Below are 115,343 nucleotides of genomic sequence, written 5' to 3' on the forward strand. Positions count from 1 at the left end.
CTCTTTGAACTCAGCCTGTGAAAACGCTTCATTAGGCTAGGCTTTTTTGAGTGCACCTTCTTTCAGTTCTTTAGGGTAGAAAACGTGTTACTTTACTCTTGACTTATTACCACTAGACTTAAATAAAAAAGACACTCCAAACAATCATTCATTGTCTGGAGCGTCATTGCTCTGCATCATTACCACCTTGTAAAGACTGGTTATTTAATTGTAAAATTTCAACAAAAGGGAGTCAGCAGTACATCCTTGTACCTGTAATCTCTTTCCGCTTTGAAAGACCAGCCCATCCCCCATTACTGTACAGCAATGTACAATAAAATGGCAAACATAGTTATCTTATTTTGGTTGGGCTGGATCTTTTATCTTAACAAGGGTTTGTAAAGAAAACATCCTGCTTTGCAACGAAACAGCATGCCCGTTAATGAAAAAGTAAAAAGATCTGACTTCAAAGCAAGCTTTGCTTCTCACAGTGGCGGCACCGTACCAGAATTTCACTGGTTTCCATTTATCTTTTTCATAAAATAACTATTATCGACCTACAGATAAAATAGCATAGTTCGTAAGCGAATACAATCTATAAGTCCGTACTTTTAATCTTATGGAAAACTTTTTCACCTCGCTCGTAAAAGATATCTTCTTGCTTCTCCCGCGCATTGATGACTCTAGCCAATGCATAAAAATAATCAGACAAACGGTTAATAAAAATGACGATTTCATTATTTAAAGTAGCTGTCCAGCTTAAAGTAACTATGGATCGTTCTGCTCTTCGGGTGATCGTTCTGGCGACATGCAGCATACTTGCAATTGTTGTTCCACCAGGTAGAATGAAACGTTCAATTTCCGGAGCTTCATCGGTATAGCGATCAATTCGTTCCTCCAGCCAGACAGAACTTCCAGAATACAGACGACCTTCCGTGCTGGCGCTTTCTGGCGTTGCTAAATCTGTTCCAAGATCAAAAAGCATTTGCTGAATTTCTTGCAGCTCCTCTGTGATTTGTTTGTCTTGCGTTTCTGAAATAATGTAACCGATCCATGAATTTAATTCATCGATTGTTCCATAGCTTTCCACCCGATCAGAATCCTTTGCGACCTGAGCGCCCCCAACTAACCTTGTCATACCCTTATCGCCTGTCTTTGTATAGATTCGCATATTCATCTCTCCTTTTGTAAGCTGTTAAACAGTCATCGTTCGTTCCAACGGTAGATATTTTTCGATATTTATTTCTTTGCGAAAGCTAGAGGGAGATTTTGAAGTGATGTCCCTAAAACTCTTGCAGAAATAGCTTGTTTGTGAAAAGCCGACACGTCGGGCAATGTCATCGATGCTCAAGTTTGAATGACGGAGAAACTCTTTGGCTTTGATTACTCGCTGGTATTTTAAATAGGTTACAAAATTCATCCCTAGTTCCTTTTTAAAAAGCTTGCTGAAATAGTACTGACTTAGATACACCTTGTTTGCGACCTCTTCTAGACAAATTTTTCGATGAAGATTTTTTTCGATATACTTTACTGCATTGATAATTTCTGCTTTTTTAGGAAACGTCTCGATCATTTCATTGGCGTCTCTTAACTGTCCAACATCGATTTTTCGTTTAGGGTTCGATGTGGTTAAGGTACTTTGAGCAAGGTTTACAAACAAGTCAACAACTTTTTCCAATCTTTCTGCTGAAAAATAAGTTTCCGTGTTCAATTGATCAGAAAGCATACTAGTCTGATTTTCTTCAAGCAAAGAACGGTTCTGTATCTCTGCCAATCGTCCAATAATGATATATCCGACTAAAATATTGTTGATATAAACTGGCAGTGGAACATGGGTAAAACCTGCATGACACAGGTATTTATTGATGACTCCTCTTTTTATGGGATGAATCATCTGATGCATTTGGCAACTTTCACAGGCTACTTTTTCTTTAGCGGTTGATTTAATCTTTTCACACGGGCAATGACTTTCAGGAATCGCTGATTGTCGATCCCCGTTGATATCAGCAATAAAAAAACAAATACCGACTGCTAGAGAATAATCCCTCATCAAATGGAACAGCTGTGGCTCCTTTTCCTCACTTAGTATGAAATAGCTCTTACTCATGCTCCCATCCCTTTCTAAAAAAAGACAAAAAGAGACTTAGTATCAACAAGTTTGTTGATTGCTAAGCCTCTTTGCTTACTTAACTAAATCGTCCATGATTTAATTTATTTGATTTTCTAATCGAATTGTATTTCAAGTGAACACTTTACCACGTTGTAAAGTGCTTTCAAGAACTTACCGACATTATATACTAAATAAAAATAATCGGCTATAAAAAAATTATTAAATAACGAATTTTGTATTTGATTAGCTCAACCAGTTCTCAGGATCTTTCCGCCATTTTTTTAACAGCTCAAGCTGCTCCTGATTGATGTAATTTTCTTGTAAGGCACTTTCAATCAAGGTTGAATAGTTGGTTAAGGTAACTAATGGTGTGTTAGCTTCTTCAAAATTCTTCTTGCCCTTAGCTAGCTCATAAGTGAAGATTGCTGCAACTCCTAAGACATCTGCGCCTTCGCGTTTTGCCGCGGCTGCTGCTTCTAAAACACTGCCTCCAGTAGAGATCAAGTCTTCAATCACGACCATTTTCTGGCCTTCCGTAATCCGTCCTTCGATTTGGTTGCCGCGGCCGTGATCTTTGGCTTTACTGCGGATGTAAACCATTGGTAAATCTAGGATTTCCGCTACCCAAGCAGCATGCGGGATACCTGCCGTTGCTGTTCCTGCGATGACTTCTACATTGGGGAATTCTTCCTTTATTTTTGCTGCTAAGCCTTGCGCGATGGCACGGCGTACTTCTGGATAGCTCATGGTTACACGGTTATCACAGTAAATAGGTGATTTGAGTCCGCTTGCCCAAGTAAAAGGCTCGTCGGGACTTAAAGAGACTGCTTCGATTGATAATAAGTCTTTGGCGATTTGTTCTGCGATCATTTATGCTTCACCGTTCCATTCTTTTTTGATTTGTAAGTAACTTTCATAAGGATTTTCAGCTTGCGTGATGGGTCTTCCAACTACGATATAATTTGAGCCGATTTCACGGGCTTTCGCAGGTGTCATTACCCGTTTTTGGTCGCCGACGCTGGCCCCTTGCGGACGGATTCCCGGCGTTAAGCAGATAAAATTAGCATTTGTTGCTTGATGGATTTTTTCTACTTCATGGGCCGAACAAACAACGCCTTCTAATCCAGCTTTTTCTGCACATTTTGCGTAATGCAGCACACTTTCTTGCAGACTGACCTCAATTAGCTGATCCTCATGCATTTGTTCTTCGCTGGTAGAGGTTAATTGGGTAACAGCGATTAATTCAGGAATCGTTTGACCCTCTTTTGTTCCTTCAGTCAGACCTTGCTTAGCTGCTTGCATCATTTCCACACCGCCGGCTGCATGGACATTCGTGATTTTCACGCCCATCTTCGCGATTCCCCGCATTGCTTTTTGTACGGTATTAGGAATGTCGTGGAGCTTCAAATCAAGGAAAATGTCATGTCCTTGACTACGTAGAAAATTAACGATTGCTGGTCCTTCTTGATAAAAAAGTTCCATCCCGATTTTCACGAATAGTTTTTCGCTGATGGGAAAATGGGTTAAAAAGGTGTCGATTTCCTTCTTTGAAGCAAAGTCAAAAGCAATAATCGGTCGATTTTCCATTAGAACCCTCCCTTTCTCATTTTAGTGTATTTATTTTTCTTTGCAGAAAAATAAGTCTGATTTTCGAGCCGCATACCATTCAACTAGATTTCTGTCGCTGATATTGGATAAACGAATCGCTGTATTTCGCTCTATGTTAACTGCGAAAAGTTGAACTGGCAACTTCTTGTCGTAGCTGTTCCAATGAATCAATGCCAAGTTCTGCCATGCGAATCGGCAGTTCTTCGATCAGTTTCGGACAAATGTATGGATCAGTGAAATTGGCCGTTCCAACTGCTACGGCACTGGCACCGGCCATAAACATTTCTAAGACATCATCGACGGTTTGCACACCGCCCATGCCGATTATCGGCAGTTCGCTAACGGCAGCCACCTGATTGATCAGCCGGATCGCGACTGGTTTGATGGCTGGACCGGATAAGCCGCCGGTTCTATTTGCTAAGATTGGTTGGCGCGTTTTTAAGTCGATACGCATCCCTAGCAATGTATTGATCATAGTGAAGCCATCCGCTCCGCCTTTTTCAATGGCTTTAGCGATCGGTACGATATCGGTCACGTTGGGACTTAATTTGACGTAGACCGGAACAGTGGCGACTTCCTTGACCGCTTTCGTTAGACGATAGGCTACTTCAGGGTCGGTCCCAAAAGCGATTCCGCCGTGTTTTACATTTGGGCATGAAATATTTAATTCAATGGCTTTGACGTTTGGTGCGTCACCGATTTTAGCGCAGACTTCGACGTAGTCTTCTTCGCAAGCACCTGCTACATTCGCGATGATTGGCAGTTCTTGATACTTTTCTAAACTTGGTAGGATCTCCTCTAGCACGACATCCATGCCGGGATTTTGCAGACCAATCGCGTTTAACATCCCGCTTGGTGTTTCCGCTACGCGCGGAGTTGCATTACCAAAGCGTTCTTTTGGTGTAGTCGCCTTGATCATGATGGCGCCTAATTGATTCAAATCATAGTAATCCGCATACTCCTTGCCAAATCCGAAGCATCCGCTTGCCGGCATAATCGGATTCTTCAGGTCTAACCCGGGTAGTTTCACTGCAATACTCATTAAAAGATGACCTCCCCTGCTTGGAAAACGGGCCCGTCTTCACATACTTTGACACTCTTGTTTTCATCCTCAGGTACATGACAGACGCATGCATAGCAGGCGCCCATCCCGCAAGCCATGCGGGATTCTAATGAAAGCTGCACATTGTCAACTTCACTGTACAATTGTTCGACTGTTTTTAAAAGACCGTTATTGCCGCAAGCAAAGACCGCGTCTGGTTGGCGTTCTTCTGCCAGTAATAAATTACCGACATTGCCTTGGATACCAAACGTTCCATCATCAGTTGAAAATTGCGTCTCACCTAATGCTTGGAATTCATCCGCATAATAAACCACTTCCTGTGTCCCAAAGCCTAAGAAATGGATGACCTTTACCCCTTTTGCCTTAAGCTCTTTTGAAAGCTGGTATAAAGGGGGAACTCCAATCCCGCCACCCACGATAAAGGCAGTGTCTCCGGCATTCAAGCTGTCGATTTCAAAGCCATGACCTAATGGTCCCATCACATCCAGTTGATCGCCAGCGGACATTTCAGAAAAATAGCTGGTCCCATCACCTTCCACACGATAAATGATCGTGCAGGTGCCTGCAGATTGGTCGTATTGATTAATACTAATGGGACGGCGTAATAATAAATCACTTCTTGGTACGCGAATATGCAAGAACTGCCCCGGCATCGTCATTTCTTTGACTAATTCTCCGGTTAAAACCAATTCATAGATTCTCGGTGCTAACTCTTGTTGACGAACAATCGTCATCATTTCCTGCTTCATAACGGCCTCCCTATAAATCGCCAGAGTGAAGCATGCTCCACTCTGGATGAATTAAATTTCTTGGATTGAAAATGCGCGTGATTCCATGACTCTTAAGATGGCATCCGCTGTGTCTAAGGATGTGAACAATGGTACACCGTGCTCAACTGCTTCGCGGCGAATGATAAAGCCGTCTTCGGATGAATTTTGGCGATTTTTATCGGTCGTATTGATGACCACTTGCGCTTTGCCCGTGCGAATCAAATCAATCACATTGTGATCGTCTGATTCAGAGATTTTCGCGATTCGTTCCGCACTTAAGCCGTTTTCTTCTAAGAAATTGGCTGTCCCTTCTGTCGCAACTAAACTGTAGCCGACAGCCTTGAAGCGTTTTGCCAAATCTAGCGCTTCATCCTTGTTTTCATCAGCTACCGTGAATAGGACTGCGCCGAAATCTGGTAAATGTAAGCCGGATGCTGCGAAGGCTTTATACAGGGCTTTTGCCAAATTGCGATCGGTTCCCATGACTTCACCCGTTGATTTCATTTCAGGTCCTAAGTAAGTATCAACCTTTTGCAGCTTCGTGAAGCTGAAGACTGGTGCTTTGACGTGAACCATGTCGCTTTCAGGATAAAGGCCATCTTCATAGCCGAGATCCTTCAGGCTTTGGCCTAAGATTGCTTTTGTTGCGATCTGCGCCATCGGAATATTCGTGATTTTACTCAAGAATGGCACCGTTCGACTCGCACGCGGATTGACTTCGATGACAAAGACTTCATCGTTATGGATGACAAACTGAATGTTCATCATGCCGATGCAGTTCATGCCTAATGCTAACCGGCGGGTGTAATCTTCAATTGTTGCCTTCAACTCATCGGAGAAGGTTTGTGGTGGATAGACCGCCATCGAATCGCCTGAGTGAACCCCTGCGCGTTCGATATGTTCCATAATTCCTGGGATCAAGACGGTTTCACCGTCACAGATGGCGTCTACTTCACATTCCTTACCGACTAAGTAGCTGTCGACTAAAACAGGATGTTCTGGAGAGGCTTTAACCGCGTGGGCCATATAGTCTTCCAAATCGGATTGGTTTTCAACGATTTCCATCGCCCGTCCGCCTAAGACATAGCTTGGACGAACCAAGACTGGATAACCGATTCTTTCAGCGATCTTAACTGCTTCTTCCGCGCTCGTTGCTGTATCACCTGGCGGTTGCGGAATGGATAGACTTTTCAGCACCTGTTCGAACTGATCACGGTCTTCCGCGCGGTCTAAGTCTTCGATGGTTGTTCCTAAAATTTTAACCCCATTGTTAACTAAAGGTTCAGCAAGATTAATCGCGGTTTGTCCACCGAATTGGACGATGACCCCGATCGGTTGTTCTAACTCAATCACGTTCATCACATCTTCAAGGGTTAACGGCTCGAAGTAGAGCTTGTCTGATATGGAGAAATCAGTCGAAACTGTTTCTGGATTGCTGTTCATAATGATCGCTTCATAACCAGCTGCTTGAATCGCTTTTACCGAGTGGACGGTCGCATAGTCAAACTCCACTCCTTGCCCGATTCGGATCGGACCTGAACCAAGAACCAGGACAGATTCTTTGTCAGAACGAACACTTTCATTTTCAAATTCGTAGGTACTGTAAAAATATGGCGTTTGAGATTCAAATTCTGCCGCACAAGTATCTACCATCTTGTAGACTGGAACGATTTTTTCGGCGGTTCGGAATTCCCGCACTTCATTTGCTGTCATATCCCAAAGCTGAGCGATCTTCACATCCGCAAAACCATTCTGTTTGGCTTTCTTCAATAGCTCAACATCTTTTTTGTTTTGGGCTAAAGCTGTTTCTAATTCAACGATATGAAGCAGCTTATCTAGGAAGAAAAGATCGACTTTGGTTAGCTCATTGATTTCTTCGATTGAATAGCCGCGACGAATCGCTTCAGTTAGATAGAACAAGCGATCATCTTGTGCCTTGACCATTTTTTCAGTAAGGGCTTCATCAGTCACTTCACTTAATTCTGGCAGCTCCGCATGGTAAGTTCCAATTTCTAGTGAGCGAACAGCCTTCAGTAATGATTCTTCGATGTTCCGGCCGATCGCCATGACTTCACCGGTGGCCTTCATTTGTGTGCCTAAGACACGTTCGCCGCTTTCAAATTTATCAAAGGGCCAACGCGGGATTTTCGCAACGACGTAATCTAATGCTGGTTCGAACTCGGCATAAGTGGTTTCCGTGACTGGATTTTTCATTTCATCCAGCGTCAAGCCTACCGCGATTTTCGCCGCTAGCTTCGCAATTGGATAACCTGTCGCTTTACTTGCTAGAGCGGATGAGCGAGAAACCCGCGGATTTACTTCGATTACATAGTAGTTGAAGCTGTATGGGTCAAGGGCCAGCTGTACATTACAGCCGCCTTCGATTTTCAATGCGCGGATGATCGATAAGGAAGCGTCCCGCAGCATTTGATATTCATAGTCAGATAATGTTTGGCTTGGTGCGAAGACGATTGAATCACCGGTATGAATGCCGACTGGATCGAAGTTTTCCATGTTACAAACCACGATGGCATTATCGGCAGAATCCCGCATCACTTCATATTCGATTTCCTTGAAGCCGGCGATTGATTTTTCAATCAAACATTGCGTCGCAGGTGAAAGCTTCAAGCCGTTTTCAGCGACAGTCCGAAGCTCTTCTTCGTTGTCACACATCCCGCCGCCAGTGCCGCCTAGTGTAAAGGCTGGACGAACGATGATCGGGTAACCGATGGTATTGGCGAAGGCAACCGCCTCTTCAACGGTATTCACGATCTCAGATTCAGGAATTGGTTGGTTCAACTCTTCCATCAATTGCTTGAACAAGTCGCGGTCCTCTGCTTGATCGATCGCCGATAATTTTGTTCCCAGCAATTCGATTTTTAACTCATCTAAAATGCCTGAATCTGCTAATTCCATTGCCATGTTCAGGCCAGTTTGCCCGCCTAATGTTGGCAGGATCGCATCTGGCAATTCTTTGCGTAGGATGCGAGAAACAAATTCGAGCGTGATTGGTTCGATATAAACACTGTCCGCGATTTCTTTGTCGGTCATGATTGTTGCTGGGTTTGAATTCACCAGAACAACTTCATAGCCTTCTTCTTTTAACGCTAAGCAAGCTTGTGTGCCGGCGTAATCAAATTCCGCGGCTTGTCCGATCACGATAGGTCCAGAACCGATCACCATGATCTTTTTAATATCTGTACGTTTTGGCATTTATGCTTGCTCCTTCCATGCATCCATCATTTCCATAAACTCATCAAATAAATGAACCCCGTCATGTGGTCCCGGTGCAGCGTCTGGGTGATACTGAACGCTGAAGGCTGGGTAATTCCGATGACGAACCCCTTCAACCGTGCCGTCATTGACCTCTACGTGGGTCACCATTAATTTCTCTGGATCAATTGTTTTTTCATCCACTGCAAATCCATGATTCTGTGAAGTAAAATCGATACGACCGGTAGCGATTTCCCGTACCGGATGATTCAGTCCGCGGTGTCCAAATTTCATCTTGTAAGTATCTGCACCGTTGGCTAATGAGAACAGCTGGTGTCCAAGACAAATCCCGAAAATCGGGACTTTTCCTTGAATCTGCTGAATCATTTCGATTGCTTCTGGCACATCTTTCGGATCTCCAGGACCATTGGTCAGCATCACGCCATCTGGACAAAGGTCTAAAATCGTTTGAGCATCAGTGTTATAAGGCATCACAGTCAAATTACATTCGCGACGTGATAATTCTCGCAGAATACTGTGTTTTAGACCGAAGTCGATCACGACCACATTGCGGCCTACGCCTGGGCTTGGGTAAGGAGTTACTGTAGAAACTTGTGCAACTTGGTTCGTTGGTAAGACCGTTGCTTTTAGTTGATCAAACGAATGTTCAAACTGATCGGCTGGATCAACAATGCTGCCTTTCATGGTTCCAACGCTGCGTAATTTTTTCGTTAATGCGCGGGTGTCAATTCCGGAGATTCCGGGAATCCCTTTGCGCTTCAAAAATTCGTCTAACGTCATTTGGTTGCGCCAGTTGCTGGCTAAGCGGGCGTGTTCTTTTACGATCACGCCTTTACAGGTGGGTGCGATGGATTCATAATCATCGCGGTTCACGCCATAATTTCCGACCATTGGATAGGTGAAGGTAATGATTTGTCCATTGAAGCTTTGGTCCGTAATCGTTTCTTGATAACCGGTCATACTTGTGGTGAAAACCACTTCGCCGACCACATTTGCTTCAGCGCCGAAGCCTTCCCCTTCAAATACTGTGCCATCTTCTAATATTAAAAGTCTTTTCAACGTCTTAGTCCTCCTTGTTGTATACCAACTGACCATCCACGAAGGTCATCAGTGTCGCACCCTTGACTGGCCAGCCAGTGAAAGGCGTGTTCACTCCTAATGAAGCAAATTTTTTGTCATCGATTTTTTCTTCGTGACTAAGGTCAAATACCGCGATGTCCGCTGGCTGACCAATGTTTAAGGTTCCCACCGTCATTCCGAAAATCTCTGCTGGCTTGACTGCCATCCAATCAATCACTTGTTCTAAAGTAAAGCGTCCTGTTTCAACAAAGTGTGTATAGATTAATTGGAAGGCCGTTTCGCTGCCGACGATTCCGAATGGTGATTTCAAGAAGCTTTGATTTTTCTCTTCGAAGCCGTGAGGCGCATGGTCGGTTGCGATACAGTCGATCGTACCGTCAAGCAACCCTTCGATCAAGGCTTCGCGGTCTTCCACTCCGCGTAACGGTGGATTCATTTTCCAGTAGCCGTGATCCTCTGGAATATTTTCATCGACTAAGATCAAGTGATGCGGAGAAACTTCTGCGGTTACGTGCACACCGGCTTTCTTCGCGTCGCGGATGACACGCACACTTTCTTTAGTGGAAACGTGGCAAACATGGTAGTGTACGCCGGTTTCCTCTGCTAAGATCAGGTCTCTAGCGATTTGTGAAGATTCAGTCGCACTTAAAATGCCTGGTAAATCTAACTTTTCGCTGATTTTCCCGTGATGCATTACGCCGCCGAATAATAAGGATTCATCTTCGGTGTGAGCGACGAGCGCCATATTATTTTCCGCGGCTTCCTTCATGGCTAGATACATGGTTCCAGCTGTTTGTACCCCTACGCCATCATTCGTGAAGGCGAAGGCGCCGGCTGCTTTCAAGCCTTTTTGATCGGTTAAGGTTTCGCTGCGAAGCTCTTCCGTGATTGGTGCGTATTGATGGACTTTTACGACTGCATCCTTATCAATGATCGCTTTTACGTCGTTGAATTTTTCGACGGTGTCAGGAACAGGATCAAGATTCGGCATCGCGCAGACTGTTGTGTAGCCGCCGCGAGCTGCCGCCTTTGAGCCATCCTTGATGGTTTCTTTATAAGTAAAGCCTGGTTCTCGTAAATGAACATGAACATCAACTAAACCTGGTGTAATTAATTGATTGTTTGCGTCGTACTCTTGATCAAACGAAATGCCCGAAAAGTCTTTGCCGATACCGGCGATAATCCCGTCCTCTAGCCAAAGGTCACATGCCATTGTTTGATTGTCTTTTGTTACGATCTTTCCATTTTTAATTAATGTTTTCATATTATCTGCCCCTTTACGCTTTTCCATTAAGTACTGCTTCTAAAATAGCCATCCGAATATAGACACCATTGGTCATTTGCGGAACGATTCGTGACTGTAAACTTTCAACTAAACTGTCCGCAATTTCGACATCACGATTCACAGGTGCTGGATGCATGATGATCGCTTTTTCTTTCAATTGTTTCCCGCGTTCAATCGTTAACCCGTATTTTTGATGGTACTCTTCTTTCGAAAAGCTTTCCTGTCCATCATGCCGTTCGTGTTGTACTCTTAAGAGCATCATGACATCCACCTCTGGTACAAGCTCATCCAAAGGACGGTAAGTGCCGTAGACATCAAAGCTTTCGTCATACCATTCTTCCGGTCCGGAAAAGAACACTTCTGCACCCAGGCGTTTCAGCATTTGCATATTAGATTTTGCGACGCGCGAATGGGTAATATCCCCTGCAATCACGACTTTTAATCCAGCAAAGCGGCCAAACTCTTGATAAATCGTCATTAGGTCAAGCAAACATTGCGTTGGATGCTGCCCACTGCCGTCCCCGCCGTTGACGATCGAACATTGAATCGTTTTGCTTTGGATTAATTCATCGTAGTAATTTTCATCCCCGTGACGAATCACCGCGACATCAACACCTAGTGCCGACATTGTTAACACAGTATCGTACAATGTCTCGCCCTTTTGAACCGAGCTGGTTTTGGCGTCAAAATCAATCACATCAAGTCCGAGTTTTTTCTCAGCGACTTCAAAACTTTTATGGGTCCGGGTGCTGTTTTCAAAGAAAAGATTAGAGACAAAATATTGGTCCTTGTGGGGTGTCCAGCGCGCACCTTGTTTGAACTGCTGCGCTCGGCGAATCAGTCCCATTACCTCTTGATCGGTTAGAGCTTCGACGGTCAATAAATGTTTCAGACTGATCTCTTCAGACTGGATGATCATGAAATTTCCTCCTTTAATTCCTAGATAAAGTGATTATTTCTCGCTACGTGCCTGTTCCGGCAAGATTAAGTTCAAGATAATTCCTAAAACTGTGGCTAATGCCATGGCAGATAAGGTGAAGGTTCCTGCTTCAAAGACCAAACCGCCAATACCGATGACAAGGATGGTTGAAGCGATCAATAGATTCTTTTTCTTATCAAAGTCAATTTTGTTTTCAATTAAGATTTTCAATCCGCTAGCTGCGATGACTCCGAACAAGATGAAGCTGATACCTGAGATCACCGGCCCTGGGATACTTAAGATCAAGGCACTGAGTTTGCCGACAAATCCTAGTAAGACTGCGAAGACTGCTGCACCGCCGATAACGAACACACTGTGAACACGAGTGATCGCAAGGACACCGATGTTTTCTCCGTAACTGGTTACTGGCGGTCCGCCTACTAGGCCTGCGACGATTTGTGCTAATCCATCGCCCATCAATGTGCGATCCAAACCAGGATCTTCGAAAAAGTTGCGTTTTGTCAGCTTGTTCAAGACCATCAAGTGACCGATATGCTCAGTCATGGTTACGAAGGCGATAGGCGCCATCGTGGTAATCGCATTGACGTACAACTTTGGCTGATAAGTGGCAAATGGTACGCTGAAAGCGGGCATTGCCAACCATTTTGCGTCGATGATCGGTTGATAGTCGATGATGCCGAAGATCATTGCCGTTACATAGCCGCCAACAATTCCTAACAGGATTGGGATCAAGCCTAAAAATCCGGTGAAGAACATGTTGAAGAAAATCGTTAAGGCTAGAGTAATCAAAGCAACTAACACATATTTGAAGCTGTATTCGCCATTGTTATACATGGCATTCTGTGCGGCGTTGCTGGCTAAGCCTAAGCCGATAACCATGACAACTGGTCCAACAACGATTGGCGGTAAAATTTTATCCAACCAGCCCGAGCCAATTTTTTTAATAATGAAGGAAACGATCAAGTAAACCAAGCCGCAGGTCAAAGCACCTTGAGCGACTGCTGGATAACCATCACTCTTCATTAATAATTTCATCGCCGCAATAAAGGCGAAGCTGCTGCCTAAGTAAGCAGGTATTTTGCCTTTGGTTACAGTCAGGTAAACCAATGTTCCTAGCCCTGAACTTACCAGTGCGATACTCGGATTGATTCCGACTAAGATCGGTACCAAAACCGTTGCACCAAACATGGTGAATAAGTGTTGAATACTTAAGCCGACCCAGTGTCCTGCACTTGGGCGATCGTGAATATCTAAAACAACGTCATCATTATGAAACTCTTGCATGAAACTTCCTCTTTCTAGTGTCTAAACATTTGTCTGATTAGTCTTCTTTTTGAATTAAGATGCGATCTTGTCCGTCGTTTTCTTCCATTTCAACGACGATTTCTTCCGTTAAAGCCGTCGGAATATTTTTTCCGACATAATCGGCACGAATCGGTAATTCGCGATGTCCGCGGTCGACTAAGACGGCTAATGAGATGCGGTTTGGACGACCTAAATCGATGACTGCGTCTAGCGCTGCGCGAATCGTTCTGCCGGTGAACAAGACATCGTCGACCAAGATTACTTCTTTGCCCTCAATTGAAAAAGGAATATCTGATGAATGTAATTCCGGTTCAGCTTCCGCTACATTCACATCGTCCCGATACAATGTAATATCCAACTCCCCAACCGGGACATCGATGTGCTCCAATTGCTTAAGGCGTTCTGCGATTCTTTGTGCGATAAAAATCCCGCGGGTTTTGATCCCGATCAAGACGATATCCTGAACCCCCTTATTTCGTTCGATGATCTCGTAAGTAATCCGAGTCAACGCTCGTTTCATTGTTACCTCATCTACTACCTCTTTTTTATACATCCTGTCTCCTCCTTATTTGTTTTAATGAATTAATTTTTCAGGGAAAAATTAGTTCGATTCAAATGCCGTATATCATTCAACTAGAGTGTTCACGCGGATGATCGGCTCAGCTTTTGGAACTAGTTTCTCTTCCTAAAGTAAACTGCGAAAAGTTGAACTGACATCCTTATTCGTTTAAATGCCTTTATTTTTCGCAAAAAAACTCCTACCCGTAGTTAGGTAGGAGGAATGTTATCGACTTCGTCAAAATGATAGTGTTCACCTAGGCGCACCTAGTCTAAATCACTATCTACTTCCTTCTTAGCCTCACGGGACTACTCTTAAAGGATTACTATTTAGTTATTTATTTCTTACTACAGACACTATACTATTCCTGATTTAAGAAATCAATCTTTTTCTTTTAACTGTTTCAAAGTTTTTTTGAAAATTTCTGGCAGCGGTGCTTCAAAGACCATCATCTCGCCTGTCGTAGGGTGTTCAAAGCCCAATAATTTCGCATGCAAAAATTGTCCATTGCCCTTCAAGGTTTTCTTTGGCCCATACAAAGGATCGCCAGCGACTGGATAACCGATGTATTGCATGTGTACTCTAATTTGATGAGTACGCCCCGTTTCTAGCTGTAATTCAATTAACGTGAAGCCTTCAAAACGTTTCAAGACTTCAAAATGTGTCACAGCCGGTTTACCGTCTTCGATCACGGCCTGCATTTTTCGATTAACTTTTGAACGACCAATTGGTGCTTCGATTCGTCCCTTTTCGTGAGGAATCTCTCCGTGAACTAGCGCCACATATTTTCTTAAAGAGGTTTTATCTTTCAGCTGTTTCGCTAATGCTTCATGGGAGCGGTCATTTTTCGCCACCATCAATAAACCTGAAGTATCCTTATCGATACGGTGGACGATCCCTGGGCGAATCACATCATTGATCGTTGATAGGCTTTTGATTTGATACAATAATCCATTCACTAGCGTACCTTTGGGATGGCCTGCAGATGGATGGACCACCATGCCTTGAGGTTTATTTACCACCACGACATCGTCATCCTCATAGACAATATCCAAATCTAGATTTTCGGGAATAAGATCCAACTCTTCGGGTTCAGGAATCTCGATCAGGATTTTATCTCCAGCATTTACTTTGTAATTTGCCTTGATGACTTTGCCTTCAATGGAAACATGTTGTTCCTTGATCCATTGTTGAATCTGTGAACGAGAATAATCAGCCAGGCGGTCATTCAAGACCTTATCGATCCTCCCGGTTTCTTCTTTTATCATTACTTCAATTTGATTAGTCATTTTTCTTGTCTCTCTCATCTAATAGAATATAAATAAAAATCATAATGACACCTATCACTAAAGCCATGTCAGCGATATTAAAAATTGGAAAATTAATGAAATCCAAACGGAACATATCCACGACATAACCTAAACGGAAACGATCGATGAAATTACCGATGGCCCCAGCTAAAAAGAAGCTCAAGCCTAAGGTCAGCCATTTACTTTCTTGTAAATGTTTGACTAAATAATAAATCACCGCAACTACTGCAACAATCGTGATAACAATAAAAAAGATTTGCTGTCCTTCAAAGAGACTAAACGCGCCTCCGGTATTGCGAATATGGGTTAGTGACAAAATATTTGGAAGGATCGTTTGACTTTCACCAAAATTATACTGATTGACGATCCACCATTTGAACCATTGGTCGAGCGCGATGATTCCTGCACTTAATAATAAATAAATGACTAACAAGCTTATTGCTCCCCTTCTTGACTATAAATATCTCGCGGTCGAATAATGCCCAACAGATTGCCATCCGAATGTCCATCTTTAGTAATCAAGATCGCTTCTAAAATGGCTTCTGTCTGAAACATTTTTTCTACCTCAGAAACTTTTGTATCAGCTGAAACAAATTTGAAATTCGTGCGCTTGCCGTTTCCTAACAATAAATCTTCAGCTATACGACCCTTAAGACTAACTGAACCAGATAGACTAGCTTGAGCAAAATAAAACCCAATGGTTCTCAAAGTAATCAAGCCCATAAACTTTCCAGAGTCATAAACCGGAAACTGGGAAAAACGTTTTTCCGTGATGATTTTCATGATTTCTACCAATGGCAGATTTCGTTCAAATCCAGTGACTTTTTTACCAAACCTTGGCAACACCTTTTCTGGACGCAATAAGCTTTCCTCGATTTGTTTAATGCGTGTAACTGCCCAATCATTCGGCTCAGCAATAACAAAATCATCCGCCACTTGATCATGCACAATCGCATTGCGCAATTGTGCCAGCTGCAGCAAATCATTCTCGCTGTCGCCAATTAAGTTATCTCGCCGTTTTGATAAGCGTCTCACCGCTTCACTAAAGCTCATATTCACCGGATTGCCTAATTGCCGCTTTAGTTCCTTTTCAATCCGATTAAAGGTACTCAAAAAAATATCCGCCCGTTCTCCCATTCGACTGCTCCTTATTTCTTACTAATGAAATTTTTTCTTTTAAATCACCTAACTAGATTTTTCAAACGATTTCTGAAAAATTTTTTTTGATTCTAATTCAGGTAAAATTCGATAGCTCCAGTATAAGTGAAAAAAAGCGTGATGGAAAGTCTCAGGTGTGAGGAAAATTAGAAGTGAACATTTAGAGAAGTGTTTGAGGAATAAAGGTAAGTGAAATTTACTTGGTTCGCTGAACATTATGCAGCTGACTCTCAGCGAAGTTAATAAAACTATGAAAATCGGACTCGTCAAATAACCCGCTATTTCAGCAGGTTTAAAAATTCTGATTTTTTTCTTACACCAACTAAGCCTATTATTGTTGAATGTCCGCTTTATACCAACGTTGGATTTCTGATAAAGCAAACAAAGTTTTTATAAATGCTGTTTTTGTATTTTCTTTAAAATGATTGGTTAGCTTTTCAGTCTCTCAATCAATGTAAATTGATTGTCTTCAAGCCAAACATCCTCCAGCTCAGCATTGACGTGCATGCAAGCAATTAGGATCGAAGTCGTCTGTTGATCATTCAATTCTTGAAGATCAATTCCCTTAGGCAGTCCAATTTTTTGAATCAAAATATCTGGTTCTGGTCTTTCTTCTGTAATGATCAGATCCTCTGGAATTCGAATCAATTGTTTTTCAGACGCCGCACTTTTTTCTTGAAGCGTGTCTTCATCGTTTCGGTTATCAAAGATTTTTGACTCAGTGGTTTCGACAAATTTTGCTTCAACCGCTTTTTTGAAGAGTCCCACACCGTCTTGGTCAAATAGATCAACGATTGCTAGTTTTCCCAAAGAGGACTTGATTTTTTCTGTTGGCAAGTCACGATTGACGTCTTTGATACTAAAACGATGATAGTTTCCGTTGCTTTTTTCATATTTAACTTGTAATCTTATTCTCGTTTTGCCTATACTCTCCACCCCTTTTCTATTTATCCTGAAAAAATCAGCTTCATGAACCAACCAAGCTTTCCAAAGGCATTTTGGCAAAATGGGTATATAGTTTTTCTAGCTTATCGGCAATGAAATGTTTGACCGTAAATAATCTTCGTGATAACACTTTCCATTCTTTTTTATCAAAGTAATCTTCGAAAAAAATAGACAAACGACGCAATAAACGCGTATTTTTAGTTTTCATGAAGATATGTTTGACGATATCCACCATCATAAAAGAAAAATCGTCATTGGTTAATTCTTCTCGTACTTGCAGTACAAGTAAAAATTCCAAGGTATCTTTTGCATCGCCAGTTTCAAAATAGTATTTTCTGATTCGCTTTTCTAACGTCTTTCGCTTCAGTGAAAAAAGCTGATTTTTGTTTAATAGATGCTTCTTCATAAACATCCTCCTCTCTTTAGATTATCTATAGTCAAGTATTGGCTGCTCTTCCTCAATAGCTGTGCACCGCCGTTGCTAAAAGAGAAGCGCGTACAATTATTTTCTTAGTTAAGAATCGTTCGTGCTTATCTCACGCTTAAAAGATAGCTCTTTTTTTAACCGTTTACATTCCTAAATGTTTATTATTTTTTAAACATAATGATCATCACAAAACAATTCGTTGGTAGAACAAAGTTTATTTGATATTAAAATAACGATGATAAATTCTATCTTTGTTGAAAATGTTAGGTTATTCTATCAAATCACGCAAAAAATCCTCAGCATCGAATAAAATGCTAAGGGTTTTTTATGGATATTGAGTTAATATCGACCTATTTTAGTAATACAGAGTTAATAATTTCCAAGCCTTTTGTCAATTCTTCTTGGCTGATGGTCAAAGGGGGCAGTAGTCTAAGCACGTTTTTACCAGCTTTGATTGCTAAAAGATTTTGTACCTTCAACTCTTGAATTGTCTGTTGCAGCGTTTCTGGCGAATTTAATTCGATCCCCACCATCAAGCCTTTTCCTCGAACATCAAGAACTTTTTCAGATTTTCCACTCAATTTGATCAGTTCATCCATTAAATACCGACCTTTAACTGCAACTTCTGCTAAAAATTCCGGCTGATTGATTTCGCCTACTACAGTATTCGCCACACTCATCGCCAAATTGTTTCCGCCAAAGGTTGTCCCATGAGAACCTGGGCCAAAAGCTTCGGCTAGTTCGATTTTTCCTAACATGGCACCCACTGGAATGCCGTTAGCCAAAGCTTTGGCGATCGTAATGATATCTGGTTCGATCTGATAAGCTTCAAACGCGTAGAAGGTTCCTGTTCTTCCCATACCGGTTTGAATTTCATCAATGATCAATAAACTGCCGTTTTCTTTACATAGTTTTGCGACTGACTGAAGCCATTCTTTCTCCGCTGGTATGATTCCGCCTTCGCCTTGGATAACCTCCAACATGACTGCGGCCACGTTTTCATCTAACTGTTCCTTCAATGGAGCTAGTTCGTTGTATGGAAGATAATCAAATCCTTCGACGATCGGATAAAAGCCCTCTTGCAAAGCTGGCTGTCCTGTCGCACTCAAAGCCCCGTAAGTCCGTCCGTGGAATGATTGCTCAAAGCTAAGAATTTTCGAACGCCCAGTGGCCTTTCTAGCTAATTTAATCGCCGCTTCATTGGCCTCGGTTCCGCTATTGCAAAAGAAAGCCAAATAATCCTTTCCCTTGGTCAATTTTTCAGCTACCTGCTCTTGCAGATGATTGGAATACAAGTTCGAGCTGTGCCAAATTTTATCTGCTTGCTCAGCCAATGCCTGCATCACTTTTGGATTGTTATGACCTAAATTTGTGACAGCGATTCCGCTCATAAAATCCAGATAGCTGTTTCCCTCTTGATCATACACATAGCTTCCTGAACCCTTAATCAGATCAATCGTGTCTCTTGCATAATTTGGAAACAAATGACTCATGCAAAGACCCCCTCCTTTACGATTACAGTACCTGCACATTCGATACAATTGGTAATATGAACTTCTGAAACACCATTTTCTAACGCATCGACAGCACTATTTAGTTTAGGGATCATGCCCCCAGTAATCACTTTCGCCGCTTTCAATTGCTCAACTTCATGGATTGATAGTTTTTCAAGCCATTGTTCGTCTTGCTTCACTCCTGGTACATCTGTCAACAAATACAATACATCTGCTTCAAGGGCTTCAGCGATTTTACACGCAGTATCGTCCGCATTGATATTAAGCCATTGGCCGTTTGCTGTCATTCCTAAAGGAGCGATAATCGGAATGTAGTTCTTATGCAAAACCCCTTCAATAGCTGCCGGATTGATCTCGGTGATTTCACCAACATAACCCAATTTTTCTTGATCAATAAAGGTCCCTTGAATCATACTGTCGCTAGAAGCGTTCAGACCAATCGTGCCGAAGCCTTGTTGTTGGAATAACGTTGTAATCGTTGGTTGTACTTGGCCAATCAGAACCATTTGAGTAACCTTTAAGGCTTGTTCCGTTGTAACACGTAAGCCCTCTTTGATCATTACAGGGATATTCAAACGTTCCATCATTTCCGTGATGTAGTATCCCCCGCCGTGAACGATAATGATCTCATGCCCATGAGCTTGCCATGATTCAATTTGTTCAAAAAAATTATCTGTTAAATTATCACTGGCTACACCACCGATTTTTACGACTATCTTGCCCATTTTTTTCGCTCCTTAAATGAATTTATTCTATACCGGATATTTTTATGTGTGATACAACGCATTCACTTCGACATATTTATAGGTTAAATCACAGCCCCATGCTTGTCCGCTTTGCTCACCGATATTCAGATCAACGGTAATATTGATTTTTTCCTTCTCCAAAGTCTGTTTCATCAAAGCTTCGTCAAATTCCTGCGGCTGGCTGTTTTTCAATAATTGCTGATCGCCAATCCACATGTCTATTTTTTCAGGATCAGTGTGGGAGCCGGCATAACCGACTGCGCAAATGATTCGTCCCCAATTGGGATCTTCGCCGAACATCGCCGTTTTTACTAAACTAGAACCGACCACCTTCTTCGCGACTAAACGTGCCTCGCTGCCGTTCAGAGCACCAACTACTTGTGCTTCGATCAATTTAGTCGCGCCTTCGCCATCTTTGGCTATCTTCTTCGCTAACGTCTCACTGACTAGTTGAAACATCGCGACGAATTTTTCAAACGCTTCGGAATTTTTTTCGATCACAGGGTTTTCTGCCAAGCCATTGGCTAAGACCAGCACCATATCGTTGGTGGATGTATCCCCATCAACAGTGATTTGATTGAAGGTCGTTTCAGTTTTATCTGCCAAGACTTCCTGCAGCAGTTCCTCAGAGATTTGAGCATCGGTTGTAATGAATGCCAGCATCGTTGCCATATTCGGATGGATCATTCCTGAGCCTTTAGCTACACCAGCCATTGTTACCTGCTGACCATTGATTTCTTCCGTAATGACGATTTCCTTTGTCGCTGTGTCGGTTGTCAATATGGCTTCATGAAAAGCGTAGGGTTCTTGCTTCTGCAAATCAATGTTGCTAATTCCTGCTTCGATGATTTCCATTGGTAACTGTTTGCCAATCACACCAGTTGAAGCAACAGCCACACTCTCTTGGGCGATCTTCAAATGAGCTCCTGTTAATTCCTGCATCTCTTTGGCATTTTCCATTCCCAGCTTTCCAGTACAAGCATTAGCAATACCTGAATTGACTACCACTGCTTGAATGGTGGCATCCTTCATTGCTTCTTTTGTAACGAAAATTGGTGCTGCCTTCACTTGGTTTGTCGTATAAACTGCCGCAGCATTGGCAGGAACCTCTGAATAAATGACGCCTAAATCTTTCTTCTCTTTTTTTAATCCTGCATGTAAGCCAGTGGCATAGAAGCCTTTAGGACTGGCGATTGTTCCATCTATGATTTGCATACTCTTCACACTCCGACATTTTTTATGGATAAATTGGTACTAGGTTTAGACCAGTGGTTTCAGGCCAACCGGCTAGATGATTTAGATTATGAACGGCTTGTCCAGCGGCGCCCTTTACTAAATTATCCAATACTGTAACAACAGTAATGATATTGGTCACTTCATTGTAAGCTACTCCAATATCACAGAAATTCGAGCCAACGATCTGCCGCAAGTTCGGGTAAACATCTTGTGCTTGAACTCGGACAAAAGGCTTTTCTTGATAAAAGGTTTGAAAGATTTCTAAAACCTTTTCTTGAGTCAGCTTTTCCTTACTGCGAGCATAGGTTGTAATAAAAATGCCGCGAGTCACTGGAATTAAGGAAGTCGAAAATTGGATCGCTGGAATATTTTCATTCCATTGCTTTAATTGCTGCATGATTTCTGGAATATGCTGGTGACTGTTCATTTTGTACAGTGTCATATTTTCATTGCTGTTAACAAAATGACTAGACTCCGATAAATTCTTGCCTGCCCCGGATAAACCAGATTTTGCATCCACGATGATCGAATCGCTTTCGATGATGTCTTGCTGAACCAGCGGTGCCAAAGATAAAAGTGTTCCCGTAGCATAGCATCCAGGGTTAGCGATTAATTTTGACGAAGGTTCTGCATAAAAATCAGCTAGTCCGTAATGAGCATTTTGTAAAATTTCAAAGGGCGCACTTGAATTTTTATACCATTTTTCATATTGTCCATCTGTTTTTAATCGAAAATCACCTGAAAGGTCAATAACTGGAAAATCAGCCTTCACAAAAGTTGTGGCGATCTCTTTAGAAATCCCTGATGGTGTAGCAAAAAAGACTAAGTCTGACTGCTCCATGATTTTCGTAGAATCAATTGGTTCCAAAGGGAGGTCCAACAAGCGATTTAAATGGGGCAGATACTCATCGATATCTTTGCCGTTTTGCGAATGACTGTGAATAGAGCTGATCTCTACCTTAGGATGCTGCAACAGTATTCGGACCAACTCGATCCCACTGTAGCCCGTCACTCCGATAATCGAAACTTTCATATAAACCCCTCCTTTTCCTATTAATGATAGAAAGTTTCAAAAGACAAAACTTTCCTCTAATGTTCAAGCCGTATAGCATTCTTGGAATTGAATAATAATACGATTAGAAAGCTGCTATTTCTGACGATTATACGTGTAGTGTTTATACAAGTCAATGGTTTTTTATAAATTATTTTGCATATTTTATCGAAAATATGCAAAATCAGCTTTTGAATATACAAAAAAGGAGCAAACGCCCGCTTTCACGAGTGTTTGCTCCTTTCATTATTTTAAAACAAGCCGATAGCATTTCCTTTTTCATCAACATCCATATTTAAAGCAGCAGGTTTCTTAGGCAATCCCGGCATCGTCATGACGTCGCCGGTCAGCGCAACGACAAAGCCTGCACCGATCTTCGGTACAAATTCGCGGATTGTCACATCAAAATCAATTGGAGCCCCTAATTTACTTGGGTCGTCTGATAATGAATATTGCGTCTTCGCCATACAAACAGGCAAACGATCCCAGCCGTATTTCTTGAAGCTGGCCAATTGTTGCTGTGCTTTCTTACTATAGATAACTTCATTTCCACCGTAAATCTCGCGGACAATCGTTTCAACCTTTTCAGTTAAATCATCGTGCTCGCGACTAAAGATTGAATGGAAATTGTTTTCTTCAGTTGCAATTGTTTCAACAATCGTTTGCGCCAAATCAATTCCGCCATCAGGTCCTTTTTCCCAAACGCTAGCTAACTCAACTTTCACATTTTCTTGTTCGCAAAGCTCTTTTAATAGCGAAATTTCCTTATCCGTATCACTGATAAATTCGTTGATAGCAACAACCACAGGTAAACCATACTTGCGCATATTGCGAATATGCTTGGCTAAGTTACTGAAACCTTCTTTCAAGGCATCAAGATTTTCCATACTTAAATCAGCTTTAGCCATTCCTCCGTGCATCTTCAGTGCTCTGATCGTCGCTACGATTACCACAGCATCAGGCGCCTTGCCTAAACTTGGTACCTTAATATCCAAGAATTTTTCTCCGCCAAGATCTGCTCCAAAGCCCGCTTCTGTGACCACATAATCTCCACAATGCAGCGCAGCGCGCGTTGCTAGAATACTATTACAGCCATGAGCAATATTCGCAAATGGTCCGCCATGGACAAATGCCGGTGTTTGGTAAATCGTTTGAACTAAATTAGGCTTGATTGCGTCTTTCAGAACCAGGGCTAGTGCTCCTTCCACCTTCAAATCACCAACTGTTACAGGCTCACGATCAAAGGTATAGGCTACAACGATATTTGATAAACGGTGCTTCAGATCTTCAATATCTGTTGACAGGCATAGGATTGCCATGATTTCGCTGGCAACAGTAATGTCAAAGCCATCTTCGCGAGGAACCCCATTGATCGGACCGCCCAAGCCAACAGTAATATGGCGCAGCTCACGATCATTCAGATCAACAACCCGTTTCCAAATCACGCGTCGGGCATCGATGTTTAATTGATTTCCTTGATGGATGTGGTTATCCAGTAAGGCTGATAAGGCATTATTCGCTGTTGTGATCGCGTGCATATCTCCAGTGAAGTGCAGATTAATATCCTCCATCGGCAATACCTGTGCGTAGCCACCGCCAGTTGCGCCACCTTTGATCCCCATGACTGGTCCTAAAGAAGGCTCGCGTAAAGCAATCACGGTTTTCTTTCCAATTTTATTTAAAGCATCGCCTAATCCGATCGTAACAGTTGATTTTCCTTCCCCTGCCGGCGTTGGATTGATCGAAGTGACAAGGATCAATTTTCCTTCTGGATTTTCTTTCATCCGTTCTAACGCATCAAACTCGATTTTTGCTTTGTATTTGCCATGCAATTCCAAATCATCAAAAGATAAGTTGATTTTTTCTGCGACCTCCGTAATTGGTGCTAAAGTCGTCGCTTGAGATATTTCGATATCAGTTTTCATAAAAACTCCCTTTCCCGAACGTTACTCAGAAAAATACACTTTTTTATTCGTTCCTTTTTATTATAACGAATTTTTTAGAGAAAAACACCACTTAGAATCACCAAACTTATTGATTCGCATTTTTTGTTTCCATCACGTATAATAAAACCAGCAATTGCAAAGGGGTGTTGCGTAATGAATAGTGGCATTGTTAAATGGTTTGATGAAAAAAAAGGGTATGGTTTTATTGCCTATGATGAAAATCAAGAAGTTTTTGTTCATTTCACCGCGATTGAGGAAGAAGGATTCAAAAGCTTGGATCCTGGTGACGAAGTTGAATTTGTAATTGTGGAAGGTGCTCGCGGCATGCAAGCAGCTCATGTAAAAAAGAAATAAACGAAAAGATCAGTCATGACTGATCTTTTCGTTTTCTTCTCTGATCTCAATTTCTGGATAGAACGTCATAAAGTCTTTGATAAAGGCTTCTTTTCTTTTTTTACGCATGGCAAAATGAAAAGAAGCTCCGCTAAGTCCTTTTCGCTGGATGATTACCCCGTCTTTACACGGCGTTAAATAATCGATATGCTCTCGTAAAAGTGTCTCCAGGCGCCAAAACCTGGCATAACGGACTCTTATCCCGGTTTCGTCAATGTTTAAATAGCGATGAAGGCCAACAACAGCAAATAAAATGGCAATACCGATTACAATATTTCCCTGTAAATAAGGCCGCGTTTTTTCCAAGGTCAGAATCAATCCATAAAAAAGAACAATAAAGGTCAACGACCAATAAATGATGCTGATTGACAGCTCCGGTTGCCAAAAATAGCGTTTTTTCTTCATTCATATACTCCTACTCTAAAAAGGATGGTCATTATGTTAAAAGTTTATACTGATGCTGCTACGAATACGCAAAAGAGCGGCGGCGGCATTCTAATTATTTCTGAAAAACAAAAACAGCTTGCGATCTCACTGCCTGAAACCAACAATCATCAAGCGGAATTAGCAGTGATTCTCCATGCTCTAAACTATTTGATCGAACAAAAACTGAATGATCAAACGGTTTTACTCTATTCCGATAGTAAAACTGCAATAAAAATTTTAGACCAAGGACAGACAAAAAACAAGCTCTTTCAGCCATATTTATCAGAGTTTAATGAATTAGCACCGCAATTTCCCTTGCTGGTTCTTCAATGGATTCCAGAAGCAAAAAATAAAGGGGCGGACAATCTTGCCCGCCAAGGTTTGCGAAAAAAATTATAAAACAGGTGATAATAAGCGTGAAAAACGTTGCTTGAAATTCAACCAGTGAGATTGGTTTGCGATTATTTCATCTGTTAATAAAATACATTCCTTCATGTCCTCTTCAAAAATTGTCCGGAATAGCTGTGCGATCTCTGGATCATAAATAAAGCTGCTGACCTCAAAGTTCAATTCATAACTGCGGATATCCTGATTGGTTGAGCCAAAGCTAGCCAGCTCATCATCAACGACAATTGTTTTGGAATGTAAGAAGCCATCGGCATAGTGATAAATCTTCACGCCTCGCTGATGTAAATAATTCGCATAGTATTGAGTCGCTCGGTAAATGAATGGATGATCCGGCATGTTTGGAACCATGATCCGTACATCAATCCCTGATCGTACTGCAATCAAAATAGCGGAAATCATCGTCTCATCTGGTACAAGATAAGGACTTTGGATCCACACGCTTTTCTCAGCCGCCAAGATCATCCGAACAAAGCCGTCTTTAATAATCTGTTCGCTGGAGTCAGGACCATCCGCAACAATCTGCATAGGGACACCTTTTTCGATCTGCTTTTGCGGCAGAACAAAATACTCTGGCAAATAGCTCATCCGGTCGGCTTTATTTTTTACAGAAGCATTCCAATCGCGAATAAAAATTTCCTGCAAGGTGAAACTAGCCGTTCCTTCTATTCGACCGTGCGTATCGCGCCATCTTCCAAAACGTTTAGATTCTCCAAGATACTGATCGCCGACATTAAAACCACCCGTCCAGCTGATCTGTCCATCTATGACAACGATCTTTCGATGTAAGTGGTAATTCAAACGTGTTTTAGCCAAAATATTTCTTGAAGTAATAAACGGCGCAACTTTTCCGCCATTTTTAATCAAGGTCTCAAAAAACTTTTTGTTCGTCTTCGGTGACCCCCATGGATCATAGATCATCCGAACTTCCACACCTTCAGCGGCCTTATCCTCTAAAATACGCATAAAGCGATTACCGATGCGGTCATTGAAGAACGCATAGTATTCCACGTGAATGGTACTTTGAGCTTCCCGCAGGTCTTTAAATAGACGTTCGAATTTCTCTGTGCCGTCTAAGAAAAATTCCAGGTTATTCCGAATTGCTAACGGCGATTCATCCAAATTTTTAAAATATTTTACTAGCGCTGTTGCTGCTGGATACAATTGATCCGGCTCATTGTAATCCACATGCCGATTGTCTTGTTGAATAATTTCGTTGATTTCCTTAACACGGTCCTCATCTTCTTGTTCAAACAGATACATCGTTTCCCCATCGATACCGCGACCGCAAAAGGCATAAATTAAAAATCCAATGACTGGCAAAAAAATCAATGTTAACAGCCAAGCCCAAATCGTTGTAATATTCCGCGGTTTACGAAAAACAGTAATGATTGCCCCCACTAAGTTGACAATAAAAATAAATAAAATAATTTGCTCAATAATTCCCAAATGGTCCCCTCTTTTCAGAAAAATAATTCTCTCATTTGAATTATACCTAAACCGCCTTATTAATAAAAGAAAGTCGCTATGGAATACTCATATTCTCATAAAAAAAGGACAGTGTCACGAAGATACTGTCCTTTAATAAGAAAATTAAGCTAACCAGTTGGCTACTTCAGCTAATGCATCCGCTAGACCGGCTGGATTTTTCCCGCCAGCTTGTGCCATATCTGGACGGCCGCCTCCGCCTCCGCCGACTTTCGGCGCGATTGCTTTAATCAGATCGCCAGCCTTTAAACCTTTTTCATTTGCTGCTGGGCTCATCGCCGCAAGCAGATTTACTTTTTCACCTTGCACAGTTCCTAAAACTAAAACATCTGACAAGGCTTTTTGTTTCCATTGATCCGCCAATTGACGCAATTGATTCATATCTTTCACGTTGACTTGGGCAGTAATCACTGTCGTACCGTTGATTTCTTTGACATCTTTGAAAACATCACCCGCTTGTTGATTCGCTAATTTTGTGGCTAGTTGTTCATTTTCTTTTTGCAGCTCACGTAATTGCTGTTGCAATTGCTCGGTTTTGCTAACAACTTCTTTGATTTGCGGTGATTTCACGATTTGTGCTACTTGTAGCAGCTGTTCTTCTTCTTCACGGAAGGCTTCATAGGCTTCTTTGCCTGTCAATGCCTCGATCCGACGAACACCAGCTCCAATTCCTGATTCAGAAACAATCTTGAACAAGCCAATATCTTCTGTATTAACGACATGTGTTCCACCGCATAGCTCGATCGACCAGTCGCCGATGTTGACTACACGTACATCATGTCCGTATTTTTCACCAAATAAGGCCATCGCGCCCATATTTTTCGCCGTATCGATATCGGTTTCGATCGTTACTACTGGAATAGCTTCCCAAATTTTTTGGTTGACGATTTTTTCCATTTCTTTTAGTTCAACTGCTGTCACCTGACCGAAATGTGTAAAGTCAAAACGTAAATGCTTGTCCGTCACTAATGAACCGGCTTGGTTCGCGTGATCGCCTAACACTTCCTTCAAGGCTTTATGCAAAACGTGCGTTGCCGTATGATTTTTGATGATCTTATTGCGGTACGCCGCATTGACCTGCAAGAAGTATTTTTCGCCTTCTTTTAATGACGCAAGCACTTCAACGGTATGCAGTGCTTGACCATTTGGTGCCTTTTGGACATCGGTCACGTTAGCGATGATTTGTCCCTCGCTATCCACGATCATCCCAATATCTGCGATTTGTCCACCCATCTCAGCGTAAAATGGTGTTTCTGCGAAAATCAAGCGTGCTTCGCCTTCACCGACCATATCAACGATTGCATCGTCCTTTAGGATCACCAGCAATTCACTTTCGCTTTCCAAATGATCATAGCCGACAAACTTGCTTGCTACTTTGATATCGCCTAATAAAGCGGTTTGAACGCCCATTGATTTTTCTGTTGTACGAGCAGCCCGGGCACGTTCTTTTTGTGCCTGCATTTCCACATCGAAGCCTTCGTGATCGACTTTTAAGCCTTCATCTTCCGCGACTTCTTCCGTCAATTCTACAGGGAAACCAAACGTATCGTACAATTTAAAAATAACTTTTCCGTCTAACGTTGTTTCATTTTTCGCTTTTAAATCAGCTAACACATCATTTAACATCGTAAGCCCATCATTGATGGTTTCATGGAAGCGTTCTTCTTCTGTCCGAACCACTTTTTGGATAAAGGCCTCTTGCTGTTTTACCTCTGGGTAGTAGCTGACCATGATTTCTCCTACGACTGGGACCAATTTGAATAAGAAGGCCTGATCAATTCCTAGTTTCTTCCCATGCATAACTGCACGACGCAACAAGCGGCGTAAAACGTAACCACGCCCTTCATTTGATGGCAGAGCCCCATCACCGATCGCAAACGCCAATGAACGAATGTGGTCCGCAATCACCTTGAAGGAAACATCCATTTGTTTATCCACGCCATATTTCTTGCCGCTCAATTCTTCAACCTTGCCAATAATTGGTAAAAATAAATCTGTTTCAAAGTTAGTTGGTGCATCCTGAATGATCGAAACCATCCGTTCAAGCCCCATCCCCGTATCAATATTTTGATGTGGCAATGGTTCATAGGTGCCCTGTGGAGTGTGGTTAAATTCTGAAAAGACCAGATTCCAGATTTCTAGATAGCGTTCGTTTTCGCCGCCAGGATAATTTTCTGGATCGTCTTCAGCTAAATCGTTAAAGGCTTCGCCGCGGTCATAGAAAATTTCTGAGTCGGGACCGCTTGGGCCAGCACCAAGATCCCAGAAGTTGTCTTCAATTTCAACCACATGGTCTGCTGGAATCCCGACTTCTTCTAACCAGATGCGTTTTGCTTCTTTATCTTCAGGATAAACCGTTACATACAATTTATCTGGATCAAAGCCTATCCAATCTGGTGAAGTTAAGAATTCCCAAGCCCACTCAATGGCTTCCACCTTGAAATAATCACCAATCGAGAAATTTCCTAGCATTTCAAACATCGTATGGTGACGTGCAGTTTTACCAACATTTTCAATATCGTTTGTCCGGATAGATTTTTGTGCATTAGCAATCCGTGGGTTTTCTGGTACGACACTACCATCAAAGTATTTCTTCATGGTCGCCACACCTGAGTTGATCCATAACAACGTTGGATCATTTACTGGAACTAAAGATGCACTGGGTTCGATCATGTGCTCTTTGCTCTTAAAGAAATCTAAAAACATTTGGCGCACTTGTGCGCTTGATAATTTTTTCATCTGTTCTCCTCTTTTCTCAAAAAAATAAAAACTACCACTGCAGTCAAGGACGAAAACTCGCGGTACCACCTTGATTGCAATGATAGTTTGATCATTACCTCTTCAGCTCGTTAACGCTGAGTAGCGTTGATTTTTCAATCAAAAATTTTGGGAGCAATTTATCATACGCCACGTGCAGCTTTCAGCAATCGTGCACTTTCTGTGGAGGCGAAACGAATAAACCATATCCTTTTAAGAGTATAGAAAAAAGTTTGTCAAAAGTCAAACTAGATCTTGATTAAAATCGCCTTACGATACAAATAATTACTTGGTGAGAGAATCTCCTCGTGCATCATCGTCGTTGTATTGCTGTAATAACTAGATAGCGGCAGAAAATCAACAATCGGAATGCCAACCTGATTCTTCTTGTTGGTCAGTTTTAACACACTAGGATCTTCGGTTATCTCAAAACGCTCCATTGAGGTATCAAAGAATAAGCCAAACATATTCTCCTGCTCCATCATTTTCCGAACATTCTTACCGCGATATGGATCGGCGACATTTAAATCATTGCCCCAACGGAATAAACGGCGGCTGCCGGCACCATTGACGTATTCCCACTGATCTTCTGTCAATAAGTCAAAATTCTTTTTGCGGATTTTTTTTCGCAGACTGGTATAGGTGTGCTCTTCATGACTAAACACATAGTAGCTGTCTGAGTGAGGAATCATTTCAATATACCAACGCCCCTCTTTTAACACGTTTTTAGGGAAGGTCCAAGTCATACTTTCTTCTGGCGTCAAGTTTGGTGATAATACGCTTTTGATTTCCTCTTCATAGGTTGAAAATTGATCCGCTTCCCCTGAAAAACTTCCAGTTACCGAATCATAGATTCCCAAATAGTTGGTTCCCGCGGGTAAAGCATGACGCTGAACAAACATTGGCGGGATTTGGACTTTACGCAAGCTTGACGTTTTATCATTTATTAGTTCCCCTAAAGAATCGACATCGAAAAAGTTATATTGTCCGCGTAATTCCTCTGGGATAATAATTTCTTGAGAGTTTGGTGCGGTTTCTAACAACGATAGACCTTTTGTGCCTAGGTTCCAGCCTAAAATTGCGTCTTTATTGCCTGGGATAAAGACAAACTCCTCTTCATCAATCAGCAACTGAAACGTTTGGCATTTAATACCGTACAAATCAAAATCCTTTAATTCAATATCTGAAATCTTCATCAATGGATTGACAAAATGAAGTAAAAGCTGGCTTAACAAGGTACGTTTTTCCTTTGGATTCAATCTCTTCCAATAGGACCAGTCTAATTGATCTAACAAGTTCATAAATCTTTCTGCCTCCTCCAACACTCATATGCTAGAATTATACCATTATCATAAAGAAATGAGGAAAAAGATGAAGGAAATTTTTGGCGCTTCGCCAGAGTTGCAGGCTGCCGCCTTTTATTTACGCTATCAGGTTTTTGTTTTAGAACAAAATATCTTGGCCGAGTTGGAATTTGATCAATTGGATACAGTTGATCGTCAATATCTCGTTTTCTTTGATGAGCAACTCCCAATCGCCACTGTCCGCTATCAAAAAATAGATGAATCGACGTTGAATCCTGACCGTCTATGCGTCCATCCTGATTATCGCAATCAAGGATTAGGTCGCAAACTTCTAGATCGGATCGAATTGCAAGCGCGCCAAGAAGGCTGTCAGTATTCTGTACTTTCTGCCGAACTTAGCGCGCAGTCTTTCTACGAGAAAATCGGCTATCGCGTCGTATCAGATATATTTGAAGAAGACGGCATTCCTTGTGTTAAAATGCAAAAAGAACTTGTATCGGATTGACAGATACAAGTTCTAAATTTTTTATGAGTTTGAACGCTTTTTATTCTTCCGAGCGCCACGTTCTTCTTGTCGACGTGCTACACGGCATTTTTGTTTATTCGATTCAGAAATGGCGCGATCAATTTTTTTCTTGTAGCCAGGCTTGATTTTTTTCTTTGATTTTTTAACTAAGCCAATCAAGGTTGGGTCTAGCTCATCTTTTGATTTTTCGCGTTTCTTTCGACGATTCCGATCGTAAGTATCGACGATTTCACCATTCTTGATCTCTTTTGGTTGGAACGTCACACCAAGATTTTCAATCAAGCTGATATCATTTTCATCACTTGGACCATATAAAGTGATCGCTGTTCCAGACAATCCATTCCGGCCGGTTCTGCCCACCCGATGAATAAAGAAATCCAAATCCTGCGGCACCTCTGCATTAATCACATGAGAAACCCCTTCAATATCGATCCCTCGTGCAGCCAAATCTGTCGCTACGACATATTGATAGTCTAAGTTTTGAACTTGCCGCATCACACGCTTCCGTTCTCGCGGTGAAATATCTCCGTGAATCTTCGCGACTTTTAACCCTTGTGATTTTAAATAATCACTGATCTCATCGACGTGCTGTTTCGTATTGGCAAAAACAATGGCTAAATATGGATGACCAATCGTCAATAATTGATAGATCAAACGATTTTTATCTTGCCCTTTCGTCGAGATCAACCAATTTTCGATCGTATCCGAAATTACTGCTTTTGACTTAATTTCTTCAATCACAGGATTTTCCATATATTTTAATAGGAAGGGACGCAGTTTTTCTGGGATCGTTGCTGAGAAGACCAACATTTGTAAATGCTTCGGTAAACGGCCAGCAATTTGATCGACTTCAGTTAAAAATCCCATATCCAAAGTCATATCCGCTTCATCGACCACAAAATACTCTGCCGTATGGACTTTCAACGCTTGTTCGTTCATCATGTCTAAGATACGACCAGGCGTTCCGATAGCAACATGTGGTTGATGCGTCGCTAATTTATCGATTTGACGCTGTTTGTCGGTTCCGCCAACAAAATTCGTTACGCGGATTTCATTTGGTGAAAATTTTGCAATTTGAATAGCGGCTTGATAAATTTGTGTCGCTAGTTCGCGGCTTGGCGCTGTGATGACGATTTGCACCTCATCTTTAGCAGCATCGATCTTATTCATTAACGGCAGTAAAAACGTATGGGTTTTTCCTGAGCCTGTTTGTGACTGTCCGACAACATTTTTCCCTTTTTTAATTAAGGGAATTAATTTTTCTTGAACCGCTGTTGGTTCAGTAAAACCTTTATCCTTGATCGCCTCAAGAATAAATGGCTGGAAATTGAATGATTCAAAAGTTCGCATGTTATACCTCTTTCTTTAACGTACTAATCGTATACGTGTGACTCACTTTATCATGGAATAGGCGGGTTTTTCTTCTTATGAGAGCATACAATAAGTTGAATAGAAATAAAAGTAAAATTCCTAAACTTAACATTCCTAATGTCGCATAAGCGATAAAAAGCGTGTGATTTGTTGTACTTAAATGAGTCATGGTGTATTGAAAAATTTGCAATAGCCCGAAGAAAAGAAAGTAAAGTGCAGAATATCGCAAGACCAATCGCCTCAAACGAATATGCTTGTAACCTTCTTCGATGACTTGAATGCGAACAACCTTTTTCCCAATGGTTTGACCGTTTAAGAGGTAATTGATTAACATGAAATAAACGATCACTTCAATGATGAACACTGACATAGTATTACTCAAGATTTCACCGGCTTTAGGCGGTAGTACATTTGATAAATAGTTGATTAACGGGCTGAACAACCCAATGATAAACCAATCGATTCCCCATGCAACAAACCGTCTTAATAATGAGACGCGCCGCCCTTTTTCCAGTGATTCTGAGTCCAGCTCGCTTCTGGTTGGTAAAAAGAACGTGAATAATGGCGCACAAACAAAGCCCAGCGTGCCACCTATTGTATTATGCAATAAGTCATTGACATCAAATAATCGGTAAGGTCGTGGATAAATAAAATAAAGACCGCTTAATTGTGTTAACTCAAAAAAAAGTGACAGACAAAAGCTAGCTAAAATCGTTTTCCAAATGGAAAATCTGAAATAATACCGGCAATATACACCAAAAGGGAAAAGTAGAAAAATATTAAAAACAGGTTCCAGAAAAACACTTTGTTTCATTGCTGGCAGATACGTGCTGGGATTATTCAATTGCAGTACCGTTTGATTCATAAAATTGTGCCAGGATTGAAATAAATGAAGTTCGTAACGCGGGCCGGTCATCTGTGCAACCGTGTTGATGTCAGGCAACGGTAAAATCACTAAATAATACGCGCATAATAAGTAAAATACAAATGAATACAAGATCAGACTTCTCAGTTTGCCTAATTGTCCATATTTTCGATAATAATAAATTAAAAATGGTGCGGTAATCAGCATCGCCAAAAAGGGAAATGTTAGCACCGCTACTTTGATTGGAAACGTGTAACTGTTCATAAAAAACTCCTTTGTTCAAATTACTGTAAAAATATTAGATGAGTGTTTTGTCTGCTAAACTCGTCTAACTCCTGTAAAAAAGCCGAATATTCAACTGTTTTAGTTTAAAATATCTTCTTCGTAAAAGCGAAGAAAAAGACTCTATTTTGCGGTGTTTGTGATTTTAACTATTAAATGTTTTTACGTATGTTATTAATTTTTGGCTAAATTTCTAATCAATAAGTTTTTTTTGGAGTTGTGGTAAAATAATTTATACTAGATTGGAGGTAAGATAAATGCTTAATCCGCTTTTCGCATTTGGTGTTCCCGCGGCTTTGATGGTCGCTTATATGATTTTCTTTTTTGTCAAGAAACTGAAAAATAGTGATTATCGTCGTTTCGCTTTAACTTTAATCGCAGTTTTTTTAACGACTTTCAGCTATCAAGTTTATAATTACAGTCAAACAGTTGTAGCTCTCACGTCACTAGAAAGTTTTCAAAAGAACTTTGGATACAGTCAAGGCCGCCTGATCGTTCCTTTTATATTAGGAGCAATCCTCACAGTCATTAATGTGTATTACCTTTTTCGTCAGTTTAGAAAAAAAGAATAACAGGATTTCCTGTTATTCTTCCAAATCAAAAAATTTAATTTTCACATTATTTAATCGTTTCAGGGTATTCAAATCTAAGTTGACCCACTCTTTTGACGCGGGCTGATAATGATTTTCCTCGAATGACAGTTCTATTTCGTTCAAAAGTTGTTCTGGTGTTCCAAAAAAGCTTTTATCCTTATTCAGCAAGACACTAATCAGTGCTGGATTTTCTATTAAAAAATAATCCTCTCGATACTTATATAAAATAATTTGATAGGTCTTATTTGTAAGTTTGCAGCGAATAGCGAATAATCCCTCAGATAAGTTGGGCATTCTTTCTAAAACTTCTTCGGGACTCAAGATTTCACGATGTAGCATTTAGAGTTCCTCCTAACCAATGAATATTATAGGAGAAAAAGAAGTTCACTGGAAATAAAACGTCTTGCTCAACACATTTTTTTACTTTTATCTTCAAATTTTCACTTCATTTTTATTATAAATTCCACTCATCGTAGAATCTTTTTAGAAACTCTTCCATATATGCCATCCGTTTTTGAGCTTCATTTTTACCAGCTTCAGTATTCATTGTTGCTGGAAGCTTGAATAATTTTTCATAAAAATGATTAATCACTGTACTTTTTTGACGATATTCTTGTTTATTTTTGAACTCCTGCGGTGGCAGTTTTGGATCATATAAGGGGCTTTGCGTATGCCCGCCATAATAAGCAGTTCGTAAAATACCTATGGCACCAAGTGCATCAATCCGGTCCGCGTCCTGCACGATCTGTCCAGCAATAGTCAGTTCAGCCTTTCCGTTCTCTATTTCTTTTGAAAAGGAAATGTTTTCGATGATTTTAAAAATTTCTTGAACTTCTTCCAGGGAAAAACCAAGTTCTTTTAAAAACTTTTTAAGGTCATCCTGGGCACTTATCACATCTGCGACAACCTTATCGTCAATCACATCATGCAGATAGCTAGCAGCTTCAATGATTAACGTATCCGTGACGCCTTCTTGTTCAGCCAAGTTTTTAGCAATCTTAGCCACACGTTGGACATGATAAAAATCATGTCCACTGCGATCAGCACCGAGTTTCTCTTTGGCATAAATACGAATTGTTTCTATTTTATTCGGCATCGTTGCGCGGCTTTCTTGGAGGACGTTCGCCCCAATATTGAAATAGATCCGTTCGTATAGCACCGTTGTATAATTTTCTTTTCTTGGTTGCTTTTGCCCCGTAAAACTCTTCGAAGGCTAAATCACTAGTCAAAATGTATTTACTCCAGGTTTTCAATGGGCGGAACACCTCTCCCATTTCACGATACAATACGCGAACCTGCTCTTCTTCGCCTAAACGTTCTCCATATGGGGGATTAGCTACAATCACACCGTAATCCTTATCCGTTTTAAAATCTTTAACAGCCTGCTGTTTAAGTTGAATCGAATCACCTAATCCGATTTCTTCAGCATTTGCTTGAGCGATCTCAATCATCCGACCATTGATGTCAGAGCCAGCGATATCTAATTCAATATCATAATCAGCTGCTTCATCCGCTGCAGAACGAACCTTATCAAAGACAGCGGCATCAAACCAATCCCACGCTTCACAGGCAAAATCCCGATTGAATCCAGGTGCAATGTTGTGGCCAATCAGCGCCGCTTCAATACACAACGTCCCTGATCCGCAAACCGGATCATAAAAAGGACGATCTTTCCGCCAATTTGTCAACATTACTAAGGCCGCCGCCATATTTTCCTTTAAAGGAGCGCCGCCTTTTTCTAATCGATACCCACGCTTGAACAAGCTCGGCCCCGTTGTATCTAGAGTCAAAACAACATGATCCTTTAATAAAGCTACCTCTAGCTGAAATAGCGCCCCCGTTTCTGGTAGCGGTACACGAGCTGGACGATGGTAAACTTCTCGCAAGCGTTCAACGATTGCTTTTTTCGTGATTGATTGGCAATCAGGAACGCTGTACAATTTTGACTTGATCGAACGTCCCGCCACTGGGAATTCAGCATCCATCGGCAGATAATCTTCCCAAGCAATCGCCTTAACCTTCTCAAATAATTCATCAAAAGTAAACGCATCAAATTCCCCGACAATGATTTTCACACGGTCGGCGGTTCGTAGCCATAGATTAGCAGTAGCGATCGTTTCCAAATTTCCTTTAAATCGTGCCCGTCCATTTTCGACTTGGCAATCGATGCCTAAATCTCGCAATTCTTTACCTACTAACGCTTCGATACCCGCAGCGGCAGTGGCAATTAAATTATATTCTTTCTCCATAATTGCTCCTTTATATAATAGTAGTAATAATTTTTTCCAATGTAAGACTATTAGCTTTTTTTGAACTAAAGCCTCAATTTTTTCAAATACTGAAAAAAATAGGTTTTATTCTCGTTTCGCATACGATTCCACTAAGTATGAAGTGGAACTCGCAGCTAGCTCAATTCAATGGATTGCTTTTTTCAAAGACCGAAAAAACTTTATTTTCGTACGCATACCATTTTTCTAACCTGCTAAAGCAGGAAGAAAAACTCGCAGCTAATTCGTACTAAGGGAATAATTTTTTCAAAAACCGAAAAAATTAGTTTTATTCTCATTTCGCATATCATTCTGCTAAACAGCACAATCAATTATTCCATATTTAACTAATTCCAGTTCGATTTGTGAATACTGCAAAAAGCAGAACTGACAAAAAAAGACCTTCACAACGCAAAGTTGGAAGGCACACCCTGAATTGCTGCAATTTTCTGTAAGCCATGTTTTGTACGACGACCAACTCAGGGAAGTGTGATCGTCGTGGTAATCATCTATCTCCGACATAAATGCCGTCTCTTTCATCGTTCATTTCCTTAGAAAAAGCGCCCCTACCATAGTTTGGGTTGCTCGCTCGAGGGGTTTACCGCGTTCCACCATTTTGATTTCTCAAAATGCTTCGTCACTGTGGCACTTTCAAGAATACTTAGGCATAGATTGCTCCGTAGCCCTTTTTTCTGCCGTTACTTCAAAAGAAGTACCTTAGCTTATGGTTTCGCTAAGCACGAACACTACAATCATCTCAGACTGTGCGAGCATGGACTTTCCTCAGACTGCGCAAAGCAGACCGCGATCACCCAAAAATTGCATCATTCAAATTAAAATTGACGAGTTTTCTCAATATCACTTTCATCTTGAGAATAACTTTGTCCGAAATCAGAAGTAGCCGTTTGAGTTGATGCTTGCTGATCAAGCTTCTTGCCAAAAACTTCTCTTTCAAGATTTGATAAACGCTTCAAGATATCAAAGTTTGTAACAGCTGAACTTTTAGGCGCTGCTTCTTTCACACGTGAAGGAGCTGGCTGAGCTTTAGATAATTGTTCAACTTTTGCTTTCAAGCGATCATTTTCTTCTCTCAGTGTTAATAATTCTTTGTTATAAGCTTCATAATCTTTGATTACATTGTCCAAAAATTCGTCGACCTCAATTGGATCATAACCACGCATTTTTGTTTTAAATTCTTGCTCCAAAATATCATTAGGAGTATAGATTACATTCGCCATTTTTCCACCTCATTAGCTCTTATCTTAATTTACTTTCCTATATATTCTAGCTGATAAGCTTGAGGAAATCAAACACTATCCCCGAAGTCTGAGGAATTTTCTAAATCATCCATCGTAATTGTAAGCAAATCGTAGGGATTTTGTTCTTGAAATTTTTCCACATCAGCTAAAAAGAATTTGCTTTTTCCTGGATACTCAGTATCATATACCAGCAAGGCTGCTTCGGTGTGCTGCAATAAGAAATTTACATGATTTTTAAATTGTTGAGGATTCTGATAGGGCTGATGACTGACCGAATCCACGTAATCCGCCGTTTGTACAAGCTCGCTTAAAAGTAATTGATTGTGTTCTTTCCAGTTATTTCCAAACTCTTCGAATGGGAAAATAACTGCTAATTTGATTTCGGGATACTCTTGTTTTAATTCCTTGACTACCTGCCCCGTCCAAATCTCTGTACCAAGACTGCCACTGATCATGACCCATTCCAAGCCATTTTCAATCAGAGCCGTCAATTCTTTTTTTAAAACATTCTTAATTACTTGCACACGAGGGTCCTGCTCACTGAAGATTCCTAGCTCATAGCTCTGATATCCTGTTACGTATATTCGCTGTATTGTTTCATTCATTGCATTTTCCTTACTTTCACTTAAAAATAAAATATCTTTCAAAAAAATTTGCTATAATAGCAAACAGGAGTGTGATGAAATATGACCTTTCACTACCCCAACGGTCAGCTATTTTCACAAAAAAATCCACGAGAACGCTCATTAAAAAAAGAAACAACGTTTGCTAATCGAGGTATGCGCTTTGAAGAAGCAATCAATCAAAGCAATGAGTACTACTTAACCCATGATAAGGCAGTTGTCCATAAAAAGCCAACGCCGCTTCAAATCGTTAAGGTCGATTATCCTAAACGAAGTGCCGCAGTTATTAAGGAAGCCTATTTCAGACAACCTTCCACAACTGATTATAATGGTGTTTATCAAGGATACTATTTAGACTTTGAAGCAAAGGAAACAAAAAACAAGAGCTCTTTCCCGCTAAAGAATTTCCATCAGCATCAGATTACGCATATGCAGAAATGTCTGAAGCAGAAAGCAATTTGTTTTGTTTTACTTTGGTTTTCAAGCTTAAATCGTTGCTTTTTTCTTTCTGCTGAAGAACTGGTAAACTATTGGCAGAGCCAAGAAAATGGCAAAAAATCAATACCGCTAAAACAAATCGAAACAGTTGGTATCGAGATCACACCGCAAATTGCTCCAAGAATCCCTTACTTGGATGCGGTGGAACACTATCTTGAAAAAAGGAGTTAATCAAATGGCTAATCCCTCACGTTCGCAGAAAAAAAAGCGGACCTCTCAAGGAAAGGAACCTAAACCAAAAGTTAAAAAGAATCGCCATATCGGGCTGAAAATTGCGATTGCAATCGTTGGGTTGCTTTGCGTCGCATTACTCACTGGTATCGGAATCTTTTTCTACTATGTAAAGGATGCACCGACCTTAACCGAAAAGAAATTAGAAGCGACAGTTTCTTCTAAGCTTTTTGACAGTGATGGAAATATTTTTGAAGACCTTGGTGCTGAAAAGCGTGAAAAGGTCAGCGCGAATAAAATTCCGCAAGAATTAGACGATGCGATTGTTTCAGTCGAAGATCGTCGTTTTTTCAAGCACAACGGTGTTGACCCAGTCCGAATCGCAGGATCAGCGTTACACAACCTCACTAACAAAGGCGGACTGCAAGGTGGTAGTACCTTAACCCAGCAGCTAGTTAAGCTTTCCTTCTTTTCAACAACGACTGAAGAAGCGGACAAAACGCTGCGTCGAAAAGCACAAGAAGCCTGGTTGGCTATCCAGTTAGAGAAAAAACACTCGAAGCAAGAAATCTTAACCTACTATATTAATAAGGTGTATATGGCCAATGGTCTATATGGAATGGAGACGGCTGCTGAAACTTATTTCGGTAAGGAATTACAGCATTTAACCATCGCACAAACAGCATTATTAGCTGGCATGCCGCAAGCACCTAATTCCTATGATCCTTATAAACATCCAGAGGCTGCAAAAGAACGTCGCGATACAGTACTCTATACCATGCTGAATAATAAAAAGCTCTCTCAAAAAGATTACGATGCCGCAATCAATGAACCGATTGACCAAGGGCTATTGCCTTTAGAAACAGACAATCAGGAACGTAAGGTCGCTGACAATTATGTCAAAGAAGTGATTGCCCAAGTCGAAGACAAAACGGGCAAAAATGTTTACACTGACGGCTTAGATATCTATACAAATCTGGACACTGACGCACAAAATCGACTTTATTCGATCGTAAATGGTGATGAATATGTCCAATATCCCGATGAGGATTTACAAATAGCTGCCACGCTTGTAGATAGTGAAACTGGAAAAGTAACTGCTCAAATTGGTGGACGAAACATTGCCGATGATGTTTACTTAGGATTGAATCGTGCAGTAAGTACAAATCGCGACTTTGGGTCAACAGTTAAACCAATCACCGATTACGGTCCAGCGATCGAATATGAGCAAAAATCTACTGGTGAACGAATTGATGACCAGCCTTATTATTATGAGGGAACGAAAACAGCGGTTAAGAACTGGGACAACAGCTATCAAGGAAATATTACGTTGCGTCAAGCTTTGTATAATTCACGAAATGTCCCAGCTGTGAAGCTTTTCAATGAAGTTGGACCAGAAAATGTGTCGAAATTCTTGAAAAACTTAGGAATTCAATACAAAGAAATACAACAGGCTAATGCCATCTCAAGCAATACAGAAACACAAGACGGAACGAAATATGGAATTTCCACAGAAAAAATGGCCGCAGCCTATGCTGCTTTTGCTAATGGTGGAACTTATAACGAGCCACTCTATATCAACAAAATTAAATATCAAGATGGCTCAGAACAAACCTTTGAAAACAAAGGAAAGAAAGCCATGGAGCCTTACACGGCTTATATGATTACAGACATGTTGAAAGACGTTATTACAAAAGGTACCGGAACATACGCGCAGATTCCTAACCTATTCCAAGCGGGTAAAACAGGTACTTCTAACTATACAGATGATGAATTGGCCAAGATTCCACATTATGGATCGATCTCACCAGATGTCATGTTTACTGGATATACGCCGCATTATTCTTTATCAATTTGGGCAGGCTATGACAAGCGATTGACACCAATAACCACACAATCGGAAAATATCGCACAAGACGTTTACCGTGAAATGATGAGTTATGTATCGCAGAATGTCTCAAATGAAGATTGGGTTATGCCAAATGATGTCTTAAGAATTGGAAACGAACTTTATGTCAAAGGTGCTTCATCAGTGCCGGCACCTAGCTATTCCTACCAAAGTTCTTTTTATAGCAGTAGTACTTTTAGTGCAACGACTAGTTCAACTAGCAGTGTAGAATCGGAATCTAGTTTCTCAGAATCGTCAACAGTGACGCCGCCAGCAAGCAGCAGTGCTCCACCTGCCAGCTCAACACCGACGCCGTCTTCATCTGCTGAACCTCAGCCGTCTCAACCGTCATCTAGTGATCAACCTACTCAGACGCCGGCTGTGCAAAACGATCAACAATGATCAATTAATTAGAAAAAGCCGCTCGATTTATTTTCGAGCGGCTTTTAGTCTGTCTTTTCCTTCTTGACACATATCTAGTAAAGGACAAATTTCACATTTCGGGGAACGAGCGGTGCAATGATAGCGCCCAAAGAAAATTAACGTATGATGACTTTTGACCCACAACTCTTTTGGTATTTTGCGCATCAAAGTTGCTTCCACTTCAGTCACAGAAGCGCTCAATTTGCAAATCCTTAAACGTTTGGTCACTCGTTCAACATGAGTATCAACCGCAATTGCAGGTACACCAAAAGCATCGCCAAGAACCACGTTCGCTGTCTTTCGCCCAACTCCTGGTAATTTAATTAACTCCTCACGAGAATTTGGCACAACACCATTGTAATTATCTAGCAGCATCTGTGCACAAGCTTTGATGTTCTTCGCTTTATTACGATACAAACCAATCATTTTGATCTTCTCGATGATATCTTCTATTGGTGCTTGAGCTAATGCCTCTGGTGTAGGATAAGCCTTAAAAAGTGCTGGCGTCGCCTTGTTCACTGAAACATCTGTTGCTTGAGCGCTTAGAATAACTGCGATCAATAATTGAAATGGTGAATCAGAATGAAGCTCTCCAACCGCATCCGGAAACATGTCGTACATTCGCGACAATGCCTCCATCGTTTTCTCTTTGCTAAGCATCGGGATCTTTCCTTTCTAACCAATTGTATAAAGAGACTTTTGGCAATTCTTCAGATTGCTTTTGTTCCTCTTCTTTTTGCAGCATAATTTGTTTTCGTCGTCGTTGCTCTTCTTCTACTTGAGCTTTAGATCGAATATTCTTCTTTTCCCAGCTTTGAAGGACTGTCTCAATATATTTAAAATTGTAGGCCTGATTCAAGACGGCTTCTTGTAACGCTAGTTCGATCAGTGAGGGTGAATACTGATCATCGTTCAGCCAGTAGCCGATTTTTTGGTACTCAATTGGTGATAATGGCCGACCGAATTCCTGTTCAAAGGAGCGCAGCATTTTCTTTTGTGCTGCCAAATCATTTTCTTCTTCCGCTTCGAAGCGTTGTTGTTCTTTCAACACGTCCAATTTTTCAAATGCTGGGAGTAAATTATAATGATCGCTTTGTCTTCCCTGTTCATCTAATGCAGTCTCAAGCGAGACAAACTCCTTTTCAACCAGCGTGTTCAAAGCAGCATAGATTTTTTCGGTCGTACTCCCCATATTTTGAGCAATTAAAGTCAGATCAGGAAAATCTTCACCAGCTTGATGAGACGCGTAAAGTTGCAGCCATAGCATAAACTCATTCGTATTTAGCCCAAGTTTAGTATAATTTTGCAAAAGCAGATTGGAGATTGTCGTCTCTCCACCTGACAAATATTCTTTCAATGAAATCATTAGAAATCCTCCATTCACTTTTTTAGTTTACACTAAAAAAAGAGGAAGTCCAATACTAGTGAACCGTTCTTAATAAGCAAAAAAACAGGAAGGTCTCCCCTCCTGTCGTTGCATTATTCTGCTTCAGCTAATGCCGCTTGCGCTAAGATATTCAAGTAGTTCCACGGACGGTCAAAGTGAGGTTGGAAGAAGAAATCTTGTAAAGCAAGATCTTCTAGCGTCATCCCATTTTGGATGGCTATGGATAATGTGTTAGCTGATTGAGTAATATCGTATTTAGATAGGAATTGAGCACCCAAAATCTTATTGGTACCTTTTTCTGAGACGATTTCCATTAAGACTTTTTCCGTTGTCGGCATAAACTCAGGACGATAATTGTCTTCGATCACCGTGACGTTAGCATCAATTCCATTTAAGGCGGCACTTTCTTTCGTTAATCCAGTTGAACCAATCGTCCAGCCAAATAAATAAAGTCCTGATGTCCCTTGTGTTCCGCGATACTTCATTTTTTGTTCAACTAAGTTTTGTCCAACCAGCATTCCTTGACGGACAGCGTTAGTTGCTAACGGAATATATTGATCTTGTCCTGTTGGGTTATAGTGAACAACTGTTGAATCCCCAGCTGAAAAGATATCTGGATCGCTTGATTGCATGTATTCGTTGACTTTAATTGCTCCACTTGGCAACATATCAACTTTTCCTTTAAGCAATTCTGTGTTCGGACGGAAGCCTACACATAAAATGACCATGTCAGCTTCAAACTCTTTGCTTGCTGTTACGACTTTTTTCACTGAACCAGTTTCGTCAGCGACAAATTCTTGAACGTTTTCTCCTAATGCTAATGTAACACCACGATCAACGAGTTCCTTTTCTAAACGACTTGTAAAAGGTTCGTCTAAGTATTTATTCAGGATTCGTGATAACCCATCAATCAATGTTACTTCTTTACCAGATTCAGCAAATGCTTCAACTAATTCAATTCCAATGTACCCACCACCGACAACAACGACTTTCTTTGCATCTTTGGCTTGTTCAATGATGACATTTGCTTGGTTATAGTTTTTACATAAAAGAATATTCTCAGAGTCGATTCCTTTGATTGGCGGAATAATTGGCCAAGAACCTGTTGTAACGACTAATTTATCATAATCGACAATTTTTTCTTCGTTCGTTTTCAAATCTTTTGCTGTTACTTTTTTTGCATCTGTATCAATGTTTGTTACATCGTGTTCCATGTTCACTTTTGCACCTAAAGAAGCAAGTTCCTCAGGGTTAGAATAAAATAAACCTGCTGGATCCTTGACAACCCCACCTACGTATAAAGCGATTCCACAAGATAAGAAAGAAACGTTATCATTCCGCTCAAACACTGTTACTTCTGCATCTGGGTGATTTGCTAAAATATTTTTAACGGCCGCGGTACCGGCATGTGTACATCCTACTACTACTACTTTCATTGTCATCCCACTTTCGTTGATTCGTTTTTTGTTTGCAATCTTTTGCACAAGGACAGTATAACAGAATTTATATTCTGTCTAAATTATTTTGCTCACAAATAAACACTTTTCTTTTAAATCACGATTTTTTACAAGCGTGTTAAAAATCTTTATCAGATAAATATATTATGTAAACAAGAGGGTTTGTATCTCTAGCCTTTTTTAAATACTAAATTATTTATGACAAACAAAAAGGTATCGCGAACTCCCTCAGCTTTTGAGCGCCAAGTATTGTTCCACATCAGCTTTATCAGCAATAAGACCCAAATAGCCAAGAGACACAGTGATCAAAGAGACCTGATGTTGATTAGTGCCTAAACGGACTTCTAAAATTTCGAAATATTTTTGCTTATTGCCGATATGCTAGTTCTGCTTAATGGCGTTTAACAGTAACTATATACGTAGCTTGCGTAGAAAAGCTCGTTCGTGAAGCCGGATATGCCTGCCGCAAAGTGATTTATTCATGTAAAAATTTTATAACTACTTTATAGTCAAAAAAACTGAGAAGAAAGAATTCTCCTCAGTTTCGAAATATTTTTTTATAATTCGTTGAAAGTATTTACTACATTATCAACAGTGAAGCCGAATTGTTCTAGAACAAAACCGCCAGGTGCAGAAGCGCCAAAGTGATCGATTCCGATCATCTTACCTTCTGAACCGATATAACGTTCCCAACCAAATGGCGAAGCTGCTTCAATTGCGACACGTTTTGTCACTGCTTTTGGTAAAACAGATTCTTTGTAAGCTTCATCTTGTGCTTCAAATAAGTCAAAGCTTGGAAGAGAAACAACAGAAACGTCTTTTCCTTGAGCTTTTAATTCTTTTTGCGCTTCAACAGCTAAGTTCACTTCAGAACCAGTGGCAATAAGGATACCTTCTGGTATATCTGACTCAGCTTTAGAAATTACATAACCGCCTTTAGCTACGCCGTCTTTCGCGATATCTTTACTGTTAGGTAAGACAGGCAAGTTTTGTCGACTTAATACTAGGATTGTTGGTTTGTTTTTCGTTTCTAATGCTTGAATCCAAGCAGCAGATGTTTCATTGCCATCAGCCGGACGAATCACTTGTACATTTGGCATGCAGCGAACGCTTGCTAATTGTTCGATTGGTTCATGAGTTGGTCCATCTTCACCAACAGCTACTGAATCATGTGTTAATACGTAAATGACAGGTAAATTCTGGATCGCTGACATCCGAACTGCTGGACGTAAGTAATCTGTAAAGACGAAGAATGTTCCGCCATATACGCGTGTTCCGCCATGTAAATGAATTCCGTTCATAGCACTTGCCATCGCGAATTCGCGAACACCAAACCAAATATTACGGCCTTCATAAGAGCCTGGTTGGAATTCCGCTTCATCAGCAATTGTTGTGTTGTTTGAACCAGAGAGATCGGCTGATCCGCCCCATACGTTTGGAACAGCTTTAGCAATTGCTTGGATCGCATCTTTACTTGATACACGACTTGCTTGTGCTGTACCTTCTTCATAAACTGGTAAAGCATCCTCCCAATTTTCTGGAAGCTCACCGGCAAACGCTGCTTTGAATTGTTTAGCTAATTCAGGATGGGCTTTTTCATAGTTTGCGAACATCGCATCCCAGTCCGCTTCTGTTTTAGCACCTTTATCATTGATTTCTTCTTTGAAACGTTTTGCTACTTCTTCTGGAACTGTGAAATCAGGATATTCCCAACCGTAGACAGCCTTCGCAGCATCGATTCCATCTTGTCCGATTGGAGCACCGTGAACTGCTGATGTGCCTTCTTTTGGTGAACCAAAACCGATGACTGTTTTGATCTCGATCAATGTAGGTTTATCCGTTTCAGCTTTCGCTTCATCAATGGCTTTAGAGATTGCTTCTAAATCATTGCCATCCTTAACTAAGATATGTTGCCAACCATACGCTTCATAACGAGCGCCGACATTTTCAGTGAAGGCCTTTGATGTAGGGCCATCTAATGAAATATCATTTGAATCGTACAATACGATTAATTTACCGAGTTTCATATGACCAGCCATAGAGCTTGCTTCCCCGGAAACACCTTCCATTAGGTCGCCATCGCCACAGAGTGCGTAAGTATAATGATCCATTACGTTGAAGCTATCGCGATTATAAGTGGCTGCTAAATGAGCTTCAGCCATCGCCATACCCACAGAAGTTGAAATACCTTGACCTAGAGGACCTGAAGTTGCTTCAACACCATCTGTATGCTGATATTCAGGATGTCCTGGAGTTTTACTTTCCCATTGACGGAAGTTTTTTAAATCGTCAATCGTCACTTGATAGCCTGCCAAATGCAGCAAGCTGTAAAGCATTGCGGAACCATGACCCGCTGATAAAATGAAACGGTCGCGGTTTGGCCAGTTTAATGATGTTGCTGGATTGACGTTCAAATGCTTCGTCCATAAAGCATAAGCCATTGGAGCTGCACCCATCGGTAACCCTGGATGTCCTGAGTTTGCCTTTTGAATTGCTTCAATACTTAACGTTCTGATTGTGTTTACACCTAGTTGATCGATTTTGTCGAACAAATTAGTTCCTCCTTTTTGGTCATAAATACTTTAATTACAGATTCATTGTAACCGATTTATTTTAACATTTCAATCACTTAACCAGTAAAAGATTTATTTTCTATTGTGCAGACCCTTTTCTTTTTGGATCTTCTTCAACTTCTCTGGTGTGACATCGTTTCCTTTAGGATCAACGACCTTCATTCCTTCGATGTGATGGCGCATGCCGCTGCGAAATGAAGCAATGTACTCTTCTCTTAGGACCTTCTGCTCATGAATCTCAGCGTCCGTTAAGCCGACCGTTTTCTTTTTCTTTGCTAGTTCATTAATGCGTGCGATTGTTTCATCGTTAATCATCTTGAGCACCTCTTTTCCCCTTCTAATTATACATAAAAAAAAATAAGTTGAAAGTACCAAGATATACGAACGCTTGTTTGATTTGTTTGGATAACTATGCTACACTAAAAAAAACGAAAGAAGGTGCGGGCATTGGCAAGAAGAACGGAAACAAAACAACTAGAAGTTTTACGTTTCATTCATGAACGCGTTGAAGATAAAGGTTATCCACCCACTGTTAGAGAAATTGGAGAGGCTGTGAATCTTTCATCTACTTCTACGGTTCATGGACATTTATCACGATTAGAAAAAAAAGGTTGGATCCAACGCGACCCAACAAAACCTAGAGCAATTGAATTAACCATTAATGGATTAGAAAAAATCGGAGTGGCTCCGCAAGTTATTCCTATGTTAGGGGTCGTTACTGCCGGTGAACCTATTTTAGCAGTAGAAGAAGCTTCAGACTTCTTTCCTGTTCCCCCAGATCTATCAAGTGAAGAAGGCAGCTTGTTCATGTTGACGATTCGTGGTGAAAGTATGATCAACGCAGGCATCTATGATGGTGATCATGTCATCGTCAGAAAACAATCAACGGCCACAAACGGTGAGATCGTGATTGCTATGACGGATGAGAATGAAGCCACCTGTAAGAGATTTTATCGCGAAGCTGATCACATCCGCTTACAACCTGAAAATGATGAGTTAGCACCATTGATTTATGACAATGTTTCTATTCTTGGAAAAGTCGTGGGTTTGTACCGAAACCATATTTATTAATCGGAATTGATTTCCGATTATTTTTTTCTTTACAAAACGAACAAACATTCGTATAATAGATATACAAACACACGTTCGCGTATTTATATATAGGAGTGATTATTGATGAAAGCAGTAAGAAGATTTGGTTTGATTATCGCTGTATTGTTGCTAGGATTATTGATCGGTAAGTTAGGTTCTTTAGCTACGGTCGTCATTTTCTCTGGTTTGTTTCTTGTCTGGTTCATGTTGTGGGATGAACGTAAGTATGCGCAGCATTATGCTGAGCGTCAATTCGATGAAGAAGAGTTCGAAGAAGAACAATACTATAAGGAACCAGCCGAAGATTTTTATTACGTGACTTACGATCATCATTATCACAAGTCCGCATAAATTAGTTATACGCTGCTAGATTCTCATCTGGCAGCTTTTTTTGCGTTAAATTTGAAGGTGACCACAAAAAAAGAGCTGAAGAATCTCTTCAACTCAAATTTTTTCTAATAGTCCATCAAAGTTAAGATATCATACCCTTGAATTTTATCGCGACCATGTAATTCTTCTAATTCAATTAAGAACGCACAACCAACTACAATGCCACCCAGCTTTTCAACTAGTTCGATCGTTGCCTTGATTGTTCCGCCAGTTGCCAATAGATCATCAGTAATTAGAACGCGTTGACCAGGTTGGATTGCATCGCTATGAATCGTTAGCGTGTCCGTCCCATATTCCTTCTCATATTCCACCTCGATCACTTCACGAGGTAATTTGCCAGGTTTGCGAACAGGGGCAAAACCTAACCCTAGTTCAAACGCCACTGGACAGCCTACGATAAAGCCTCGAGCTTCTGGTCCGACAACCATGTCGATTTGTTTTTCTTTCGCGTAATTAACGATCTGTTTTGTTGCCTCACGATAAGCTTCACCGTCTGCCATGAGTGGTGAAATATCGCGGAAAACAATCCCTTTCTTTGGATAATCTGGGATACTAGCAATATAGTCTTTCAAATTCATTTCGGTATTTCCTCCTAGCCTTTCAGCCAATTTCTAATCGTTTGAATATCATTCATTAATAAAAATTCTTCGCTATCAATTCGAGTCATGCGTTTCTGGTAAATGACACTCTCTTCAAAAGCACGAGCTTCTGGTGACTCGACCATTTGTAAAACGCCGTCATCTATTGTAACAAATTTTAGCTCAGAAAACACGTGAATCATGAATACCAATAAATTTTCTGGGATTCTTAAGTAATTCGAAACAACTTTTAGCTTGAAGCGAATGTCCACTCGTGGTTGTTTTTGGAAAAATTGGTAAAGCTTTGCAAATTGATCACGCTTAGGCAATCCATTTAAATAGGCTTCGTCAGGACTGTATAGATATAAATAAATTCGCGTAAAGCTTCCTTTATTCACGATTTCTTTCAATAAATCTTTTTGATCAGGACAATCAAGTACGACTAATTGATCATAGTCGGACCAAGTAATCGTTGGATCATATAAAGATACTGTTTCTCGTAACTCTTTCGTAAAATATTTCTGGCTTTTCACTTGAAAGGCTAAGTAAAGAATTCGCTCGCCTTCGATTTTTTGATCCCAAGTATATTTCGTCCGCCGATCAATTACCTGTAAGCCATCAGAGGCAAAATCAACCAAACGTAATTGAACTTTTTTCTGTCCATTCCATTCATTGATTTCTAAGTCACCAACAAATTTTGTGTCTGGCTGTTGAATTTCTTCGCTCTCATCGCCAAACCCAAAACCAATCGCATCTAATTGGCTGTCCTCACTTTTCAATGAAAATTTAACGTGTTGCTGATCGCTCCCAATACGCTTGAAAAAGCTGACATTTCCTTCAACTAAGAAATGCGGTGCTGGATTGTCTGTTCCGAATGGCGCTAGTTTTTTCAATTCCTCAACAAACTTTAGAGTAACAGCGGATAATGGTAATTCCTCATCAATTAATAAGGAAGAACCTTTGCTTAAGTCGATCTGTTCAGCAGAGATGTAGTCATTCATCATTTTTTGAAGGACAGGAATGTTTTCTGCCGGCATAGTCAGACCTACAGCTGCCGCATGACCACCAAAATGAGTAAATTCAGAACGCATCGTATTTAGCATACCAAATAAATCTAGGGCTTCAATGCTTCGACCAGATCCTTTTGCTACTCCATTTTCATCGATAGAGAGAATAATCGTCGGATGTCCCGTCTGCTTTAAAATATTTCCTGCTACGATTCCTAAAACACCGGGATTCCACCCTTCTGCTGCAATCAAATGAACAGCATCCTCTGGATTTACTAGTGCAACTGCTTCAGCAGTGGTAGCCTGTACGATTTGCTTTCGTTCATCGTTGATCTGATTTAATGTCTCAGCCAACTGATGAGCAACCTCTTCATCAAACGTTGTCATTAACTCGACAGCAGGATTGGGATCACCTAAACGTCCAATAGCATTTAATCTTGGACCGACACTAAACCCAATGCTGGTTTCATCCACCTTTTGCAAATCAATACTGCTGATCTTCAGCAATTCCAATAAGCCCAAGCGCTGTGTTTGTTTAATGGCCTGTAATCCTAATTTTACAAGATTTCGATTTTCTCCAGTCATTGAAACTAAATCTGCAACCGTTCCAATGGTGACTAGATCTAACATCTCTAACGGCACTTCCTCCAATAAAGCAGTCGCCATTTTGAAGGCAACTCCTGCACCGGCCAATTCACCAAATGGATAATGTCCATCTGGATGTCGTGGATGGACGATACAATAAGCATCCGGTAAAACTGGCGGCATCTCATGGTGGTCTGTAACAATCACATCGACACCCTGTGAATTAGCAAAATCAATGGCTTCATTTCCTGCAACACCATTATCGACTGTGATAATTAATTGTGTTCCTTCATTGATTTTCTCCGCAAAAAGCTCTTTATTAGGTCCGTAACCATGAATAAAACGATTTGGCAATACATAGTCAACATCTGCACCAATCATCTCCAAGGTCTCTAACATAATCGAGGTACTGGTAATGCCATCCGCATCGTAATCACCATAAATCAAAATCCGTTGCCCTTCCATGATAGCGTTTTGAATTCGTTCTACCGCTTTATCCATGTCGTGCATCAGGAATGGATCATGTAAGTCATCAATGTTTGCTTTTAATAATTGCGAAAAATCGTCTATTGTATGTATATTTCGATTCCATAAAAGTTCGGCAAAAGTTTCGCTATACCCCTGACTCAGTATTTCCGATTTAAATGTAGAATCAATTGGAGTCGCACTTCTAATCTGCCAATCGAAGCTTGATTTTTTCACTCTATCACTTCCCAACCGTATTAGTATAGCAAAAAAGAAACAGACAAGAAAGAGAAGAAGACCTTAGTTTTCTAACTAAGGTCTTCCTTTTTAGTCGTAATAATCAATTGGATGATTTTCTTTCTTTTCGACCTGCGAATGCTGCATCGCAGCTAATGCCTGATCCTTTTCCTTTAAAAGACTTTCGTAATTAGCTTTCAACACTGCAAGTTCATTTTCTTGTTCACGTTGAAAAGCTGCTTTTTCTTCCGCTAGTTTTTGTTCATTATTCGCTTCATAGCTTTGAATCGATTCTTTCAACTGTTTAATTTCTTTTCGCTGTTGAAAGAGAGTGGCTCCTGAGGTTAATAAAACAACCAACGCCCCTATCAAGGCTGAGCCGATAATTACTAAAACTAATGACAAATAAATTTTTTTAATTAAGAAATTGACTGGGACTTCCTGGCTATTGGAAAGCGCGAAGATCACAATCACTAAAACTAAAATGAATCCTAAAAAAACTTTCCACTGCTTTTTCATTTGCTTTCCTACTTCCTATTAAACAATCCACCAGCTAAAAAATCTCCGATATGAGGGAATAAGCCGTAAAAAACACTAGCTCCTTCCATGATAAATGGACGATTGATCTCACGAGTCGGTTTCCCCATTTTATTCACGATCGTCTTAGCCAATTTATTCGGATCTAAAACGATACCACCTAAGTTTTCCAAGTAACTACCGCTTGGATCAGCCTTATCGAAGAATTCTGTAGCGATTGGTCCCGGGTTGATAGTAGTGACATAAACATTAGCAGGTCGTAATTCTAAACGTAAAGCATTCGAAAAACCAAGTACTGCGAATTTTGTTGCGGAATATACTGTAGATTTTGGTGTTGCCATTTTTGCTGCCATGGATGCCACGTTAAAAATATGTCCAGACTGATTATTAACCATTGAAATCGCAATTTTTTGCGTAAAATACATCATCCCTAAAACATTGACCTCGAACATGTTTTTTGCCACATCTAAGTCAAAATCAACAAAATTGTCAAATAAACCAAATCCAGCATTATTGACTAAAACATCTACCTCGCCAACTTCATCTGCGATTTTTTCGATCACAGCCTCTACGCTGTCCGGATCAGCGATGTCTAGCTGGAAAGCATAGGCGGCTTTACCGCTCAATTCACTGCAATGCTCCTTTACTTGCCCAATCAAATTGATCCGACGAGCACAGGTAACAACGATTGCTCCGCGTTTAGCTGCTTCATAACAAATTTGCTCACCTAATCCAGCAGAACCTCCTGTTACTACAACTACCTTATCGGTTAAATCCATTAAAATTCCTTCTCTCTGTATAAACTATACCACCTGTTTTTATGAAAACGGAATATCCATGATATCGAAATCTTTGGCAACTTGTGTATTTGGAAAGATATCACGAGCTTCTTCTTCTAATTCTTTTGCTTCTTTTGCAAGATATCTCGCAGAAATATGCGTCAGTATCAATTTTTTAGCTTGAGCTTCTTTGGCGATAGTTGCCGCCTGATGAGTTGTAGAATGAAAATAAGCTCGCGCAAGCTTTGCTTCATTCTTATTAAAGGTACTTTCATGAACGATCACATCGCTGTCTTTAGCAAATTCACTTGATTTGTTCGTGTAGCGAGTATCACCGAAAATCGTTACAATTCTTCCCTTTTTGCTTTCTCCTACAAAATCTTTTCCATCAATTACTTGTCCATTTGAAAGTGTTACTTTTTGACCTTGCTTCAACTTTCCGTATATTGGACCAGCAGGAATACCTAGTGCAACCAATTTTTCAACCTGAAGCATGCCTTCATGATCTGCCTCCTTCACACGGAAGCCATAACTGTCAATCCCGTGATCCAGTAGCATACATTCCACCGTAAATTGGTTATCCTTAAAAATGATACCTTCACTAAGTTCAACAAACTGCAATGGATAAGCCAAACGAGTTTTCGTAACCTGCAAAGATGTTCGCACATAATTTTCTAGTCCGGCCGGACCATAAATTATGATGGGTTCTTCACCGCCTTGGAAGGAACGACTGCTTAATAAACCGGGCAACCCAAAAATGTGATCGCCATGCAAATGAGAAATAAATATCTTCTCAATCTTCCGCGGTTTAATATTGGTTCGCAAAATCTGCATCTGCGTTCCCTCGCCGCAGTCAAATAGCCAGATTGTATTCCGTTCATCCAACAATTTCAAAGCCAAACTGCTGACATTACGATGCTTCGCAGGTACGCCTGCACCTGTTCCCAAAAATTCTAATTCCATAATTTCCCTGACTTTCTATCAAATTAATCTTATTTTAGAAGAAAGTCCTACTTAGTGCAATCTAATAAAGGAAATCTTTCTCTTCTTTAGGACACGCTTTAGGCTACTCTTCCGATTTCGTCTCATCCGCTGCTTCTTCACGTTCTTTAGAGTTTTTAGCCATTTCTTGGGTCTTTTTCACTTCGTTTTCTACTTCTTCATAATCAAGTCGAGTGATTTCGCCGCCTAATTCCATCATGATTAATTGATTTAATGGACGATTGTCCTCTTCCTCAGCAATCAAAAGTAACGCTGTATCACCTTCGCCGATCTTATCGATTAAAAATTCAAAAACTCCCGTGGCTTCTCGGACTTCCTTGGCATCTTGTGTCGCACCGATCATACCGCCAGTAAACCAGCCTAATAAAATCCCGATCGGACCACCAAGAATACCAACCATCATACCGATCAAACCACCAGTTGAACTTTTGTTGCTGCCAGTGAAATCTAAAAAGTCTTCGATCTCAAATTTGTGCTCACCATCATTCGAATGATGAACGACAGCCATCTGTTCTCCTTTAAAAGATTTGTTCATGTGAAGACGTTTTGCCTTTGAGAAGGCTTCATAAGCTTTCGATTCCACATCGAAATTCATAATTATTACACGTTTTTCCATCATTTTCGCTCCCTTATTCTTTTAATCCTAGTGTAGCAAGAAATGAATTTTTTGGAAAATAGAATGAGTTTAAATATCCATAACTTAATTATGTTAACTAATTAAGTTAAAAGAAAAGACCATAGGTTAAAATCCGAATAAGGATTTTGCCTACAGTCTTAATAGAGATTAATTTCCAGTTTTTATTTCTTCCATAATCCGATCATCAACAATGTAGTGATCGAAAAAGACTTTAGATAGCTGATAGCCTTCGCCCCAATTTGTGCGAATGACATCATATTCAACACCGTCAATTTTAAGCTTGTTTCTCAAATGCTTGATAATCGTTGACAAACGTGTCATGTGGCTAGCTGAATCGCTGTCACCCCAAATTTTGACTGCCAAATCGTTTCGACTGATTGGTGCTTCTTTAGTCGAAATCAGAGTACTTAACATCTCACGTTCTGAGCGTGTTAAATTCCATAAAGGAATTGGACGTTTTTCGTGTTCGTCTTCTTCCTGTTTTCCACGCATACCAATTCCAATTGAGTAAACAGATTCTTTCAGTGTTTTCTCAGCAAGCTTCTCTCTTAACCCGCTTAGTGTTTCATCTTCAAGTAACCATTCATCAACACCTTGTGATTCCCAATCTGCTTTCTCTTCTTTTTGAGGCATCCGATCGGTTTCTCTGATAATTGTGAATTTTTCACCGACCTCTTCAAGAATGATTGACAACTCTTGATCAGAAATCGTTTCGCTAACGATTAGAACGTCGAAAAAGCTCATTACTTCTAATGGTACTTGTTTTGATTGAAGCATGGTTAGTAATTTTGCTGAGCTTAAAACTTCAATGTTTAAGCGCTGCAGCTTTTCAACTAAAGGTCTCTCAACTAAGATATTGTGCGTTAAAATTAATACTTGCATCACATTATTCCCCTTTTTCATTATTAAAAATAAGTTTCCGAACAGTTGGCTAGGAAAGTTTTATTAATTAACAATATAATTATTACTTGTTACAAGGTTAGTTTACACCGGCTGAGTCTCTGGCGCTACCCAAAAGCTTATAATTCAGTAATCACAATTAGAATTATTGATAAAAATTTTGGGTTAAAAAAACTTTTCCCAAATAAAATAATTCAATTGTCATTTTTAAACAACACTTTTTTCAATCATTCATAAAATTTTAGAACAAATAACAACCGTCATTTTATTAAAGCCTAATTAACAAAACAAATTCTTTTATTTCGAGCATATTGTTTCAAATGCTGAAAAAATAAGATTTAATCATCTTACTTTACACATTTAATTTTCATCTGGTGAATCATAGCTGATTTACTTGGAAAAGAATATTTAATATTAATTCGTTTTTAGCGTAGCAAAAAAATATCGATTAATAATATTAAAAATAACGCGTATTTTCTAAAGTTTTATTCTCTCATTGTTTTTTAAACAATTCAAAATTCTTCAATCAATAATTTCTCTTAAAAATAAATTAATAATTGACAATACCTTTAGCGTCAATTTTCGTCGTTCTTCTAAAAAAGTCATACATTTTGACAATTAAAAACACTTTCTTTTTGCTTTTATCACACAAAAAAATACCGCAAAATGAATTGCGATATTACTTAAAATTAATCACGATTATCTTCTTAAATTAATCTACAAACTCAAATTCAAATTTGTCGATACGAACAAGATCCCCATCTTTAGCTCCGCGAGCTCTTAATGCCTCATCGACTCCCATCGAACGAAGTTGACGAGCAAACCGCATAACTGTTTCATCGTGATCAAAGTTTGTCATCTTGAAGAGTTTTTCCAATTTCTCCCCACTGAGTACCCAAGTTGCGTCGGGCTCACGAGTGATGGTAAATTCTGGTTCATTTGATTGGAAGCCATAGTTGACTGTATCCTCTTCTACTTCGTCATCATACAACAAGAATTCTGGTGTTACTTCTAATAGGTCGGCTGTAGCGTTCAATAAGTTATCCAAGCCTTGCTTTGTAATTGCTGAAATTGCAAAAACAGGAATGTCATCAGCGAATTCGTCTTCCTTGTCCTTTTTCAATGCTTCTTTAAACTTCTTCAAGTTTTCTTCCGCGTTTGGCATATCCATCTTATTGGCAACAATAATTTGTGGACGTTCCAACAAACGTAAATTATGTGAACTTAGCTCTTTATTAATCGCTTGGTAGTCCTCATAAGGCTCGCGACCTTCCATTCCGCTCATATCGATTACATGCAAAATGACACGTGTGCGCTCAATATGTCGTAAAAATTGAGTTCCCAAGCCAACACCTTGCGATGCTCCCTCTATCAAACCTGGTAAATCAGCAGCCGCAAAACTACGTCCATCGCTGGTTGTTACCATTCCTAAGTTAGGTACCAGCGTAGTGAAATGATACGCCCCAATTTTTGGACGTGCAGAGGAAATCACTGAAAGGATTGTTGATTTTCCAACTGAAGGGAAACCAACTAAACCAACATCAGCTAAGACTTTCAATTCTAATTCAATGTTGCGTTCTTGTCCGGGCTCACCATTTTCAGCCAGCTCAGGTGCAGGATTTCTCGGTGAAGCGAAACGTGTATTGCCTCGTCCGCCTCGTCCGCCATGGGCAACAACCAACTCTTGGCCGTTTTCGATTAAATCGCCAATTAAAGCACCGGTATCAGCATCACGAACAGTCGTACCTGGGGGAACACTGACGTAAGTGTCTTCAGCCCCGCGGCCATGCATTCCCTTACTCATACCATTTTCTCCTGGAGTAGCTCTAAAATGGCGGTTATAACGAAAATCCATCAGTGTACGCAAACCTTCATCTACAACTAAGATGACATCACCACCGCGGCCACCGTCACCTCCAGCTGGTCCACCATCGGGTACATATTTTTCACGACGAAAGGCGACCATCCCATCTCCGCCTTTGCCGGCTTTGACATCGATCGTTACTTGATCTAAAAACATGGACATTTTCGTGTCCTCCTTATCTCTTTTATTCTATTGACTAATGAATCTCCACATAAACAAAGTCTCGTTTATTGTAGCTAGATTAACTGAAAAAGTCCATTCTTATTGATAGAAGCTTAAAAAAAATTTGGTGCTTTCAATTTTTTTAGTAGTTTTCCTTTAAAAATTTTTCTCAGGTAATATCTTTTGACAAAAAAATTGATGCGTTGCAAAATGAAAAATGTAAGGCATCAAGCTTTGCTTGATATTAAAAAGGAGGAACTTTTGGTTATGACAGTAAAAGTAGGTATTAATGGATTTGGACGTATTGGTCGTTTAGCTTTCCGTCGGATCAAAGAAGTATCAGACGATATTGAAGTAGTAGCAATCAACGACTTAACAAGTCCTACAATGTTGGCACAATTATTACAATTTGATTCAACACATGGCACATACCCTGGCACAGTTACTGCGACAGAAGATTCAATCGTTGTTGACGGCGAAAAAACACGTGTATATGCTGAACCGGATGCAAGCAAAATCCCATGGGTTAAAGAAAATGGTGTAGATATCGTGCTTGAATGTACTGGCTTCTATACTTCAGAAGAAAAAGCAAAAGCACACATTGACGCAGGTGTAAAACGTGTCGTTATCTCAGCTCCTGCTGGTCAAATGAAAACAATCGTTTATAACGTAAATGATGATACTTTAGATTCTAATGATAAAATTATCTCAGCTGGTTCTTGTACAACAAACTGCCTAGCTCCTATGGCTTACTTCTTAAATGAAGAATTTGGTATCGAAGTTGGTACAATGACTACCGTTCATGCGTACACTTCAACTCAAATGCTATTGGATGGACCAGTTAAGGGCGGTAACCTACGTGCTGCACGTTCTGCTGCTGACAATACGATTCCACATTCAACTGGTGCTGCTAAAGCTATCGGCTTGGTAATTCCAGAATTGAACGGAAAATTACAAGGACATGCTCAACGTGTTCCCGTTGTTGATGGTTCATTGACAGAATTGGTTTCAGTACTTAAAACAAAAGTTACTGCTGACCAAGTTAACGAAGCGATCAAGAAACATACAGTCGACAACCCATCATTTGGTTACGACGACCGCGAAATCGTTTCTGGTGACGTAATCGGAACAACTCAAGGATCAATTTTTGACCCAACTCAAACAGAAGTAACTTCTGCTGGTGACTATCAATTAGTTAAGACAGTTGCTTGGTATGACAACGAATACGGCTTCACTTGCCAAATGATTCGTTTGTTAGAAAAATTTGCAAATCTATAAAATTCAAGTTGCATTTAAGGAGATCATTTTTGATCTCCTTTTTTTATTGAGTGTTTCTATAAATTTTTTGAAGCAAAAGTCACCTTTTTTTCATAGGAACTGACTTAAAAGTTTGTTATCATAAGAATGATAATAAGTTTGAAAAGGAGAATTATATGCAATTCAAAAAATTAATGATCGGCGCAAGCTTAGCCTTGTCGATAGGATTATTCGCAGCTTGCGGCAGTGATAATGCTACGAAAGATACAAAGGAAAGTGCGACAAAAACTACGGAATCCAGTGTGGATTTAAATAAATTAGATCTGCCTCAGCTGAACGACAAAGTCACTGACGATGAATACTTAGTTGAACTCGTTACAACTGAAGGCAATGTAAAAATCAAACTCTTCCCTGAACAAGCACCAAAAGCAGTAGAAAACTTTGTTAAACATGCTAAAGATGGTTACTATAAGGACACGCCTTTCCATCGAGTAATCAAGGACTTTATGATCCAAGGCGGCGACCCTAAAGGTGATGGTACTGGCGGCGAAAGTATTTGGAAAAAAGGCTTCAAGACCGAAGATTCCAAGCAGCTTTATAATATCCGAGGAGCCCTTTCAATGGCGCGAGCAGAATCTCGCAGCAGTAACGGCAGTCAGTTCTTTATCGTAACGAATAATGAAGATCAAAGCGACGGCCTGGCGATTCAATACTATCCTGAGAAAATCATTGAAGCCTACAAAAAAGGTGGCGCACCACAATTAGATGGTGATTACACTGTATTTGGTCAAGTCACTGAAGGTATGGATGTTGTTGACAAAATCGCAGGCGGCGAAGTGAAAGATAGCGGTTCTGGTGAAAAATCTACACCGACAGATCCAGTTAAGGTCACTGAAATTAAAGTCTTACAAGAACCTAAGAAGTAGTCAAAAAGAACCGAATTCTCATCTGAGAAAATTCGGTTCTTTTTTAAATTATTTTTTTTGTTCCTTATCGCCAACGATAAAGGTGAACTCACATTCTGTGACAGTTTTATCCTCCATTGTCGCCCATGCTTTGGCTGTTCCAACCGGTCCTTTGACCTTTTGAATATCAAAATTCAAGAACAAGGTATCTCCTGGTCGCACGAATTCTAAAAAGTTTGCCTTATTGATACCGCCGATATAGGCTGTCTTCCCTTCAAACGCTGCTGATTTAAGAATCAACAATGACCCCGCCTGAGCTAGCGCCTCAACGATCAATGTACCAGGCATGATCGGTTCACCTGGAAAATGGCCTTGAAAAAAGTCTTCATTCATCGTTAAATTTTTAACCGCTGTGATATGCTTCTCGTCTTCAAACTCTGTGACCGCATCTAAATAGTAAATGGGAAAGCGATTTGGGATCGCAGCCATGATTTCTTCGACATTCATAATTTTTTCCATTTTGCACCTCTATGAATATTTTATTTGATTATCAAACTATCATATTCTTTCAGTTTAATCAAGACGTATTGGAATAATCAAAAAAATAGTTTGACAATCAAAGCTTTTTCCAACATAATGAGAGCATATTATTTTTTATATTATTTAGGAGTGTGTCATTTAATGTCTATTTTAACTGGAAAAAAAATTATCGTGACAGGCGTTGCCAATAAAAAAAGTATTGCTTGGGGATGTGCCAAAGCAATCGCTGATCAAGGCGCTGAAATCATTTATACTTATCAAAACGATCGAATGAAGAAAAACTTAGTCAAATTAGTTGGTGAAGAAGCCAACATGTTTGAACTAGATGTAGCCAGCGATGAAAAAATCGAAGCTGCTTTTGCTTCGATCAAAGAAAAATTTGGTTCGATCGATGGTTTGGTCCATTCGATCGCTTTTGCCAACAAGGAAGAGTTATCCGGTAATGTAACTGAGATCACTCGTGATGGCTTCCAATTGGCCCAAGATATCAGTGCTTATTCATTGTTAGCTGTTTCAAAATATGCTGCTCCATTGATGACTGATGGCGGAAGCATCGTGACAATGACTTACATGGGATCTGAGCGTTCGATCCCTAACTACAACATGATGGGCATCGCCAAAGCTGCATTAGAAGCAGAAGTACGTTACTTAGCTACAGAACTTGCGCCAAAAAATATTCGTGTCAATGCGATTTCTGCAGGAGCAATCAAAACATTAGCCGTAACTGGTGTGAAGGACTACCAATCCTTATTGAATTTATCGGAAGAACGTACACCTGATAAAGTCGCTGTAACGATTGAAGAAGTTGGAAATTCATGTGCTTTCTTACTTAGTCCATTAGCAACAGGCATCATCGGCGACATCATCTATGTCGACAAAGGCGTTCACTTAAGCTAATCCATATAAAAAATCGTCGTTCATGAAGAACGGCGATTTTTTTATAAAATTTATTAGACTTCAAAAATCCAACCATCCGGCGCTTCAACATCCCCAAATTGAATGCCCACAAGCTCATCATACAATTTTTTCGTCACGGGCCCCACTTCTGTCTCACTATAAAAGACATGGAAATCGTCGCCATTTTGAATTCCGGCAATCGGTGCGATAATCGCCGCGGTTCCACAGGCTCCAGCCTCCGCAAACTTATCCAATTCATCCAAGCGTACGTCTCCTTCGATCGCCTCTAAACCAAAGCGCTCTTTTGCAAGATACAACAATGAATATTTCGTGATACTTGGCAAGATCGATGGCGATTTTGGCGTGATAAATTGATTATCCCGCGTGATTCCGAAAAAGTTCGCTGAACCGACCTCTTCTATTTTCGTATGGGTTGCTGGATCCAAATAAATGCAATCAGGAAAATTACGATCGTGAGCAATTTGACCCGGTAATAAACTGGCTGCGTAATTTCCCCCGACCTTCGCTGCTCCCGTTCCGAATGGTGCTGCTCTATCATATTCGGAGACAATGAAATTACTTGGTGTTAATCCACCTTTAAAATAAGGGCCTACTGGCATGCAGAATACGCCAAATATATATTCTGGTGCAGGAACGATCCCAATATTTGGACCTACGCCAATCAAATAAGGGCGTAGATATAAAGTTGCTCCAGTGCCATACGGAGGCACATATTCCTCATTAGCACTTACAACTTGTTTCACCGCATCGATAAACTTGTCTTCTGTAACAGCTGGCATCTGAAGACGCTCAGCACTCTTATTCAAACGTTTTGAGTTTTCATCTGGGCGGAATAAATTAATTTTTCCGTCTTTTCGGCGATATGCCTTTAGTCCTTCGAAACATTCTTGACCATAATGGAGACAAGTCGAGCCTTCATTAATGGTGATGGTATTATCCTCTGTTAATACGCCATCATCCCATTGCCCATTTTTCCAATGAGAAATATAGCGGAAAGGTGTCTTGATATAATCAAAGCCTAACTCTTCCCATTTTATATTCACCATTCTATCATCCCCTTCTTATTTAAATGTTAGTCTATCACTTTCTTTCACCGTTGTCATGATTTTTTTCAATTAAAAGAAAACGATGGTTTATTTTCCCTAGTCGACAGAAAAGCGAAAGATTGTTACACTATTTTTATTAATCTAATGGGAGTGGCTTATGTTTTTATTTACAACACAAACAGTGGATTCCAGCACTACCAATGTTGTCGATCAGGCGACGGAACAATTGTCAGCTTGGCAAAAATATTGGCAATCAATTGATTGGGATCACGTTTTTTCAGTTTTAATCCAAAAAGGTATGACAATTATTGCCGTTTTGATCTTGTTTTATTTAATCAGAAAAATTGGAAGCTTTTTGATCAATCAATCTTTCGATCGGCAGAAAAAGAAAATGGCAGACAATGCAACTCGGGTTGAGACAATCCATGCTTTGTCAATGAACGTCTTTTCTTACACACTCTTTTTCTTTTTCCTTTATTCGATTTTAGATACACTTGGGATTCCTGTAGGTTCCCTCTTAGCTGGTGCCGGTATTGCCGGAATCGCCATAGGGTTGGGGGCACAAGGGTTCACTAATGATATAATCACTGGTTTTTTCATTATTATGGAACAACAAATCGATGTTGGCGACTATATTCGATTAACCGATCTGCAAATTGAGGGAACAGTCACCTCTGTTGGTATTCGTATGCTGCAAATGAAATCCGCAGATGGAACTGTTCATTTTATACCCAATCGCAACATTACCACTATCAGCAATCTTTCTCGTGCCCATATGCAAGTAAAGGTTGATATTCGTATCCAACCAGATGAAGGGTATGATAAGATTATCCATCTGATTGATGAAACAAATCAAGAACTTTCCGATGAATTTAAAGATGAAATTTTTGATGGACCTACTCTATTCGGAATGGTTGACTTAGGCAATAGCAACTATGCAATTCGAACAATTCTGTATGTAACAAATGGAAAACAATACAAGCTGCAGGAAGAATTTTTATCTGCTTATGTCCAAATCTTGACTCAAAACGGCTTTAGTATTCCCAATAATCCAGTTGCGTATGGGAAGTAAAAAGAAGTTCGCACCATGATAAATTCATGGTGCGAACTTCTTTTTTATTGTTCAAATGTATGCCCGTATTTTTCCCGATAACCATAATACCCTAAACGATATAAATCAACTTCTTTTTTCGCTTCAATCAGACTATCTCCGATTAATTGTAAGACGAATTCAGTAAAATCTAACGCTGCTGTTCCGTTTGCTGTAACAAGATTTCGATCACTGACAGCTTGTCTTTCTACAAAGTTCTCAGGAGTTTGATAGTTTTGAAAATCCTGCCACAGAATAGGACTGTTTCCTGTATGCTTATATCCTTCTAAAAAACCATAAAAAGCTAAATAATCTACTGCCCCACAAATCCCTGCCACTGGTAAATGATGGGCAAGCTGCTTTTCAATAATTCGATGAAGTTCTTGATTTTGGATATCCCAAGAATTACCGCCAACTAAAACAAGCAAATGATACATCCGATCAATTTCTGAAAAGTTTAGATCAATGGTTGTTTGTAAACCACCAATTGATCGTACTTGAGGTAAATTTGAAGCAGTCTGTATTTGCCAATCGTCTCTTTGATTCAGCAGACTCAGCAAATACGCAGCTTCCCAATCCGCATACTGATCTAACAAAACAAATAAGGCTGTTTTCACACTATCTCTCCTCTCCACTTTGTTGAATACTTTCAGTTTAACAAAATTGAAGAAGGAAAGCTTCCCGATTTTAATAGCTTATGGCTTTTTTACCAACTCGCCTTTTTAACGCCGGGTATTTGCCCCTTATGAGCTAATTCACGAAATTTGATTCTTGACATACCGAATTTTCGCATATAGCCTCTTGGTCGACCATCGATTAAATCACGAGACTTTAATCGATTAGGATTTGAATCCCGCGGTAATTTTGCCAATCCCTCGTAATCCCCAGCAGCTTTTAATTTTAGACGTTCTTCAGCGTAACGTTCAATCAAAGCTTGTTGCTTTTGCATTTTAACAATTTTAGATTTTTTTGCCATTGATTTTCTCCTATTTTTTATTCAATCAAGCTTAACCGTAATGATTACTGTTTAAACACTTGATAAAAATAGCATGCCTATTGTTGAATGTCAATTTATCTGTATTCATCATTTAAGAAGTTACGGGATTTATTTCACACAAAAAAACAGACTCCACTTTACGTACCTGCTTAGAGTCTGTTCTATATAAAATTCAGTTTTTAGTTAGTTTGATGAATTCGCGTGAAAAATCAATTGAGTTTCGGGATTCTTCCGCTGAAAAGCATGAAAGGTATAATTTACCGCCTTTAAAATTTCTCTACGTGTTACGATTCCACAGAATACCCCGTTGTGATCTAACACAGGTAAGAAAGAAGCATCTACCAATAAATGTAAAATGTCTTCTAGTTCGGCATCTGGGCGCATCACTGCAACATCTGTTTTCATGACATCCGCAACAGTTAACTCTTCCAAATTGGATGTATCAATACCATCGATCCCTAACATTTTTTTTACAATGTCATTCAAGCTCAATAAACCAACAAAATGATCCTCTTTATCTAAAACTGGAATCGTTGAATATCCAGCCTGCGACAACAGCAGTAACGCATGCTCTAATGGATGTTCCTTCATCACATTCGCAACATTTTCTGCCGGAATCATCATGGTTTCCTCATGTTCCATCATTAATTGTTCAATTGCGGGACTAATCATATGACGCCTCCGTTCTAATATCTTCACCTTATTTTACCGTAACGGCAAAAAGAAAGCGGTATTTCACCAAAAATTTAATAAAAATTAGGAACTAACGTTCAAAGGTTGCAGCTAGCTCTTCAATCGGTTGATGAGCACGATTATAGTATTGAATACGATATTCGTTGTTCTCGCTGTCAATGATCGCATAACTAGGGATACGCACAGGTCCACGTGGCTGTGAGACACTACCAGGATTTACGAATAAAATGTTTTTATCAAGCTCTGCAACTGCTTGGTGGATATGTCCAAATAAAGCGATATTCGCTCCCGCCTCTTGTGCTTGTAAAGAAAGCATCGTAAGTCCAAAACGTACATTTGATAAATGTCCATGAGTCATGTAAATAACATCATCACCGATTGAAACAACTTGTTCCTTTTTATATCCAGGATCATAATCACAATTTCCTGTGACGACTGTGAAATGTTCCCATAGCTCATCGTTTGCTTTCAATTCTGAGTCGCCACAATGAAACATATGGTCAACCATATCAACATAGCGATTAACGATCTCAACTAAAATGTTACGATCACCATGGTTATCACTAACAACTAAATATTTCATTTATTCCCCTCCAGCCATTCTTTCCAAGTTCGTTCTAACTCTTTGACTGCCATCCCACGATGACTGATTTGATTCTTTTCCTCAGAGGTTAGTTCAGCAGATGTTTTATCATAGTTAGGAACAATAAATAATGGGTCATAGCCGAAGCCATTATCTCCTTGTGGAATTCGAGCGATTCGGCCATCCCAATCCGCCTCCACCACTAGGCTTTCTTTTTGAGGTGCCGCAAAGACTAAGGTGCAATGGAAATGAGCCGTTCTTTTTTCATCAGGCACATCCGTCAGTTCATGCAGTAACTTGGCATTATTTGCTGCGTCACTTTTTCGTTCCCCAGCAAAACGAGCTGAAAAAATTCCAGGCATACCATTCAAGGCATCCACGACTAAACCAGAATCATCCGCTAAGACCGGCTGCTGTAAAAGCTGTGCAATCGTCTCTGCTTTCAATCGAGCATTTTCTTCGAAGGTTGTTCCTGTTTCCTCGACATCAGGCAAATCAGGATAATCTAATAGTGTTTTGGTTTGATAGCCTTCCTTTGCGAATAAAGCCGCAAACTCTCTTGCCTTTCCTGGATTACGCGTAGCAATGACGATCGTCTTTTCTTCCGTTTTTACCTCGTCAAAAAGTGCTTCTTTTTGGTAGGCTACTAACTCAGCAATTCCAGTTTTACCATGTAAAATCAACGCGTTTAACTCATCATCATCAAAAGTAGCTTCTTCTCCAGTACCTTGAATCTCCACGAAACGGCCAGATTCAGTCATTACGAGATTCATATCAACTGCGGCCGAAGAATCTTCTAGATAGTCTAAATCAGTTACGACAGTTCCATCTGGTAGCATTCCGACACTAATTGCCGCTAAATGTTCTTTAATTGGATCTTCTGCTAGTTCACCACTAGCTAACAATTTGTTAACAGCTAAACGCAAGGCGACGAATCCACCAGTAATGCTGGCCGTTCTCGTACCACCATCAGCTTGGATGACATCACAGTCCACAATGATACTGCGTTCACCCAATTTTTCTAAATCAATCACGGCACGCAAAGAACGACCAATTAAGCGCTGAATCTCCATCGTCCGTCCTGATAGTTTTCCCTTTGCGCTTTCACGCCTATTCCGCGTATTAGTTGCCCTTGGGAGCATACTGTATTCAGCAGTCACCCAACCGGATTCACTGCCACGTAAAAACGGCGGAACTGAATCTTCTAGTGTTGCTGAACAAATTACTTTGGTATCGCCAAAAGAAATGACGACTGATCCTTCAGGATGTTTAAAAACATTCGTTTCGATCTTAATCGGTCGTAATTGCTGAACCGCTCTTCCATCATGTCGCAAGTTATTCTCCTCCTAAATCAATGTGTGCCACATTCAAATTCGTAATATCTAACCATTCACCAGCGATATCTTTAAACATCTTAGGTGAGCCGGTTGTGTAAAAAGATCTTGATTTTGTTTCGGCTTGTTCATAATTATTTAAATTAAAATAATCCAATAATGTACTAACATCATTAACGGTTTCCGCCCCAGAATCAATTAATGTCACCTGTTGACCAATCACATTCTGAATAATTGGGCGTAACAATGGATAATGTGTACATCCTAAGATTAATGTGTCTAACTTTTCTTTTTTTAAGGGCGCCAGTGTTTGCGAAACAATCTTTTTCGCTACTGAGCTATTAAACTGATTACTTTCCACAATCGGAACAAATTTCGGACAAGCCAGACTGGATACATAAGTGTCCGGTGCTTTTTCTTGCAGCTCATGTTTATAAGAACCACTTTTGACCGTTCCTAGTGTTCCGATAACTCCAATACGTCCTGTGTTGCTAGCTTTTAATGCAGCACGCGAGCCCGGTTGGATCACACCGATTACCGGAATATCGACAGTTTTTTTAATTTCATCTAACGCTACCGCGGTCGCAGTGTTGCAGGCGATCACAAGCATCTTTATATTTTTCTTCAATAAAAAACGAGTCATCTGCCAGGTAAACTCAATGACTTGCTCAGCTGGTCGAGGACCATACGGACAACGAGCCGTATCTCCAAGATATAAGATTTCTTCATTAGGTAGCTGACGCATGGCTTCCTTGACTACAGTCAAACCGCCTACGCCAGAATCAATAAATCCAATTGGTCTTTCATTTGACAAAACGCTCATCCTATCTTGTTACAAGTTTCATCTTATTTTCCACTTTTTAACGAAATATTTCAAGCCCTAGAACCCCGTCTTATAAAAAGCGTTTTCTTTTGAATGAATAACAATTAATGCTACACTGATTCTGAGAGAGGTGGATGAAAATGGATAAAAAAGAACTAACTGAAAATATGGGGAAAGTTTCTGCTGGTGATCGTAATCAAGATCCTGCAATCAAAGCAACCGAAGAGGAAACAGAGAAAAAGAAGGAAAACCGTAAAGACGAACATGAACCTAGTATTTTAGAAAAACTCGGTAAAACCGAAGCCGGCGCTATCTATGAAGATCCAGCTATGAAAGAAACTGAACGTAAAACTGAAAAAGAAAAAGAATAGAAAAAGTGAGGCTCTTCTCAATGAATGAGCCTCACTTTTTTAATAGTTGTATTTGCTTGTTTCTAACAGGTTTGAAACCACTGATAATAAATAGCAAACAACAAAATACATAGCTGTCATCGCAATGAACATCGGTATAACATAATTGGTATTCTGTCCATAGATAATCTTCGCGTTATGAGTCAGCTCTGGTAGTGAAATAATCACAGCTAACGATGTGTCTTTGATTAGAGAAATCAACTGACTCAAAATAGCCGGTAACATTGATTTGAAAGCTTGCGGCATAACGATCATAGTTAACGTTTGAACATAGGTTAACCCAGATGACATTCCTGCTTCTGTTTGTCCCGTCGGCACAGCATTCAAACCGGCCCGGAAAATTTCCGATAACATCGCTGATTCAAAAATTGTTAAGGCAGCAACAGCAGCCCAAAAGATATTTAATTTGATTCCGATTTGCGGTAATGCGAAATACGTAAAGAAAATGATCAGTAGTAACGGTAAATTACGAATAATATCAACAATTATACCGACAATTTTTGAAAGAATCGGTACATTGCTATAACGAACAGTCCCTGCAATTCCGCCAAGTATCATACTAAAAATGATCGAGACAACTGAAACTTGAATCGTCACCCACAGCCCGTCCAAAAGGAATCGCAAATTAATCCATGAAAAAGCATCACTCATTATTATTACCCCTTCCTTTCTAGGCGTTTGACCAATGCTTATCTAAATAGTTCATCAGATAAGATAATGGTAGTGTTAATACTAAATAGAACAATCCGACAATAATATACGTGTCAAATGTATTGAATGTCGTACTGGCAATCAAATCTCCCTGATACATCAGATCTAACCCAGCGACCATCGCTAAGATGGAGGAATTTTTGATTAAATTGATAAATTGATTTCCTAATGGCGGTACCACGATTTTAAACGCTTGGGGCAAAACAATGTAACGCATGGTTTCAGAATAAGAGAACCCTGAAGAAAGTCCAGCCTCCATTTGCCCCTTTGGAACTGTTTGAATTCCAGAACGAACTGTCTCTGCTATAAATGCCGAAGTATAAATCGTTAAACCGATTGTTCCAGCTTGAAAACCATCAAAGCTGTAGAAATACATCGGTGCTACAACGTAAAAGAACATCACGATGATTAGTAAAGGAATATTCCTGAAAAATGCAACGTAAGCCTTTGCTAAACTGCGGATAATCCGATTATGAGACAATTGCAGGATCGCCATTAATGTTCCAATAACTAAACTGAAAACTAGCGCTAACAAGCTTGCATAGATTGTATACTTAAAACCACTGACAAACTCAGCTGAAAATGTTTGAAATAATTGTGTCATTAGAACTGTGCCCCCTTTTTCGCCCGACCATCTGCATCTTTAGGGAACCATTTTTCGAAAATTTTATTGTACGTACCATTATCATGCATCTTATGAAGTGCTTGATTAACTTCTTTCAAAAAATCATCTTGCCCTTTGTTGATAGCAATTCCATATGGTTCGTTCGTAAATGTGCCGCCAGTTAAACCATAATTATCATTTTCTGATGCCATCCCTAGTAAGATTGCGTTATCTGTTGTCATCGCCTGACCTTGCCCAGATTGCAAAGCGGTAAATGCTTCTGCATAATTTTCTAATTCAAGAATTTTGGCCTCAGGTGCATGTTTACGAATGTTAATCGTTGAGGTTGATCCTTTTACAGCTAGAACTGTATCTTTAGCTGTTAAATCTTTAATATTTTTAATGTGACTCCCTTTTTTTACTAATAGAGATTGTCCTGCATCAAAATAAATATCCGAAAAATCAACTTCCTTTTTGCGATCCTCCGTGATTGTCATAGTGGCAATAATCGCATCAATGTTTCCGTTTTTTAGTAGTGGAATCCGCGTTTTCGAAGTCACTTCGACAAACTCCGCTTTGCCATCCTTACCAAGAATTTCTTTTGTGATCGCTTTAGCTATATCAATGTCAAATCCTTCAACCTTTCGCGTTTTAATGTCCATCATACCGAATAAGCGTGTATCGTACTTCACACCCCAAGTGATCGTTGGTTCGTCTTTGATTCGTTTCGCGATATTTTCGTTTGCGACACTTTCTCCTTTACATCCTGACAACACTATTACAAGCAGTAACGGAAGAAATAGTAAGGAGAACATTCTTTTTTTCCTCGACATAAACTGCCTCCTAATGATTGATTACTTTGCTAACAAATTGTTGTGCACGGACTTCTTGTGGTTTCTCAAAGAATCCTTTGACATCCCGTGTGTCCTCTAGTACTTCTCCTTCGGCCATGAAAATGATTCGATCTGCTACTTCTTTAGCAAATCCCATTTCATGTGTAACAACGATCATAGACATTCCGTCTCGAGCAATTTTTTTCATAACATTCAGCACATCGCCGATCATTTCTGGATCGAGCGCTGATGTTGGCTCATCAAAAAGCAGCAAGTCGGGATTCATCGCTAAACCACGGGCGATGGCGATCCGTTGTTGCTGTCCTCCAGATAACATGGAAGGATATGAATCCTTCTTGTCTAACATATCCACTCTATCTAACAGTTTCTCAGCAGCCTTTGTTGCTTCCTCTGGCGACTGCTTTAAGACTTTGATTGGCGCTAACGTAATATTTTCTAACGCGGTTTTATTAGGATAGAGATTAAAATGTTGAAAAACCATTCCAATGTTTTTCCGAATATCTTTCAATTTTACATCTTTGCTGTGAAGATTCTTATTATTTACGAGCAACTCTCCAGAGGAAATATCCTCTAGTCCATTGATGCATCGAAGCATTGTGCTCTTTCCTGATCCAGATGGTCCGATCACCACGACGACTTCACCCTTTTCAAAGGACAAGTTAATCTTTTTTAAGGCATGAAACTTCCCATAGTATTTTTCCACATGCTTAAATTCAACCATTGGCATGTCTTACCACCTCATTTTCCTTATCATTCTCTAATTTTTCCAATGTGAGCTTAATTATAAGCTAAGTTTTTTTACTTTGTAAAGAAAAAAACTCAACGTACGAAAAAAAATTTCAAACATTTCTCGTTGTCATGTGATATTTCGTAACATAAGGAAGGTGTCATTTGTGATAAAAAATAGCAATATGAGTTGTCATGTTTGAAAAAAAAAGGTAGTATTTGAAGAGACATTGAAAGAATTTTTACGAAAAGGTGAGTTAATGAAAAATACCATTTTGACTGGAGATCGTCCAACTGGACAATTACATTTGGGCCACTATGTTGGTTCGTTAAAAAATCGCGTACTAATGCAAGATGATCCTGAGAACAAGCTGTTTATTATGATAGCCGATATGCAAGCTTTGACTGATAATGCTAAGAATCCTGAAAAAGTTTCTTCTAATGTGTTACAGGTCGCGCTTGATTATATGGCTGTAGGTTTGGATCCTAAGCGCTCTACTCTTTTTATTCAATCACAAATTCCAGAATTAGCAGAACTAACGATGTACTATTTGAACTTAGTGAGTGTCGGTCGCGTTCGGCGCAATCCGACAGTAAAATCTGAAATTGAACAAAAAAAATTCGGAGAAAGTGTTCCGACTGGTTTCTTTATTTACCCTGTGTCTCAAGCTTCAGATATTACAGCGTTTAAAGCAAACCTTGTTCCGGTAGGCGAAGATCAAAAACCAATGCTTGAACAAACACAAGAAATTGTTCAAAGCTTCAATCATACTTATGGTGACGTACTTGTCGAACCAAAAGGTGTTTTTCCAGAAAAAGGTCAGGGTCGTTTACCCGGTATTGACGGAAATGGAAAAATGAGTAAATCATTAGGCAACGGTATTTACTTAGCTGATTCTGCTGATGTTCTAGCAAAAAAAGTTATGAGTATGTATACCGATCCAAATCACATTCACGTGGAAGATCCGGGTCAAGTTGAAGGCAATATGGTTTTCACTTACTTAGATGTTTTTGGCAAAGACAAAGAAAAAATTGCTGAACTTAAAGAGCACTATCGTCGCGGTGGACTTGGTGACGTCAAAATCAAACGTTATTTAATAGATGTCTTAGAAGCTGAATTTGGGCCGATTCGTGCACGTCGAGAAGAATATGCTAAAGACCCAGATGCGATCATGCAAATGTTAAAAGAAGGCAGCGAAAAAGCACGAGCAGTTGCCGCTGATACTTTAGCTGAAGTAAAACAAGCAATGGGAATCAATTATTTTGGTTAACACAAAAAGCACTCGAATTTTTTCGAGTGCTTTTTTCCATCTACTAATGATCGTTCGGTTTAATGATAGAAATCGAAGCGACCTTTTGCCATGACTTCTTTAACACCGCCCGTTTCAAATAGTGAGCGATCCATAATCGCCTTTTTAATAAATGATGCCGGATAAGCTGTTACTTCTGTACTGCCCACAACACCGAAAGCATGTGTGTTCCCGATAGATGCGACAGAACCTAATGATTTGAATGAGAATGGTTTGCTTGGTTGCCCTTTTAATTGATTCAAAATATCCTTACCAGCGTATGATCCCATTTTTAAAGCAATTTGTGCAGTTGTTGGGTATGGTCTGTTACTTGAAGGATCCATAACCGCAGATACATCACCTAGTAAATAAACATCATCATGATTTGGATCAGTTAAATTGGGTTTTACCATGACACGACCCCGGCGTTCTTCAAAACCTGAATCGCCTACTACATGACTTCCACTGACACCGGTCGTCCAAATGATCGTTTTCGCTTTAAGTGCGACAAGATCATTTTCATCCTCTTTTGAGTTTTGATAAATAACTGCGCCTGGCTCAACTTTCTTGATAGGTTTACCAGTTAACAATTTGACATCCCATTTATCTAGATATTTCAAACAGTACTGTCCTAATTTATCACTAAACATTGGTAAAATTTTATCAACGGCTTCCACACAATAAATTTGGATATCACTTGGCTTAACACCAGCAATATCTGCGAAAGCTTTGCTTCCCTCAACTAGTGCTCCAATCAATTCGATCCCCGTGAAGCCCGCTCCACAAACAACAATTCGTAAATATTCTTCGTTTTTTGTTTCTTTATATTTCTTCATTTGTTCAAGGATGTGCTTGTGAACTTGATCAGCTGTTTTTACATCAACCATTTCTAGAGAATTTTCTTTTACACCAGGAATGCCGAATGATTCAGATTGAAACCCTAAAGCTACAATCAAATAATCGTAATTTAGTGTTTGATTTTCTAAATAGACCTTCTTTTGATCAGCATCAATTTTTTCTACTGTATCTTGAATAAACGTCGTTTTATTGGGATTAATCACGTCTTTTATGTTGTAACAAATTTTTTCATCTGGCTGTGTACCAGCTGCCACTTCATGAAGACTTGTTGACTCATAGTGATAATCATTCCGATCAACTAAGGAAATATGAATATCTGCCCCAGATTTTTGTAATACGTGCAAAGCCCGCAATCCCGCGTAACCCGCGCCTAATATGACGATTTCTTTCATTTTTGTTTCCTCCTACTTCGTTTTTAATGGACTAATTTTTCAAGGAAAATTAGTCCGGTTTGAATGCCGTAAATCATTCAACTATTGTCCTAATAAGTTCAAATTTTTTTACATAAAAAAACAGACGATCCTTCTAATCTCGCTAAAGCAAGAAGAACTGCAAAGTTGAACTGACATCCCTTAAAATAAAAACGTCAATGCAAAGCTGATCACCTGTGTGACAGCCCCTACTGCTAAGATTCTAACTGCGCAAATAAACGTTTCACGTTTAACTTGCTTGGTAAGAAATAATTGAACCTGTTTGATGATGAACGGTGCCGCTAGAAAAGTGCCCAGCATTGACCAAGGGGCAGTTCCAATAAACACCGAAAATAAAATGGCTAGGAAAGCGATAATGTTCATCCCTACAAATAGATAAAGTGCTCGTGGCTTTCCTAAATAATGAACCAAAGTAAAGCGATTGTTCTTTTCGTCTTCTTCTAAGTCACAGATATTATTCGCCAACATCAAATTTGCAATCCATAACGTATTTGGAAATGAAATCAGAAAAATTTCACCTAAATTAGTGAAGCTCCACTGAAATACTTCATACGTATTCAGATAAACACACAAAAGCGTAATCATAAACCCCATTGTTAGTCCTGAAAAGACCTCTCCTAACGGCAGACTAGATAACGGTTTGGGTCCAGACGAATAAAAGATCCCAACGCCATAGCAAAATAACCCCATCAATAGAAAAGGCCATCCGACTAAGAGAGACAAACCGATCCCAATCAGTGCCGAAACAATGATCATTCCAATCATCATTCGGAAAACAAACGTCAAATCTAAGTTCTCTCTCCCAATGATATTGGTTTTTTCTCGATAGTCGTGAATTTCCGTCGCATGGTGATAGTCATTGTAATTATCCAGAATATCGACAGCCATATTAAAAATGAACATCGCAATAAAATACAACAGGACTAGACCTAAATGAAGTTTGTGAAAATTATACAGGCTAAAACATATCCCAATAAAAAAAGGCAGGACACTCGAGGTTTTCGCTTTAAATTCCACGAGCTCCAAGAAAACGGTTAAATTCATCTCACCCAACTTTCTTAAATTTCTTTTTCGTATTCATTATGCTATTTTTATACTTTTTGTTCAAAGGATTTGCTTGTCTATCATGTGTTGATTCTCACTAAACATTCATTAAGCATTCTAGTAGTCATAAAGAGCTGCATGCGTTAAAATGTTAATGAAAACGTTGTAAGAAGGAGTACCCATGTTAGATTATTGGAATGAATATCCTAAAATACAGGAAAATCTAATTCAAGTTAAGAAATTGATCTCACAAAGACTTGTTATTAATAATAAATCGATTGAAGAGGCCATCACAAAATTTTCTTCTACAGGAGGAAAAATGATTCGTCCGGCACTCTTCTTTCTTTTCGCTGATTTTGGAGAAAAAAAAGACTACGAACAACTAATAAAAGTAGCAGCTTCACTTGAATTGCTGCATTCCGCTACACTTGTCCATGACGACATTATCGATGACTCTCCTACCCGTCGAGGAATGCCCTCGATACAAACACGCTTTGGGAAAAATGTAGCTGTTTACACCGGAGATTTTATGTATACTAGCTATTTTGAATTGCTCGCTGAGTGTATGAGTCAGACACCCTTCCTATTGAAAAACGCTCAAGCAATGAAAAAAGTTCTTCGGGGCGAATTGACACAGATGACTTGTACATTTAATCCCGATCAAACAGTCAACGATTATTTGCGGAATATCAACGGGAAAACGGCTGAACTTATTCGCCTTAGTTGTCATGAAGGCGCGTATTTCGGTGGTGCAGATACGAACTTACAAGCTCGAGCGAAACGGATAGGATCAGCTATTGGCCTAGCCTTCCAAGTTTATGATGATATTTTAAATTTTTCTTTGGTATTAGGAAATAACCAAAAACCCATCTTAACTGACGTACAACAGGGTATCTTTACTTTACCTTTATTAATTGCTCGAGATAGTCAACCTAGTATTATTCGACCTTTCTTAGAACACCCTGAAACATTATCACGCAATGATTTGATACAGTTGGCCCATTATGTAGATCGCTTCGGAGGAATAGCTGGCACACTTGATTTTGCTGAGAAACTTACAAAAAAGGCATTAGCGGAAATAAATGAACTACCCGATGTCAGAAGTAAAGAGATTCTAAGAAACGTTGCTACGCAATTATTAGAAAGATCCTATTAAAAATTTGCTATCTTATCTGAGCAAATGGTTCAAAAGCTCTCAATTCGAGGGCTTTTTATTATAGGCTAAATAAAGAAAGCTACCTCTTCTTTTTTTCTCATGGTAAAATGAAAACGGAGAAAGCATAAGGAGCTACGATATATGAACACTCATGAACTCTATAAAAAATTAGAACTATCACCAGTAATAGCAGCCGCAAAAAACGAACATGAGCTTGAAGCCGCGTTGAATTCTGAAGCTGAGGTTATTTTTATTTTGCAATCACACCTAATGGAGTTAGCAGAACTATCCCAAAAAATCAAGGCAAGTGGAAAAGCGGCAATTCTTCATGCTGATTTGGTCAAGGGATTGTCTTCAGATGAAAAAGCCATTGATTATATAAAAAAGGCTACTTCATTTGATGGAATTATTTCAACGAAACCAGCAATCATTCGCCATGCAAAAAAGCATCAATTATTAGCTATCCAGCGTTTCTTTCTACTAGACTCTTCTGCTTTAGAGAATGTCGAACGTCAATTGAAATATACTGAGGCAGATTTAGTAGAAGTTCTTCCCAGCGTCTCGCCAAAAATCATTAAACAGCTCGTTCATCATTCGAAAAAACCATTGATTGTTGGTGGCTTGATTCGGGACAAAGAAGATATTATGGGTGCTCTAGGTGCAGGAAGCCTTGCGGTATCAACAACAGCAAGTACAATTTGGTCAATTTAACGATTGTTGATCTTTTCTAAAGGTGTTATAATACAGATAAGTTAATAACTGCTAGAGATAAAAAGAGTATAGCGGCAAACGTCAACAAACATTGGCGTTTGTTCCCTATACTCTTTTTTCATGCGCATTGGAGGAGTTACAACGGGAACTATTGACTCTATTATTGGGAGGGAAATCTATTATGTACGACGTAATTGTAATTGGATGTGGTATTGTGGGTGCCGCTACTGCCTATGAATTGAGTAAGTATCAACTAAAAAATTTAATTTTGGAGGCTGAAAATGACGTTAGTCTAGGTGCCACTAGGGCTAATAGTGCAATCATGCACGCTGGCTTCGACCCAGAACCAGGTTCACTGATGGCAAGACTAAATGTTGAAGGTGCTGAACGAGCAAAAGAACTCTGTCAAAAACTTTCTGTGCATTATGACCAAATTGGTTCTCTTGTAGTCGCCTTTTCGGAGGAGGAACTCGCACTTATCAAAACACTCTATGATCGTGGCGTAAAAAATGGCGTAAAAGACCTTGAGCTATTAAATCAGGAGGAACTTCATAAAAAAGAACCGAATTTATCACATGAGAGTCTGGGTGCCCTTTATGCTCCCACTGCAGCAATTGTAAATCCGTGGGAATTTTGTCTTGCTTTAGCCGAAACTGCTGTTAAAAATGATGTAGAGATTGCATTGAATAATCGCGTAACAGACATCAAGAAGCTTGATGATGGCTATGAAATTACCACCACCAAATCGACTTATCAAACAAAATATGTTTTTAACGCTGCTGGTGTTCACTCGGATGATATTCATAACCTGATTGCTGAACCGAATTTTGAAATTACACCAAAACGTGGTGAATATTACCTGTTGGATAAATCAGAAGGTGCAGTGGTTAATCATGTAATTTTCCAATGTCCATCTAGCGTCGGAAAAGGTGTATTGATTAGCCCAACGGTTCATGGAAATTTAGTCGTCGGCCCTAACTCAGAGGCCGTCTCACACAATGATTTGGATACTGGAAGAGATACTGGAAATACGTCGGCAGGTTTAAGGTCTGTTGCAGAATTAGCTAGAAAATCGGTTCCTGATCTCAATTTACGGCAATCCATTCGAAATTTTTCCGGCGTTCGAGCGAATAATTCTACTGGAGATTTTGTTTTACAGGAAGCTGACTTTGGCTTTATCGATTTGGCTGGAGTCAAATCCCCTGGTCTCACCTCTGCGCCAGCAATTGCACTGTACGGAATTGAAATGTTGGAAAAATCTGTTAATGAAAAATTTACTCTGAAGAATACCTTTATTGATTCTCGTGAAAAAATAGTTTTTCAAGAACTGGATTCTGCTGAAAAGAATGCTGTTATCTCAAGAAACAATAATTACGGTAGAGTTGTTTGTCGTTGTGAAACTGTTACAGAAGGCGAAATCAGAGCGGCAGCACAGTCGCCTATCTCTCCTGTCTCTGTAGATGGAATCAAGCGGAGATGCAATGCTGGAATGGGACGATGCCAAGGAGGTTTTTGTGGCCCTAGAGTCGTCGAGATTTTAGCTGACGAACTGAACAAATCACCTTTGGATATCCTGCAAGACCGTGAAGGCAGCTATATCTTAGTCGAAGCAACGAAAGGAGGACACTGATATGCATGACTTGATCGTAATTGGAGGTGGCCCTGCGGGATTAGCAGCGGCAGTCGCGGCTTACGAAAATGGTGTCAAAGATATTTTGATTATTGAACGAGATCAACGACTGGGTGGTATTTTGAATCAATGTATCCATAATGGTTTTGGTCTCCACTATTTTAAGGAAGAGCTCACTGGTCCTGAATATGCAGCACGCTTCATCGAAAAAGTTCAAGGAACGAATATAAAGGTTTTATTAGATACGATGGTTTTGGAAGTAACAGAAGAAAAGGAAGTTCATATTGTAAATAAGGAAAATGGCTATCAAATCTTAAACACTAAAGCTTTGATCTTTGCAATGGGCTGCCGGGAACGAACACGTGGGGCTATTGGTATTGCTGGGAGCCGACCTGCTGGTGTTTATACTGCCGGATCTGCCCAACGATATGTCAATATGGAAGGATACCTTGTTGGAAAAAAGGTAATTATTTTAGGTTCAGGTGATATTGGCTTAATAATGGCACGCCGAATGACGCTAGAAGGAGCTGAAGTTTTAGCTTGCGTCGAGGTAATGCCTTATTCTGGCGGATTAACTAGAAATATCGTTCAGTGTTTGGATGATTATGATATCCCCTTATATCTTTCTCATACGATCACTGAAATTCGCGGTAAGAACCGTGTTGAACAAGTTGTTGTTTCGGAAGTGGATGAAAAACGACAGCCAATTTCTGGAACAGAGCAAACCTTTGATTGTGACACGATTTTATTATCGGTTGGGTTAATTCCTGAAAACGAACTAAGTCGTGATGCCAATCTAAACTTAGATAACAAAACCAACGGGCCTTTCGTTTATGAAAATATGGAAACTTCTGTTCCCGGTATTTTTGCTTGCGGCAATGTGGTTCATGTTCATGATTTAGTTGACTTTGTCACTGCAGAAAGTATCAGAGCTGGCTCAGCAGCAGCGGCTTATATTTTAGACCAAGAAAAGAATCTAACAAAATGCCTATCTGTCAAAAATGGCGATCACGTCACTTATGTTGTTCCTCAACAAATTCGAGATGAAAATGTGGATCGTAAAGTCGAAGTTTTCTTCCGAGTAAACAAAGTATTTGATGACAGTCAGATTCTGATTAAATCACAAGGAGAAATCTTGGCGAAGCAAAAGAAAAGCTACATCGTTCCTGGTGAGATGGAAAAAATAAAATTATCTAAAAAGGTTTTAGATAAAGTCCAAAACGGTGATTTGGAAATTTGTGTGGAGGAGGTGTCAAAAGGATGAAAAACTTTATTTGCATCATGTGTCCAAAAGGCTGCCACTTAACTGTTGATGAAGCGAGTGATTACCAAGTTAGCGGACATAGCTGTAACAAAGGCGTAAAATACGGCAAAGCCGAAGCGACGAATCCTATTCGTGTCGTGACCTCCACTGTTCTCGTAAAAGGCGGCGATGCGCACCTTTGTTCTGTGAAAACAGCGGACGGTATCCCTAAAAAATTAGTTCTGGAGGCTATGAAAGAAATAAATAGTGTTCAACTAAAGGCACCAGTCAAAATTGGCGATATCGCTATTAAAAACTTATTAGGTACCGGTATTGATGTTGTTACTACAAGTGAAATGAAATCGGCTTAAAAAATCCGTTCAAATAGCTAAAACACCCCTCAAAAAGTACATTTTGAGGGGTGTTTGCTAAGCAGAATTCACTTATTAGCGAATAACTGCTTGGATTTTTTCTTCTAAATTTTTAATTACTTTACTCATCATGCGATTGATTTCTTCATCCGTCAATGTTGCTTCAGGATTTACGAAAGTTAGATTATAAGCCATTGATTTTTTACCAGCCTCGATATTTTCACCTTGATAGACATCGAAAACTTGTAATTTTGTTAAGAACTTGCCAGCAGATGTACGAATTATTTCTGCAATCTCTGCATTCGTACTTGTTTCCTCTACTAGCATTGCAATATCACGACTGACGGCAGGATATTTTGATACAGCTTCAAATATAAGTGGCGATTTTTCTTGGGTAAGCATTGCTTCCAAATTCAACTCTGCCACAAAAGCCGACTTCAGCTCATAGCTTGCAGCCATTTTAGGATGAACTTGACCCACAAAACCAATCAATTCTTCCCCTAAATAGATTCCTGCTGTTTGACCAGGATGCATCTCAGGCATTTGCAAAGCTTGGTAAGAGATTTCTTCGGCTAGACCCAATCCTTCGACTAGCTCTTCAACCATTCCTTTAATTGCAAAATAATCGCAAGCTTCTGCTTTACCAGACCAAGACTTATCGACAACATTCCCTGTTACAGCAAGTGCCACATGATTTTGTTCAATTGGCAAGTCTTTTTTCGGATCGTTATTTTGATAGAAAACATGACCAATCTCATAAAAGGCTACATCGTTATTTTTACGTGCGACATTATAAGATAAATCTTCAAGCAAACCGCTGATTAAATTCAAGCGCATCGTTGATCGTTCTTCACTCATGGGCCAAGCCACACGAGTCACTTTGCTTTCATTTAGTAGGAACTGTTGCGCCTTTTCCTCTGTTGTTAAAGCATAACTGATAGCTTCTGATAACCCCGCACCTTCTAAAAGATTCCGAACTTTTCTAACCGATTTTTGTGCATCAGTTAAGAATCCAGCAACTGTCTGCCCTTCTGGCAAGGTAGATGGTAAGTTATTGTAACCGTAAATGCGGGCGATCTCTTCCATTAAGTCTGCTTCGATTCGAATATCCCAACGTCGTGGAGGTACGCTGACTGTTGTAACATCTTCGCTAACCTTTGATTCGAAACCAAGTGCCTCAAAAATGGCATTGATCTGATCTTGCGTTAACTTCGTTCCTAAGAAACGATTCACGTTTTCCAAAGCTGTACTCACTTCTACATTCTTCGGATGAACTTCACTCCCCTTAACGGAACCCTGTAAAACCTTGCCGCCAGCTAATTCCGCGATCATTGCCGCTGCAACTTCGCCTGCTAAGCTAATTTCACCTTGGTTGATGCCTTTTTCGAAACGCATAGAAGATTCGCTGCGTAAGTTATAGCTTTGTGATGTGCGACGAACGAGAGTATGATCGAACATCGCCATTTCTAGCGCGACTGTAGTTGTTTCATCAGAGATTTCTGAATCTAATCCACCCATTACTCCTGCTAAAGCAACTGGAATATCCCCATTAGTAATAACAATGTTTTCCGGATTCAATATCCGTTCAACACTGTCTAATGTTGTGAAATGTTCGTTGTCTTTCGCACGACGAACGAGGATTTCTTTGCTGCCTAATTTATCGTAGTCAAAAGCATGTAGCGGTTGTCCAAACAATAGCAAGATGTAATTCGTTACATCGACGACATTGCTAATTGGGCGAATTCCTTCATTCATTAAACGATTTTGCAGCCATTGTGGGCTTGGTCCAATCTTCACATCTTCAATGATCCGAATTTCATAATGAGGGGCATCCTTTTCATCCGTTACAGAAACACTAATTTTATCGCTAGCCTTTTCCTCAGACTCTTTTAATTCCACTGGTGGGAAATTTACTTTCTTGTTATAGATTGCCGCAACTTCATGAGCAACCCCACGAATACTTAAAGCATCTGCCCGGTTGGGTGTGATTGATAAATCGATAATTGTATCGTCCATTTCCAGATACGGAAAAACCGGCTCACCAGCAATGGCATCTTGCGGCAAGTAGTAAATTCCTTCAGAATATTCTTTCGGAATCACCGAGTCGCTATAGCCAAGTTCCTGTAATGAACAAATCATTCCGTTAGAAACTTGACCACGCATTTTGCCTTTTTTGATTTTTACATTGCCAGCGATTCGAGAACCTGGTAAGGCGACGATCACTTTTACACCAGCCTTGATGTTTGGTGCACCGCACACAATTTGTGATAATTCTTCTTCACCAACATCGACTTGGCAAATTGAAAGATGATCAGAATCTGGGTGAGGTATACATTCTTTTACATCACCGACCACGATTTTTTTTAGTCCGTCTTCTGGTGATTCCAGACCTTCTACTTCAATTCCTGTTAATGAAAGACGATCCGCCAAATCCTTCGGTGCAACATCTTTTACATCGACGTATTCATTTAACCATTTATATGAAACTAACATTGCTACTTACTCCCCCTTGAATTGTTCCAAGAAACGAACATCGTTTGAATAAAAATTTCGAATATCATTGACACCGTAACGCAGCATTGCGATTCGGTCTGGCCCTAAACCAAAAGCAAAACCTGAATACTCTTTTGAATCAATTCCAGACATTTCCAATACATCTGGATGAACCATACCGGCTCCGAGAATCTCAATCCAGCCTGTATGTTTGCAGACATTACAGCCTTTACCGCCACACTTGAAGCAGCTCACATCAACTTCAACGGATGGTTCAGTAAACGGAAAATAACTTGGGCGTAAACGAATGTTACGATCAGCGCCAAATAATTCCTTTAATAATACCTCGAGGGTTCCCTTCAAGTCTCCCATGGTGATACCCTTATCAACGACTAGTCCTTCAATTTGATGGAATTGATGGCTGTGAGTGGCGTCATCGGTATCTCGGCGGAATACTTTTCCTGGAGAGATCATTCGTAATGCACCTTTAGAAAAGTCATGCTTTTCCATCGTACGAGCTTGGACTGGAGAAGTATGGGTACGCAATAATAGATCATCAGAAATATAGAATGTGTCTTGCATATCACGTGCCGGATGATCCTTTGGCAAGTTCATTCGTTCAAAATTATAATGATCCGATTCAACCTCAGTTCCTTCAATTACTTGATAACCCATACCAATAAATGTATCTTCGATCTCCTCCATAATTTGAGTCAGCACGTGACGCGAACCATGAGGAACTTGCTTTCCTGGTAAAGTAACATCTAAAGCTTCTTCTGACAGCTTTTTTTCTAAAGCAAGCTCTGTTAGCTCACTCTTTCGTTTTTCCACTGCACTTGTCAGCATGTCACGGATTTCATTGGCAAACGCACCAACTTTTGGACGTTCCTCTGCTGAAAGATCACGCATTCCACGTAATACCTCAGTGATCGGTCCTTTCTTTCCTAGCGTTTCTACACGAATTGTCTCTACAGCAGCAAGCTCTTTTGCCGATTTGATTTTAGCTAACGTCTGACTTTTCAATTCTTCTAATTGTTCTTGTAAACTCATTGTTTTCTTCCTTTCCCTATTGCTAAAGTGAGAACAACTCACTTGTATCCGATGATTAATATTAATAAACAAAAAAAGACCTCATTCCAACAAAGGAACGAGGTCTCGCGATACCATCCTAATTCGCCAATTGAATTGACGCTCTTCACTCTTTAACGGCTATGCCGGTCTTTCGACAAGCTCCAGAAGTGAACTTCATCTTTTTCTTTCTTAGTCTGCTTCCAGTCAGTGACAGACACTCCCTTTAAGACGTAAAAAGACTACTCTTTTCTATCAACGCTTTTTAAACTATTCAATTGACTAATCCAATACTACAAGAAATTTGAAGATTTATCAACTACATTCTTCATCTGTAATCCAAGTGTCGCCCCATTGATGAATTTCATTCATTACATTTTTCAAAGCTTCGCCTTTTTTTGTTAGACAATAATCCATGCGCTTTTGACTTCCACAAGCAATCACGCGTCCAACAATGCCTTCTGATTCAAGCTCTTTTAATCGTTCCGTTAGCACTCGGTCACTGACATCTGGAATCATCGCAGCAATATCGACAAATCTTTGAGGCCCGCCTTCTAACAATACATCAATAATCAAACCGTTCCATTTTTTGCCTAAAATTTGAAAGCCTTTCTCAAATTTCGGACAGAGTGAAAAGTCCATTACTTCTACTTGTTCCATAATTCTCACCTCGATAGAGAGAGTATAGCACATCACTTACCTTTTATAAGTACATCTTGCCTATCCCTAAAAAGTTTTTAACAAATCTATTGTCCTCTTCCCTTGTAGAAAGACTAAATAAGCTGCTTTAACTGGTTTTTGTTTAGCCTTCTCCAAGGCATCCTTATAAAGATGCAATTGCCCACGATAACGATCAATTAATTGTTTTTCTCTTTCAGGTGTATAATAATCTGTTTTCAAATCATATAAAATGATTTTGTCATCAAACTCTAAATAGCCATCAATGATCCCATGAATAAGGATTTCGTCTTGATTTTGATAGTCATTAAAGAGTTGATCTGCTGGCAACAGCATCGCAAAAGGCTCTTCACGATGTAAATGATCGGCATTTTCAATAACAAAATGCCCTATCTCAGAATCCAGAAAATGCATAATATTATCGATCGAAATTTTATCAGCGATCTCCTGTGTCAGAGTTTTGCGTTCGACTAGATCGTTGATCAGCTCTTCAATCATTTTTTTCCCTAGAGTTTCATTTAGTGGCAGCAGCTGCATCACTAAATGAGTAGCCGTTCCGATTTCTGAAGCAGATATTTCTTTTTTAGTAGCTAAAAACTTGGGTTCGCCCAACTCCGTTTCGGTAAAACGATACTGTGTCTGGGTAGGCGAAAGATCCAAAGTTTCCCGATTATCAGGATCATCATACAATCGCTTTAATTCAGAGACGGACTGATAACTGGTTGTCTTTGTTGCCTCAGGATACGGGTATTTGAACAATAATCGCTGCTTTAACGGTTGAATATTAATTGCTCCTTGCGGTATTTCCAGCGTTTTAATTTCTGGAAGATATCCCTGCACTGCTTCAGCAATGAGTTGTGGATCAACAAAATCGATTTTAAAAGTTGCGGGATGTTTTTTTAGTACCGCGGGTTGATTGACTACATATTCCTTCTGGTAATGGTCCATCATTGGATGTCTGAATAGTGTCATCCCCACCCAATCAAAGAAACTATCGTTCTGACCATTTCGTAGTCCTGCATCTAGGACTAGATTTTCATTCAATGCTGCCTTACTCCACGTTTTGTAGGCAGCGGCTTCATCCTCATATGAACCTACAAGATACAGCTTTTGTTCTGCTCGCGTCAAAGCAACATACAATTTGCGCATTTCCTCAGATAGTAATTTATTCAGATTTTTTTGTTTAACTGTTTGGAAGAGTAACGTGTCTTTTCTGATACGATCATCTGGTGTCAATAGTTTCACACCTAGCCCTAATCGCTCATCGAAAACATAATTTCTCCGAGTATCCTGTACATTAAAGCTTTTACTCATATCCATTAAAAAGACAATTGGAAATTCTAGCCCCTTACTCCCATGGATCGTCATTACGCGAACCGCATCCTGGACTTCTTCTGTTGGTGGTTCACCTAAGTCTTTGTCTTTTTCCTGCATTTTCTCAATAAAACGAATAAATTGATACAATCCTCGAAAACTACTGCGTTCATAATCTTTTGCTCGTTCAATCAAAGCTAGTAAATTGGCATGTCGCTGTTGTCCAGCCGGCATCCCTAACACATAGTCTAGATAAGCCGTCTCGTCATAAATTTTTACCAATAAATCGGCTAATGCTTCTCGCCGCGCAAACTCGCGCCAGTCATTTAGTTGTGAATGAAAATCCGACAATTTCTTGGCAGTAGCATCCTCTTTGTTTTGAATGTAGGACTTTACTGCTTGATAATACTCTTTTTGCGGCAATGCCAATCGAACTTGAGCCAACTCTTCTTCCTGCAATCCGACAATTGGCGAGCGTAAAACCGCAGCAAGTGGGATATCCTGATAAGGATTATCAATGATTTGTAATAAGGAAATCATTACCCGCAGTTCAGTTGACTGAAAGTAATTTTGTGTGTCATTGATCGAAAGTGGAATTCCTAACTGTTTAAATACTTCCAATATTGTCAAGTTGTTATTTTTTGTCGGTGTCAGCAAGACGATATCTTCGTAGCGCGCTGGTCTCATTGCTTTTTCTTTTTTGTCATATACTTCAAAACCATGATCAATCAACTCGCGAATTTTCGCAGCAGTCATAAAAATTTCACCCATGGCTTTGTCTTCAATCCATTCAGGCACGTCACCATTTTTCTGATAAATTAATATTTCAGGTGCGAAGGTGTCAGTTTCAGGAAATGCAGTAAAGCCATTGATTAATTCCGCCTGTTTGTCGTACTCAATTTGTCCAACCGATTGATCCATTAATTGACTGAAAACTAAATTCGTGAAATCCAAGACTTCCTTACGTGAACGGAAGTTCTCCGCTAAAATGATCCGTCGTCCACCCTCTTCATCAGCAAAATCATGGTATTTTTGAATAAACAATGTCGGATCGGCTAAACGGAACCCATAAATTGATTGTTTAACATCCCCCACCATAAAGAGGTTGCCTGGTTCCTCGGTACTAAGTTGGCGCAAGATCGTCTCCTGTAGTTGATTAATATCTTGGTATTCATCAACTAGAACCTCTGCAAACCGACGACGATAGTAGGACTCTGCGGGTTTGCTGCCATTAACGTCCGTTCGGAGTATTTGCAAAGTGAAATGTTCTAAATCATTAAAATCTAACATGCCCTTTTCTCGTTTTTTTGCTGAATATTCTTCAATAAAACGTTTTTCGACCCGAACGAGCTCCTCCACGATCGGTAAGGCTTCTTGCAATCGTTCTACTTGTTCTTCTGGTGAAACAGTAAAATACATTTCCTTAATCTTTGTTAGCATTTGCTTTGCTTGATCCCGATAATTCTTACATTCAACAATTACGTCACCATAGAGCTCCTTAATTTCCTTTTTTCGTGGCGATGGGTAGGTTGCGAATTTTAGTTGATCAAAAATTGTATAAACAGCATCTAAATCGTCTTCAATCAATACTTCTTCGATTCGCTGTGTGAGAAGCTGCTCATTTTGAGCTAACTCCGTGATTTTTTGTAATTCCTCTGTACCCTGACTAGCAGCAATCATCCATTGATATGTTTGTTTGATTTCTTGTAAATTATTCAGGATTTGTGGAAGAATCAGCTTACGATATAACTCGGAATCAACTAAATTCTCCACGCGATAATTTTCTACTAAGCCATCCAACCAATCGAAAGGTTCAGGATTTGCACGAGCAAACTCATACATTGAGAGAATCAGATCCTCTAAACCGCTATCGCTGCGGTCATTTGAAAAATTTTCCGTCAACCGGTAAAAGATTTCTTGATTTTCCTCATAGAAGGTTTCTCGCAGCTCGTCCCAAACATCCTCTTTTAACAAAATTGTCTCTGTGTCATCCGTCAGCATTCGGTAGCTCGGATCCAAGTCAATCAAATAGAAAAAACGTTGAATGACTTTCGAACAAAAGGAATGCAATGTTGAAATGGTCGCCATTGGCAATAGTGTTAATTGTCGAGTGAAATGATTTTTTAAATTTTGATCGGTTTCCTCATTAATCGCCTCTTGTAATGCCGACTGAATACGTTCCTTCATCTCGCTGGCAGCCGCTTCAGTAAAGGTAACGACTAAAAGTTGATCAACTGAAAGCTGTTGGCGCTTGATCTTTTCGATCACACGCCGCACTAGAACTGCTGTTTTCCCTGATCCAGCAGAAGCCGAAACCAAAAGATTGGTCCCTTGATCATAAATAGCTTGCCACTGAGAATCGGTGTACATTTCATTTGGAGCTTTTGGAGGGATTGGAAAATTAGTTGTCATGTAGTTCTTCCTCCATTCGTTTCAAGACTTCTTCTTTTGAAAGTTTTTCTAGACGATGATAATTATTTTCCTTCAACATCGCGTCAAATTTACATACGCTACGGAAAGGACAGTATTGACAAGCAATCCGTTGGTTGTCCTTGTAAGTTGGATTTAATTTTATCTCGCCAGAAACAATTTGGTTTCCGGCCTTTTGAATTTTTTCTCGATTGTACCGACGCAAAATATCAATCTCAGATAGATCATAAAATTTATCTTTTGACTGCGATACGATGACCGTTTGTCCATTCTTATCTTTTTTAATTGGAAATAAAAGAGAGCTCTCTTTTTCTTGTAAACTTTGATCTAATTGATCATAAAGCTCAGGTTCTTTGGCAAACAATCCTTCATATTGATAGGCCTTTAGCATATCTTTCTCAATATTTTTAGAATCTTTTAAAACTGGATTATGGACATGCAGATAATAAGCTCCTGCTGGTTTGATTTCCTTACCTTTGACCTGACTAAAATCAGTCACAGCAACATCCAAATAAGTGATTAATTGTAACGCGATGCCATAGTAAGCATCGGCAACATTAAAACTGTGAGGACTTGATTTGTAATCAATCACACTAAGCCAATCACTCTCACTGCTTTCAAGCTGATCTAGGCGATCGATTTTCCCACGAATTGCAACTTCTCCACCGTTTGATAATGGCAGATTGATACCGGGTATTCCTTTTTGTCCTCCAATAGAACCAAAAATAATTTCCGTTTGTTGCGGTTCAAATTTCGTTCGTGTTCCTTGCTGAACTAGGCCCCAACTAACCTTTTGGATTGTTCGCGACAACTGATAGCGGATGTAATTCATTCGTGCCGAACTCGAAAGAATTGCAAATTTCAATTCACCAAAAATCTCTTTCAGTACGTCATCGGCTAATTGATTCCGTTCTCTTTCATTTAACTCAGCCAAACGAAGACCTTGTTCCTTTAGTAAACGGAAGAAATGATCTAACGCTTCATGGTAAAAATCTCCAGCAGCAGCCGGTGTTAAGCCGTAAACGGTCCGCTCTTTTAATCCTAGACCAAAATTTGCGAAATATTTGTACTGACAATTATAAAAATTCTCGATTCGAGAAACCGAAACATAGAGATTTTTTCCATATAACTGTTCTGCTGTCTCGGGTAAAAGCTCTCGAGGGACATTAAGATCCTGCAGACTCTTAAAGACACGCTGAGCCATTGAAGCTAATGAACTATTTTGAATAAACTTCTGAAGCTCCCGCCAAGCCGGTGAGAACGCTCGATTCTCGTCTTGTGCGTAACGGTTCAAAGCGATCAAATCTGAAAGTAGTGTCCGCATAGAGCCTAAATGATCCTCAGGTGCACTTGTTAGTCTTAACGATTGATTTTCTTTGATTGGTATATTCAGACCTTGACTTAATTGTCTTAAGAAAGGTGAAACCTCCAGTTTTTTCTCGCCATCTACCGTCGTAGCTACACTTAAATACAGCTTTTCAGTTGCAGATAGAAAGACCGAATAAGCTAAGAATGGTTCGCGATTCACTTTGGAGCTGTTGCTTTCAGGCAGAAATTTCCCCTCTGGTAGATTTTGATTAAAGACGGATCGCTCTTCCGCCGACAATAGTCCCTTATCATCAAACCGAGCCGGAAAATCATTGTTGTTTAGACCAATTGCAAAAGTAATTTTCATTTGATCCACCCGTGCCAGCTCTAAATCATTCACTCGAACTTGATCGATCGCTGTCGGAATTTTCCCGTAAGTCAAATTCATTAACCCAGCCAAAAAGATATCTTGAAAAATTTTCCAATCAAATTCATCTGTTCCGTAAATCAATACATATTCGTCTAAAAGATCAAGCAAAGCTTGCCATGTTTGCTCATGATTACGAGCCTTGTCAAGATTTCCCTTAGCAACCTCCTGATCACGCCAAAATAGTAATTGACGTTTCACTCCGCTTTCTTCTAAAAAGTGATAGAAAGTAGTTGCCGCCTTTAGTCCATTTTCTGCTTGTTTGATTTTCTTGAAGAATGCTGGCAATAATTGCTGTACCGAACGGCGAACGTCATTTGTTGTTTCTTCTAGTTGTTTCGCGTCGTTAAAGACGTCTGCTTCAAAGTCGTAATCAACGAACTCCCAATCTGTTGATTTTGTCCAAGCGTTCCCACGAAAGTTGTAAGCTAAACAAACATTTTCTGTTTGATCGATCTTTTCTCTATATTGCTGCTGTGATAAATACCAAGTCTCTCGGTTCCAATCAAAAGGAGCAAAAAGTTCTGTTCGCAGCATTCGAAAAACATCGTTAATTCGGTAGTTATAATTGTCGATTAAAAACAACGCTTGTAAGAATTCAATTAACGGATGTGCAGCCATTTCCTGCGTTTCATCTAAGTAAAAAGGAATGTCCATTTTTTGAAACAAATCAGGCAAAACGCTATTATAAACATTCGGATTACGCATCAAAATTTGAATATCTTTATAGCGGTATTTTTCATCCCTGACTAAACGTCGAATCTCTTCGCCAATCTTTCGGATTTCCTCTGCTACTGTCGCATATTTCGTCAACTCAAGTTGGTTCGTTTGAGATAAATCAACTTTTTTCTGATTTGTCCAAAATTCTCCAAGTTGATTGAAAACAGTATGATTCATTCGCGCAAATTGATCTGGACGAACAGGAATTTGTTGCGCATCCGCGCTGCGCTTCAACTGAAAATATGTTTTCCCAGGATCAGCAAATAAATTCAATGGATTGGGTTCTTCGTTTGGATAAGGACGATCTAACTCTAGCGACACAAATAACTCTCCACAACTCATCAACGTATTCAGCACACTTAACTCACGAGCATTGAAACGCGTGAAGCCACTAACGATAAAAAGAGTGTTGGAAAGATTTTGCTCACTCAAATAAGCTTGTAATAGCAGTAAAGGATCATCATTCGTCACTTGGTAAGTAAATAAAGCCTCTTCGTAAGCTACGAACACTCTCTTCAAATCCTGTAATTTCAATACCTGATCTTGATCGTTTCCATTCTCATCCAAATCGTCAACTGTTACATTTCCAATTTGCATTTCTTGATAGAAACTGACTAATTGTTGAATAAAACCGGTTTTATTAACTTCCCCACGAAAAATTGTTAATTCTTCTCGTTGCTCATGGAGAATTTTCCTTAAAATCATCGCATTTCCAGCTTCAGACAACACATTGCCTGGTATCTGACCATCACGTTGTAAAAAGAACCAAGCCAAACGTTGAAAACTAAAGACTTGCGTACGAATTGTACTGAACTCCACATTTTTAGTATTCTGTTTCATTGCTGATAAAAGACTGATTTCTTGTTCAAATTTATTGTAATTGGGGACTAAGAAAAACACACGATTCGTTGGATCTTGCTCTAACCAAGCTTGCGCCGTCTGAACCATACGTTCTTTCGCGTCATTCTGTCCAGCACCTAACAAAAATTGTAATGGCATCGTTTCCCCTCATTTCTTCAAATTATGTTACCTACATATTATAACAGTTCATTTAAATATTCGCATGATCGGAACGAATCTGAAATACCAACTTTAAGCAGCTGTTTTAAAAGGAAAAAAATTAATAATGAACACTTCGAAAATCGATTTGATTCAATCCATACACATTTCTCAATTTTTGATAGCATCAAAATAAGTAAAAAAAAGACTAGCAGTTTTGCTAGTCCACAGTGCCAAATCGATCTAACGGCCAAAAAACAAATTTTACATCAGCCATTATATTTTTTTCTTTGATCATTCCAATAATCCGACTATCTTTTGAAATTCGACGATTATCACCTAAAACAAACAGTTCTCCCTCAGGAACTTTTTGTGAACCAAATAGATCATTCAAATTGAAGTCATAGGTCAGCGGCTGATCATCCTCCAGCTTTCCTTTAAACTCATCTAAGTAAGGTTCATCGTACTCTTTACCATTGATGTAGAGTACATCATTTTTGTACTCGATGGTATCTCCAGGTAAACCAATAACACGTTTAATATAGTTTTTCCCTGGATCATCTGGTGCTGGAAAAGTCACAATATCAAAACGCTTGATCTCCGTATTTTTCAAAGCAATGACACGCTCACCATCAATCAGCGTCGGATCCATTGAATCCCCTTTAACGACTACAGGAGTAAAAACAAAATGACGCAATCCAATCAAAATTGCTCCCAGTATTAAAAACCAAAGAACAGTTTTGCCTATCTCTTTCATATTCATTTGTGAGCCTCCATCTATTTACATTCATAATAATAGTTTATCATATTGTGACCTGTTTCATCGCAGCTATCTACTCCCCTATAAAAAAATTTACTTTTTTCGCGAGCATATTTCTTTTCTTACTTTTAGTAAGATGGTAAAGTAGTTTTTGTCAACAAGAACAAAAACAAGAAAAGGTGGAAATTATTATGTCACAATTTTTAGAATCATTGAAGGATCGTCGTTCATTTTACTCATTAGGACATGACGTTAAATTATCTGAAGAAGAAATCACAACATTAATCAAAGATGCTGTTAAAAATAGCCCAACGGCTTTTAATGCACAATCACCTCGTGCCGTAATTCTATTTGGAAACGCTCATGAAAAATTATGGAATATCGTGGAAGAAGCTTTGAAGCCATTAACTCCAGCAGAAGCTTTTCCTAACACACAAGCTAAAATTGCCAGCTTCCGTAATGCTTACGGAACTGTTATGTTCTTTAAAGAAACAGATACTGTGAAAAATCTGCAAGAACAATTTGCCTTGTATGCTGATAATTTCCCTGACTGGGCTGAACAATCAAATGGTATTGCAACAGCAAATACTTGGACTGCACTAAATTCTGCAGGTCTTGGCGCAAACCTGCAACATTACAATCCAGTGATTGACGATGCCGTTGCTGAAGAATGGAATATTCCAGCTAATTGGCAATTACGTTCACAATTAGTTTTCGGCTCTAAAGAAGGCGAAGCAAACGAAAAAGAATTTTTGGCTGATGACGAACGTTTCCGCGTTTTCCATTAATTCGTAATAAATAAAAAATAGGCAATGCTGATTTATTTCAGCGTTGCCTATTTATTTTCCATTTTTGTCTTGATCATCCTTAGTCAAGATTTCTAATGTGCTGCCTTCATTGAGGTGCGTCGAGAGGAAAACAACGAGCTCAGTTAATGGATAATCAAAAGTTAAAATCGGTCCGCGACGCTGTTTACGAAAATAATTAAGTTTGATTAATCCATTATCTTCTTGAAACAAAACCACCCGCTCGATTTCATTTAACGGAATTCCGCGATTGTCCAACCCAAAAAGAACTAAACTTTCTTCTGTAAATCCCTTTTTATCCAATAAAAAACTTAACATTACTAATGCAGCTAAAATCGTTTGTGTACGCCCATTTATATCTTGCCAGCTACTAAATCCGATCCATACAATCAACAGCGTTAAGAAAACATAAAATGGATATTGCTTGCGACGTTTAAAAACCGGAATAACGATATCCTTGCGTGCCAACAATAAAAAGACATACAAAACAACCGTAAAAATTCCCAATAACAATGTTAATATATTCAAAAGAACCGCCTTCTAACTTGGAATGAAATTAGAATATTTTACCACGACCATGTTAGATTTGTCATCTCGCTGCTCTTGATCCACCTCTTCGCATTGGTTAATACGAACGACAGCGCAATTCGTCATTTTTGAAATAACTTCACCTTCTACGCATTCTTCGAAACCAATTGGATGGCAACGATAATTTCTTCCAAGTTCAATTTCTTCTTCATTCATAAGTAAGCCCTCCAGTATCGACATTCATTTGTTCGTCTAGCTTTTGGATCAATGTTATTCGCATTATACCGAAGTATGGAATGGTTTACAATCGAATTTTTCACTTCATTAGCAAAAAGAGGTTAAATCGGGTAAAATTATTAGCAAGGAGTGATATTTTATGTCAAATTTTATGGATTCAATCAAAAAATATGGATATTTAAGAAGCGCTTGCTATCTCATTCTTGGAATCGCTATCTTATTCTCTCCAAGAAGCGTCTTTAGAGGGATTGTCTATATCATTTTCTTCTATTTATTAATTTTTGGAATTTTACAGATTATCCGTGGCTTGAGAACAAAAAAATATACAGGAAACACCGGATTTGAGACGACTAGTGGTATTATGCGAGTAATTGTCGCTTTTGTTGTTCTCTGGTTCTCCAAAGGAATTATCAGTATTTTGCCGATGTTTTTAGGTTTCATTATCCTGATATTTGCAATTAGTCAATTTATGCAAAGCTGGACTGCTAAACGCGATGGCTTTCCTGTTACAGGCCAGATCATCTATAGCGCACTAATGATCATTGCTGGTTTTTTCCTTTTATTTAATCCATTTAGCAGCATGATGATTCTCTTCCAACTATTTGGATTTCTACTCATCACGATGGCCGTTTCAGAATTTATTAATACCCGGCGCTTCACTCGGTAAATGATTGTTTCTTTTAATAGAAACAATTATACTGAAGATACTAAAAAGAGTGAGGTCCTTATGAACACAGCAAGCGAACTTTATCAATTTACCAAAAAATACGGAATCAATTACAATACAGGTGAGGACAAGGGCATACAGTTGTTCGGTAATTTTCTACACGCATTTCCAAAAAACAGTTTTTCCTTTTCTTTTATCGGATTCCATAAATATGAAAGCCTAAAGAAACAAGAAGGTTTGAGTGCGTATGGCATTTCCGGCAATACACTATATGTTTTAAGTAAGCAAAAAGCATATAAATATAATCTTTATCAATGCAAAGAAATTAGTGGTAAAAAGAAACTAAACGGTATTCGATTGTCTTTAGTTTTTGACACCGAAGTTATCAAGATCAATTTAGGATTTGCGGATGGCAATATTGTCTTGGCAGCTTTAAAAAAGGCTGGAAAAAAATAGTCGAGACAATTTAGTTGAAGAATAGAAAAACTAGCGTTATAATTCTTTCTGTTCTCATTGGGATATGGCCAAACTGGTAAGGCGCCTGACTCTGAATCAGGTAAGTGTAGGTTCGAGCCCTACTATCCCAATAAAAAAAGTTTTTGCTTCTAACGAGGCAAAAACTTTTTTTTGTACAAATATATCGATTTAGGATTTGACTACCATAACATTGCAGTTTGCGTGGTTCACTACATATGCCGTCGTAGAACCGACTATCGCCTGTTCTACAGCACCTCTACCTGTCGCTCCCAACATTATAAGATCTACCTGATTTTCTAATGCATAATCAATAATCTTACGTTTTGGATTACCTGAATCAATTTTTGTTTCATAGTCCAGTTGACTCACTTTGGAATTAGCCACTAATTGTTCTAATTCAATCTCAGCATTATTCAGATGAAATTTAAGTGCATCATTAATAAATGCCGGATCGCCAATTGAAAATTTAAAATCAACCACAGTAAGAATAAAAAGCTTTGCACCATTTCGTTCAGCTACATTTAGCGCTTCATTAAATGCGTTTGTTGAAGAGGTTGAACCATCTACTGCAACAAGTATTTTTTTATAACTTTCTTTCATTGATAACGCCTCCCTTGTCTTCATTATACAACAACTACATCTTTTAAGAAAAATAAATACTACAAACTAACAGTGAATATTTTTATGTTATTTGCTTAATAAAATAATTTATTTAGCTTTTTCCCTAATAATTTTATGGTAAAATAAATCGAGCAACAATTTCCTCGCCAACTGATAAGCCTTTGTCTTTGGCTTTGTTGCTCTTTTTTTAAACTCTATTCCTCTTGTTTTTTTATTGCTTTTAGTCTAATATGATTAAAACAAAATGAGAGGGTGAACAGATGGATAATCGTATATCACAAACTAATAGTTTTTCAGATGGCGTCAAGGCTTGTGTACCAACAATCATGGGCTATTTAGGGATTGGAATTGCAATGGGAATTGTAGGGAAATCCGCTCATTTAGCTATTTGGCAAATTTTCATGATGTCTACCTTGGTGTATGCTGGAAGTGCACAGTTTATCCTATGCGGGTTACTAATTTTGAGTGCTCCGATTCTATCAATCGTGTTCACTGTTTTTCTGGTTAACCTCCGGCATTTACTCATGAGCCTTTCTGTTGCTCATTACTTTAAAGAGGATTCTTTACTGAATGGAATTGCAATTGGAACCTTGTTAACAGATGAGTCCTATGGTGTATTAATGACTACCCTAGCACAAGAAAAGAAAGTTTCAAGTAATTGGATGCATGGATTAAATATAACCGCTTACCTTGTGTGGATTCTTTCAACTGTGATTGGTGCGTTATTAGGTAATTTCATTCCTGACCCTACGATATTTGGATTCGACTTTGCGCTAACTGCGATGTTCCTAGGCCTATTTCTCTTTCAGATTCAATTACCTTTAAGAAAGCAAAAACACAAAACGATAACTATTTTAATCGTTACAACTGTCAGTCTTTTTCTTTTGATGCGGTTTGTTTCTGCTGAATTATCTGTCATTTTAGCAACGCTGTTCGGTTGTTTTACGGGGGTGCTGATGAAGGATGAATAATAATTATTACCTGCTTACGCTTTTGGGGTGCGCTATCGTTACTTGGATACCACGCGTCTTGCCCTTTGTACTTACTAAAGCAGTCACTTTACCACCTATACTTGAAAAATTTTTAAGCTATCTTCCTATGACGATATTAACAGCATTGCTGATGCAAAGTCTTCTCAATTTTCAAACGGGACATTTTCCAACACTACGTTTTCCTGAAGTCTTTGCTTGCATACCAGCTTTGATCGTGGGTATTCGAACCAATGATCTTATGAAAATTGTCGTAACAGGTGTTTTAGGAATTGCCCTTCTAAGGTGTCTTTAAATTACAACTGTTATAGAGCTTAATTCTGGTTTTACTTGCATCAATGATGTAATATATAACAAAATAATAGAAAAGGAGTACTTCTCATGAAAAAGATCGCTGGATATTTCTTTGAAAAACCTTTGGTATTAGACAACAAGAAATCTTTCGAAATCCATCTTCCAACGGACACTTTGTATGATGGGAACGAGCATATTCTTAAATCCAACCAGCAAATACTTTGTGAAATAGGCAAAAAATATGAATACTCAATCGATAGCCTTCATAGCTTTTTTGTAATTTCCGAAATATCAGATGTAAACTAATAAAAATCTCTCATTGAAAGTTTATTACCTTCAATGAGAGATTTTTTCATGCGTTAGAAAATATTAGTTTATTTTGGGGCAGATGTGTTCTTTCTAACAACCTTTACTTGCAATGCTTCCATTTGTTTGCCCTTTCCAGTAGTGCCAGCCATTTGTCCGTTTTTACTCCAGCTCAACCAACCATAGGTTTGACAATGAACTCGATAGTAAACATCATAATGTTTAGACAAATCACCAGTTAAGCGTATTTTAATTGCTTCAGCCCTTAATCGTTGCCCTACAGTCCCAGCGATATTATAATTATTTTTCCAATTTTGCCAGCCTATGTTTGCGCTGTGTGTCTGATATTCAAGAGTCCCTGAAAATGCCAAAGGATTATTCACAATTCCTATTTTCACTGCTTCAATTCTAAGTCTCTCACCAACTGTACCTGATATTTTACTATCATAAACCGGTATCATCCAGTTTTTATTTTGTACATGTGTCTGGTAAGTAACGTTGACATCTTGAAATTTAGCAAATTTTCTTCCTTGACCAGAAGGAGCACTTTTACCTTTAGCTACAAGCTGTACCTGATAGGCTTCTATACGATAAGAAAAACCTTCCGTCCCTGCGGCTTCACCGTTTTTTGCCCAATTCATCCAACCAAACGTTTGGGAGTGTACACGGTAATAAACATCGTATTTGTTTGCTGCGTCACCCGTAAGTCGGATTTTTAATGCTTCTATACTTTTCGCTTTTCCAGTAGTTCCTGAAATTTGCCCATTTTTTTTCCAATTCGGTTCCCAACCTGTGCCTTGAATATGTGACTGGTATTCAATATTACCTGAAATACTGCTTGAAAGAGACATTTTCAGAGCTTCTACACGTCGTGCCTCACCAACTGTTCCAGATATTGAACTATTTGAAACAGAATTGAGCCACCCTTTATCTTTTACGTGGCTTGAGTACGTTATCGGCGTTGAGACATTACTTTCGTTTGTATCATACTGAGTTAGATTATACGTTTGGATAATACTATTTAAAGTTGTTGCATAGGTCGGTGCGGTCGCATATCGTCCAGTTAACCAAGCTGTCGCATCTTTATACGATTTTGTATTGCTCTTCCACGCGCCAGAATAGTAATAGTTTCCAGGCGAGAAAGAAGTTGTTTTTAGAACTGTTACGTTATCACCTAAAGATTCCTTATAGGATGGATACTTTCTAAATTTAGCGTCTATCCAATACCATCCTTGAGATGCGCTCCATTCCTGCGTTTTCATTGTTACTGATTGTCCATTGTAGCTTCCCTTGATACCAAATAGATTGTAGTTGGGTGCTTTTGATAGCGTACTGCTGCCCCAAGCGCTTTCAACAATTGCTTGTGCAATCATGACTGAAGCGTACAAATTGTTTGCACTTGCTAAAGTTTTGGCAGATGGAGCTATTTGATTGATAAAGGCTTGTTGAGTGCTTACAGTGGATCGTGCACTTCTAAACGCAGGTGGCTCTAAGGTAAAGTCCTCAAATCGAACTGGATGATGAAATTGTAAGTTTCCTTGAGCATCGTATTCCTCTTCATCTACCACGCCACTTTCACTGCTTGCCTCGGTAGATGTCGTTGTTTCGGAACTCGCTAATTCAGTATCAGTATCTTGTGAAATTGAAGCTTCCGTCTTTACTGTAGAACTCGGAGATTTAACAATTTCTGAGCTCTCCTGTATGCTAGTAGAATCTGTTGTCTCTTCACCATAAGCGACTAAGGTTGAGGTTCCAAAACTTCCCAGCAACATCACGCTACATAATAGCTTTTTATAATCCATGTCATCCCCCTGTTTTAACCATTAATTAACGATTACATTTAATATTTTATTTCTTACCTCTCTTTATATAAAGTAACAAAAAATAATTACAATGTAAATTCTTTTTATTCTACTTAGAATTGCTAAAACCCTTAAATAACTATAGTTTTTCAATTTTTTTGCATTTTTTAAAAATAAAGAACGAATGTAACATCAATCATGCAATTATTATTAAGAATCATTGGATGAAAAATAAAATGGTATATTCTCATTAATAAAACTGATTATTTCTCATTTTATTGTTATTTATCATAGTCTGTCTTCTGATATAATTTTTTATAAAGGAGGGGAGTTCATGGATATTGGCAATGCAGTATCATGGGTCATTTACTTGATCTTTTTTTTAATGACCATCATTTATTTTTACCTATTCAAAAAAGATCGCGTACTGATTCACTTATATTTTTCTTTGACCCCGACTTTTCTATGCATTTATTTACTTATGAATTATCATCATTACCAACCTGTTGAAGGAGCTTGGACATTAGCGTTTTTAATGTTTGTTTCACTTGTAACTTTTATGGTGTATTGGATGATTTACACCTTTTTCAAACATCATGATTAATCCATCTGTTTGAATTTTTCATAAATAATTCGTAATTTTTTTCATTAGTTGTATGCTATAATAAAGCTTGTTTATTCTAACCAATTTGAAGGAGCTTTGTTATGGCGCTTTTACTAACATTACTATTCGATCTTTTAATGATTATTCTATTCCTGTTTAGAATGATCAAAGGGGATCAGATTATTTTTATTGTCAGCATTATTTTGCAAGGCCTGCTTTTTATCGATTTACTAGCGGTTGTGCTTTTAGGTGGCTCAAAAAAGGCTAAGACAGTTGAAGTTGAAGTAACGGAAATGACACGAAGACAATCCCGTCAATCCACCAGTCCTAAACGTGGAGGATTCTTGTCAAAACTTTCTTGCATTGTTGCCCTGCTGCTGTTGGCATACTATATTTATTCCGTCATTTATCTATTCATTTAACCAGTCAAAACATCGACATTTCGTTGATGTTTTTTTGCTGTAATTGACTTTGTAGCAGCATAAATCTTTCTCCTCCTGATATTGATCGGACATTTGATTGTTAATTCTGGATTAATTTTTGATTCTTACAGTCTAATTAGTTCCTATTCAAATAAAAGAGACCTAGTTTAGATAGCTAGGTCTCTAGGAGTCTACAATTTTTTCTTATTAAAAATTCGTACACTGAGAAAAGTTGCCAGTGCAAAAACCAGAATACTTATTAATATCGCTGGCACGTATTCTTGAAAATCTACCGTTTCTTGTAGGAAGTTAAGATTTTGTGTGACCAGCGAGATTGGATTATAGTATTTTAGCTTATCAAATAGGTTGAGTAATACTAAAATTAGAATTATACCCCCAGTCAACAGCAACCCTTCATAACTATTCCGCATGATAGTTGATGATAAAAGAATAATACTTAGTAATAATAAACCAAAAATCCACAATGGAAAAACGGCTTGAAAGAGCTGTGTGCTCTTGTTATCCGGAAAATAATACGCCGTGTAGCCCCAGGTAACAAGAAAAGTTAGCAGAAAACAGATGCTCCATTGAAAAACCAAACTAATCATTTTTCCAACGATAATCACCCAACGACGCAGTCCCTTCGTCACTAAATTAACTAGGGTTCCTTTATTAACCTCGTTGTTGACTGTCCCGCTAAACATCAATGCTAAAACGATCATCCCTATTTGAGTAAGATTCTTAAAAAACTGCGTCCAAGAATCGATGGATGTAGGTTCTGGAATGGAACTAGCCATTGTATCGCCAATTGTCATCTTAACAATTTCTGGCGTTAGTTTTGCCAACAATGGATTCATTAAACCAAAAATGAGAAAAATAATGACCAAGATTAACAAGCGCGAAGTTCGCCAACATTCAAAAAATTCTTTTTTCGTGAAGAAGTATAAATTTTTCATTGAACCACCTCCAGGAAAATCGTTTCAAGTGATGGATCAATCTTTTTAATTGTATTAGGGAATATCTGATAGCTTTCAAACAATCGGAAAACCAATGCTGCTACTTCTTCATAATCCTGTTTATACGACAAAGTAAGTAAGTTCTTTGATGGATCAAAGGTAAAGTCATTCAGAACATCTGCGTTTCTTAATTCTGTCAATTTTTTTGTAAATACTCCTAGATCAGCCTCATGCGAAAATTCAATTTCTATCTGATTTTTAGCATATTGCTGCTTTAATTCATCCAATGTGCCGCTAACCGCTAGTCTTCCTTGATCTAAAATACCAACATAATCACATATTCGTTCGACATCACCCAAAATATGGGTAGAAAATAAAATGGTCATCCGTCCCCTTAGGTTCGCCAACATTTCTAGAAAGTCATTCCGTCCGCTTGGATCTAAAGCCGAAGTTGGCTCATCGCAGATCAATAATTTGGGATCGTTTAATAAAGCCTGAGCGATTCCCAAACGCTGTTTCATCCCTCTTGAGTAACCTTTAATTTTACGTTTATCCAGCTTTAAGCCCACCAATGATAGAATCTCAGGAACTTTTTCCTTTAATTGCTTTTTTGATAAACCAGTGATCTCTCCGCAAAATCTTAAATATTCTTGAGCAGACATATAATCATAGAACTCTGGAACATCTGGTAAATACCCAGTCAAATGATTTGTTTGATTATCGCCAAAAACTACAGGCAACTCGTTAACTAGAATTTCTCCACTAGTCATCTCCTCTAAACCTAAAATCATTTTCATCGTAGTTGTTTTTCCAGCTCCGTTTTCTCCCACAAAACCGAAAATCGAGCCAGTAGGCACCGTTAGATTCAAATTATTTAACACTTTTTTTGACCCAAAACTTTTTGTGACCTGTTTCAGTTCTAAAATGCTCATTGATCCTCCTCTTTTCCAAAAACAAAATAGATCACAGGACCAATAATTTGAATCAAGATAACGATTAATAACCAGACAGCTCGGTTGCCAAAACGATAGTGCGGGTGCTTCAAAACATGTCGAACCGCAGTAATCATTAGGATCAATTCCAAAATAACTAGTGGAATAAAAATAGGTAAATTCTCTTTAAAAAAATCAAAATTATTCATTTTCAATCACATCCTGCTCTCTAATAGATCGAAGTTTAGTAAAAATTTCTTGTAGTTGCTCCTGATCCTTGAACTGTGAAAACATAGGATTATCTATTACCGTTCCCAGCAGTCCCTCTTTGACCTTCATTGAATCTCTTGGTAACTGATTTCCAATTTCTAAGTGTTCAAGCCATTCATCGATTTGATCAAAGTAATCATCACCATGAAGAACAACCGGAAATGTTGTTCCTTGTAAAACCTCAACAAATGCCTGTAACATTTCAAGTGCGGCAGTCTCATCTTCCATTTGTGCATAGCCAAAAGTGGCCGATAATTGAAAATTCATCAACGCAACAGGATGCATCTCTTGAAAATTGAACAATTTTGCGAAACTCTTACCTCTCGAAACGGTCTCAGAAAACTTATCAGGGTCATCAATCACCAGTTGAAGATAATTAGTTAAGAAGCTTAAAAAGACAGTCGTATATTGATAAATGGCACTTTGAAGAGTAAGAACAGCCTGTTTGGCTTCACCTTTCTGCTGTTGAGCTGCAGCAATTAAGCTTTCGATTGGAAATAAAACGGGAACCTGATCTCCAAGAATCGATAAAACTTGATCAAACTCCTGTAAATTAAGAGCAGTATAGGCCTCATACTTTAGTGCTTGTGTAATTAAATCTGGATCTTTTGCTTGTGTTCGTACATGAATGAACAATTCCTTTGCCTCTTTGGTATACGTTTTAACTTTTTCCTCTCCTGGAAGTAAATCTGCATGATTCAGTAAAAACATTCCCATTTGTAAAACAAATGGATAGCAAGAATAATAACGTCGAACAAAGCTGCGAATAGTTGCTAAGACATCCTCTGGTGATTTTGTTTCCAACGATTCCTTCAGCATCGCATAAATACGTTGAATCTCGTGATTATCTAATTGCGGTTCATAGGTTAGCAGTGAATCGATCGTGATATCAAAATACGCCGCCAAAAGCGGAAGTAAAGTAATATCAGGATAGGTTTGGCCGGTCTCCCATTTTGATACTGAGGCCTTCGAAACTCCTATAAAATTAGCTAACTCCTGTTGAGTCACCTTTTTTTCCTTACGCTTCTCCATTATGATTGGTCCGATATTCATTTCCACCTTTATCTCCCCTTTCATCTTTATTTTAGAATGACTTATAAAAGAAAACAATGGAGTTTTAGTTAACTTATACGGTTAAAAATCAACTCATGAGAAACAAAAGAATCAGAGCAGTATACTCTGATTCTTCGTTTACTATTATTTTTTGTATTCAGAATTTAATTGATTTATTTTTTTGCTAAGCTTCTTAGGTAGGTATGCTAACAAAGCTAAGAAAATTCCCGCAACTGTTAATTCCAATAACAGCGCTCCAGAAACTCCCTTTGAGGCAATTTCAGAAGCCATAAAAGCATAAATAAAGCTGGCTGGCATCATTGTCAAAAAGGAGATCAAACTGAATTTTTTTACACTCATCGGTGTCATGGCGTAGGCGTAGCTTTGGATTGCAAAAGGAAAAACGGGAACCAAACGTGTGAAAATTAAAAATGAGATACCATTCTCTCTAACGCCCTTTTCAATTTTTTGAAAAGTTGGGTCATTTCCAAAACGCTTCAATATATACTCTCTTGCAATGTATTTTCCAATAATAAAGGAGATGCTGGCACCAAGTGATGCACCAATAATTGTTAATAGCCCGCCAAGAAGTCCGCCATAAGCTAATCCACCAACAATCGCTAGAAACTGTCCTGGTAAAAGAAACACAGCGACAATGACTGAAAGTAAAATAAAAATCACGTAACCTTGCCAGCCAAGTGCTTCTAAGTAGGCTCTTAAACTAGAAATATCCGTCAGAAAATCAACTAAACCAAACTTGTAGGCCAAAAATATTCCTAACAAAATAAAAGCAATAAAGACAATAATCTTTTTCACGTGTGCTCCCTTCTTTTGAATCAGGTTCAATATTTGCTTTTAGTCCTCTTTTTAAACGCTAATGCCATTCGCTTAATTACTAGCTGGTTGAATTCAGCTATATCCAAAATTCTTTTAGGCATTTTTATAGAATAGTCCGATTTATCAGTCAGTGTCATTCGCCCCTGAGCAAGATTCATCTGTTTTTCTGATAAACTGTATTGCTCCTGACTAAATAGATCCGAACGCTCTAAGTAAACAGCTGTGGTCATATCCCAATTACAAAAACCGCTGAAACCAAACACCTTTTCATTCCATTTAATCCAGTTTTCCAATGTCTGATGAATCCATTTCAATGTGTCTTGATTAATTGTTGTTTCAACTAAAGTTAAAAACTGATTCATCTCGTGTCGCGAAAAGAATGCTTCCGAAGTCATGTGTCCATTCATAATTGTAATGTTCATTTGACTCAATAAAACACTTTTTGCAGCAACAGGATCACAAGAAAAATTTAACTCGGTGACCAAGTGATGATTCACCTTTAGTGGTTCGGTTGTTCCTCCCATTAAGACAACCTCTTGAACCTTTTCAAAAAAGTTCGGGTCTATTCTCAACGCTTCAGACAAGTTTGTTAATGCGCCGGTTGCAAGGATGGTTACTTCATTTGGATAGAGATTGACTTGTTTGACTAGATAATCTGCTTGATTCGCCGAATAATAATCAAAAGATAACGTCAAACGCTGTTGGAGTTCCTTTGTCATTTTTTCAACTTCTTCAAGCGATCCATTCCCATAGGTTAAAGTTACACCAAGTAAGTCAATCGTTGGTGCCCCTAACAAATAAAGAAGCGTTAATCCGTCATCCACATCATGATCCGCTAAGCCAAATGTATTGTCACAATCAAAAATGACTTTTCTCATTTAATAATCCTCGATTTTCCTCTAACCAATACATCAAATATTGATTTTCATTTTTTAGATCGTGTTGAAGTCTTTTTAAATCTTCGGGATAATCAACATCCTGTAGAGGGGACAAGAAACCCACCTCGTAATCCATTAAATGCTGCAGAGTTTGCTTCAATACTTCACTTTTCCCCCAAGAAATGTTCGTTTCAAAAATCGGTGTTAAATCAATGGATTGTGTACAGCCTACTAAATAGTAGCCACCATCTGGTGAAGGTCCGAAGACAATCTCACGCATCTGATGGAATGCGGATCGAATAATTTTCGTATCTAAATTTGGAATATCACTGCCTGTTAGTACCACTTTTTCATAACCTTTTGCAAAAACAAACTTAATCGCGTGATTCATTCGCTGCCCGATTGTCGCACCATGCTGCTGAAAAGCATGGAAGTTTTTTGGTAGTGCAGAAAGTAAGGACGCTGGATCTCCTTCATCCGAATACGCCAAGTACAAATCTATTCCACATTCATTTAACCCTTCAAATTTTTGAAAACTATCCAGTAAAATTTCCTGTTGAACTTGGCATGCTTCTTCTCCACTGAGCATGCTTTGCAGACGCGTTTTAACTTTATTTGGTACAGGAACACGAGTAAATAAAATATAGGCACATTTATTCAAAAACTTGCTCCTTTAAGGCCTGACGTAAGAAATCTTCTGTTAAGTAACTAGAGACTTTCTCAAAAATCTCCTGATTCTTTAATTGCTTTGTATCCTTTTGATAGCTGTCAAAAGCCATGGCCGACCAAGACAATGCCCGCAGCATTAGATAAGGATGGTAAATCCTAAGCGCTTCTTCAAATGTGGCTCCATCAAATTGCGTTTCAGCTAGATAATCAGATAAAAAATCTCGTTTTGCTCTTTGGGTTAAAACTAAATTGCTCCGCCAAAGAGTGGTCGTTGAAGCCAAGAATTGTGAAATATCCTGGACAGGATGGCTGATGACTGGCTTCTCCCAATCGATTAAAAATCCTTTCTCCTCAATAATGAAATTATGGGAATTCACTTCGGTATTGTTAATACACCATTGATCCAAATCAATAAAAAATTTCTGCTGATTAATATTTTTTTGACAATCATCCAAAGCGCTCGCCAGTTGCTTTTGAGCCTGTACTGGAACAAACTCACTTTTTAGCACCGGCTCTAACAGCTTTTGACACTCAGTTACTCGGGCAGATAAAATGGTCGATTTTTCCTTTACAAAAAAATTCTCAGCAGCTTCATCAATTGACTGTTTATGAATTCGACCAAATATTTTAGCTGCCTCTGATAAATCCTTGTGATAATCTAAGGGTTCACCTGGTAAGAACTCCATAATCAATAGACCTTGATCAAAGCTTTGACGGCTGTCATCAACATAATATACTTTTGGGGTTCGTCCCGTCCGTTCAAGCCACTTTAAAGCCTGGTATTCATAACGAATCTGGTTGTCTAAATGTAGTTGACTACCGTAGTTCAAACGAAATACATACCTGCTTTTTTCATCCGAGATCAAAAAATTTTGATTGTATTCCCCCTGCGCTAAGAATTTGACTGTAAAAGGCTTTTGTAGCTGCAGTTTCTTAGTAAGTTGATTTCTTTCTATATAGAGCTGAATCTTTTCTAACATCAATGGCTCCTTTCTATTTATAATAGCGTTCTGCTAATTTTTCTGGTGACATTCCTATTAGATAGAGCAATTTTATTTTGTGCATGCGTAAATGTACTTTGAGTTTTCCTTTTCGAAACCTTCGGACAGATGTGGTTATTGTCACGGGTAGATAATAGAATTTTCCGAGTTTTCTCAATCGTCGACTCAACCGCCAGTCCTCCATTAATGGAACAGCTTCAAACCCGCCAGCCCGCTCATAGTTTTCGCGTGTCGTAAACAGCCCTTGATCACCAAAAATCAGCCCGAGATACTTTGCGCGCAAAGCTGAAGTTCTAGCTAAATAACGATAAAAGAGCTCGGTTGAATCAAATGAAAGCTTTAAAAAGCCGGCGCTATTGTTTTTATTGAACACAGCTCGATGAATCTGCGTTAAAATATCTGATTGGTTGTCTAAACGACTATCACTATGTAAAAACCATAAGATTTCACCGCGGCTTTTCTCTGCCCCTAATTTTAATTGAGCCCCCCGATTCCCCTGCTTTAATTGGTAAACCTGTGCATATTCACGTGCAATGGCTACCGTACTGTCTTGGCTGCCTCCATCAACTACGATAATTTCAAAAGGAATCTTCTTTTCTAGCTGATTTAGTTGTCGCAATAAGTTTTCAAGATTCGTTTCTTCATTTAATGTGGGAATAATAATAGAAATCAACATTCCATCACCTGTAAGATTTCATTAAAGGTTAAGAAGATTTTTTCTCCGACAACGAGCTTTTCAGATACATTTGTAAACGTACAGCTTGTTGCACCAATTTTAATTTGAGCTCTTTGACCGTTGGGTGTCCACTCGCTAAATTCCACAAATGCTGGGATGCCAGCGATCTTTTCAATCGTAATTTCTATCCCAGATGGAATAAAAAGAACCGCATCTCCATGGATACTCTCTGGATTTTGAACAGTAATTTCTGCATCTTCCATCTTGAAATTATGACCATTGACTGAGCCAGAAATAAAATTCGTTTCTCCCATTGCTTTAGCAACTTTTCGATTCTCAGGATAAAAATAAATTTCTTTTGGTTCACCAATTTGCTGAATCGCCCCTTCCAAAAGAACGACCATGCGATCCGCTAATTGAAAGGCCTCGTCACGATCATGAGTCACTAAGATAATACTAAAGTGATAAGTCTCCTTCAGCCGTCGCAAATAATCCCGCATGGCGCTTCTTAAGTGTCCATCTAGATTGGCAAAAGGTTCATCTAATAATAACAACTTTGGTTCTAACACAATCGCTCGTGCTAATGCAACCCGTTGTTTTTGTCCTCCGGATAATTGATCAGGAAAATGTCGCTCTAATCCTTTTAAATCGAATACCTCTAAAATTTTATTTATTTTTTGTTTTATTTCAAGCTTTGAAAACTTGCGCGCTTTAAGGCCAAAACCGATATTATCAATCACATTCATATGAGGAAATAACCAAAAATCTTGAAAAACTAACACGGTGCTTTCCTGTGAGAATCCCTCAGTAAAATCAATCGTTCCTCCTTCAACTGGCTGAATCCCCGCAATCATTTTAAGCAAACTGGTTTTACCAACACCAGAAGGACCAAAAAGTGCAATCGTTTCGCTATCCTGAACATCGAAAGATAAATCATGCAGTATTTCTTTTTTTCCATAGGTTAGCTGTACGTTTCTGACGCTTAACCCCATTGTGCATTCCTCCTATTACCTTTTTCAAAATAAATACGCCTAGCCAGGTACAGCCTAGAAAAACTAAGCTATAGGACGAAGCTAATCCGAAACGCCCATTATTAGCATATGGCAGCAACAACAGCGGTAGTGTGACGATACGACCCCCACCAATAAAAAAGGTTGGTAGATACTGACTGAAAGAGACAATAAACACAAGTCCAGCAGCTGTACTCACACCCGGTCTTAGCAAAGGCCATGTAATCTGCCAAAAAATCATCCAAGGACCTGCTCCTAAGCTTCGCGCCGTCAAATTGTATCCCTCGCCTAACTGTCGATAGCTTTCTAGCAGGAGCTGCATTGCATAGGGTAAACACAAATAGGTATGAATCAGAATAATACCAAGAAAGGTTCCTGTTAGTCGTAATTGCAAAAAAAGAACCTGACTTGAGGTGATAATTGCAATAGCTGGCAAAATCAATGGAAGATAAATAATCACTTCTACCAAACGCTGTGACAGCCTTTTCTGAAACGCCAGATAGTTCGCTGCCGGCAAAGCAATCGCAATGCTAACGATGGTTGTTGCAAGTCCAATCATCAAACTATTAATAATTGCCGGAAAAAAATTGGGTTCTTTGACCATTTGTCTTACGATTTTTAGATCCATTGCCTGTGGAAAGACAGCCGGATACATCCATTTATCACTAAAGGACCATAGAACTAAAATGAATACAGGAAACAAGACGGCCAGCGCAGAAAATACCAACAAAAGATAGGACTTCTTTGATAAAAGTTTCATGTGGTTTTTCTCCCTCCTGGCAAAAGATTACTAATGGTCAAAATAAGTAACGTAACTGCTAAGCAAATTCCTGAAATAATTAGGTTCAAGGCAAAAGCCAGAGGACGTGTAGTCAAATCTGCCTGAGTAAAAAGATCATAAGCAGTCAAAGCCACAGTTTGATTGCTTGGATTTCCTAACAGGAAAGGTACCTCAAATGAAGCAAAGGTAAAACAGAATAAGATAATAAATAAAGTTGCTATTGTTTTTTGAATCATTGGTAAAACAACGGTGAAAAAGATTCGCGTATTTGACGCACCTAAATTTCTAGCAACCTCAATGTAACCTAACTGGAGTTGCTGCAAAATTGCTAAAATGCTCACCGCAACATAAGGGATTTCCTTGTATAAAAAAACCAAAATAATCCCTACCCCTTTAGAGTCATGGATGAATAAGGGAAATTGACCGATTTCTTGGATCAATCCCAGTTGAAACATTACTCGTGAAATCATTCCCGATTGACTAATCAACTGTAGCATCATCAAGCCAACAATGATATGAGGCAAAGAAATTGGCAGGCTGATAACTTTATGCAACCACGGACTTTTTACCTTTAATAGAAGAAACGCGATAGCCATTCCCAGCAGCAATGACAAAAAAGTCGCAGTCAGCGCCAAATAGCAACTGTATACAAGCGACTTTTGAAAAAAAGGATCCGTTAAAACTTGGTTAAAATTAGCGAGTGTGATTTTATTAAGACCAATCAGCGGATAATAACCTAAACTGATTTGCAGCCCTTTAAACAGCGCTGCGATAATCACAACGCTGTTTAATAAGATAAAAGGCAGGGCAAGTATTTTTTTTCTATTCATTCAACACATGCTCTTTCCATAACGCTTCAATTATTGGGATTTTCTCTGCTTGAACCTCGGGAATTTGTTTTTCCTGCATTTCCTCAAGGGGAAGCACTCCTTGATTTTTATACAAATCAGTTAATTTTTGATTGGTTTCATCTGGTAATTTTTCAGAGTCAAAAGGTGGAATGCTGTAGCCATACTTGGCTTCCGCTTTTTTTAGCTGCGCAGACTCACTTGTCATTTCATTGATCAAAACTAATGCTGCTGCTTTGACTTTAGAAGTATCAGCAATCGCTAAGTAACTTTGATTTGCGATCGTACCTTTATCAAACAAGAATGATTCAGTTGTTGCTTTAAATTCATTATCACTACGTTTTTCTGCTACATGCATCTGAGCATAGCTGTAGCTCATATCAATTTGTCCAGCAGCAAACATTTGATCTAATTCGGCAGTTGTGGTCGGATAGGTTTTTCCTTGCTGCCATAAATAAGGTTTGATTTCATTTAAGTAATCTAAACCTGGTTTGATAACCTGATATAACTCTTCCTTATTGGCTTTGGCCTTTTCAACTTTATCATAGCCGACGATATCGCAGATAATATTACGAACAAAGGCGCTGCCAGTGAATTCTGGTGGAGCCGTATAGGTGATTTTCCCAGGATTTGCCTTCGCATAGGCTAACAAAGCTTGAGTATCTGTCGGAAATCCTTCTTTAAATTTTTCTTTATCTCCAGCAAAAACTAATTGTGCACTGCCATATGGAACTTCGTAGCCATCGATTTTGACACCGAAATCATATTTTGAATTGTGTCCATCAACGTCCATCAGCTTTTCAAAACTTTCGACATTTTTCGTGATGGGACCATAAAGCAGTTTTGCTTGTTTTGCCGTATAAAAATTTTCACCATTGATCCACATAACATCAATATCACCTGATTTTGTGCCGGCTTCTTTCTCCGTTGTCAGTTTATTCAAGATTTGATCGATGTCCATCGGAACTCGTTTTACGGTAATATCATATTTTTCTTTCATGGCTGGTGTAACCACCTCATCGACCCATGCATTGGCCCTTTCATCGCCGCCATATCCATAAAAGGTCACTGTTTCACCTTTGCCTTTTTTTACTGCCTCAGAAAAGCTACTAATAGAATCTGTTGTTTTCGTTTCTTTTGTTTCACTGGACTTACAGGCAGCTAGAGAAAAAAGCATCCCTGTTGTCAGTAGACCGATTAACCATTTCTTCATTATTTGCTCCTATGCTTTTGTGACTATTTTTTTTGATTGATAACGATTCTTCCAAGCTTTTATCGGATTATCTAGTGGATGCGCAGGACTTTTGTCGTCTTTATGTATTACCTCTCCAAAGATCAAATCCAATAAATGCCAAGCCTCACCCCCGCCAAGAATCATGGCTGAAGTACAGCTGGAACAATAGGTAACAATATGATCAGTTTTAAAATCTTGCACACGCTTGGTTGCAAAATCCTTCGCGAGATTTGGATTAGAAACACCGCACATCCCACCCATTCCACAGCAGAGAGTGTTTTTTCCCGACAAACGATTTTTCTGGACCTGATAGCCTAGCTGCTCCAGTAGATAGCGAACCGCTTGATGAATCTCCGTCATTTCCTTTGTTGGACAGGAATCTTGGATAGAAAAAACAACATCACTTGTTTTCCCTTTTCCGATAGCTTCCTTTGGTAATCCTAACTCGGCCATCTTTACCCATAACGAGGATGTAGGAAATTGATTTTGAAGAGTCATTGTTTTTATGCACCCTTGGCATGCAACGATCAACTCATCAATTTCAACCTTGTGGACCTGTTCTGATAATTGTCCAAAGCGCTGCTGAAACAATTGCTCCTGACCGATCATCCGAGTCGGTTTGCCACAACAACCTTGGATAACAGCTAAATCAGGATAAAAACCTTTTAAATAATCGATGACTTGTGCGACTTGCTTCGGACTGCTAGAGCTTAGAGAACAGCCTGCCATAAAACCATATTTCATTTTGCTTCTCCTCGATTCACAGCCGTAAATAATTTGCTTGTTGATAGTTTTTGATGCATTTCGACGCTTTTGAGCTGTTTAAGCGGTAATCCTTCCTTGATTAGATCTTGACGCATCGCTAAAAAGGCTTCGTCTAATTTCAGTTTTAACGGACAAACAACTGTACAGCGACCGCACAACATACAGGAGTACGGAACGATTGGTTCTAACCCTTCTGCTAAAAATTGTTGAAACAGCTTTTTAGGATCATCACAATACTGCTGCAAAAAGAGACAATCTTTCATGCACCGTTGACAGCTGTTACAATTTTCAGCGATTAAGCGAGCCATTTCAATTGTTCCCTTCGAATAATCCATTAAACAAACTCCTTTTTTAGCAAAACGATCACTAGTTGCAGTAAGAAACCAATAAGGATTATTCCGCTCACTAGATAATAAATGGGTATTACTTGCAAGGTGATTGTTGTCTGCCAAATTAGAAAAATAATCGCTATCATTAACAACAACAGTGATTCTAAACTTTTTTTCTTTCTTACTACTAAAAAGGCAACAATCGTTAACAAGACCGGCAGCAAAAACAATTTGCTGCCGAACAGACTTGCATCCACTTTATGAGAATAAAAGGAAACATTCCGCATAAAGCCTAAATGATTACGGTAGAGATCATTCATCAGATAAATTCCATAGATCAATCCAAATTGAATGATGTGTAAAAAATAGCGAAAGATCTTCATTAGTTCAGAATTTTCACCTTGTCTTTATCTCTTGGATCGCCAACTTGAACAGGGTATTTGCTTGGGTCCTTCTGGTGAGCTTTATCCCAATCATACCAGCCGCCATCAAAAAGACGAACGTCTTTAAAGCCTTCTTGTTTGGCAATAAAGAACGCCGTAGCCGCACGCCAGCCAGTACCGCAATAGAAAGCAACTTCTTTATCTGGAGTGATGCCCCATTTTTCCCAAGCATCAAAGATTTTCGTTGGCTCCTTCACTGTGCCATCGTTGTTCATTAATTGAGCAACATCAGCACTCGTTTTGCTTGATTTCGCGTACACGGCACCTTCTGGCTCACCCGCATTTTCAATGTAGTCATAGCCGCTTATTTTTCCAGTAAATTCTTTCCATGAACGAATACTTGCTAGAACCAGATCAGGATTTTTTTCTTTCGCAGCTAATAAATCGTCAGAGGTTGAGATCAGGTATTCAGGACGTCCAGGAACAGCTGCACCAAAATCTTTCGCAGCTTCAGCATCTTGGTTCCCTTTTTCTACTTTGTAATCAGCTTTCTCCCAAGCCTTCAATCCGCCATCAAGAATTTTTACTTGATCGACACCTAACCAGTAAGCAACAAAGGCTACACGTGCTGCCGCATTGATATCACTAGAATAGACGACTACTGGTGTGGTCTTTGTCACACCGCGTTTCAAGAAGACTTCCTTGCAGGTTTCCGCATCTAAAATATTCCAATTGTTTTCTTCAGTTTCGATTTCCATCGTATCGATATGCAATGCGCCTGGGATATGAGCTTTTTTATAATCTTTCCCTTCGCCGTAAGAAGCCTCAATTACTACGGTCTTATCATTGTCTTTCATCTGCTTATTCAACCATTTTGCATCCACAAAAAAATCATCCTTCTTAATATCTTTACTGTCTACCAAACGTTGAACTTTGTTCGTCTTCTTTGCAGCTTGAACCTGTTCTGTTTTCGCGAACACGACCAATGCGGTCAATAATAAGCAACTTATTACTGTTAATACTTTTTTCATCTTACTGCTCCTCTAAGTTTATTTTTTCACTTGAACCGTTTTCAACAACAGTTTACTGCTCTTTTAAGCACAACAAAAAAACATACTTAATAAGTATGTTTCCTCCTAAGCACTAATTAATTGTAGGCGGAATAACCCTTTTAATGCAACGCAAAAAAAGGTTCTGGGAGGAAATTAAATTGTTCTACTTGCTTAGAAACTCTAAGTAATGATTGAGATCATAGTCACCGCTGATAGTTTTTAAACATGAGAACACCTCCTGAATCCATTTTAGAACTGAGTTCTTTTCCCTACCGAGTATAACGAAACAATATATGTTTAGCAAGGAAATTTAAGTCAAAAAAGAACAAAAACTATTTTTGTGAAGGAATGATTATTCGATTGTACGCTTTCGATGGTCTTTCTGTTAAAAATCAGCTAGAATGAACTTATTCAATCAGAGAAAGAAGGGAATCTATCTATGAGTATTTTTGATGGTTTAATGGGAAATGCTAGTCAACACGACAATAAAGCAGTAGAAAAAAAGCTAGAGGATGTTTTAATATCAGGAGAAACGGTTTCTTTGGCTTTTAAGCTAGTTCGGGATTTGATTGTCTTTACAGATTTCCGTTTGATTTTAGTGGATAAACAAGGTGTGACCGGAAAAAAAGCTGAGTACAAATCTATTCCTTATCGTTCGATTTCACGCTTTTCAGTCGAAACTAGCGGGCATTTTGACCTGGATGCCGAATTAAAAATTTGGATATCCAGTGCTGAGTTACCTGCTGAAACGATTCAATTTAGAAAAGACAAAAATATTGTGGCGATCCAAAAGGCATTGGCTTTAGCATTGTCAAAATAAATGAAAAGGACAAGAACTGAACTTTCTGTTCAATGTCTTGTCCTTGTTTTCTCTCCAAGCGTCGCAGCTTTATTTTTCCCCTTTAAATTTTCCATTCGCTTTCATAATCTCCTTTTTAAAAGTCATCAGCGAGTGCCATTTCAAAATCTAGAAAACTGTATTCAAGTGCTCCTTATCTTTCTTTTACCTTATCGACCTCATTAATCCATTTCTCAAGATTGTTATAGCCGTTGTTTTTGATGTAGTCATATTCTTTGTCAATGATTTCATCAAACCAAAGCAATTCTCCATTACTTTTTTTACCAACGATCTTAACTACTGATTGACTGATGGAAGTTTGCTGACTCAAATTTTTTATTTTGCCGATCTTCAAAGCAATAATCGCATTTCCCCGTTCGTAACTTTTTTTGATTGCGTATTGAACATAGTTTGAATCTAATGTTTCACTTCCAATCAAAACGACCGTCACAGATGTTCCAGCTATTTGCTTGTCGATCCAGCGTTCAATAGTCTCGTCACCATCCCGTTTCATTCGCTCAAACTCTGAGTTGTTAATAAATCCTGATTCTTCGTTTTCCTTCAAAGCCCAGTTGTTTTTAACCACCAACGCCCTAGATAGATCATTTTCGTAGTAAAAACTGAAGAAAACCCTTTTTGCCATAAATTTTACCTCCCTAACTTTTTCATTGCTCAAAAATCCTATCAGATGTTCATCCTCACAAAACAAATTATTCTTTGTGACAACCACTGACAAACCTACAAGCTGATTTCTCATTTCATTATATAATAGAGATTCGTCTCTATGTCTCCATTTTTTTTATAATAGAAGTTTTTATGGAAAACAGACGTTTGAGTAACATTCATAATTAGCTAAAATCAAGCTAGCTTTTACTATCCCTACATGATACGATTTTATTGAGAAAAAACTGGAGGTCTTGTTATGTTGGATAAGTCTGTACCTTTTATTCCTTTTACTATGTTTCGCCCGTCAAATGCCCCATCATTACCTAAAATCCAATTACCTGACGGCTATCGGATCGTCTTTTATCAGCCTGGCGATGAAAAAGATTGGTGTCGGATTGAAACGGCTGTGTTAGAGTTCGAAACCGAAAAAGCCGCCGCTGAATATTTTCAACGCTCCTTTGCACCTTATCCAGAAGAATTAAAAAAGCGGATGCTCTTTATAGAGAATCCTCAGGGAGTGAAAGTAGCTACTTT

General features: G+C 39.2%; 117 protein-coding genes, 1 tRNA gene, 1 other RNA gene, 1 pseudogene, 1 riboswitch and 1 other annotated feature (1 of these 122 running past the window's edge). Of the genes and pseudogenes, 30 read left to right on the forward strand and 90 right to left on the reverse strand.

The annotated features are described in order from the left end of the window. Nucleotides 1-381: 381 nt before the first annotated feature. A riboswitch (adenosylcobalamin (AdoCbl) riboswitch) is annotated at nt 382-531 on the reverse strand. A gap of 43 nt (nt 532-574) precedes the next feature. The 22 genes from KQI58_RS05900 to KQI58_RS06000 all read right to left on the reverse strand — a co-directional run bounded on the left by KQI58_RS05900 (nt 575) and on the right by KQI58_RS06000 (nt 24,245). Continuing rightward, nucleotides 575-1,150: a cob(I)yrinic acid a,c-diamide adenosyltransferase gene (locus KQI58_RS05900; RefSeq protein ID WP_216407335.1), complete on the reverse strand. Its 576-nt coding sequence runs from the start codon at nt 1,148-1,150 to the stop codon at nt 575-577. 24 nt (nt 1,151-1,174) lie between these two features. Beyond that, a complete protein-coding gene (locus tag KQI58_RS05905) occupies nt 1,175-2,086 on the reverse strand; it encodes a helix-turn-helix transcriptional regulator (protein ID WP_216407337.1) in 912 nt (303 codons plus the stop codon). A gap of 246 nt (nt 2,087-2,332) precedes the next feature. Continuing rightward, nucleotides 2,333-2,959 carry an orotate phosphoribosyltransferase gene (gene pyrE, locus KQI58_RS22590; RefSeq protein WP_253295809.1) on the reverse strand — a complete coding sequence of 209 codons (627 nt, stop codon included), beginning with the start codon at nt 2,957-2,959 and terminating at the stop codon, nt 2,333-2,335. Continuing rightward, nucleotides 2,960-3,676 (reverse strand): orotidine-5'-phosphate decarboxylase, encoded by a 717-nt coding sequence (gene pyrF / locus KQI58_RS22595; RefSeq protein ID WP_253295810.1) that lies wholly within the window; start codon nt 3,674-3,676, stop codon nt 2,960-2,962. A gap of 136 nt (nt 3,677-3,812) precedes the next feature. After that, nucleotides 3,813-4,739 carry a dihydroorotate dehydrogenase gene (locus KQI58_RS05915; RefSeq protein WP_216407339.1) on the reverse strand — a complete coding sequence of 309 codons (927 nt, stop codon included), beginning with the start codon at nt 4,737-4,739 and terminating at the stop codon, nt 3,813-3,815. After that, on the reverse strand, nt 4,739-5,527 hold the full coding sequence (locus KQI58_RS05920; protein ID WP_437177498.1) for a dihydroorotate dehydrogenase electron transfer subunit: 789 nt from the start codon (nt 5,525-5,527) through the stop codon (nt 4,739-4,741). The genes KQI58_RS05915 and KQI58_RS05920 overlap by 1 nt, the downstream gene beginning before the upstream one ends. Nucleotides 5,528-5,560: 33 nt before the next feature. Next, entirely contained in the window at nt 5,561-8,743 is a 3,183-nt protein-coding gene (gene carB / locus KQI58_RS05925) for a carbamoyl-phosphate synthase large subunit (protein ID WP_216407343.1), read from the reverse strand. Further along, the gene (locus tag KQI58_RS05930) at nt 8,744-9,823 is read right to left on the reverse strand and encodes a carbamoyl phosphate synthase small subunit (protein WP_016180209.1); all 1,080 of its coding nucleotides are present in this window, start codon (nt 9,821-9,823) and stop codon (nt 8,744-8,746) included. A gap of 4 nt (nt 9,824-9,827) precedes the next feature. Continuing rightward, nucleotides 9,828-11,108: a dihydroorotase gene (locus KQI58_RS05935; RefSeq protein ID WP_216407346.1), complete on the reverse strand. Its 1,281-nt coding sequence runs from the start codon at nt 11,106-11,108 to the stop codon at nt 9,828-9,830. Between the two features lie 13 nt (nt 11,109-11,121). Further along, on the reverse strand, nt 11,122-12,048 hold the full coding sequence (locus KQI58_RS05940) for an aspartate carbamoyltransferase catalytic subunit (protein WP_216407348.1): 927 nt from the start codon (nt 12,046-12,048) through the stop codon (nt 11,122-11,124). Nucleotides 12,049-12,081: 33 nt separating this feature from the next. Beyond that, nucleotides 12,082-13,353: a solute carrier family 23 protein gene (locus KQI58_RS05945; protein ID WP_216407350.1), complete on the reverse strand. Its 1,272-nt coding sequence runs from the start codon at nt 13,351-13,353 to the stop codon at nt 12,082-12,084. A gap of 37 nt (nt 13,354-13,390) precedes the next feature. Beyond that, nucleotides 13,391-13,927, reverse strand: coding sequence for a bifunctional pyr operon transcriptional regulator/uracil phosphoribosyltransferase PyrR (gene pyrR, locus KQI58_RS05950; protein ID WP_016180205.1), 537 nt, complete (start codon nt 13,925-13,927; stop codon nt 13,391-13,393). 386 nt (nt 13,928-14,313) lie between these two features. Continuing rightward, nucleotides 14,314-15,222, reverse strand: coding sequence for an RluA family pseudouridine synthase (locus KQI58_RS05955; RefSeq protein ID WP_216407352.1), 909 nt, complete (start codon nt 15,220-15,222; stop codon nt 14,314-14,316). Continuing rightward, on the reverse strand, nt 15,215-15,676 hold the full coding sequence (gene lspA, locus KQI58_RS05960; protein ID WP_049219112.1) for a signal peptidase II: 462 nt from the start codon (nt 15,674-15,676) through the stop codon (nt 15,215-15,217). The genes KQI58_RS05955 and lspA overlap by 8 nt, the downstream gene beginning before the upstream one ends. Before the next feature lie 2 nt (nt 15,677-15,678). After that, on the reverse strand, nt 15,679-16,380 hold the full coding sequence (locus tag KQI58_RS05965) for a CBS domain-containing protein (RefSeq protein ID WP_016180202.1): 702 nt from the start codon (nt 16,378-16,380) through the stop codon (nt 15,679-15,681). A 450-nt stretch (nt 16,381-16,830) separates the two neighbouring features. Beyond that, nucleotides 16,831-17,337 carry a DUF2922 family protein gene (locus KQI58_RS05970; protein ID WP_216407354.1) on the reverse strand — a complete coding sequence of 169 codons (507 nt, stop codon included), beginning with the start codon at nt 17,335-17,337 and terminating at the stop codon, nt 16,831-16,833. A 31-nt stretch (nt 17,338-17,368) separates the two neighbouring features. Then, nucleotides 17,369-17,752 (reverse strand): hypothetical protein, encoded by a 384-nt coding sequence (locus tag KQI58_RS05975; RefSeq protein WP_016180200.1) that lies wholly within the window; start codon nt 17,750-17,752, stop codon nt 17,369-17,371. Between the two features lie 371 nt (nt 17,753-18,123). Continuing rightward, nucleotides 18,124-19,266, reverse strand: a complete 1,143-nt coding sequence (locus KQI58_RS05980) for an acetylornithine transaminase (protein WP_216407356.1) — start codon at nt 19,264-19,266, stop codon at nt 18,124-18,126. After that, entirely contained in the window at nt 19,263-20,012 is a 750-nt protein-coding gene (gene argB / locus KQI58_RS05985) for an acetylglutamate kinase (RefSeq protein WP_216407358.1), read from the reverse strand. The genes KQI58_RS05980 and argB overlap by 4 nt, the downstream gene beginning before the upstream one ends. A gap of 42 nt (nt 20,013-20,054) precedes the next feature. Continuing rightward, entirely contained in the window at nt 20,055-21,248 is a 1,194-nt protein-coding gene (gene argJ, locus KQI58_RS05990; protein ID WP_216407360.1) for a bifunctional ornithine acetyltransferase/N-acetylglutamate synthase, read from the reverse strand. Between the two features lie 22 nt (nt 21,249-21,270). After that, nucleotides 21,271-22,302, reverse strand: a complete 1,032-nt coding sequence (argC, locus tag KQI58_RS05995; RefSeq protein WP_216407362.1) for an N-acetyl-gamma-glutamyl-phosphate reductase — start codon at nt 22,300-22,302, stop codon at nt 21,271-21,273. 269 nt (nt 22,303-22,571) lie between these two features. After that, entirely contained in the window at nt 22,572-24,245 is a 1,674-nt protein-coding gene (locus KQI58_RS06000; protein ID WP_216407364.1) for a formate--tetrahydrofolate ligase, read from the reverse strand. Nucleotides 24,246-24,419: 174 nt separating this feature from the next. Between KQI58_RS06000 and KQI58_RS06005 the strand changes: the two genes are divergently transcribed. Then, nucleotides 24,420-24,620 (forward strand): cold-shock protein, encoded by a 201-nt coding sequence (locus KQI58_RS06005; protein ID WP_216407366.1) that lies wholly within the window; start codon nt 24,420-24,422, stop codon nt 24,618-24,620. Nucleotides 24,621-24,629: 9 nt separating this feature from the next. Here the strand turns inward: KQI58_RS06005 and KQI58_RS06010 are convergent, their stop codons facing one another. Further along, a complete protein-coding gene (locus KQI58_RS06010; RefSeq protein ID WP_216407368.1) occupies nt 24,630-25,064 on the reverse strand; it encodes an EbsA family protein in 435 nt (144 codons plus the stop codon). Nucleotides 25,065-25,097: 33 nt separating this feature from the next. Here KQI58_RS06010 and KQI58_RS06015 point away from each other — a divergent pair, with 33 nt between their 5' ends. After that, the gene (locus tag KQI58_RS06015; RefSeq protein WP_216407370.1) at nt 25,098-25,484 is read left to right on the forward strand and encodes a ribonuclease HI family protein; all 387 of its coding nucleotides are present in this window, start codon (nt 25,098-25,100) and stop codon (nt 25,482-25,484) included. On the opposite strand, the gene cls is transcribed toward KQI58_RS06015, so the two are convergent. From cls to KQI58_RS06030, 3 genes are all read right to left on the reverse strand, one after another. Further along, a complete protein-coding gene (cls, locus tag KQI58_RS06020) occupies nt 25,479-26,939 on the reverse strand; it encodes a cardiolipin synthase (protein WP_216407372.1) in 1,461 nt (486 codons plus the stop codon). The two genes, KQI58_RS06015 and cls, sit on opposite strands and share 6 nt — an antisense overlap. A 144-nt stretch (nt 26,940-27,083) precedes the next feature. Continuing rightward, nucleotides 27,084-29,717, reverse strand: a complete 2,634-nt coding sequence (gene alaS / locus KQI58_RS06025; RefSeq protein WP_216407374.1) for an alanine--tRNA ligase — start codon at nt 29,715-29,717, stop codon at nt 27,084-27,086. A 266-nt stretch (nt 29,718-29,983) separates the two neighbouring features. After that, on the reverse strand, nt 29,984-31,036 hold the full coding sequence (locus KQI58_RS06030) for a DUF7278 family profilin-like fold-containing protein (protein WP_216407376.1): 1,053 nt from the start codon (nt 31,034-31,036) through the stop codon (nt 29,984-29,986). 70 nt (nt 31,037-31,106) lie between these two features. Between KQI58_RS06030 and KQI58_RS06035 the strand changes: the two genes are divergently transcribed. Beyond that, nucleotides 31,107-31,544 (forward strand): GNAT family N-acetyltransferase, encoded by a 438-nt coding sequence (locus KQI58_RS06035; RefSeq protein WP_216407378.1) that lies wholly within the window; start codon nt 31,107-31,109, stop codon nt 31,542-31,544. Between the two features lie 21 nt (nt 31,545-31,565). Here the strand turns inward: KQI58_RS06035 and KQI58_RS06040 are convergent, their stop codons facing one another. Together KQI58_RS06040 and KQI58_RS06045 are read right to left on the reverse strand one after the other, a co-directional pair. After that, on the reverse strand, nt 31,566-32,915 hold the full coding sequence (locus KQI58_RS06040) for a DEAD/DEAH box helicase (protein ID WP_216407380.1): 1,350 nt from the start codon (nt 32,913-32,915) through the stop codon (nt 31,566-31,568). Nucleotide 32,916: 1 nt separating this feature from the next. Beyond that, nucleotides 32,917-34,065 carry a VanZ family protein gene (locus KQI58_RS06045; protein ID WP_216407382.1) on the reverse strand — a complete coding sequence of 383 codons (1,149 nt, stop codon included), beginning with the start codon at nt 34,063-34,065 and terminating at the stop codon, nt 32,917-32,919. A gap of 275 nt (nt 34,066-34,340) precedes the next feature. On the opposite strand from KQI58_RS06045, the gene KQI58_RS06050 reads away from it, so the two are divergent. Continuing rightward, on the forward strand, nt 34,341-34,655 hold the full coding sequence (locus KQI58_RS06050; RefSeq protein WP_216407384.1) for a hypothetical protein: 315 nt from the start codon (nt 34,341-34,343) through the stop codon (nt 34,653-34,655). 12 nt (nt 34,656-34,667) lie between these two features. Here KQI58_RS06050 and KQI58_RS06055 read toward each other — a convergent pair whose 3' ends face one another. The 6 genes from KQI58_RS06055 to KQI58_RS06080 all read right to left on the reverse strand — a co-directional run bounded on the left by KQI58_RS06055 (nt 34,668) and on the right by KQI58_RS06080 (nt 38,807). After that, the gene (locus tag KQI58_RS06055) at nt 34,668-35,015 is read right to left on the reverse strand and encodes a hypothetical protein (RefSeq protein WP_216407386.1); all 348 of its coding nucleotides are present in this window, start codon (nt 35,013-35,015) and stop codon (nt 34,668-34,670) included. A gap of 115 nt (nt 35,016-35,130) precedes the next feature. Next, nucleotides 35,131-35,772, reverse strand: coding sequence for an HD domain-containing protein (locus KQI58_RS06060; RefSeq protein WP_216407388.1), 642 nt, complete (start codon nt 35,770-35,772; stop codon nt 35,131-35,133). Beyond that, complete coding sequence (locus KQI58_RS06065; protein WP_216407390.1) at nt 35,762-36,925, reverse strand: THUMP domain-containing class I SAM-dependent RNA methyltransferase; 1,164 nt, start codon at nt 36,923-36,925, stop codon at nt 35,762-35,764. The genes KQI58_RS06060 and KQI58_RS06065 overlap by 11 nt, the downstream gene beginning before the upstream one ends. Before the next feature lie 465 nt (nt 36,926-37,390). Beyond that, nucleotides 37,391-37,763: RNase P RNA component class B (gene rnpB, locus KQI58_RS06070), an RNA gene on the reverse strand. A gap of 13 nt (nt 37,764-37,776) precedes the next feature. Continuing rightward, a complete protein-coding gene (gpsB, locus tag KQI58_RS06075; protein WP_216407391.1) occupies nt 37,777-38,181 on the reverse strand; it encodes a cell division regulator GpsB in 405 nt (134 codons plus the stop codon). Between the two features lie 68 nt (nt 38,182-38,249). Further along, a complete protein-coding gene (locus KQI58_RS06080; RefSeq protein WP_216407394.1) occupies nt 38,250-38,807 on the reverse strand; it encodes a DUF1273 domain-containing protein in 558 nt (185 codons plus the stop codon). Between the two features lie 81 nt (nt 38,808-38,888). Here KQI58_RS06080 and recU point away from each other — a divergent pair, with 81 nt between their 5' ends. Both recU and KQI58_RS06090 read left to right on the forward strand, forming a co-directional pair. After that, complete coding sequence (gene recU, locus KQI58_RS06085; RefSeq protein ID WP_216407396.1) at nt 38,889-39,494, forward strand: Holliday junction resolvase RecU; 606 nt, start codon at nt 38,889-38,891, stop codon at nt 39,492-39,494. A 4-nt stretch (nt 39,495-39,498) separates the two neighbouring features. Then, entirely contained in the window at nt 39,499-41,784 is a 2,286-nt protein-coding gene (locus KQI58_RS06090) for a PBP1A family penicillin-binding protein (protein WP_216407398.1), read from the forward strand. A gap of 27 nt (nt 41,785-41,811) precedes the next feature. On the opposite strand, the gene nth is transcribed toward KQI58_RS06090, so the two are convergent. From nth to KQI58_RS06115, 5 genes are all read right to left on the reverse strand, one after another. Beyond that, the gene (nth, locus tag KQI58_RS06095) at nt 41,812-42,465 is read right to left on the reverse strand and encodes an endonuclease III (protein ID WP_216407400.1); all 654 of its coding nucleotides are present in this window, start codon (nt 42,463-42,465) and stop codon (nt 41,812-41,814) included. Continuing rightward, on the reverse strand, nt 42,458-43,171 hold the full coding sequence (locus KQI58_RS06100) for a DnaD domain protein (protein WP_216407401.1): 714 nt from the start codon (nt 43,169-43,171) through the stop codon (nt 42,458-42,460). The genes nth and KQI58_RS06100 overlap by 8 nt, the downstream gene beginning before the upstream one ends. A gap of 113 nt (nt 43,172-43,284) precedes the next feature. Next, nucleotides 43,285-44,628 (reverse strand): NADH oxidase, encoded by a 1,344-nt coding sequence (locus KQI58_RS06105; protein ID WP_216407403.1) that lies wholly within the window; start codon nt 44,626-44,628, stop codon nt 43,285-43,287. A 578-nt stretch (nt 44,629-45,206) separates the two neighbouring features. Further along, entirely contained in the window at nt 45,207-47,201 is a 1,995-nt protein-coding gene (tkt, locus tag KQI58_RS06110; RefSeq protein ID WP_216407405.1) for a transketolase, read from the reverse strand. A gap of 93 nt (nt 47,202-47,294) precedes the next feature. After that, nucleotides 47,295-47,537 (reverse strand): DUF896 family protein, encoded by a 243-nt coding sequence (locus KQI58_RS06115; protein WP_216407407.1) that lies wholly within the window; start codon nt 47,535-47,537, stop codon nt 47,295-47,297. A gap of 132 nt (nt 47,538-47,669) precedes the next feature. Here KQI58_RS06115 and lexA point away from each other — a divergent pair, with 132 nt between their 5' ends. Continuing rightward, nucleotides 47,670-48,293 (forward strand): transcriptional repressor LexA, encoded by a 624-nt coding sequence (gene lexA, locus KQI58_RS06120; protein ID WP_216407409.1) that lies wholly within the window; start codon nt 47,670-47,672, stop codon nt 48,291-48,293. Between the two features lie 105 nt (nt 48,294-48,398). Continuing rightward, nucleotides 48,399-48,665 carry a hypothetical protein gene (locus KQI58_RS06125; protein ID WP_216407410.1) on the forward strand — a complete coding sequence of 89 codons (267 nt, stop codon included), beginning with the start codon at nt 48,399-48,401 and terminating at the stop codon, nt 48,663-48,665. 104 nt (nt 48,666-48,769) lie between these two features. Here the strand turns inward: KQI58_RS06125 and KQI58_RS06130 are convergent, their stop codons facing one another. From KQI58_RS06130 to obgE, 8 genes are all read right to left on the reverse strand, one after another. Then, a complete protein-coding gene (locus KQI58_RS06130; protein WP_216407412.1) occupies nt 48,770-49,282 on the reverse strand; it encodes an adenine phosphoribosyltransferase in 513 nt (170 codons plus the stop codon). Between the two features lie 14 nt (nt 49,283-49,296). Next, entirely contained in the window at nt 49,297-51,576 is a 2,280-nt protein-coding gene (gene recJ, locus KQI58_RS06135) for a single-stranded-DNA-specific exonuclease RecJ (RefSeq protein ID WP_216407414.1), read from the reverse strand. A 90-nt stretch (nt 51,577-51,666) separates the two neighbouring features. Continuing rightward, nucleotides 51,667-52,095 (reverse strand): LapA family protein, encoded by a 429-nt coding sequence (locus KQI58_RS06140; protein ID WP_216407415.1) that lies wholly within the window; start codon nt 52,093-52,095, stop codon nt 51,667-51,669. A gap of 8 nt (nt 52,096-52,103) precedes the next feature. After that, nucleotides 52,104-52,892, reverse strand: coding sequence for an SDR family NAD(P)-dependent oxidoreductase (locus KQI58_RS06145; protein WP_216407418.1), 789 nt, complete (start codon nt 52,890-52,892; stop codon nt 52,104-52,106). Between the two features lie 39 nt (nt 52,893-52,931). After that, nucleotides 52,932-53,855, reverse strand: coding sequence for a ribonuclease Z (gene rnz / locus KQI58_RS06150; protein ID WP_216407420.1), 924 nt, complete (start codon nt 53,853-53,855; stop codon nt 52,932-52,934). Nucleotides 53,856-53,958: 103 nt separating this feature from the next. Then, nucleotides 53,959-54,510 carry a DUF456 domain-containing protein gene (locus KQI58_RS06155; protein ID WP_216407422.1) on the reverse strand — a complete coding sequence of 184 codons (552 nt, stop codon included), beginning with the start codon at nt 54,508-54,510 and terminating at the stop codon, nt 53,959-53,961. A 168-nt stretch (nt 54,511-54,678) separates the two neighbouring features. Next, nucleotides 54,679-55,413, reverse strand: coding sequence for a winged helix-turn-helix domain-containing protein (locus KQI58_RS06160; RefSeq protein WP_216407424.1), 735 nt, complete (start codon nt 55,411-55,413; stop codon nt 54,679-54,681). A gap of 730 nt (nt 55,414-56,143) precedes the next feature. Continuing rightward, nucleotides 56,144-57,457 (reverse strand): GTPase ObgE, encoded by a 1,314-nt coding sequence (gene obgE / locus KQI58_RS06165; RefSeq protein WP_216407426.1) that lies wholly within the window; start codon nt 57,455-57,457, stop codon nt 56,144-56,146. Nucleotides 57,458-57,724: 267 nt separating this feature from the next. Between obgE and gap the strand changes: the two genes are divergently transcribed. Together gap and KQI58_RS06175 are read left to right on the forward strand one after the other, a co-directional pair. Then, nucleotides 57,725-58,735 (forward strand): type I glyceraldehyde-3-phosphate dehydrogenase, encoded by a 1,011-nt coding sequence (gene gap / locus KQI58_RS06170; RefSeq protein WP_216407428.1) that lies wholly within the window; start codon nt 57,725-57,727, stop codon nt 58,733-58,735. Nucleotides 58,736-58,890: 155 nt separating this feature from the next. Further along, a complete protein-coding gene (locus KQI58_RS06175) occupies nt 58,891-59,640 on the forward strand; it encodes a peptidylprolyl isomerase (protein ID WP_216407430.1) in 750 nt (249 codons plus the stop codon). Between the two features lie 48 nt (nt 59,641-59,688). Here the strand turns inward: KQI58_RS06175 and fabZ are convergent, their stop codons facing one another. Continuing rightward, nucleotides 59,689-60,138, reverse strand: a complete 450-nt coding sequence (fabZ, locus tag KQI58_RS06180) for a 3-hydroxyacyl-ACP dehydratase FabZ (protein ID WP_216407432.1) — start codon at nt 60,136-60,138, stop codon at nt 59,689-59,691. Nucleotides 60,139-60,300: 162 nt separating this feature from the next. Between fabZ and fabI the strand changes: the two genes are divergently transcribed. Beyond that, entirely contained in the window at nt 60,301-61,056 is a 756-nt protein-coding gene (gene fabI, locus KQI58_RS06185) for an enoyl-ACP reductase FabI (RefSeq protein ID WP_216407434.1), read from the forward strand. Nucleotides 61,057-61,109: 53 nt separating this feature from the next. Here the strand turns inward: fabI and KQI58_RS06190 are convergent, their stop codons facing one another. Then, the gene (locus KQI58_RS06190; RefSeq protein WP_216407435.1) at nt 61,110-62,123 is read right to left on the reverse strand and encodes a branched-chain amino acid aminotransferase; all 1,014 of its coding nucleotides are present in this window, start codon (nt 62,121-62,123) and stop codon (nt 61,110-61,112) included. Between the two features lie 157 nt (nt 62,124-62,280). On the opposite strand from KQI58_RS06190, the gene KQI58_RS06195 reads away from it, so the two are divergent. Next, nucleotides 62,281-63,195 carry a mechanosensitive ion channel family protein gene (locus tag KQI58_RS06195; protein ID WP_216407437.1) on the forward strand — a complete coding sequence of 305 codons (915 nt, stop codon included), beginning with the start codon at nt 62,281-62,283 and terminating at the stop codon, nt 63,193-63,195. 44 nt (nt 63,196-63,239) lie between these two features. On the opposite strand, the gene KQI58_RS06200 is transcribed toward KQI58_RS06195, so the two are convergent. The 6 genes from KQI58_RS06200 to racE form a co-directional block, all read right to left on the reverse strand. After that, nucleotides 63,240-63,830, reverse strand: a complete 591-nt coding sequence (locus KQI58_RS06200; RefSeq protein ID WP_216407439.1) for a DJ-1/PfpI family protein — start codon at nt 63,828-63,830, stop codon at nt 63,240-63,242. An 89-nt stretch (nt 63,831-63,919) separates the two neighbouring features. Next, a complete protein-coding gene (rpsN, locus tag KQI58_RS06205) occupies nt 63,920-64,189 on the reverse strand; it encodes a 30S ribosomal protein S14 (RefSeq protein ID WP_216407441.1) in 270 nt (89 codons plus the stop codon). 204 nt (nt 64,190-64,393) lie between these two features. After that, nucleotides 64,394-64,882 (reverse strand): cyclic-di-AMP-binding protein CbpB, encoded by a 489-nt coding sequence (cbpB, locus tag KQI58_RS06210; protein ID WP_016180154.1) that lies wholly within the window; start codon nt 64,880-64,882, stop codon nt 64,394-64,396. Nucleotides 64,883-64,973: 91 nt separating this feature from the next. Next, nucleotides 64,974-65,486, reverse strand: coding sequence for a metallophosphoesterase (locus tag KQI58_RS06215; protein ID WP_216407443.1), 513 nt, complete (start codon nt 65,484-65,486; stop codon nt 64,974-64,976). Further along, entirely contained in the window at nt 65,483-66,820 is a 1,338-nt protein-coding gene (gene rph, locus KQI58_RS06220; protein WP_216407445.1) for a ribonuclease PH, read from the reverse strand. Before rph ends, KQI58_RS06215 begins: the two co-directional genes overlap by 4 nt. 1 nt (nt 66,821) lies before the next feature. Beyond that, nucleotides 66,822-67,643, reverse strand: a complete 822-nt coding sequence (gene racE / locus KQI58_RS06225; RefSeq protein ID WP_301282189.1) for a glutamate racemase — start codon at nt 67,641-67,643, stop codon at nt 66,822-66,824. A gap of 140 nt (nt 67,644-67,783) precedes the next feature. Here racE and KQI58_RS06230 point away from each other — a divergent pair, with 140 nt between their 5' ends. Further along, nucleotides 67,784-68,014, forward strand: coding sequence for a hypothetical protein (locus KQI58_RS06230; RefSeq protein WP_216407449.1), 231 nt, complete (start codon nt 67,784-67,786; stop codon nt 68,012-68,014). Between the two features lie 39 nt (nt 68,015-68,053). On the opposite strand, the gene KQI58_RS06235 is transcribed toward KQI58_RS06230, so the two are convergent. The 4 genes from KQI58_RS06235 to KQI58_RS06250 are packed head-to-tail and all read right to left on the reverse strand — an operon-like array spanning nt 68,054 to nt 70,949. Next, nucleotides 68,054-68,710, reverse strand: a complete 657-nt coding sequence (locus KQI58_RS06235) for an amino acid ABC transporter permease (protein ID WP_216407595.1) — start codon at nt 68,708-68,710, stop codon at nt 68,054-68,056. A gap of 13 nt (nt 68,711-68,723) precedes the next feature. Further along, complete coding sequence (locus tag KQI58_RS06240) at nt 68,724-69,368, reverse strand: amino acid ABC transporter permease (protein WP_216407451.1); 645 nt, start codon at nt 69,366-69,368, stop codon at nt 68,724-68,726. Beyond that, the gene (locus KQI58_RS06245; RefSeq protein ID WP_216407453.1) at nt 69,368-70,201 is read right to left on the reverse strand and encodes a transporter substrate-binding domain-containing protein; all 834 of its coding nucleotides are present in this window, start codon (nt 70,199-70,201) and stop codon (nt 69,368-69,370) included. The genes KQI58_RS06240 and KQI58_RS06245 overlap by 1 nt, the downstream gene beginning before the upstream one ends. A 10-nt stretch (nt 70,202-70,211) precedes the next feature. After that, the gene (locus KQI58_RS06250) at nt 70,212-70,949 is read right to left on the reverse strand and encodes an amino acid ABC transporter ATP-binding protein (protein ID WP_216407456.1); all 738 of its coding nucleotides are present in this window, start codon (nt 70,947-70,949) and stop codon (nt 70,212-70,214) included. A gap of 259 nt (nt 70,950-71,208) precedes the next feature. On the opposite strand from KQI58_RS06250, the gene trpS reads away from it, so the two are divergent. Next, complete coding sequence (gene trpS / locus KQI58_RS06255) at nt 71,209-72,219, forward strand: tryptophan--tRNA ligase (protein ID WP_216407458.1); 1,011 nt, start codon at nt 71,209-71,211, stop codon at nt 72,217-72,219. A 59-nt stretch (nt 72,220-72,278) separates the two neighbouring features. Here trpS and KQI58_RS06260 read toward each other — a convergent pair whose 3' ends face one another. Both KQI58_RS06260 and KQI58_RS06265 read right to left on the reverse strand, forming a co-directional pair. Beyond that, nucleotides 72,279-73,487, reverse strand: a complete 1,209-nt coding sequence (locus KQI58_RS06260) for an NAD(P)/FAD-dependent oxidoreductase (RefSeq protein ID WP_216407460.1) — start codon at nt 73,485-73,487, stop codon at nt 72,279-72,281. A gap of 180 nt (nt 73,488-73,667) precedes the next feature. Beyond that, nucleotides 73,668-74,570, reverse strand: coding sequence for a prenyltransferase (locus tag KQI58_RS06265; protein ID WP_216407461.1), 903 nt, complete (start codon nt 74,568-74,570; stop codon nt 73,668-73,670). Between the two features lie 181 nt (nt 74,571-74,751). Here KQI58_RS06265 and KQI58_RS06270 point away from each other — a divergent pair, with 181 nt between their 5' ends. The 5 genes from KQI58_RS06270 (at nt 74,752) to KQI58_RS06290 (ending at nt 79,681) form a co-directional block, all read left to right on the forward strand. Next, the gene (locus KQI58_RS06270; RefSeq protein ID WP_216407463.1) at nt 74,752-75,726 is read left to right on the forward strand and encodes a polyprenyl synthetase family protein; all 975 of its coding nucleotides are present in this window, start codon (nt 74,752-74,754) and stop codon (nt 75,724-75,726) included. 141 nt (nt 75,727-75,867) lie between these two features. Next, entirely contained in the window at nt 75,868-76,437 is a 570-nt protein-coding gene (locus tag KQI58_RS06275; protein WP_216407465.1) for a glycerol-3-phosphate responsive antiterminator, read from the forward strand. Between the two features lie 181 nt (nt 76,438-76,618). After that, nucleotides 76,619-78,067 (forward strand): NAD(P)/FAD-dependent oxidoreductase, encoded by a 1,449-nt coding sequence (locus KQI58_RS06280; RefSeq protein ID WP_216407467.1) that lies wholly within the window; start codon nt 76,619-76,621, stop codon nt 78,065-78,067. A 1-nt stretch (nt 78,068) separates the two neighbouring features. Further along, a complete protein-coding gene (locus tag KQI58_RS06285) occupies nt 78,069-79,331 on the forward strand; it encodes an NAD(P)/FAD-dependent oxidoreductase (protein ID WP_216407469.1) in 1,263 nt (420 codons plus the stop codon). Further along, nucleotides 79,328-79,681 carry a DUF1667 domain-containing protein gene (locus tag KQI58_RS06290; protein WP_216407471.1) on the forward strand — a complete coding sequence of 118 codons (354 nt, stop codon included), beginning with the start codon at nt 79,328-79,330 and terminating at the stop codon, nt 79,679-79,681. The genes KQI58_RS06285 and KQI58_RS06290 overlap by 4 nt, the downstream gene beginning before the upstream one ends. A gap of 75 nt (nt 79,682-79,756) precedes the next feature. Here the strand turns inward: KQI58_RS06290 and pheT are convergent, their stop codons facing one another. The 6 genes from pheT to lepB form a co-directional block, all read right to left on the reverse strand. Then, nucleotides 79,757-82,174: a phenylalanine--tRNA ligase subunit beta gene (pheT, locus tag KQI58_RS06295; RefSeq protein WP_216407473.1), complete on the reverse strand. Its 2,418-nt coding sequence runs from the start codon at nt 82,172-82,174 to the stop codon at nt 79,757-79,759. Between the two features lie 6 nt (nt 82,175-82,180). Then, nucleotides 82,181-83,224, reverse strand: a complete 1,044-nt coding sequence (pheS, locus tag KQI58_RS06300) for a phenylalanine--tRNA ligase subunit alpha (RefSeq protein WP_216407474.1) — start codon at nt 83,222-83,224, stop codon at nt 82,181-82,183. A 90-nt stretch (nt 83,225-83,314) separates the two neighbouring features. Continuing rightward, nucleotides 83,315-83,510 (reverse strand) — a binding site (T-box leader). Between the two features lie 47 nt (nt 83,511-83,557). Next, nucleotides 83,558-83,902 (reverse strand): winged helix-turn-helix transcriptional regulator, encoded by a 345-nt coding sequence (locus KQI58_RS06305; RefSeq protein WP_216407476.1) that lies wholly within the window; start codon nt 83,900-83,902, stop codon nt 83,558-83,560. A gap of 66 nt (nt 83,903-83,968) precedes the next feature. Next, nucleotides 83,969-87,646, reverse strand: a complete 3,678-nt coding sequence (addA, locus tag KQI58_RS06310) for a helicase-exonuclease AddAB subunit AddA (RefSeq protein ID WP_216407478.1) — start codon at nt 87,644-87,646, stop codon at nt 83,969-83,971. Then, the gene (locus KQI58_RS06315) at nt 87,636-91,118 is read right to left on the reverse strand and encodes a PD-(D/E)XK nuclease family protein (RefSeq protein WP_216407479.1); all 3,483 of its coding nucleotides are present in this window, start codon (nt 91,116-91,118) and stop codon (nt 87,636-87,638) included. Before KQI58_RS06315 ends, addA begins: the two co-directional genes overlap by 11 nt. 220 nt (nt 91,119-91,338) lie before the next feature. Then, nucleotides 91,339-91,881, reverse strand: a complete 543-nt coding sequence (gene lepB / locus KQI58_RS06320) for a signal peptidase I (RefSeq protein WP_216407481.1) — start codon at nt 91,879-91,881, stop codon at nt 91,339-91,341. Between the two features lie 188 nt (nt 91,882-92,069). On the opposite strand from lepB, the gene KQI58_RS06325 reads away from it, so the two are divergent. Beyond that, nucleotides 92,070-92,666 (forward strand): nitroreductase family protein, encoded by a 597-nt coding sequence (locus KQI58_RS06325; RefSeq protein ID WP_016180131.1) that lies wholly within the window; start codon nt 92,070-92,072, stop codon nt 92,664-92,666. Nucleotides 92,667-92,717: 51 nt separating this feature from the next. On the opposite strand, the gene KQI58_RS06330 is transcribed toward KQI58_RS06325, so the two are convergent. Both KQI58_RS06330 and KQI58_RS06335 read right to left on the reverse strand, forming a co-directional pair. Next, nucleotides 92,718-93,212 carry a hypothetical protein gene (locus tag KQI58_RS06330; protein ID WP_216407484.1) on the reverse strand — a complete coding sequence of 165 codons (495 nt, stop codon included), beginning with the start codon at nt 93,210-93,212 and terminating at the stop codon, nt 92,718-92,720. A 12-nt stretch (nt 93,213-93,224) separates the two neighbouring features. After that, the gene (locus KQI58_RS06335) at nt 93,225-93,428 is read right to left on the reverse strand and encodes a hypothetical protein (protein WP_016180129.1); all 204 of its coding nucleotides are present in this window, start codon (nt 93,426-93,428) and stop codon (nt 93,225-93,227) included. A gap of 160 nt (nt 93,429-93,588) precedes the next feature. Here KQI58_RS06335 and KQI58_RS06340 point away from each other — a divergent pair, with 160 nt between their 5' ends. From KQI58_RS06340 to KQI58_RS06350, 3 genes are all read left to right on the forward strand, one after another. After that, nucleotides 93,589-94,116: an HdeD family acid-resistance protein gene (locus tag KQI58_RS06340; protein WP_216407486.1), complete on the forward strand. Its 528-nt coding sequence runs from the start codon at nt 93,589-93,591 to the stop codon at nt 94,114-94,116. A 60-nt stretch (nt 94,117-94,176) separates the two neighbouring features. Then, nucleotides 94,177-94,572 carry a hypothetical protein gene (locus KQI58_RS06345; protein WP_216407487.1) on the forward strand — a complete coding sequence of 132 codons (396 nt, stop codon included), beginning with the start codon at nt 94,177-94,179 and terminating at the stop codon, nt 94,570-94,572. A gap of 58 nt (nt 94,573-94,630) precedes the next feature. Beyond that, nucleotides 94,631-94,703 (forward strand) — tRNA-Gln (locus tag KQI58_RS06350). A gap of 58 nt (nt 94,704-94,761) precedes the next feature. Here KQI58_RS06350 and KQI58_RS06355 read toward each other — a convergent pair. Further along, nucleotides 94,762-95,193 carry a universal stress protein gene (locus KQI58_RS06355; RefSeq protein ID WP_216407489.1) on the reverse strand — a complete coding sequence of 144 codons (432 nt, stop codon included), beginning with the start codon at nt 95,191-95,193 and terminating at the stop codon, nt 94,762-94,764. Nucleotides 95,194-95,474: 281 nt separating this feature from the next. On the opposite strand from KQI58_RS06355, the gene KQI58_RS06360 reads away from it, so the two are divergent. From KQI58_RS06360 to KQI58_RS06370, 3 genes are all read left to right on the forward strand, one after another. Beyond that, nucleotides 95,475-96,185 carry an AzlC family ABC transporter permease gene (locus tag KQI58_RS06360; RefSeq protein ID WP_216407491.1) on the forward strand — a complete coding sequence of 237 codons (711 nt, stop codon included), beginning with the start codon at nt 95,475-95,477 and terminating at the stop codon, nt 96,183-96,185. After that, entirely contained in the window at nt 96,178-96,498 is a 321-nt protein-coding gene (locus KQI58_RS06365) for an AzlD domain-containing protein (RefSeq protein WP_216407493.1), read from the forward strand. The genes KQI58_RS06360 and KQI58_RS06365 overlap by 8 nt, the downstream gene beginning before the upstream one ends. 86 nt (nt 96,499-96,584) lie before the next feature. Continuing rightward, on the forward strand, nt 96,585-96,803 hold the full coding sequence (locus KQI58_RS06370) for a hypothetical protein (protein WP_216407496.1): 219 nt from the start codon (nt 96,585-96,587) through the stop codon (nt 96,801-96,803). Between the two features lie 68 nt (nt 96,804-96,871). On the opposite strand, the gene KQI58_RS23275 is transcribed toward KQI58_RS06370, so the two are convergent. Further along, nucleotides 96,872-97,759, reverse strand: coding sequence for a hypothetical protein (locus KQI58_RS23275; RefSeq protein WP_437177499.1), 888 nt, complete (start codon nt 97,757-97,759; stop codon nt 96,872-96,874). Between the two features lie 6 nt (nt 97,760-97,765). After that, nucleotides 97,766-98,605, reverse strand: a pseudogene (locus KQI58_RS23280) (glycoside hydrolase family 73 protein); the annotation flags it as partial. 334 nt (nt 98,606-98,939) lie between these two features. On the opposite strand from KQI58_RS23280, the gene KQI58_RS06380 reads away from it, so the two are divergent. Together KQI58_RS06380 and KQI58_RS06385 are read left to right on the forward strand one after the other, a co-directional pair. Next, complete coding sequence (locus KQI58_RS06380; protein WP_216407501.1) at nt 98,940-99,209, forward strand: hypothetical protein; 270 nt, start codon at nt 98,940-98,942, stop codon at nt 99,207-99,209. A 101-nt stretch (nt 99,210-99,310) separates the two neighbouring features. Next, nucleotides 99,311-99,631 carry a hypothetical protein gene (locus KQI58_RS06385; RefSeq protein ID WP_216407503.1) on the forward strand — a complete coding sequence of 107 codons (321 nt, stop codon included), beginning with the start codon at nt 99,311-99,313 and terminating at the stop codon, nt 99,629-99,631. A gap of 191 nt (nt 99,632-99,822) precedes the next feature. On the opposite strand, the gene KQI58_RS06390 is transcribed toward KQI58_RS06385, so the two are convergent. From KQI58_RS06390 to KQI58_RS06470, 17 genes are all read right to left on the reverse strand, one after another. Next, entirely contained in the window at nt 99,823-100,587 is a 765-nt protein-coding gene (locus tag KQI58_RS06390; RefSeq protein ID WP_216407505.1) for an ABC transporter permease subunit, read from the reverse strand. Next, on the reverse strand, nt 100,584-101,519 hold the full coding sequence (locus tag KQI58_RS06395) for an ABC transporter ATP-binding protein (RefSeq protein WP_216407507.1): 936 nt from the start codon (nt 101,517-101,519) through the stop codon (nt 100,584-100,586). The genes KQI58_RS06390 and KQI58_RS06395 overlap by 4 nt, the downstream gene beginning before the upstream one ends. Then, the gene (locus tag KQI58_RS06400; protein WP_216407511.1) at nt 101,516-101,728 is read right to left on the reverse strand and encodes a PLDc N-terminal domain-containing protein; all 213 of its coding nucleotides are present in this window, start codon (nt 101,726-101,728) and stop codon (nt 101,516-101,518) included. Before KQI58_RS06400 ends, KQI58_RS06395 begins: the two co-directional genes overlap by 4 nt. Beyond that, the gene (locus KQI58_RS06405) at nt 101,721-102,842 is read right to left on the reverse strand and encodes a helix-turn-helix domain-containing protein (protein ID WP_253295817.1); all 1,122 of its coding nucleotides are present in this window, start codon (nt 102,840-102,842) and stop codon (nt 101,721-101,723) included. The genes KQI58_RS06400 and KQI58_RS06405 overlap by 8 nt, the downstream gene beginning before the upstream one ends. Nucleotides 102,843-102,986: 144 nt before the next feature. After that, a complete protein-coding gene (locus tag KQI58_RS06410; RefSeq protein ID WP_216407515.1) occupies nt 102,987-103,658 on the reverse strand; it encodes a TVP38/TMEM64 family protein in 672 nt (223 codons plus the stop codon). Nucleotides 103,659-103,684: 26 nt separating this feature from the next. Then, a complete protein-coding gene (locus KQI58_RS06415; protein WP_216407518.1) occupies nt 103,685-104,557 on the reverse strand; it encodes a nucleoside hydrolase in 873 nt (290 codons plus the stop codon). After that, nucleotides 104,538-105,218: a TIGR04282 family arsenosugar biosynthesis glycosyltransferase gene (locus tag KQI58_RS06420; protein WP_216407520.1), complete on the reverse strand. Its 681-nt coding sequence runs from the start codon at nt 105,216-105,218 to the stop codon at nt 104,538-104,540. Before KQI58_RS06420 ends, KQI58_RS06415 begins: the two co-directional genes overlap by 20 nt. Continuing rightward, entirely contained in the window at nt 105,211-106,206 is a 996-nt protein-coding gene (locus KQI58_RS06425) for an aminoglycoside phosphotransferase family protein (protein WP_216407522.1), read from the reverse strand. The genes KQI58_RS06420 and KQI58_RS06425 overlap by 8 nt, the downstream gene beginning before the upstream one ends. Before the next feature lie 13 nt (nt 106,207-106,219). Then, nucleotides 106,220-106,903, reverse strand: a complete 684-nt coding sequence (locus KQI58_RS06430; protein WP_216407524.1) for a TIGR04283 family arsenosugar biosynthesis glycosyltransferase — start codon at nt 106,901-106,903, stop codon at nt 106,220-106,222. Continuing rightward, the gene (locus KQI58_RS06435) at nt 106,897-107,895 is read right to left on the reverse strand and encodes an ABC transporter ATP-binding protein (protein WP_216407526.1); all 999 of its coding nucleotides are present in this window, start codon (nt 107,893-107,895) and stop codon (nt 106,897-106,899) included. The genes KQI58_RS06430 and KQI58_RS06435 overlap by 7 nt, the downstream gene beginning before the upstream one ends. Next, nucleotides 107,837-108,673 (reverse strand): ABC transporter permease, encoded by an 837-nt coding sequence (locus KQI58_RS06440; RefSeq protein ID WP_216407528.1) that lies wholly within the window; start codon nt 108,671-108,673, stop codon nt 107,837-107,839. The genes KQI58_RS06435 and KQI58_RS06440 overlap by 59 nt, the downstream gene beginning before the upstream one ends. After that, complete coding sequence (locus KQI58_RS06445) at nt 108,670-109,524, reverse strand: ABC transporter permease (protein ID WP_216407530.1); 855 nt, start codon at nt 109,522-109,524, stop codon at nt 108,670-108,672. Before KQI58_RS06445 ends, KQI58_RS06440 begins: the two co-directional genes overlap by 4 nt. Then, nucleotides 109,517-110,755, reverse strand: a complete 1,239-nt coding sequence (locus tag KQI58_RS06450; RefSeq protein WP_216407532.1) for an ABC transporter substrate-binding protein — start codon at nt 110,753-110,755, stop codon at nt 109,517-109,519. The genes KQI58_RS06445 and KQI58_RS06450 overlap by 8 nt, the downstream gene beginning before the upstream one ends. A gap of 9 nt (nt 110,756-110,764) precedes the next feature. Further along, on the reverse strand, nt 110,765-111,520 hold the full coding sequence (locus KQI58_RS06455; RefSeq protein WP_216407533.1) for a (Fe-S)-binding protein: 756 nt from the start codon (nt 111,518-111,520) through the stop codon (nt 110,765-110,767). After that, on the reverse strand, nt 111,517-111,876 hold the full coding sequence (locus KQI58_RS06460) for a 4Fe-4S dicluster domain-containing protein (protein ID WP_216407535.1): 360 nt from the start codon (nt 111,874-111,876) through the stop codon (nt 111,517-111,519). The genes KQI58_RS06455 and KQI58_RS06460 overlap by 4 nt, the downstream gene beginning before the upstream one ends. After that, nucleotides 111,876-112,253, reverse strand: a complete 378-nt coding sequence (locus KQI58_RS06465) for a hypothetical protein (protein ID WP_016180105.1) — start codon at nt 112,251-112,253, stop codon at nt 111,876-111,878. Before KQI58_RS06465 ends, KQI58_RS06460 begins: the two co-directional genes overlap by 1 nt. Next, nucleotides 112,253-113,284 carry a sulfurtransferase gene (locus KQI58_RS06470; RefSeq protein ID WP_216407537.1) on the reverse strand — a complete coding sequence of 344 codons (1,032 nt, stop codon included), beginning with the start codon at nt 113,282-113,284 and terminating at the stop codon, nt 112,253-112,255. The genes KQI58_RS06465 and KQI58_RS06470 overlap by 1 nt, the downstream gene beginning before the upstream one ends. A gap of 460 nt (nt 113,285-113,744) precedes the next feature. Here KQI58_RS06470 and KQI58_RS06475 point away from each other — a divergent pair, with 460 nt between their 5' ends. After that, nucleotides 113,745-114,125 carry a PH domain-containing protein gene (locus KQI58_RS06475; RefSeq protein ID WP_016180103.1) on the forward strand — a complete coding sequence of 127 codons (381 nt, stop codon included), beginning with the start codon at nt 113,745-113,747 and terminating at the stop codon, nt 114,123-114,125. Between the two features lie 172 nt (nt 114,126-114,297). Here KQI58_RS06475 and KQI58_RS06480 read toward each other — a convergent pair whose 3' ends face one another. After that, a complete protein-coding gene (locus tag KQI58_RS06480; protein WP_216407539.1) occupies nt 114,298-114,786 on the reverse strand; it encodes a TIR domain-containing protein in 489 nt (162 codons plus the stop codon). Between the two features lie 279 nt (nt 114,787-115,065). Here KQI58_RS06480 and KQI58_RS06485 point away from each other — a divergent pair, with 279 nt between their 5' ends. Next, nucleotides 115,066-115,343, forward strand: partial view of a GNAT family N-acetyltransferase gene (locus KQI58_RS06485; protein WP_216407540.1) — the 5' portion only. The gene runs 262 nt beyond the window's last position; the window shows 278 of its 540 coding nt (coding positions 1-278); the start codon lies at nt 115,066-115,068; the stop codon falls past the right edge of the window.

It is taken from the genome of Enterococcus raffinosus, assembly GCF_018917525.1.
In the GTDB taxonomy this organism is placed as follows: Bacteria; Bacillota; Bacilli; order Lactobacillales; family Enterococcaceae; genus Enterococcus_A; species Enterococcus_A raffinosus_A.

Coding starts and splice junctions, on each gene's coding strand:
- KQI58_RS05900 (WP_216407335.1), bottom strand. CDS start 1,150: ATGCGAATCTATACAAAGACAGGCGATAAGGGTATGACAAGGTTAGTT.
- KQI58_RS05905 (WP_216407337.1), bottom strand. CDS start 2,086: ATGAGTAAGAGCTATTTCATACTAAGTGAGGAAAAGGAGCCACAGCTG.
- pyrE (WP_253295809.1), bottom strand. CDS start 2,959: ATGATCGCAGAACAAATCGCCAAAGACTTATTATCAATCGAAGCAGTC.
- pyrF (WP_253295810.1), bottom strand. CDS start 3,676: ATGGAAAATCGACCGATTATTGCTTTTGACTTTGCTTCAAAGAAGGAA.
- KQI58_RS05915 (WP_216407339.1), bottom strand. CDS start 4,739: ATGAGTATTGCAGTGAAACTACCCGGGTTAGACCTGAAGAATCCGATT.
- carB (WP_216407343.1), bottom strand. CDS start 8,743: ATGCCAAAACGTACAGATATTAAAAAGATCATGGTGATCGGTTCTGGA.
- KQI58_RS05935 (WP_216407346.1), bottom strand. CDS start 11,108: ATGAAAACATTAATTAAAAATGGAAAGATCGTAACAAAAGACAATCAA.
- KQI58_RS05940 (WP_216407348.1), bottom strand. CDS start 12,048: ATGATCATCCAGTCTGAAGAGATCAGTCTGAAACATTTATTGACCGTC.
- KQI58_RS05945 (WP_216407350.1), bottom strand. CDS start 13,353: ATGCAAGAGTTTCATAATGATGACGTTGTTTTAGATATTCACGATCGC.
- pyrR (WP_016180205.1), bottom strand. CDS start 13,927: ATGTATAAAAAAGAGGTAGTAGATGAGGTAACAATGAAACGAGCGTTG.
- KQI58_RS05955 (WP_216407352.1), bottom strand. CDS start 15,222: ATGACTAATCAAATTGAAGTAATGATAAAAGAAGAAACCGGGAGGATC.
- KQI58_RS05965 (WP_016180202.1), bottom strand. CDS start 16,380: ATGGGAGAACGGGCGGATATTTTTTTGAGTACCTTTAATCGGATTGAA.
- KQI58_RS05975 (WP_016180200.1), bottom strand. CDS start 17,752: ATGAAGAAGCATCTATTAAACAAAAATCAGCTTTTTTCACTGAAGCGA.
- KQI58_RS05980 (WP_216407356.1), bottom strand. CDS start 19,266: ATGAGTCATTTGTTTCCAAATTATGCAAGAGACACGATTGATCTGATT.
- argB (WP_216407358.1), bottom strand. CDS start 20,012: ATGGGCAAGATAGTCGTAAAAATCGGTGGTGTAGCCAGTGATAATTTA.
- argJ (WP_216407360.1), bottom strand. CDS start 21,248: ATGCAAATCATAGATGGAACAATCGCCAGTCCTAAAGGCTTCTATGCC.
- argC (WP_216407362.1), bottom strand. CDS start 22,302: ATGAAAGTTTCGATTATCGGAGTGACGGGCTACAGTGGGATCGAGTTG.
- KQI58_RS06000 (WP_216407364.1), bottom strand. CDS start 24,245: ATGAAAACTGATATCGAAATATCTCAAGCGACGACTTTAGCACCAATT.
- KQI58_RS06005 (WP_216407366.1), top strand. CDS start 24,420: ATGAATAGTGGCATTGTTAAATGGTTTGATGAAAAAAAAGGGTATGGT.
- KQI58_RS06010 (WP_216407368.1), bottom strand. CDS start 25,064: ATGAAGAAAAAACGCTATTTTTGGCAACCGGAGCTGTCAATCAGCATC.
- KQI58_RS06015 (WP_216407370.1), top strand. CDS start 25,098: ATGTTAAAAGTTTATACTGATGCTGCTACGAATACGCAAAAGAGCGGC.
- alaS (WP_216407374.1), bottom strand. CDS start 29,717: ATGAAAAAATTATCAAGCGCACAAGTGCGCCAAATGTTTTTAGATTTC.
- KQI58_RS06030 (WP_216407376.1), bottom strand. CDS start 31,036: ATGAACTTGTTAGATCAATTAGACTGGTCCTATTGGAAGAGATTGAAT.
- KQI58_RS06035 (WP_216407378.1), top strand. CDS start 31,107: ATGAAGGAAATTTTTGGCGCTTCGCCAGAGTTGCAGGCTGCCGCCTTT.
- KQI58_RS06040 (WP_216407380.1), bottom strand. CDS start 32,915: ATGCGAACTTTTGAATCATTCAATTTCCAGCCATTTATTCTTGAGGCG.
- KQI58_RS06045 (WP_216407382.1), bottom strand. CDS start 34,065: ATGAACAGTTACACGTTTCCAATCAAAGTAGCGGTGCTAACATTTCCC.
- KQI58_RS06050 (WP_216407384.1), top strand. CDS start 34,341: ATGCTTAATCCGCTTTTCGCATTTGGTGTTCCCGCGGCTTTGATGGTC.
- KQI58_RS06055 (WP_216407386.1), bottom strand. CDS start 35,015: ATGCTACATCGTGAAATCTTGAGTCCCGAAGAAGTTTTAGAAAGAATG.
- KQI58_RS06060 (WP_216407388.1), bottom strand. CDS start 35,772: ATGCCGAATAAAATAGAAACAATTCGTATTTATGCCAAAGAGAAACTC.
- KQI58_RS06065 (WP_216407390.1), bottom strand. CDS start 36,925: ATGGAGAAAGAATATAATTTAATTGCCACTGCCGCTGCGGGTATCGAA.
- gpsB (WP_216407391.1), bottom strand. CDS start 38,181: ATGGCGAATGTAATCTATACTCCTAATGATATTTTGGAGCAAGAATTT.
- KQI58_RS06080 (WP_216407394.1), bottom strand. CDS start 38,807: ATGAATGAAACAATACAGCGAATATACGTAACAGGATATCAGAGCTAT.
- recU (WP_216407396.1), top strand. CDS start 38,889: ATGACCTTTCACTACCCCAACGGTCAGCTATTTTCACAAAAAAATCCA.
- KQI58_RS06090 (WP_216407398.1), top strand. CDS start 39,499: ATGGCTAATCCCTCACGTTCGCAGAAAAAAAAGCGGACCTCTCAAGGA.
- nth (WP_216407400.1), bottom strand. CDS start 42,465: ATGCTTAGCAAAGAGAAAACGATGGAGGCATTGTCGCGAATGTACGAC.
- KQI58_RS06100 (WP_216407401.1), bottom strand. CDS start 43,171: ATGATTTCATTGAAAGAATATTTGTCAGGTGGAGAGACGACAATCTCC.
- KQI58_RS06105 (WP_216407403.1), bottom strand. CDS start 44,628: ATGAAAGTAGTAGTAGTAGGATGTACACATGCCGGTACCGCGGCCGTT.
- KQI58_RS06115 (WP_216407407.1), bottom strand. CDS start 47,537: ATGATTAACGATGAAACAATCGCACGCATTAATGAACTAGCAAAGAAA.
- KQI58_RS06125 (WP_216407410.1), top strand. CDS start 48,399: ATGAAAGCAGTAAGAAGATTTGGTTTGATTATCGCTGTATTGTTGCTA.
- KQI58_RS06130 (WP_216407412.1), bottom strand. CDS start 49,282: ATGAATTTGAAAGACTATATTGCTAGTATCCCAGATTATCCAAAGAAA.
- KQI58_RS06140 (WP_216407415.1), bottom strand. CDS start 52,095: ATGAAAAAGCAGTGGAAAGTTTTTTTAGGATTCATTTTAGTTTTAGTG.
- KQI58_RS06145 (WP_216407418.1), bottom strand. CDS start 52,892: ATGGATTTAACCGATAAGGTAGTTGTAGTAACAGGAGGTTCTGCTGGA.
- rnz (WP_216407420.1), bottom strand. CDS start 53,855: ATGGAATTAGAATTTTTGGGAACAGGTGCAGGCGTACCTGCGAAGCAT.
- KQI58_RS06155 (WP_216407422.1), bottom strand. CDS start 54,510: ATGGAAAAACGTGTAATAATTATGAATTTCGATGTGGAATCGAAAGCT.
- KQI58_RS06160 (WP_216407424.1), bottom strand. CDS start 55,413: ATGCAAGTATTAATTTTAACGCACAATATCTTAGTTGAGAGACCTTTA.
- obgE (WP_216407426.1), bottom strand. CDS start 57,457: ATGTCCATGTTTTTAGATCAAGTAACGATCGATGTCAAAGCCGGCAAA.
- gap (WP_216407428.1), top strand. CDS start 57,725: ATGACAGTAAAAGTAGGTATTAATGGATTTGGACGTATTGGTCGTTTA.
- KQI58_RS06175 (WP_216407430.1), top strand. CDS start 58,891: ATGCAATTCAAAAAATTAATGATCGGCGCAAGCTTAGCCTTGTCGATA.
- fabZ (WP_216407432.1), bottom strand. CDS start 60,138: ATGGAAAAAATTATGAATGTCGAAGAAATCATGGCTGCGATCCCAAAT.
- fabI (WP_216407434.1), top strand. CDS start 60,301: ATGTCTATTTTAACTGGAAAAAAAATTATCGTGACAGGCGTTGCCAAT.
- KQI58_RS06190 (WP_216407435.1), bottom strand. CDS start 62,123: ATGGTGAATATAAAATGGGAAGAGTTAGGCTTTGATTATATCAAGACA.
- KQI58_RS06195 (WP_216407437.1), top strand. CDS start 62,281: ATGTTTTTATTTACAACACAAACAGTGGATTCCAGCACTACCAATGTT.
- rpsN (WP_216407441.1), bottom strand. CDS start 64,189: ATGGCAAAAAAATCTAAAATTGTTAAAATGCAAAAGCAACAAGCTTTG.
- cbpB (WP_016180154.1), bottom strand. CDS start 64,882: ATGATTAGTCCCGCAATTGAACAATTAATGATGGAACATGAGGAAACC.
- KQI58_RS06215 (WP_216407443.1), bottom strand. CDS start 65,486: ATGAAATATTTAGTTGTTAGTGATAACCATGGTGATCGTAACATTTTA.
- racE (WP_301282189.1), bottom strand. CDS start 67,643: ATGAGCGTTTTGTCAAATGAAAGACCAATTGGATTTATTGATTCTGGC.
- KQI58_RS06230 (WP_216407449.1), top strand. CDS start 67,784: ATGGATAAAAAAGAACTAACTGAAAATATGGGGAAAGTTTCTGCTGGT.
- KQI58_RS06240 (WP_216407451.1), bottom strand. CDS start 69,368: ATGACACAATTATTTCAAACATTTTCAGCTGAGTTTGTCAGTGGTTTT.
- KQI58_RS06245 (WP_216407453.1), bottom strand. CDS start 70,201: ATGTCGAGGAAAAAAAGAATGTTCTCCTTACTATTTCTTCCGTTACTG.
- KQI58_RS06250 (WP_216407456.1), bottom strand. CDS start 70,949: ATGCCAATGGTTGAATTTAAGCATGTGGAAAAATACTATGGGAAGTTT.
- trpS (WP_216407458.1), top strand. CDS start 71,209: ATGAAAAATACCATTTTGACTGGAGATCGTCCAACTGGACAATTACAT.
- KQI58_RS06260 (WP_216407460.1), bottom strand. CDS start 73,487: ATGAAAGAAATCGTCATATTAGGCGCGGGTTACGCGGGATTGCGGGCT.
- KQI58_RS06265 (WP_216407461.1), bottom strand. CDS start 74,570: ATGAATTTAACCGTTTTCTTGGAGCTCGTGGAATTTAAAGCGAAAACC.
- KQI58_RS06270 (WP_216407463.1), top strand. CDS start 74,752: ATGTTAGATTATTGGAATGAATATCCTAAAATACAGGAAAATCTAATT.
- KQI58_RS06275 (WP_216407465.1), top strand. CDS start 75,868: ATGAACACTCATGAACTCTATAAAAAATTAGAACTATCACCAGTAATA.
- KQI58_RS06280 (WP_216407467.1), top strand. CDS start 76,619: ATGTACGACGTAATTGTAATTGGATGTGGTATTGTGGGTGCCGCTACT.
- KQI58_RS06285 (WP_216407469.1), top strand. CDS start 78,069: ATGCATGACTTGATCGTAATTGGAGGTGGCCCTGCGGGATTAGCAGCG.
- KQI58_RS06290 (WP_216407471.1), top strand. CDS start 79,328: ATGAAAAACTTTATTTGCATCATGTGTCCAAAAGGCTGCCACTTAACT.
- pheT (WP_216407473.1), bottom strand. CDS start 82,174: ATGTTAGTTTCATATAAATGGTTAAATGAATACGTCGATGTAAAAGAT.
- pheS (WP_216407474.1), bottom strand. CDS start 83,224: ATGAGTTTACAAGAACAATTAGAAGAATTGAAAAGTCAGACGTTAGCT.
- KQI58_RS06305 (WP_216407476.1), bottom strand. CDS start 83,902: ATGGAACAAGTAGAAGTAATGGACTTTTCACTCTGTCCGAAATTTGAG.
- addA (WP_216407478.1), bottom strand. CDS start 87,646: ATGACAACTAATTTTCCAATCCCTCCAAAAGCTCCAAATGAAATGTAC.
- KQI58_RS06315 (WP_216407479.1), bottom strand. CDS start 91,118: ATGCCATTACAATTTTTGTTAGGTGCTGGACAGAATGACGCGAAAGAA.
- lepB (WP_216407481.1), bottom strand. CDS start 91,881: ATGAATATGAAAGAGATAGGCAAAACTGTTCTTTGGTTTTTAATACTG.
- KQI58_RS06325 (WP_016180131.1), top strand. CDS start 92,070: ATGTCACAATTTTTAGAATCATTGAAGGATCGTCGTTCATTTTACTCA.
- KQI58_RS06335 (WP_016180129.1), bottom strand. CDS start 93,428: ATGAATGAAGAAGAAATTGAACTTGGAAGAAATTATCGTTGCCATCCA.
- KQI58_RS06340 (WP_216407486.1), top strand. CDS start 93,589: ATGTCAAATTTTATGGATTCAATCAAAAAATATGGATATTTAAGAAGC.
- KQI58_RS06345 (WP_216407487.1), top strand. CDS start 94,177: ATGAACACAGCAAGCGAACTTTATCAATTTACCAAAAAATACGGAATC.
- KQI58_RS06355 (WP_216407489.1), bottom strand. CDS start 95,193: ATGAAAGAAAGTTATAAAAAAATACTTGTTGCAGTAGATGGTTCAACC.
- KQI58_RS06360 (WP_216407491.1), top strand. CDS start 95,475: ATGGATAATCGTATATCACAAACTAATAGTTTTTCAGATGGCGTCAAG.
- KQI58_RS06365 (WP_216407493.1), top strand. CDS start 96,178: ATGAATAATAATTATTACCTGCTTACGCTTTTGGGGTGCGCTATCGTT.
- KQI58_RS06370 (WP_216407496.1), top strand. CDS start 96,585: ATGAAAAAGATCGCTGGATATTTCTTTGAAAAACCTTTGGTATTAGAC.
- KQI58_RS06380 (WP_216407501.1), top strand. CDS start 98,940: ATGGATATTGGCAATGCAGTATCATGGGTCATTTACTTGATCTTTTTT.
- KQI58_RS06385 (WP_216407503.1), top strand. CDS start 99,311: ATGGCGCTTTTACTAACATTACTATTCGATCTTTTAATGATTATTCTA.
- KQI58_RS06390 (WP_216407505.1), bottom strand. CDS start 100,587: ATGAAAAATTTATACTTCTTCACGAAAAAAGAATTTTTTGAATGTTGG.
- KQI58_RS06395 (WP_216407507.1), bottom strand. CDS start 101,519: ATGAGCATTTTAGAACTGAAACAGGTCACAAAAAGTTTTGGGTCAAAA.
- KQI58_RS06400 (WP_216407511.1), bottom strand. CDS start 101,728: ATGAATAATTTTGATTTTTTTAAAGAGAATTTACCTATTTTTATTCCA.
- KQI58_RS06405 (WP_253295817.1), bottom strand. CDS start 102,842: ATGAATATCGGACCAATCATAATGGAGAAGCGTAAGGAAAAAAAGGTG.
- KQI58_RS06415 (WP_216407518.1), bottom strand. CDS start 104,557: ATGAGAAAAGTCATTTTTGATTGTGACAATACATTTGGCTTAGCGGAT.
- KQI58_RS06425 (WP_216407522.1), bottom strand. CDS start 106,206: ATGTTAGAAAAGATTCAGCTCTATATAGAAAGAAATCAACTTACTAAG.
- KQI58_RS06430 (WP_216407524.1), bottom strand. CDS start 106,903: ATGTTGATTTCTATTATTATTCCCACATTAAATGAAGAAACGAATCTT.
- KQI58_RS06435 (WP_216407526.1), bottom strand. CDS start 107,895: ATGGGGTTAAGCGTCAGAAACGTACAGCTAACCTATGGAAAAAAAGAA.
- KQI58_RS06440 (WP_216407528.1), bottom strand. CDS start 108,673: ATGAAACTTTTATCAAAGAAGTCCTATCTTTTGTTGGTATTTTCTGCG.
- KQI58_RS06445 (WP_216407530.1), bottom strand. CDS start 109,524: ATGAATAGAAAAAAAATACTTGCCCTGCCTTTTATCTTATTAAACAGC.
- KQI58_RS06450 (WP_216407532.1), bottom strand. CDS start 110,755: ATGAAGAAATGGTTAATCGGTCTACTGACAACAGGGATGCTTTTTTCT.
- KQI58_RS06455 (WP_216407533.1), bottom strand. CDS start 111,520: ATGAAATATGGTTTTATGGCAGGCTGTTCTCTAAGCTCTAGCAGTCCG.
- KQI58_RS06460 (WP_216407535.1), bottom strand. CDS start 111,876: ATGGATTATTCGAAGGGAACAATTGAAATGGCTCGCTTAATCGCTGAA.
- KQI58_RS06465 (WP_016180105.1), bottom strand. CDS start 112,253: ATGAAGATCTTTCGCTATTTTTTACACATCATTCAATTTGGATTGATC.
- KQI58_RS06470 (WP_216407537.1), bottom strand. CDS start 113,284: ATGAAAAAAGTATTAACAGTAATAAGTTGCTTATTATTGACCGCATTG.
- KQI58_RS06475 (WP_016180103.1), top strand. CDS start 113,745: ATGAGTATTTTTGATGGTTTAATGGGAAATGCTAGTCAACACGACAAT.
- KQI58_RS06480 (WP_216407539.1), bottom strand. CDS start 114,786: ATGGCAAAAAGGGTTTTCTTCAGTTTTTACTACGAAAATGATCTATCT.